The sequence below is a fragment of the uncultured Bradyrhizobium sp. genome, assembly GCF_964252615.1.
Taxonomy (GTDB): domain Bacteria; phylum Pseudomonadota; class Alphaproteobacteria; order Rhizobiales; family Xanthobacteraceae; genus Bradyrhizobium.
Window position 1 is genome coordinate 1 of record NZ_CAXUNQ010000009.1, and the last position, 113,629, is coordinate 113,629.

The 113,629-nt window shown below is 63.0% G+C and carries 102 protein-coding genes, 1 tRNA gene and 1 pseudogene (1 of these 104 cut by a window edge); 51 read left to right on the forward strand and 53 right to left on the reverse strand.

Translation table 11 applies throughout. The features are described 5' to 3' along the window. The first annotated feature begins 314 nt into the window (after nt 1-314). From ACFE72_RS07590 to ACFE72_RS07600, 3 genes are all read left to right on the forward strand, one after another. A complete protein-coding gene (locus ACFE72_RS07590) occupies nt 315-989 on the forward strand; it encodes a dienelactone hydrolase family protein (RefSeq protein WP_375412466.1) in 675 nt (224 codons plus the stop codon). 340 nt (nt 990-1,329) lie between these two features. After that, on the forward strand, nt 1,330-3,495 hold the full coding sequence (locus tag ACFE72_RS07595) for an anthranilate synthase component I (protein ID WP_375412467.1): 2,166 nt from the start codon (nt 1,330-1,332) through the stop codon (nt 3,493-3,495). A 101-nt stretch (nt 3,496-3,596) separates the two neighbouring features. Continuing rightward, the gene (locus tag ACFE72_RS07600) at nt 3,597-4,142 is read left to right on the forward strand and encodes an adenine phosphoribosyltransferase (RefSeq protein WP_375412468.1); all 546 of its coding nucleotides are present in this window, start codon (nt 3,597-3,599) and stop codon (nt 4,140-4,142) included. A gap of 96 nt (nt 4,143-4,238) precedes the next feature. Here ACFE72_RS07600 and ACFE72_RS07605 read toward each other — a convergent pair whose 3' ends face one another. The 6 genes from ACFE72_RS07605 to ACFE72_RS07630 form a co-directional block, all read right to left on the reverse strand. Further along, nucleotides 4,239-4,907 carry a hypothetical protein gene (locus tag ACFE72_RS07605; RefSeq protein WP_375412561.1) on the reverse strand — a complete coding sequence of 223 codons (669 nt, stop codon included), beginning with the start codon at nt 4,905-4,907 and terminating at the stop codon, nt 4,239-4,241. Between the two features lie 153 nt (nt 4,908-5,060). Beyond that, nucleotides 5,061-5,831, reverse strand: coding sequence for a hypothetical protein (locus ACFE72_RS07610; protein ID WP_375412469.1), 771 nt, complete (start codon nt 5,829-5,831; stop codon nt 5,061-5,063). A gap of 162 nt (nt 5,832-5,993) precedes the next feature. Next, nucleotides 5,994-6,965, reverse strand: coding sequence for a small ribosomal subunit Rsm22 family protein (locus ACFE72_RS07615; protein ID WP_375412470.1), 972 nt, complete (start codon nt 6,963-6,965; stop codon nt 5,994-5,996). A 69-nt stretch (nt 6,966-7,034) separates the two neighbouring features. Further along, on the reverse strand, nt 7,035-10,499 hold the full coding sequence (locus tag ACFE72_RS07620; protein WP_375412471.1) for a chromosome segregation SMC family protein: 3,465 nt from the start codon (nt 10,497-10,499) through the stop codon (nt 7,035-7,037). Nucleotides 10,500-10,942: 443 nt separating this feature from the next. Next, entirely contained in the window at nt 10,943-11,605 is a 663-nt protein-coding gene (locus ACFE72_RS07625) for a DsbA family protein (protein ID WP_375412562.1), read from the reverse strand. Between the two features lie 198 nt (nt 11,606-11,803). Then, nucleotides 11,804-12,283 carry a DUF721 domain-containing protein gene (locus tag ACFE72_RS07630; protein WP_375412472.1) on the reverse strand — a complete coding sequence of 160 codons (480 nt, stop codon included), beginning with the start codon at nt 12,281-12,283 and terminating at the stop codon, nt 11,804-11,806. A 351-nt stretch (nt 12,284-12,634) separates the two neighbouring features. Between ACFE72_RS07630 and mutY the strand changes: the two genes are divergently transcribed. Then, nucleotides 12,635-13,741: an A/G-specific adenine glycosylase gene (mutY, locus tag ACFE72_RS07635; RefSeq protein ID WP_375412473.1), complete on the forward strand. Its 1,107-nt coding sequence runs from the start codon at nt 12,635-12,637 to the stop codon at nt 13,739-13,741. 306 nt (nt 13,742-14,047) lie between these two features. Here mutY and ACFE72_RS07640 read toward each other — a convergent pair whose 3' ends face one another. The 4 genes from ACFE72_RS07640 to ACFE72_RS07655 all read right to left on the reverse strand — a co-directional run bounded on the left by ACFE72_RS07640 (nt 14,048) and on the right by ACFE72_RS07655 (nt 18,130). After that, nucleotides 14,048-15,337: a flavin-dependent oxidoreductase gene (locus ACFE72_RS07640; protein ID WP_375412474.1), complete on the reverse strand. Its 1,290-nt coding sequence runs from the start codon at nt 15,335-15,337 to the stop codon at nt 14,048-14,050. Between the two features lie 268 nt (nt 15,338-15,605). Beyond that, on the reverse strand, nt 15,606-16,286 hold the full coding sequence (locus tag ACFE72_RS07645; protein WP_375412475.1) for a glutathione S-transferase family protein: 681 nt from the start codon (nt 16,284-16,286) through the stop codon (nt 15,606-15,608). A gap of 277 nt (nt 16,287-16,563) precedes the next feature. Continuing rightward, on the reverse strand, nt 16,564-16,869 hold the full coding sequence (locus ACFE72_RS07650; protein ID WP_375412476.1) for a hypothetical protein: 306 nt from the start codon (nt 16,867-16,869) through the stop codon (nt 16,564-16,566). Between the two features lie 127 nt (nt 16,870-16,996). After that, complete coding sequence (locus ACFE72_RS07655) at nt 16,997-18,130, reverse strand: site-specific DNA-methyltransferase (protein WP_375412477.1); 1,134 nt, start codon at nt 18,128-18,130, stop codon at nt 16,997-16,999. 235 nt (nt 18,131-18,365) lie between these two features. Here ACFE72_RS07655 and ACFE72_RS07660 point away from each other — a divergent pair, with 235 nt between their 5' ends. Together ACFE72_RS07660 and moaB are read left to right on the forward strand one after the other, a co-directional pair. Next, nucleotides 18,366-19,298, forward strand: coding sequence for a neutral zinc metallopeptidase (locus ACFE72_RS07660; protein WP_375412478.1), 933 nt, complete (start codon nt 18,366-18,368; stop codon nt 19,296-19,298). Between the two features lie 121 nt (nt 19,299-19,419). Further along, the gene (gene moaB, locus ACFE72_RS07665; protein ID WP_375412563.1) at nt 19,420-19,983 is read left to right on the forward strand and encodes a molybdenum cofactor biosynthesis protein B; all 564 of its coding nucleotides are present in this window, start codon (nt 19,420-19,422) and stop codon (nt 19,981-19,983) included. 94 nt (nt 19,984-20,077) lie between these two features. Here the strand turns inward: moaB and ACFE72_RS07670 are convergent, their stop codons facing one another. Beyond that, entirely contained in the window at nt 20,078-20,647 is a 570-nt protein-coding gene (locus ACFE72_RS07670; RefSeq protein ID WP_375412479.1) for a glycosyl transferase, read from the reverse strand. Nucleotides 20,648-20,816: 169 nt separating this feature from the next. Between ACFE72_RS07670 and ACFE72_RS07675 the strand changes: the two genes are divergently transcribed. From ACFE72_RS07675 to ACFE72_RS07685, 3 genes are all read left to right on the forward strand, one after another. Then, complete coding sequence (locus ACFE72_RS07675) at nt 20,817-21,980, forward strand: PA0069 family radical SAM protein (protein ID WP_375412480.1); 1,164 nt, start codon at nt 20,817-20,819, stop codon at nt 21,978-21,980. A 201-nt stretch (nt 21,981-22,181) separates the two neighbouring features. Beyond that, nucleotides 22,182-22,919 (forward strand): ribonuclease HII, encoded by a 738-nt coding sequence (locus ACFE72_RS07680; protein WP_375412481.1) that lies wholly within the window; start codon nt 22,182-22,184, stop codon nt 22,917-22,919. 83 nt (nt 22,920-23,002) lie between these two features. Beyond that, complete coding sequence (locus ACFE72_RS07685) at nt 23,003-24,514, forward strand: glycosyltransferase family 39 protein (RefSeq protein WP_375412482.1); 1,512 nt, start codon at nt 23,003-23,005, stop codon at nt 24,512-24,514. 401 nt (nt 24,515-24,915) lie between these two features. On the opposite strand, the gene ACFE72_RS07690 is transcribed toward ACFE72_RS07685, so the two are convergent. Further along, nucleotides 24,916-25,701 carry a uracil-DNA glycosylase family protein gene (locus ACFE72_RS07690; protein WP_375412483.1) on the reverse strand — a complete coding sequence of 262 codons (786 nt, stop codon included), beginning with the start codon at nt 25,699-25,701 and terminating at the stop codon, nt 24,916-24,918. Nucleotides 25,702-25,823: 122 nt separating this feature from the next. Here ACFE72_RS07690 and ACFE72_RS07695 point away from each other — a divergent pair, with 122 nt between their 5' ends. From ACFE72_RS07695 to ACFE72_RS07705, 3 genes are all read left to right on the forward strand, one after another. Then, nucleotides 25,824-27,485 (forward strand): electron transfer flavoprotein-ubiquinone oxidoreductase, encoded by a 1,662-nt coding sequence (locus tag ACFE72_RS07695; protein WP_375412484.1) that lies wholly within the window; start codon nt 25,824-25,826, stop codon nt 27,483-27,485. Nucleotides 27,486-27,833: 348 nt separating this feature from the next. Next, nucleotides 27,834-29,615, forward strand: a complete 1,782-nt coding sequence (locus tag ACFE72_RS07700) for a tetratricopeptide repeat protein (RefSeq protein ID WP_375412485.1) — start codon at nt 27,834-27,836, stop codon at nt 29,613-29,615. Nucleotides 29,616-29,634: 19 nt separating this feature from the next. Further along, nucleotides 29,635-30,522, forward strand: coding sequence for a 4-(cytidine 5'-diphospho)-2-C-methyl-D-erythritol kinase (locus tag ACFE72_RS07705; protein WP_375412564.1), 888 nt, complete (start codon nt 29,635-29,637; stop codon nt 30,520-30,522). 126 nt (nt 30,523-30,648) lie between these two features. Here ACFE72_RS07705 and ACFE72_RS07710 read toward each other — a convergent pair whose 3' ends face one another. Further along, nucleotides 30,649-31,659, reverse strand: coding sequence for a polyprenyl synthetase family protein (locus ACFE72_RS07710; protein WP_375412486.1), 1,011 nt, complete (start codon nt 31,657-31,659; stop codon nt 30,649-30,651). Between the two features lie 135 nt (nt 31,660-31,794). Between ACFE72_RS07710 and ACFE72_RS07715 the strand changes: the two genes are divergently transcribed. From ACFE72_RS07715 to glyS, 6 genes are all read left to right on the forward strand, one after another. Continuing rightward, nucleotides 31,795-32,022: a DUF2007 domain-containing protein gene (locus tag ACFE72_RS07715; RefSeq protein WP_375412487.1), complete on the forward strand. Its 228-nt coding sequence runs from the start codon at nt 31,795-31,797 to the stop codon at nt 32,020-32,022. Further along, a complete protein-coding gene (locus ACFE72_RS07720) occupies nt 32,015-32,782 on the forward strand; it encodes a tRNA1(Val) (adenine(37)-N6)-methyltransferase (RefSeq protein WP_375412488.1) in 768 nt (255 codons plus the stop codon). The genes ACFE72_RS07715 and ACFE72_RS07720 overlap by 8 nt, the downstream gene beginning before the upstream one ends. Before the next feature lie 319 nt (nt 32,783-33,101). Beyond that, entirely contained in the window at nt 33,102-33,968 is an 867-nt protein-coding gene (locus tag ACFE72_RS07725) for a S49 family peptidase (RefSeq protein ID WP_375412565.1), read from the forward strand. A gap of 105 nt (nt 33,969-34,073) precedes the next feature. Next, nucleotides 34,074-34,265 carry a hypothetical protein gene (locus ACFE72_RS07730; protein WP_375412566.1) on the forward strand — a complete coding sequence of 64 codons (192 nt, stop codon included), beginning with the start codon at nt 34,074-34,076 and terminating at the stop codon, nt 34,263-34,265. Between the two features lie 312 nt (nt 34,266-34,577). Further along, the gene (locus ACFE72_RS07735) at nt 34,578-35,513 is read left to right on the forward strand and encodes a glycine--tRNA ligase subunit alpha (RefSeq protein ID WP_375412489.1); all 936 of its coding nucleotides are present in this window, start codon (nt 34,578-34,580) and stop codon (nt 35,511-35,513) included. Then, on the forward strand, nt 35,513-37,690 hold the full coding sequence (gene glyS / locus ACFE72_RS07740) for a glycine--tRNA ligase subunit beta (protein ID WP_375412490.1): 2,178 nt from the start codon (nt 35,513-35,515) through the stop codon (nt 37,688-37,690). Before ACFE72_RS07735 ends, glyS begins: the two co-directional genes overlap by 1 nt. 296 nt (nt 37,691-37,986) lie before the next feature. Here the strand turns inward: glyS and ACFE72_RS07745 are convergent, their stop codons facing one another. After that, nucleotides 37,987-38,343, reverse strand: coding sequence for a DUF1236 domain-containing protein (locus ACFE72_RS07745; RefSeq protein WP_375412491.1), 357 nt, complete (start codon nt 38,341-38,343; stop codon nt 37,987-37,989). Between the two features lie 257 nt (nt 38,344-38,600). Between ACFE72_RS07745 and ACFE72_RS07750 the strand changes: the two genes are divergently transcribed. From ACFE72_RS07750 to ACFE72_RS07780, 7 genes are all read left to right on the forward strand, one after another. Next, nucleotides 38,601-38,756, forward strand: coding sequence for a DUF3096 domain-containing protein (locus tag ACFE72_RS07750; RefSeq protein WP_375412492.1), 156 nt, complete (start codon nt 38,601-38,603; stop codon nt 38,754-38,756). 92 nt (nt 38,757-38,848) lie between these two features. Further along, nucleotides 38,849-41,698 (forward strand): pyruvate, phosphate dikinase, encoded by a 2,850-nt coding sequence (ppdK, locus tag ACFE72_RS07755; RefSeq protein ID WP_375412493.1) that lies wholly within the window; start codon nt 38,849-38,851, stop codon nt 41,696-41,698. A gap of 188 nt (nt 41,699-41,886) precedes the next feature. Then, nucleotides 41,887-43,053, forward strand: coding sequence for an IS481 family transposase (locus ACFE72_RS07760; protein ID WP_375412494.1), 1,167 nt, complete (start codon nt 41,887-41,889; stop codon nt 43,051-43,053). Between the two features lie 285 nt (nt 43,054-43,338). Continuing rightward, complete coding sequence (locus ACFE72_RS07765) at nt 43,339-44,778, forward strand: cell wall hydrolase (RefSeq protein ID WP_375412495.1); 1,440 nt, start codon at nt 43,339-43,341, stop codon at nt 44,776-44,778. Nucleotides 44,779-45,195: 417 nt separating this feature from the next. Further along, complete coding sequence (locus ACFE72_RS07770; protein WP_375412496.1) at nt 45,196-46,446, forward strand: MFS transporter; 1,251 nt, start codon at nt 45,196-45,198, stop codon at nt 46,444-46,446. A gap of 41 nt (nt 46,447-46,487) precedes the next feature. Then, complete coding sequence (locus ACFE72_RS07775; RefSeq protein WP_375412497.1) at nt 46,488-47,474, forward strand: MDR family oxidoreductase; 987 nt, start codon at nt 46,488-46,490, stop codon at nt 47,472-47,474. A gap of 114 nt (nt 47,475-47,588) precedes the next feature. Next, nucleotides 47,589-48,188 (forward strand): hypothetical protein, encoded by a 600-nt coding sequence (locus ACFE72_RS07780; protein ID WP_375412498.1) that lies wholly within the window; start codon nt 47,589-47,591, stop codon nt 48,186-48,188. Nucleotides 48,189-48,225: 37 nt separating this feature from the next. On the opposite strand, the gene ACFE72_RS07785 is transcribed toward ACFE72_RS07780, so the two are convergent. From ACFE72_RS07785 to ACFE72_RS07805, 5 genes are all read right to left on the reverse strand, one after another. Further along, complete coding sequence (locus ACFE72_RS07785) at nt 48,226-50,883, reverse strand: DUF2339 domain-containing protein (RefSeq protein WP_375412499.1); 2,658 nt, start codon at nt 50,881-50,883, stop codon at nt 48,226-48,228. A 130-nt stretch (nt 50,884-51,013) separates the two neighbouring features. Beyond that, nucleotides 51,014-51,520, reverse strand: coding sequence for a tyrosine phosphatase family protein (locus ACFE72_RS07790; RefSeq protein WP_375412500.1), 507 nt, complete (start codon nt 51,518-51,520; stop codon nt 51,014-51,016). A gap of 141 nt (nt 51,521-51,661) precedes the next feature. After that, a complete protein-coding gene (locus ACFE72_RS07795) occupies nt 51,662-52,276 on the reverse strand; it encodes a YfbR-like 5'-deoxynucleotidase (protein WP_375412501.1) in 615 nt (204 codons plus the stop codon). Further along, entirely contained in the window at nt 52,276-52,902 is a 627-nt protein-coding gene (locus tag ACFE72_RS07800) for a DNA-3-methyladenine glycosylase I (RefSeq protein ID WP_375412502.1), read from the reverse strand. The genes ACFE72_RS07795 and ACFE72_RS07800 overlap by 1 nt, the downstream gene beginning before the upstream one ends. After that, complete coding sequence (locus ACFE72_RS07805) at nt 52,899-53,780, reverse strand: YgfZ/GcvT domain-containing protein (protein ID WP_375412503.1); 882 nt, start codon at nt 53,778-53,780, stop codon at nt 52,899-52,901. The genes ACFE72_RS07800 and ACFE72_RS07805 overlap by 4 nt, the downstream gene beginning before the upstream one ends. A 183-nt stretch (nt 53,781-53,963) precedes the next feature. Here ACFE72_RS07805 and ACFE72_RS07810 point away from each other — a divergent pair, with 183 nt between their 5' ends. After that, nucleotides 53,964-55,298 carry a dihydroorotase gene (locus ACFE72_RS07810; protein WP_375412504.1) on the forward strand — a complete coding sequence of 445 codons (1,335 nt, stop codon included), beginning with the start codon at nt 53,964-53,966 and terminating at the stop codon, nt 55,296-55,298. Nucleotides 55,299-55,463: 165 nt separating this feature from the next. On the opposite strand, the gene ACFE72_RS07815 is transcribed toward ACFE72_RS07810, so the two are convergent. The 4 genes from ACFE72_RS07815 to ACFE72_RS07830 form a co-directional block, all read right to left on the reverse strand. Beyond that, nucleotides 55,464-55,727: a hypothetical protein gene (locus ACFE72_RS07815; protein ID WP_375412505.1), complete on the reverse strand. Its 264-nt coding sequence runs from the start codon at nt 55,725-55,727 to the stop codon at nt 55,464-55,466. Between the two features lie 179 nt (nt 55,728-55,906). Continuing rightward, complete coding sequence (locus tag ACFE72_RS07820; protein WP_375412506.1) at nt 55,907-56,284, reverse strand: TIGR02301 family protein; 378 nt, start codon at nt 56,282-56,284, stop codon at nt 55,907-55,909. Between the two features lie 97 nt (nt 56,285-56,381). Beyond that, the gene (locus ACFE72_RS07825; protein ID WP_375412507.1) at nt 56,382-56,813 is read right to left on the reverse strand and encodes an NUDIX hydrolase; all 432 of its coding nucleotides are present in this window, start codon (nt 56,811-56,813) and stop codon (nt 56,382-56,384) included. Continuing rightward, nucleotides 56,813-57,337, reverse strand: coding sequence for a hypothetical protein (locus ACFE72_RS07830; RefSeq protein ID WP_375412508.1), 525 nt, complete (start codon nt 57,335-57,337; stop codon nt 56,813-56,815). Before ACFE72_RS07830 ends, ACFE72_RS07825 begins: the two co-directional genes overlap by 1 nt. Before the next feature lie 62 nt (nt 57,338-57,399). On the opposite strand from ACFE72_RS07830, the gene ACFE72_RS07835 reads away from it, so the two are divergent. Further along, nucleotides 57,400-58,167: an SOS response-associated peptidase gene (locus ACFE72_RS07835; protein WP_375412509.1), complete on the forward strand. Its 768-nt coding sequence runs from the start codon at nt 57,400-57,402 to the stop codon at nt 58,165-58,167. Nucleotides 58,168-58,343: 176 nt separating this feature from the next. On the opposite strand, the gene ACFE72_RS07840 is transcribed toward ACFE72_RS07835, so the two are convergent. Genes ACFE72_RS07840 through ACFE72_RS07850 form a run of 3 tightly spaced genes read right to left on the reverse strand, consistent with a single transcriptional unit; the run spans nt 58,344 to nt 61,371 of the window. After that, nucleotides 58,344-58,925 carry an NUDIX domain-containing protein gene (locus tag ACFE72_RS07840; protein ID WP_375412510.1) on the reverse strand — a complete coding sequence of 194 codons (582 nt, stop codon included), beginning with the start codon at nt 58,923-58,925 and terminating at the stop codon, nt 58,344-58,346. 6 nt (nt 58,926-58,931) lie between these two features. Then, nucleotides 58,932-60,359, reverse strand: coding sequence for an FAD-binding oxidoreductase (locus ACFE72_RS07845; protein ID WP_375412511.1), 1,428 nt, complete (start codon nt 60,357-60,359; stop codon nt 58,932-58,934). Between the two features lie 25 nt (nt 60,360-60,384). Next, entirely contained in the window at nt 60,385-61,371 is a 987-nt protein-coding gene (locus ACFE72_RS07850) for an L-threonylcarbamoyladenylate synthase (protein WP_375412512.1), read from the reverse strand. 67 nt (nt 61,372-61,438) lie between these two features. Here ACFE72_RS07850 and ACFE72_RS07855 point away from each other — a divergent pair. Then, nucleotides 61,439-61,515: transfer RNA gene (locus ACFE72_RS07855), tRNA-Pro, on the forward strand. Between the two features lie 202 nt (nt 61,516-61,717). After that, nucleotides 61,718-62,206 carry a hypothetical protein gene (locus ACFE72_RS07860; RefSeq protein ID WP_375412513.1) on the forward strand — a complete coding sequence of 163 codons (489 nt, stop codon included), beginning with the start codon at nt 61,718-61,720 and terminating at the stop codon, nt 62,204-62,206. Between the two features lie 8 nt (nt 62,207-62,214). On the opposite strand, the gene ACFE72_RS07865 is transcribed toward ACFE72_RS07860, so the two are convergent. From ACFE72_RS07865 to ACFE72_RS07885, 5 genes are all read right to left on the reverse strand, one after another. Further along, complete coding sequence (locus tag ACFE72_RS07865; RefSeq protein ID WP_375412514.1) at nt 62,215-63,198, reverse strand: Bug family tripartite tricarboxylate transporter substrate binding protein; 984 nt, start codon at nt 63,196-63,198, stop codon at nt 62,215-62,217. Nucleotides 63,199-63,211: 13 nt separating this feature from the next. Then, nucleotides 63,212-64,945, reverse strand: coding sequence for a thiamine pyrophosphate-requiring protein (locus ACFE72_RS07870; RefSeq protein ID WP_375412515.1), 1,734 nt, complete (start codon nt 64,943-64,945; stop codon nt 63,212-63,214). Then, nucleotides 64,942-65,727: a fumarylacetoacetate hydrolase family protein gene (locus ACFE72_RS07875; RefSeq protein ID WP_375412516.1), complete on the reverse strand. Its 786-nt coding sequence runs from the start codon at nt 65,725-65,727 to the stop codon at nt 64,942-64,944. Before ACFE72_RS07875 ends, ACFE72_RS07870 begins: the two co-directional genes overlap by 4 nt. 12 nt (nt 65,728-65,739) lie before the next feature. Continuing rightward, entirely contained in the window at nt 65,740-67,107 is a 1,368-nt protein-coding gene (locus ACFE72_RS07880) for an LLM class flavin-dependent oxidoreductase (RefSeq protein WP_375412517.1), read from the reverse strand. Nucleotides 67,108-67,203: 96 nt separating this feature from the next. Next, nucleotides 67,204-68,256, reverse strand: coding sequence for an Ldh family oxidoreductase (locus ACFE72_RS07885; RefSeq protein WP_375412518.1), 1,053 nt, complete (start codon nt 68,254-68,256; stop codon nt 67,204-67,206). Between the two features lie 196 nt (nt 68,257-68,452). Between ACFE72_RS07885 and ACFE72_RS07890 the strand changes: the two genes are divergently transcribed. Beyond that, nucleotides 68,453-69,613 carry a CaiB/BaiF CoA transferase family protein gene (locus ACFE72_RS07890; protein WP_375412519.1) on the forward strand — a complete coding sequence of 387 codons (1,161 nt, stop codon included), beginning with the start codon at nt 68,453-68,455 and terminating at the stop codon, nt 69,611-69,613. Nucleotides 69,614-69,898: 285 nt separating this feature from the next. Here ACFE72_RS07890 and ACFE72_RS07895 read toward each other — a convergent pair whose 3' ends face one another. Beyond that, entirely contained in the window at nt 69,899-70,972 is a 1,074-nt protein-coding gene (locus ACFE72_RS07895) for a peptidyl-alpha-hydroxyglycine alpha-amidating lyase family protein (RefSeq protein ID WP_375412520.1), read from the reverse strand. A 169-nt stretch (nt 70,973-71,141) separates the two neighbouring features. On the opposite strand from ACFE72_RS07895, the gene ACFE72_RS07900 reads away from it, so the two are divergent. From ACFE72_RS07900 to mctP, 5 genes are all read left to right on the forward strand, one after another. After that, complete coding sequence (locus ACFE72_RS07900) at nt 71,142-72,119, forward strand: tripartite tricarboxylate transporter substrate binding protein (protein ID WP_375412521.1); 978 nt, start codon at nt 71,142-71,144, stop codon at nt 72,117-72,119. Between the two features lie 142 nt (nt 72,120-72,261). Continuing rightward, entirely contained in the window at nt 72,262-73,353 is a 1,092-nt protein-coding gene (locus ACFE72_RS07905; RefSeq protein ID WP_375412522.1) for an alpha/beta hydrolase, read from the forward strand. 115 nt (nt 73,354-73,468) lie between these two features. After that, the gene (locus tag ACFE72_RS07910) at nt 73,469-74,011 is read left to right on the forward strand and encodes a heme-binding protein (protein ID WP_375412523.1); all 543 of its coding nucleotides are present in this window, start codon (nt 73,469-73,471) and stop codon (nt 74,009-74,011) included. 263 nt (nt 74,012-74,274) lie between these two features. Continuing rightward, nucleotides 74,275-74,454, forward strand: a complete 180-nt coding sequence (locus ACFE72_RS07915) for a DUF3311 domain-containing protein (protein WP_375412524.1) — start codon at nt 74,275-74,277, stop codon at nt 74,452-74,454. Between the two features lie 17 nt (nt 74,455-74,471). After that, nucleotides 74,472-75,947 carry a monocarboxylate uptake permease MctP gene (mctP, locus tag ACFE72_RS07920; RefSeq protein WP_375412525.1) on the forward strand — a complete coding sequence of 492 codons (1,476 nt, stop codon included), beginning with the start codon at nt 74,472-74,474 and terminating at the stop codon, nt 75,945-75,947. Between the two features lies 1 nt (nt 75,948). On the opposite strand, the gene ACFE72_RS07925 is transcribed toward mctP, so the two are convergent. Next, nucleotides 75,949-76,077: a hypothetical protein gene (locus tag ACFE72_RS07925; RefSeq protein WP_375412526.1), complete on the reverse strand. Its 129-nt coding sequence runs from the start codon at nt 76,075-76,077 to the stop codon at nt 75,949-75,951. Nucleotides 76,078-76,210: 133 nt separating this feature from the next. Between ACFE72_RS07925 and ACFE72_RS07930 the strand changes: the two genes are divergently transcribed. After that, the gene (locus ACFE72_RS07930; RefSeq protein ID WP_375412527.1) at nt 76,211-77,029 is read left to right on the forward strand and encodes an aldo/keto reductase; all 819 of its coding nucleotides are present in this window, start codon (nt 76,211-76,213) and stop codon (nt 77,027-77,029) included. Nucleotides 77,030-77,103: 74 nt separating this feature from the next. Here the strand turns inward: ACFE72_RS07930 and ACFE72_RS07935 are convergent, their stop codons facing one another. Together ACFE72_RS07935 and ACFE72_RS07940 are read right to left on the reverse strand one after the other, a co-directional pair. Continuing rightward, nucleotides 77,104-77,313, reverse strand: coding sequence for a hypothetical protein (locus ACFE72_RS07935; protein WP_375412528.1), 210 nt, complete (start codon nt 77,311-77,313; stop codon nt 77,104-77,106). Nucleotides 77,314-77,428: 115 nt separating this feature from the next. Continuing rightward, entirely contained in the window at nt 77,429-78,703 is a 1,275-nt protein-coding gene (locus tag ACFE72_RS07940) for a serine hydrolase domain-containing protein (RefSeq protein ID WP_375412529.1), read from the reverse strand. 290 nt (nt 78,704-78,993) lie between these two features. On the opposite strand from ACFE72_RS07940, the gene ACFE72_RS07945 reads away from it, so the two are divergent. Then, the gene (locus ACFE72_RS07945; RefSeq protein ID WP_375412530.1) at nt 78,994-80,277 is read left to right on the forward strand and encodes an amidohydrolase family protein; all 1,284 of its coding nucleotides are present in this window, start codon (nt 78,994-78,996) and stop codon (nt 80,275-80,277) included. A gap of 59 nt (nt 80,278-80,336) precedes the next feature. Here ACFE72_RS07945 and ACFE72_RS07950 read toward each other — a convergent pair whose 3' ends face one another. Both ACFE72_RS07950 and ACFE72_RS07955 read right to left on the reverse strand, forming a co-directional pair. Next, nucleotides 80,337-81,614: a PLP-dependent aminotransferase family protein gene (locus tag ACFE72_RS07950; RefSeq protein WP_375412531.1), complete on the reverse strand. Its 1,278-nt coding sequence runs from the start codon at nt 81,612-81,614 to the stop codon at nt 80,337-80,339. A gap of 156 nt (nt 81,615-81,770) precedes the next feature. After that, nucleotides 81,771-82,397, reverse strand: a complete 627-nt coding sequence (locus tag ACFE72_RS07955) for a DUF3124 domain-containing protein (RefSeq protein ID WP_375412532.1) — start codon at nt 82,395-82,397, stop codon at nt 81,771-81,773. On the opposite strand from ACFE72_RS07955, the gene ACFE72_RS07960 reads away from it, so the two are divergent. The 4 genes from ACFE72_RS07960 to ACFE72_RS07975 all read left to right on the forward strand — a co-directional run bounded on the left by ACFE72_RS07960 (nt 82,396) and on the right by ACFE72_RS07975 (nt 87,850). Further along, on the forward strand, nt 82,396-84,120 hold the full coding sequence (locus ACFE72_RS07960) for a cation:proton antiporter (protein WP_375412533.1): 1,725 nt from the start codon (nt 82,396-82,398) through the stop codon (nt 84,118-84,120). The genes ACFE72_RS07955 and ACFE72_RS07960 overlap by 2 nt on opposite strands. A gap of 244 nt (nt 84,121-84,364) precedes the next feature. Next, nucleotides 84,365-85,441, forward strand: coding sequence for a 3,4-dihydroxy-2-butanone-4-phosphate synthase (gene ribB, locus ACFE72_RS07965; protein ID WP_375412534.1), 1,077 nt, complete (start codon nt 84,365-84,367; stop codon nt 85,439-85,441). Between the two features lie 135 nt (nt 85,442-85,576). Further along, the gene (locus tag ACFE72_RS07970) at nt 85,577-86,791 is read left to right on the forward strand and encodes an acyl-CoA dehydrogenase (RefSeq protein WP_375412535.1); all 1,215 of its coding nucleotides are present in this window, start codon (nt 85,577-85,579) and stop codon (nt 86,789-86,791) included. A gap of 141 nt (nt 86,792-86,932) precedes the next feature. After that, nucleotides 86,933-87,850 (forward strand): MBL fold metallo-hydrolase, encoded by a 918-nt coding sequence (locus tag ACFE72_RS07975; RefSeq protein WP_375412536.1) that lies wholly within the window; start codon nt 86,933-86,935, stop codon nt 87,848-87,850. Between the two features lie 131 nt (nt 87,851-87,981). Here ACFE72_RS07975 and ACFE72_RS07980 read toward each other — a convergent pair whose 3' ends face one another. Together ACFE72_RS07980 and ACFE72_RS07985 are read right to left on the reverse strand one after the other, a co-directional pair. Further along, nucleotides 87,982-88,830: a DUF1499 domain-containing protein gene (locus ACFE72_RS07980; RefSeq protein WP_375412537.1), complete on the reverse strand. Its 849-nt coding sequence runs from the start codon at nt 88,828-88,830 to the stop codon at nt 87,982-87,984. A 227-nt stretch (nt 88,831-89,057) separates the two neighbouring features. Further along, nucleotides 89,058-90,686: a fatty-acid--CoA ligase gene (locus ACFE72_RS07985; protein ID WP_375412538.1), complete on the reverse strand. Its 1,629-nt coding sequence runs from the start codon at nt 90,684-90,686 to the stop codon at nt 89,058-89,060. Between the two features lie 34 nt (nt 90,687-90,720). On the opposite strand from ACFE72_RS07985, the gene ACFE72_RS07990 reads away from it, so the two are divergent. Next, entirely contained in the window at nt 90,721-91,779 is a 1,059-nt protein-coding gene (locus tag ACFE72_RS07990; protein WP_375412539.1) for an extensin family protein, read from the forward strand. A gap of 67 nt (nt 91,780-91,846) precedes the next feature. Here the strand turns inward: ACFE72_RS07990 and ACFE72_RS07995 are convergent, their stop codons facing one another. Beyond that, nucleotides 91,847-92,527: a L,D-transpeptidase gene (locus ACFE72_RS07995; protein ID WP_375412540.1), complete on the reverse strand. Its 681-nt coding sequence runs from the start codon at nt 92,525-92,527 to the stop codon at nt 91,847-91,849. Nucleotides 92,528-92,886: 359 nt separating this feature from the next. On the opposite strand from ACFE72_RS07995, the gene ACFE72_RS08000 reads away from it, so the two are divergent. Next, nucleotides 92,887-93,867 (forward strand): magnesium transporter CorA family protein, encoded by a 981-nt coding sequence (locus ACFE72_RS08000; RefSeq protein WP_375412541.1) that lies wholly within the window; start codon nt 92,887-92,889, stop codon nt 93,865-93,867. 184 nt (nt 93,868-94,051) lie between these two features. Beyond that, on the forward strand, nt 94,052-94,252 hold the full coding sequence (locus ACFE72_RS08005) for a hypothetical protein (RefSeq protein WP_375412542.1): 201 nt from the start codon (nt 94,052-94,054) through the stop codon (nt 94,250-94,252). A gap of 54 nt (nt 94,253-94,306) precedes the next feature. Here the strand turns inward: ACFE72_RS08005 and pdxH are convergent, their stop codons facing one another. After that, entirely contained in the window at nt 94,307-94,948 is a 642-nt protein-coding gene (gene pdxH / locus ACFE72_RS08010; protein WP_375412543.1) for a pyridoxamine 5'-phosphate oxidase, read from the reverse strand. Between the two features lie 120 nt (nt 94,949-95,068). Here pdxH and ACFE72_RS08015 point away from each other — a divergent pair, with 120 nt between their 5' ends. After that, the gene (locus tag ACFE72_RS08015; RefSeq protein ID WP_375412544.1) at nt 95,069-95,479 is read left to right on the forward strand and encodes an RT0821/Lpp0805 family surface protein; all 411 of its coding nucleotides are present in this window, start codon (nt 95,069-95,071) and stop codon (nt 95,477-95,479) included. 111 nt (nt 95,480-95,590) lie between these two features. Beyond that, complete coding sequence (locus ACFE72_RS08020; RefSeq protein WP_375412545.1) at nt 95,591-96,529, forward strand: DnaJ C-terminal domain-containing protein; 939 nt, start codon at nt 95,591-95,593, stop codon at nt 96,527-96,529. A 113-nt stretch (nt 96,530-96,642) separates the two neighbouring features. Here ACFE72_RS08020 and ACFE72_RS08025 read toward each other — a convergent pair whose 3' ends face one another. Next, nucleotides 96,643-97,413 carry an anti-sigma factor family protein gene (locus ACFE72_RS08025; RefSeq protein WP_375412546.1) on the reverse strand — a complete coding sequence of 257 codons (771 nt, stop codon included), beginning with the start codon at nt 97,411-97,413 and terminating at the stop codon, nt 96,643-96,645. A 50-nt stretch (nt 97,414-97,463) separates the two neighbouring features. Beyond that, a complete protein-coding gene (locus ACFE72_RS08030; protein WP_375412547.1) occupies nt 97,464-97,952 on the reverse strand; it encodes a sigma-70 family RNA polymerase sigma factor in 489 nt (162 codons plus the stop codon). Nucleotides 97,953-98,143: 191 nt separating this feature from the next. Here ACFE72_RS08030 and fabI point away from each other — a divergent pair, with 191 nt between their 5' ends. From fabI to ACFE72_RS08050, 4 genes and pseudogenes are all read left to right on the forward strand, one after another. Then, nucleotides 98,144-98,974: an enoyl-ACP reductase FabI gene (gene fabI / locus ACFE72_RS08035; RefSeq protein ID WP_375412548.1), complete on the forward strand. Its 831-nt coding sequence runs from the start codon at nt 98,144-98,146 to the stop codon at nt 98,972-98,974. Nucleotides 98,975-99,122: 148 nt separating this feature from the next. Continuing rightward, a complete protein-coding gene (locus ACFE72_RS08040; protein WP_375412549.1) occupies nt 99,123-99,716 on the forward strand; it encodes a histidine phosphatase family protein in 594 nt (197 codons plus the stop codon). A gap of 168 nt (nt 99,717-99,884) precedes the next feature. Continuing rightward, nucleotides 99,885-100,970: a chorismate synthase gene (gene aroC, locus ACFE72_RS08045; protein ID WP_375412550.1), complete on the forward strand. Its 1,086-nt coding sequence runs from the start codon at nt 99,885-99,887 to the stop codon at nt 100,968-100,970. A gap of 1 nt (nt 100,971) precedes the next feature. After that, nucleotides 100,972-102,028 (forward strand): annotated as a pseudogene (locus ACFE72_RS08050) (adenylate/guanylate cyclase domain-containing protein). A gap of 96 nt (nt 102,029-102,124) precedes the next feature. Here the strand turns inward: ACFE72_RS08050 and clpS are convergent. Then, nucleotides 102,125-102,430, reverse strand: a complete 306-nt coding sequence (gene clpS, locus ACFE72_RS08055) for an ATP-dependent Clp protease adapter ClpS (RefSeq protein WP_375412551.1) — start codon at nt 102,428-102,430, stop codon at nt 102,125-102,127. Between the two features lie 201 nt (nt 102,431-102,631). On the opposite strand from clpS, the gene ACFE72_RS08060 reads away from it, so the two are divergent. Next, a complete protein-coding gene (locus ACFE72_RS08060) occupies nt 102,632-103,471 on the forward strand; it encodes a DUF1194 domain-containing protein (RefSeq protein WP_375412552.1) in 840 nt (279 codons plus the stop codon). 139 nt (nt 103,472-103,610) lie between these two features. Here ACFE72_RS08060 and ACFE72_RS08065 read toward each other — a convergent pair whose 3' ends face one another. The 9 genes from ACFE72_RS08065 to ACFE72_RS08105 all read right to left on the reverse strand — a co-directional run. After that, on the reverse strand, nt 103,611-104,855 hold the full coding sequence (locus ACFE72_RS08065) for a class I SAM-dependent RNA methyltransferase (RefSeq protein WP_375412567.1): 1,245 nt from the start codon (nt 104,853-104,855) through the stop codon (nt 103,611-103,613). Continuing rightward, nucleotides 104,848-105,555, reverse strand: a complete 708-nt coding sequence (locus ACFE72_RS08070; protein ID WP_375412568.1) for a TlyA family RNA methyltransferase — start codon at nt 105,553-105,555, stop codon at nt 104,848-104,850. The genes ACFE72_RS08065 and ACFE72_RS08070 overlap by 8 nt, the downstream gene beginning before the upstream one ends. 47 nt (nt 105,556-105,602) lie before the next feature. Continuing rightward, entirely contained in the window at nt 105,603-106,154 is a 552-nt protein-coding gene (locus ACFE72_RS08075; protein WP_375412553.1) for a nucleoside 2-deoxyribosyltransferase, read from the reverse strand. A gap of 110 nt (nt 106,155-106,264) precedes the next feature. Beyond that, nucleotides 106,265-108,211 (reverse strand): 1-deoxy-D-xylulose-5-phosphate synthase, encoded by a 1,947-nt coding sequence (gene dxs / locus ACFE72_RS08080; protein ID WP_375412554.1) that lies wholly within the window; start codon nt 108,209-108,211, stop codon nt 106,265-106,267. Between the two features lie 317 nt (nt 108,212-108,528). Continuing rightward, complete coding sequence (locus ACFE72_RS08085; protein WP_375412555.1) at nt 108,529-109,827, reverse strand: hypothetical protein; 1,299 nt, start codon at nt 109,825-109,827, stop codon at nt 108,529-108,531. 198 nt (nt 109,828-110,025) lie between these two features. Continuing rightward, complete coding sequence (locus tag ACFE72_RS08090; protein WP_375412556.1) at nt 110,026-110,277, reverse strand: exodeoxyribonuclease VII small subunit; 252 nt, start codon at nt 110,275-110,277, stop codon at nt 110,026-110,028. Between the two features lie 69 nt (nt 110,278-110,346). Then, nucleotides 110,347-111,276, reverse strand: a complete 930-nt coding sequence (locus ACFE72_RS08095) for a histone deacetylase family protein (protein WP_375412557.1) — start codon at nt 111,274-111,276, stop codon at nt 110,347-110,349. A gap of 104 nt (nt 111,277-111,380) precedes the next feature. Then, a complete protein-coding gene (locus ACFE72_RS08100) occupies nt 111,381-113,027 on the reverse strand; it encodes a bifunctional metallophosphatase/5'-nucleotidase (protein WP_375412558.1) in 1,647 nt (548 codons plus the stop codon). 2 nt (nt 113,028-113,029) lie between these two features. Next, nucleotides 113,030-113,629 carry the 3' portion of a crotonase/enoyl-CoA hydratase family protein gene (locus ACFE72_RS08105; RefSeq protein ID WP_375412559.1) on the reverse strand. The gene runs 162 nt beyond the window's last position, so 600 of the gene's 762 nt are visible here — the last part of the coding sequence; the start codon falls outside the window, past its right edge; it ends in the stop codon at nt 113,030-113,032.

Below are 113,629 nucleotides of genomic sequence, written 5' to 3' on the forward strand. Positions count from 1 at the left end.
TTAAATCGAACCGGACAGCCGTGGCACAAGGCCGGGCATGACGGCGAGATGTGTGCATCCAGTAGGGTCGAGCCCGGCCATGACGCAGCCATGGGCAGGCGATGAGACACGTGTCCGGACGCGCAGCATTCTTCAGCGCACCGCAGAGCGGGGGCCGAACGAACGCCGACGCTTGGTACGGCCCAGGCTCTGCAGCGCGCCGCTCGCGAGAGCTACGCACGGCGCTTGCGTCCGGAGCACGAAAGATTGCCTTATCGTCGCGCTGCGGACAAAATAGCGCCAACGATCAGGCCTCAGATCATCGGGAGGAACTCATGGGCACCCACATCACTTTCAAACGTCCCGACGGCCGGGACGCCAACGGTTATCTCGCCAATGCGGCGCGCGGCAACGCGCCGGGCGTGGTGGTGATCCAGGAATGGTGGGGTCTGTCGGAGCAGATCAAGGGTCTCACCGACCGCTTCGCGGTGGCCGGCTTCGACGCGCTGGCGCCCGATCTTTATAACGGCAGGGTGGTGCCGTATCACGACACCGATGCCGCGGGTAAGGAGATGAACTCGCTGGATTTCATCGACGCCACCACGCAGACGGTGCGCGGCGCCGCGCAATATTTGAACAAGAACGGCGCCAAGGTCGGGCTGACCGGGTTTTGCCTCGGAGGTGCGGTGACCATCATTGGCGCGGCCAAGGTACCCGAACTGACCGCCGGCGTGGTGTTCTACGGCATTCCGCCGGAGCAGGCCGCAAAACCTGCCGACGTGAAAATCCCGCTGCAGGCGCATTTTGCCGCCAAGGACGACTGGTGCACGCCGGCGCTGGTCGACGGCTTCGAGAAGGCGATGAAAGCCGCCGGAAAATCGCTCGAACTGTTCCGCTATGACGCCGAGCATGCCTTCGTCAACGAACAGCGGCAGTCGGTGCACGATCGCGCAGCGGCTGAACTCGCCTGGGGCAGGGCGACCGAATTTTTCAGGAAGCATCTGGGATGAGCGGTCAGCCTGCGCCGCGACCAATGTCATCCCGCCACGGGCAGGTGCCCGACGACAGGCGGTAGTCGCCGTCCGCGACCTGGACCGCCGGCGCATCCGCATGCCGCGGGCGATAGCGGCAGCCAGAACGCGATCATCCTTGACGTTTTCGTCGTGTCATGGCTCATTGCCTGCCATGAACACCGTAGCCCGCCCATCCCGTCTCTGGTGGCCCAGCTTCTAAAGCTGGCCGGTGCGATTTTCCATTTCCCTTGAATCGTCGAAGGCCGTCATCGCAGCGCGACGGCCTTTTCGTTTGTCCTGTGTGGCGTTCCTTTCGCAAGTCTCGTAAGAGGATGCCATGAACAGGACCGTTTTCTCGCTTCCGGAGCATAGCGAATACCGCACTAATGGCGGGCTCGCGATCGCGCGTGCCGTCGAGCAGTTCACCGGTCACGCCGACAGGCTCGACGACCTGATCGACCTGCTGGACCGCCGTCGCGGCGTAGTGCTGTCGTCGGGCACCACGGTGCCGGGCCGCTACGAGAGTTTCGACCTCGGCTTTTCCGATCCGCCGCTGCGGCTGGAAACGGTGGGATCGACGTTTTCGCTGCAAGCGCTGAATGCGCGTGGCGAGGTGCTGATCGCGTTCCTCGGCGATACCCTGCGCGAGCCCTGTGTTGTCGCTGATGAGAAGACCGCGACGCGTCTGGCGGGCCATATCGTGCGCGGCGAAGCGCCGGTCGATGAGGACCAGCGCACCCGGCGCGCCAGCGTGATGTCGCTGGTGCGCATTCTGGTTGCGGCGCTGAGCGCCACGGCCGACCCCCTGCTCGGCCTGTTCGGCGCATTCGCTTACGACCTGGTATTCCAGATCGAAGATCTCAAGCAGAAGCGCGCGCGTGGAAGCGACCAGCGCGACATCGTGCTTTACGTGCCGGATCGGCTGCTGGCCTATGACCGCGCCACCGGGCGCGGCGTGATCCTGAGTTATGATTTTGCCTGGAACGAAAAATCCACCAAAGGCCTGCCGCGCGAGACAGCCGAGAGCCTGTATCGCAGAACGCCGCGGCAGGGCTTTGCCGATCACGCGCCGGGCGAATATCAGGCCACCGTGGAGGCTGCCCGGGCCGCCTTCGCGCGCGGCGACCTGTTCGAGGCGGTGCCCGGGCAGTTGTTCGCCGAGCCCTGCGAGCGCTCGCCGGCGGAAGTGTTCCAGCGGCTGTGCCGGATCAATCCGTCGCCCTACGGGGCCCTGATGAATCTCGGCGACGGCGAATTCCTGGTGGCCGCGTCCCCGGAAATGTTCGTGCGCTCGGACGGGCGGCGGGTGGAAACCTGTCCGATTTCGGGCACCATCGCGCGCGGCGTCGATGCGATCGGCGACGCCGAGCAGATCCGGCAACTGCTGAATTCGCAGAAGGACGAATTCGAACTCAACATGTGCACCGACGTCGACCGCAACGACAAGGCGCGGGTCTGCGTGCCGGGTACCATCAAGGTGCTGGCGCGGCGGCAGATCGAAACCTATTCGAAGCTGTTTCACACCGTCGATCACGTCGAAGGCGTGTTGCGGCCCGGCTTCGACGCCCTTGATGCGTTCCTCACCCATGCCTGGGCGGTGACGGTGACCGGCGCGCCGAAGCTGTGGGCGATGCAGTTCGTCGAGGACCACGAGCGCTCGGCGCGGCGCTGGTATGCCGGCGCGATCGGCTGCGTGAATTTCGACGGCAGCATCAACACGGGTCTGACCATTCGGACCATCCGGATGAAGGATGGTCTGGCCGAGGTGCGGGTCGGCGCGACCTGTCTGTTCGACAGCGATCCGGCCGCCGAGGACCGCGAATGCCAGGTCAAGGCGGCGGCGCTGTTTCAGGCGCTGCGCGGCGATCCGCCAAAGCCGCTGTCGGCGATCGCGCCGGACGCCTCGGGCTCCGGCAAGCGGGTGCTCCTGATCGACCACGACGACAGCTTTGTGCACATGCTGGCGGATTATTTCCGGCAGGTCGGCGCCACCGTTACCGTGGTTCGCCATATCCATGCGCTGGCGATGCTGAGGGCGCAGAGCTACGACCTGCTGGTGTTGTCGCCGGGGCCGGGAAGGCCGGATGATTTCGGCATTGCCAAGACCATTGGCGCCGCGCTCGACGACAAACTGCCGATCTTCGGCGTCTGCCTCGGCGTGCAGGCGATCGGCGAGTATTTCGGCGGACAACTGGGGCAGCTCGGGCAACCCGCCCACGGCCGGCCATCGCGGATCCAGGTGCGCGGGGGGAAGCTGATGCAGAACCTGCCCAACGAAATCATGATCGGCCGCTATCATTCGCTCTTTGTCGAGCGCGACAGCATGCCGGACGTGCTCAATGTGACCGCAAGCACCGAGGATGGCGTGGCGATGGCGATCGAACACAAGACGCTGCCCGTGGGCGGCGTACAGTTTCATCCGGAGTCGCTGATGTCGCTCGGCGGCGAGGTAGGGCTGCGGATCGTGGAAAATGCTTTCCGGCTGCGGGAACCGGCGAGCTAGAGCGATTTAAATTAAGGTGATAGCCTATCCGACAACAACCGTCATCCCGGACAGCCGCTACGCGGCTTCCGGAATGACGGTGTTTATTTGAAAGAAGCCATATGACCCCTGAACTCGAACACGATCTAAAAGCCGCGGTCCGCACCATTCCGGATTATCCGAAGCCCGGCATCCTGTTTCGCGACATCACCACGCTGCTCGGCGACGCGCGTTCGTTTCGCCGCGCGGTCGACGAACTGGTGCAGCCGTGGGCCGGATCGAAGATCGACAAGGTCGCGGGCATCGAGGCGCGCGGTTTCATCATCGGCGGCGCGATCGCCCACCAGGTCTCATCCGGCTTCGTGCCGATCCGCAAGAAGGGCAAGCTGCCGCACGCCACGGTGCGCATCGCCTATTCGCTGGAATACGGCCTCGACGAAATGGAGATGCACGCCGACGCCATCCATCCCGGCGAGCGCGTCATCCTGGTCGACGATCTCATCGCCACCGGCGGCACCGCGGAAGGCGCGGTCAAGCTGATGCGCCGGATCGGCGCCAATGTGGTGGCGGCGTGCTTCATCGTCGACCTGCCGGATCTCGGCGGGGCTGCAAAACTGCGCGCGATGGACGTCCCGGTGCGCACGCTGATGTCGTTCGAGGGACATTGATCAGGTTCGCCGCATGCTCCGCCGTCATCCCGAGGACCCTTGCACGGCGTCTTGAAGGATGAGCCACAGGCGCCCGCGGCCATCCTTCGAGACGCATCACGATCGCTGCGGCCCCAAGCTCAATTCGATCTCGCGAAAGCTGGAATAGTTCCTGCGGATCCATTGATGCAACTCGGTGGAGGAATCCTTTTCGGCGCGCAGATAGCTGGTGAAGGAGAAACTCACCCGGTCGATATAGGTCTTCAAAAACACCGGCAGCGCGCCGATCGAAAGCACGCGGCCGTATCCCATCGCCTCGGGCAGTTCGCCGCGCACGACGGCTTCGTTGTCGACCGTCAAAAGCGCGTTCGGAAAAATCTGCTGGCGCAACGTCTGGTAGCCGCGCGCGGAGACGCGGTCGGTGTCGGCGACGAACAGTACCAGCGGCGCAATGCCGCGCCGCGCCGCTTCCTTCATGAAGCCGATCTCGTCGGCCATCTTGAAGAATTCGTCGAAGGCATGAAAGCCGAGGTCGAGCACCTTGGCGATACCGTCGTTGACGATCAGACGATCCATCAGTTGCATCTTGCCGAAGGTATCGATGACATCGGCGGTTTCGGTAAGCTCGGGCAGATAATCGAGCAGCGACGGTTCCTTCAGGTTGATATCGAAGGCGATAACCGAGCCGCGCAGCAGCAGCAGAAATTCGCTCAGTAGCCGCGCGATCAGCGTCTTGCCGACCAGCGGGCGAGGCGAGCAGATGATGTAGACCGGCGTGCGGCGCATCGGGGGAATATCGGATGAAGTAGCAAAGTCAGTCAAATCAGACGTCATTCCGGGATGCGCCTCTTGGGGCGCAGGCCCGGAATCCGCAGACTCCGTGGTGGTTATGGATTGCGGGCTCGCGCCCCGAGAGGCGCGCCCCGGAATGACGGCGAGCTACTTTTCGCCGCTGCCGGCGCGGGGTGCCTTTTCCTTGGAATCCTTCGAGCCGACGATGTCGGTCAGCTTGATGCGGTCGAACTCGCTCCAGACCGCGGCCAGCCAGTGCCGCACATAGCCGCGCAGCACGAAAGAATAGTTCGCGGCCTCGTCGTGCATGCCCTTGTTGGCGACGAATTTGAGGAACGGCACCGAGGCGACTTCGACCTGCTCATAGGCCATTTCGTTCAGCTTCGGAATGGTCAGTTCGGTAGCGTCCTTGATGCGGTGGAAGTAGGAATTGTAGGTGGCCTGGTCCCATTCGAAGAAGCTCGTATTGTTGATGAAGTTCTTCACCAGGAAGTATTTGGCGCCCTGCATGAAATTGGCGGTCTCGGCGATCTCGTCCAGCGATGCGATCGATGGGCCGAGGATGTGGAATACGGCGAAGGTGATCTGGCCGGATTTGGCGGCGTCGAGAAAGCCGATGTCGCGCAGCGAGGCCAAAGTCGGGGACAGCAGGCCGGCGCGGACGTCGATCACGGTAACGCTGGTGCTTGCCGTGCTCAGCGTGTCGAAAATCTTCATCTGGTCGGGCGTCGACGTCACGTCGACGATCTCGGTGATGTCGGGATGAAAGCGCTTCAGCGTGCCGCGCGGCGATTCGGTGTCGAAGGCGCGGGTGGGCACGTTGTTGGCGCTGAAATAGTCGAGCACGGTGCGCGAGACCGTGGTCTTGCCGACCCCGCCCTTGTCCGCGCCGACGACGATGACTGCTGGCTTTGCCATGAAAACCCCTCGCGCAAGGCTGCGTCTGACCGGATTGCCGATCGAGCGTCCCCATGCCTGCTTTGGGCGCGAACATGGCAGAAAAAAGGGTTAATTCAATTCCTTAACGGTACCGGCGCCGTTAATCCTGCGAAGTTCGTTAACGTGTCCGGGCGGCTCGGTTTACTCCACCAGCCCATCCCCCCATCGCCAGCGCCGGGCGCGGGCGTAGTCCGTCCTGGCGCGGCGCGGGATTTTTGCGACCATGAGGCCGTCCGGCGTGCATAGTTTTGCCGTGACCTCGACCTTGCCGACCACCGGCTGCGCCAGTACGCGCGACGGCCGCTGCGGCACCGGGAGGCGGGTCAGCGCCACATAGGCGAATTTCTCGTCTTCGTATGGAAGCTCTGCGCGCTTGAGCTGTTTGTGGGACTGCGAGCGCGGCAGGCGTTGGCTGAAGTGGCACCAGTCCGGAGCCTGCAACGGACATTTGCGCTCGTGCGGGCAGGGTGCTGCGACATGCGCGCCTTGGGCGATCAGGCGCGCCCGCAATGCGATGATCCGCGCATAGCCGGCCGGCGTGCCGGGTTCGACAATGACAAGCGTGTCGCGGGTTCTGGCCCACATCAACTCGCCGATTTCAGCGCACCCCGCGGCATCGAGTTCGCCGATCAGATAGCTGGAGATCACGAGGTCCGTCGCGGCGGCGGAAAGCAGCTTTGCGCGGGCATCTCCCGCAATATAGCGAAGGCCGGAAAGGCGGGCGCTGGCGCGGGCCAGATCGAGTGCGAGGGTCCGCAATGCGGCGTTGGCATCGATCGAGGTGAAATCGGTGAGCGACGGAAATGCTTCCGCTGCGGCCCAGGTCGCCGTTCCCGGGCCGGCGCCGACGTCGAGCAGGCTGGCCGGCGCAAAATCAGGCCGGACCTCGCCCAGCGCGTTCAGGCTCGCGGTGACGGCGGCGTAGGTCGCGGGCATGCGCGCCAGCGCGTAAGCAAGCGCATCGGTCTCGGTGCGGATTGTCCCCGAATTGCCGCCGCTGCGATAGGTCCCGGATATTTTTGCCGAACGCGCCGCGGCATCGCTGCGCGACAGGCCGTGCAGCTTGGTGTCGAGCGCCGCGTTCAGTTCGGAGGGAAGGTCGGGGGCGGTCATCGCGTGGGCCACATCTCCAGCGTCGTCCCCGCCGTCGCGGGGAAGACTCGTGGATGAGTGGCGTTCAGCTCACGCCACGTGCTGGTCGAGTATCTCCACCGCGCCTTCGAGATCGACCGAGACCAGTTGCGATACGCCGCGCTCGGCCATGGTGACGCCGAACAGCCGGTTCATCCGCGCCATGGTGATCGGATTATGCGTGATGATGATGAAGCGCGTATCGGTCGACGCCGTCATTTCATGCAGCAGGTTGCAGAACCGCTCGACGTTATGATCGTCGAGCGGGGCGTCGACTTCGTCCAGCACGCAGATCGGCGACGGATTGGTGAGAAAAACCGCGAAGATCAGCGCCAGCGCGGTCAGCGCCTGCTCGCCGCCCGAAAGCAGCGACAGCGACTGCGGCTTCTTGCCGGGCGGCTTGGCGATGATCTCAAGCCCGGCTTCGAGCGGGTCGTCGCTCTCGATCAGGTGCAGCGCGGCCTCGCCGCCGCCGAACAGTTCGGTGAACAGCCGCTTGAAATGGCCATTGACGACTTCGAACGAAGTCAGGAGCCGCTCGCGCGCTTCGCGGTTGAGACTCTGAATGCCCTGACGCAGGCGCTTGATGGCTTCCACCAGATCGTCGCGCTCGGTGGTCAGCGACGTGTGCTGGGTTTCGACCTCGCGCAATTCTTCCTCGGCGCGCAGATTGACGGCGCCGAGGCGCTCGCGGTCGCGACGCAGCTTTTCCAGATTTTCCTCGATCTCGGCGAGCGGCGAAAGTTCAGCGTCCGGCCTGATCTCGGCCAGCGCCGCGACGCCGCCGGGCTCGACCTCGAGCATGTCGCGGATTTCGCGCTCAATGTCGTCGAGGCGGCGCCTGGCGCCGTCCATGCGTTCTTCGGCGCGGGCGCAGGCCTCGCGCGCGCGCGACAGGGCTTCGAGCGAAATCTTGGCGGCGCGGTCGGTTTCCGCCATGACGTTTTCCGCCGTTGCCAGCGCGTCCGCGGCGGCGCGGCGGTCGCTATCGGCGTGCTCGATCTCGCCGATCAGTGCGCCGCGCTTATCCGCGAAGAGGGCGGGGGCGTTGTCGAGTTCGGCGCGCTCGGCTTTGACCTCGGTAATGCGGGTCTCGATGGTCGATATCTGCGAGGCCGCGCTCTGCTTGCGGTTGTGCCATTCGCCGCGCTCGGCCAAGATCGCCTGTACCCGGCGGTCGGCCAATTCCGCCTCGCGCGCCAGCGCCTGCGCCTCGGCGCGGACCTGTGCGGCCAGCCGGCGATGGCCGTCGATATCGGTCCGCACGGAAGCCAGCCTGGTTTCGGTGTCGAGGCTTGGCGGCAATTCGCTCAAGCCGGCAGCGGCGTTTTCGTGCGCGGCAAGGGCTTCGCTGCGGTCCGCGGTAAGGCGGCTGTGCGCTTCGGTGAGCGCCGACTTCCGCGCGGCGTGGCGATTGATCTCGCGTTCGGCGCCCGCGTGCCGCTCGCGCGCGGCATCGACATCGCGGCGGGCCGCGCGCAATGCGTCGCGCGCGGCGGTCTCCGCGGTGGAAGCCGCCTTCAGTTCGGCTTCGGCAGCTTCCAGCGCCTGGCGTTTGGCTGCGGCATCGATGCGCGCATGTTCAAGCTCGGTTTCGATGTCGACCAGACGAGCCCGCTCGGCGAGCCGCCGTGCGGCGCCGGTCGGCGCATGGGCTGCCGCAACAAAGCCGTCCCAGCGCCAGACGTCGCCTTCGCGCGACACCAGCCGCTGGCCGGTTTTCAGTTGCGCCACCAGTTCCGCGCCGCGCTCCTTCGCCACCACGCCGATCTGCGCCAAACGGCGTGCCAGTTCGGACGGGGCCTCGACATGGGCCGCCAGCGATTCGACGCCTTCCGGCAGCGACGGATCGCCTTCGCCGACGCCGGCATTGGTCCAGCGCATCGGCGCCGAAGGGTCGACCGGAGCATCGAGATCGTCGCCGAGCGCGGCACCGAGCGCCTTCTCATAACCCTTGGCGACGCTGACGCCGTCGATGATCGGCGGCCACAGATTCTTGGTTTCGCCATTGACGATCTTGGAAATCGTCCGTGCCTCGGTTTCCAGGCGCTGAACGCGCTTGTCGGCCTCGGTCAACGGTGCGCGCGTGGCTTCCAATTGCTGTCGCGCGACAACATGGGCGGCTTCGGAGCCCTGGGCCGCGGCTTCGGACTGCGCGAGCGCTTGCTGCGCGTTTTCCATCGCGCCGGCGAGGACGTTTAGATCGCCCAGCCCGCTGGTCTGTTGCGCGAGCTGTTCGACTTCCCCTTCGACGCCGGCAATCTGCTGATCGAGCCGCGACAGGCGGTCGCGATGCGAACGGACGCTGGATTCAAGCTGATTGCGCTTGGCGGTAAGGTCGGCCAACGCCCTGGTCAACTCACCGAAAGTCTGTTCGGCGGCGGCGAGCGTGGCCTCGGCTTCCGACACGCGCTCATCGACGCCGCTGCGCTTCTCGACGCGGGACTTGATCTCTTCCTTCAGTTCGGCGTCTTCGGCATCGAGCCGTTGCAGCGCGGTCTCGGCATCGGAGGACTGCTGCTGTTCACGTGCGATGTCGGCCGAGAATTGCGTCAACCGGCGATCGAGTTCGGCGACGCGTTCCTTGGCACGCTCCTCCTCACGGTCGAGGATTTCGCGGGCGTTGGTGAGCCGCGCCAGCCCCGCCGCTGCGCGCGCCTCGGCCTCGCGCAATGCGGGCAACTCCGATGCGCGGATGGCCTGGATGCGGGCAGCCTCGGCCTGCTCCTGCGTACGTTCGGCCAGTTCGCGGACATTGAGGTCATGGGTGCGGCCGGCTTCGGCCACATCGGCATGCGCCTCCAGCCAGCGCAGGTGAAACAGCATGGCCTCGGCCTTGCGCACCTTGGCGGCGACCTCCCGGTAGCGGATCGCCTGCCGCGCCTGCTTCTTCAGGCCGTCGATCTGTCCGGCTAATTGTCCGATCACGTCTTCGACGCGGGTAAGGTTGGTTTCGGCGGCCTTGAGGCGCAATTCGGCTTCGTGACGGCGCGCATGAAGTCCGGCGACCCCGGCGGCGTCTTCCAGCACGCGGCGGCGCTGCTCCGGCTTGGCCTGGATGATCTCGCCGATCTTGCCCTGATGGACCAGCGCCGGTGAGCGGGCGCCCGTGGCGGCATCCGCAAACAGGATCTGCACGTCCCTGGCGCGCACGTCGCGGCCATTGATTCGATACACCGAGCCCGCTTCGCGTTCGATCCGGCGCGAGATTTCCAGCGTCTCGGAATCGTTCATGGCCGACGGCGCGCTGCGGTCCGAATTATCGATCGTCATCACCACTTCGGCGTGATTGCGCGACGGGCGGTTGCCGGAACCGGCGAAAATCACCGCGTCCATGTCGGCGGCACGCAGCGACTTGTGCGACGTCTCCCCCATCGCCCAGCGCAGCGCTTCGACCAGATTGGACTTGCCGCAGCCATTCGGCCCGACCACGCCGGTCAGCCCCGGCTCGATCACGAAGTCGGTGGGTTCGACGAACGATTTAAATCCGTGCAGGCGAAGGCGCGTGAGTTTCATGAGGTTGGGATGCTCTGTTGGCAGGCGCGAATCTGTTAGCCGTCACAATACCATAGAAGGCATTGTCATGTGCCGGAGACTCGCGGACCGCGGCTCTTGAGACCGGACAATGGCGAGGCGAGCTTAAGAGGGCAACCGGCGGCCGGGGCTTTTCCAGAGTCTTTTGCGGGGGTTAGACGGATGTTCGTATGGACGTGTTCGCATCGCATGCCGCCGCCCGCTTAAGGCTGCGAAAAACTGAGCCGTCGTCCCCGCGCGGCGGGGACGCATAACCGTCGGCGTTTGTGATTATAAAATGCATCTGCCCGGGTGCCACAAGAGACGGCATCGCGGATGGGTCGCCGCCTGCGCGCGGACGATTCGCGGAATGTGGTTGCGCTCCCGTTGAAAGGAGTGTTCGGCTTACATCCTTTTCAGGATGACGCGCTGGTCAGGACAAGAAGTCAGCTCTTCAGCAGCGGCCTGATTACCTTGTCGAAATCCTCGAACGAGACGGCGCCCTTGACCATCTCGCCGTTGACGAAGAAGCTCGGCGTCGAATTGACCTTCAGCACGTCGCTGGCGTACTTCTGGTCGGCCGCGATCTTGTCGAGCAGCGCCTGGTCCTTGAGGCAGGTTTCCACGGCCTGCTCGCTCAAGCCGGCCTGCTTGCCGATCCGCTTCAGCGTTTCGGTGGTGTTCTTCAGAACCCAGTCGTTCTGCTGCCTGAACAGCATGTCGATCACGGCAAAATATTTACCGGAGTCGTCCTTGGCGATGCAGCGCGCCAGCATCGAGCCCGCCGCGGCCTTGATATCGAGCGGAAATTCACGGAACACGTAACGAATCTTGCCGGTGTCGATATATTCCGACTTGATTTTCGGAAACACGGTTTCGTTGAAATGCGCGCAATGCGGGCAGGTCATCGAGGCGTATTCGGTCATGGTGACGGTGGCGTTGGCGGGGCCCAGCGCCATGTCCGGCAGCGACACCGGCTTGGCGACATCGGCTGCGGTCGCATTTTGCGCCAGCGCGTCCGATAGCAGGCGCAGCGGCGAGAGCCCGGCGAGAGCGGCAAGCCCGGTCAGCGACAGGGCGGCGGTAAAGGCGCGGCGCGTGATGATCAATGGTTTGCTCCGGATCGGCGCGGGATCACGCCTTAACAAAAGGCTTGTCATGCCCGGTCTCCACGTCTTTCTTCCTTGCGACTTTGCAAGACGTGGATGGCCAAGACAAGCCCGGCCATGACGGACGACGTTCGTTCGCTAGCTTGAAACGACAATCGTGGCAATGGCGGGCCGAGGTTCCGCACGCGTGCAAGAGGCTCAATTTCGCTTGATCGAGGCGCCGAGCCGGGCCAGTGCCGTGCGCAGTTCCTCGTCTTCTACCGACGACAGGGTTTTCGCCAGTTCGGTCACCTCGGCGGGTTCCGGCGCCCGCGAGGGTCTGGGTTTGTCCCGTCGCGACAACGGCGCCTGCCGCAGCGCCAGCCGGCCCACCGCGCTCCAGCCGAAGAAGCGATTGACCCGCTGCAGGATCACGTCGGACGCATGCTGGATTTCCAGCGCCATCGGGCCTTCCACCCGCAGCACCAGGGTGGCCGGTTCCGTGGGCTGGCCCTCGACCGGGCGCGGCCATTGGATTTTCAGCGGCTCGGAATGGGCGGCGACCTCGGATCCTGCGATCTCCGCCCAGCGGGTCACCAATTCGCGCGCGGCAAATCCCTGGCGGGCGTAGGCGTCGGAAAACACGTCGCTGAGCAGGACGGAGAGCGGCTTTGCCGAGATCGGACCGGGCTTGGACATGAATATTCATAACACGTCGCTGTCTGAGGCGAAAACCGCCTCTGCCGTCATGGCCGGGCTCGTCCCGGCCATCCACGTCTGTGCTCCACATCGGAAAGAAAGACGTGGATGCCCGGCACAAGGCCGGGCATGACGGTGAGATGTGTGCATCCAGCAGGACTTGACCCGGCAATCCATCCCCTTCGCCCACTGGTGCGAAGACGGATGGATACGTGGGCCAAGCCCGCGTACAACGCGACGTGTGAGTCCAGTGGGCCATGTCCCGGCCTTAAAGCTGGCGCGAGAAGAAAGACGTGGATGCCTGCGACAAGCCCGGGCGTGACGCAGAGAGATTGGTACTAGACTGTCGCAATGTCCTCTTCGTTCGCCAGCCGTAAGCATGAGCCGCACCAATCTGCCGCCCGCCCGGCGCTGCTGCTCGCATGGTATGATCGGCACCGCCGCAAACTGCCGTGGCGGCCGCTGCCGGGCGAAGCTGCCGATCCGTACCGGGTGTGGCTGTCGGAAATCATGCTGCAGCAGACCGGCGTCAAATGGGTGGCGCCTTATTTCGAGAAATTCGTCGCCCGCTGGCCGAGCGTGGAGGATTTAGGCCGGGCATCGCTCGACGACGTCTTGAGGATGTGGGCCGGCCTTGGATATTATTCGCGTGCGCGCAACCTGCATGCCTGCGCGGTGGCGGTAGTGCGCGATCACGACGGCGCGTTTCCCGATACTGAGGACGCCTTGCGCGAACTGCCCGGGGTTGGCTCCTACACCGCCGCGGCGGTTGCCGCGATCGCGTTCGGCCGCCATACCATGCCGGTGGACGGCAACATCGAGCGCGTGGTGTCGCGGCTGTATGCGATCGAGGAGCCGCTGCCGAAGGCGAAGCCTCTGATCCAGCAACTGGCCGCGACGCTGCTCGCCGCTTCGCGCGCCGGCGAGAGCCGCGCCGGTGATAGCGCGCAGGCGCTGATGGATCTGGGCTCGACGATCTGCACGCCGAAGAAACCGGCCTGCACGCTGTGTCCGCTCCGCGACGCGTGCGACGCCCGCGCACGCGGCGACCAGGAGACGTTTCCACGCAAGGCGCCAAAGAAGACCGGCGACCTGCGTCGCGGAGCGGCGTTCGTGGTCACGCGCGGCGGCGAGTTGCTGGTGCGCACCCGCGGCGAAAAAGGCCTGCTCGGCGGCATGACCGAAGTGCCGACGTCGGAGTGGCTTGCGGCGCAGAATGACAGGACGGCGCTGAACCAGGCGCCGGCGTTGCATGGCATTGCGCGCTGGCATCGCAAAGCCGGCGTAGTCACGCATGTGTTCACGCATTTTCCGCTGGAGCTGGTGGTTTACACCGCAACCGTTTCAGCTCGCGCCCGAGCGCCGGATGGCATGCGCTGGGTACCGGTCGCCACGCTCAAGGACGAAGCGCTGCCGAACGTGATGCGCAAGGTGATCGCTCACGGGTTGGGCGAATGACCGAGGTTGTCCCGGACGCACCGCAGCGTTCTTTCACGCCGGTTCGCAGAGTCGACCATTACCGAGCGGAGAACCATCGCAGCCGGGCTGAACCTTGCTAGCCTCGCCCATCTCGTCATACGCGGGTCAAGCCCGCATATGACGAGATGTGTGAATCCAGTAGGGTCAAGCCCGGCAATGACGACAGAGATGTGTGCCGATGCAGGGCATGATCCGCGTCTCCATCCATCTTCGCAAGAGCCATTGCGCGTCGGAGACGCGCGTAAACGTGCTTATGGCGCGGCCGCTGCGTCCGGGGCACGGAAGTTATCCCACGCTCGACAGGTGTGACGGCGCCGGCATCACCACGATCGGCGGCTTGGCGTTGAGGGCTTCGACCTGGAAGCCGGCGACGCGCTTGTAGTTGGCGGCGATGTCTTCCAGTTCCTTGAGCGACAGCACGTCGGTGACGAGATTGAATCCGTCCGGCGCGCGTTCCTCAACCAGTTGCATCACCTGCTCCGGCCCGTTGCGGCGGTTGAGCATGACGAGTTCGGTGGTGGCGGGACGGCGTTCCGCCTCATAGGCCAGCAGCGCGGCGCTGGTCGCGCCATGCGCCAGGATTTCGCGGGTGATGACGCGCGCGTCGAGGATCGCCTGCGACGCACCGTTGGAACCGATCGGATACATCGGATGCGCCGCGTCGCCCATCAGCGTCACCTTGCCAAACGTCCATTGCGGAATCGGATCGCGGTCCACCAGCGGATATTCATAAGCGTGCGGGCAGTCGCGGATCAGGCCGGGCACGTCGAGCCAGCCGAATTTCCAGTCCTTGAACCACGGCAAAAATTCATCGAGCTTGGCAGTGCGGTTGTAATCCTCCCGGCGCCACTGATAGGTCGGGGGCATGTGCCGCTCGGCGACCCAGTTGATCTGGAATTTGCCCGAAGCGTCCGGTTCTTTCGAAATGCAATAGCAGACGAACTTTAGCACCTCATGGCCGGCCATGATCATGGTGCGGCCCGACAGGAAAGCGTCGGACGCGGTGATGCCGCGCCACAGGATGCGGCCGTTCCAGATCGGCGGGCCTTCCTGCGGATAGAGCTTTTCGCGGACCGCGGAATGGATGCCGTCGGCGGCGATCAGCAGCGCACCGTCATAACGGCCGGCGGGTTTGCCGGTAGCCTTGTCGATGAATTCGGCGCGGACGCCGTTGGAGGTCTCGGTCCAGCCGCTGAGATGATGACTTGTGAGAATGTTCTCCCGTCCCAAGCGCTCGTCCGCGGCATCGAGGAGGATCTGATGCAGCGTGCCGCGATGGACCGAGAATTGCGGCCATCGGTATCCGGCCTCGAGCCCGCGCGGCTCGCTCCAGATCGGTTTGCCGTGCTTGGAGAAATACGCCAGTTCTTTGGTGCGCACGGCGGCGGCGTCGAGCTTGTCGAGCAGGCCGAGTTCGATCAATTCGCGTACCGCATGCGGCAGCACATTGATGCCGACGCCAAGCGGCCTTAACGCCGGCACGCTCTCGAACACTTTAGCGGGGACGCCGATCTGGTGCAGGCTGAGCGCCAGCGTCAGCCCGCCAATGCCGCCGCCGGCGATGAGAACGGTCATGGTGTCTCGTTTACTGGCGATGCGCCGACTGTGATTTACGTTCGAGGTGATACTCTTCTGAGCTAGATAATCTAGGCTCAACTTCATGGCCACTCAACATTCGTTTCCGGGCGAAGGCGGTAGTACTCCGTCGTCATGCCCGGGCTTGCCCGGGCATCCATCCCTTAAAAGAGTCTTCCGGAGTGATGGATACGCGGGTCAAGCCCGCGTATGACGAGATGGGTGAATCCAGTAGGGACAGGGCCCGGCCATGACGGAGATTGTTGGCCTACGCCGCCTTGGTCTTGAGGTGGCCGAACATGATGGCGCGCGCCTCGTCGTCCATTTCGGCCTTGAAGACGAACTTGTCCTTCAGCGCCACCGCCCGCGCCGCGGCCGGCCGCGCCGACACCTCGTCGACCAGCCGTTTGACGTTGGGGTATTTTGCAAAGTCGCCGAGGATGAAAGGCACCATGCGCGCCCAGCCCCAGACGTCCATGTCGACGATGGTATAGGTATCGCCGACCATGTATTTTCGCTGGGCGAGATGGTCGTCGAGAATGCCGTAGTGGCGCTGCGCCTCGAACTGATAGCGGGTATGTGCGTAGTCGACTTTCTCCGGCGCGAAATGCTTGAAGTGAACGGCCTGACCGGAAAAAGGACCGACGCCCGTGGCGACGAACATCAGCCAGGACAACAATTCGGCACGGTTAGCCGGCGTATTGGAGGGGAGAAATTTTCCGGTCTTTTCGGCGAGGTAGAGCAGAATGGCGTTGCTGTCGAATACCTTAACCCCATCGTCGTCGATTGCCGGTACCTTGCCGTTCGGATTGATGGCGAGATAGTCCGGCTTGAACTGCTCACCGGTCCGGGTATCGACGGGGACGGCCTCGTACGGAATCCCGGCTTCCTCGAGAAACAGCCCGACCTTGGTCGGATTCGGCGATCCGTTGAAGTAAAATTTGAGCATCGGGGTCTCCGTGGACATTGGCGGGCAGGAAGGGTGGCAAAGCGAAGCGTGCCCACCGAGGGCTTCGCCGTCTTCGAGAATTCATATTGTGGAAGGATGATAGGCCGCGCAAGAGCGGCTTTGCCGACTCTGCCGGGTCATTGCCGGACTTGACCCTCCCATATGCACACACCTCGGCCGTCATTGCCGGGCTTGACCCGGCAACCCTTCTCCCTTCGCAACGACTCTTGCAAAGATGATGGATACGCGGATCAAAGCCCGCGTATGACAATCTTGTTCAGCCGAACCAGAAAAAGCCGCACAAACCAGTGGCGACCAGGGCTGCGCCGATCATATCCACGACCAGCGCGAAGCGCGTGGCAGAATGCAGATCCGTTGCGTGCATGGAGCGGCTCGCACGGTTGGCATAACCGTGGACAATGATCTGCTCGTTGAAGGTATTATTTGCATCTAGCCCGTCGGTGAGACCGACGCAAACCAGCAGAATACCGAACAGGGCGATGCCCAGAAATCCCAAGAAGCCGAACAGCAGCATCGGAAAGATGCCGACAAAGAAAATCGGCAACAGCGGCAGCAACAGCAATGATTCGGATTCCCGGGTTCGCATCGGACGGCTCGATCGTTTCAAATAAATGGCGGCTTTGCGTGGATGAACGCAGCAAGATATCACAGGCTAGCGAGGCGAAACAGGGTGCGGCAACCCGCAGAAATTACACGGCTGCCATGCCGGAGCGGATCTCGGCGCGCAATTCGTCGATCAGGCGCAGGCCCTTGTTGGTCTCGACGTGCCAGAAGGTCCAGCCGTTGCAGGCGCCGGAGCCTTGCGCTACCGCGCCGATGCGATGGATCGAGCCGACCTTGTCGCCCAGCATGATGGCGCCGTCGGCACGCACCAAGGCGCCATGGCGCTTTTTCGAATCCACCAGCCGGGTGCCGGGCAGGATCATCCCGCGCTCGATCAGTTCGGAGAACGCCACGCGCGGCGCGTCGCGCGCCGTCATGAACGGCGCCAGGGTCGCTTCCGGCAGCGGCTCGACCGCGGCGATGCGCGCTTCCGCCGCGGTCGCATAGGTCTGGTCGCGCTCAAAACCGATATAGCGGCGGCCGAGCCGTTTTGCGACGGCGCCGGTGGTGCCGGTGCCGTTGAACGGATCGATCACCAGGTCGCCCGGCTTCGACGACGACAGCAGCACGCGGGCGAGCAGCCCTTCCGGCTTCTGGGTCGGATGGACCTTCTTGCCGTCGCTGCCCTTGAGCCGCTCGTCGCCGGTGCACAGCGGGATCAGCCAGTCGGAGCGCGCCTGGACGTCCTCGTTGGCGGCCTTCAGCGCTTCGTAATTGAAGGTGTAGCCCTTGGCCTTCTCGTCGCGCGCGGCCCAGATCATGGTCTCGTGCGCATTGGTGAAGCGGCGGCCGCGGAAATTCGGCATCGGATTGGTCTTGCGCCAGACGATGTCGTTGAGCACCCAGAAGCCGAGGTCCTGCATGACGGCGCCGACGCGGAAGATATTGTGGTAGGAGCCGATCACCCACAGCGTCGCCGACGGCTTCATGACGCGGCGGCAGGCCAGCAGCCAGGCGCGGGTGAAATCGTCATAGGCGGCAAAGGAGGAAAACTTGTCCCAATCGTTGTTGACGGCATCGACGTGGGATTCGTCGGGGCGCTTGAGGTCGCCTTTAAGCTGCAGATTATACGGCGGATCGGCGAACACCAGATCGACTGAAGCGGCTGCCAGCTTCGACATCTCGGCGACGCAATCGCCAACGATGATACGAGCGCTTGAGCGGGTCTTAAACTGAGTGCGGGGCGCCTTTGCAGACGCCCCGCGACGCGACACAACCATGACTCAAATACTCTGACTCAGGCGACGCAGTCGGCGACGCGGGACTAAACAACCGACTGGCGATACATTGACGTGCCGAGGTAAACAGCGGGTTATCGCCCGCGCGTCCGTTCATCAATCAAGCTAGGCAATTTTTGCCCCGCGGGTTATTGATTAACGGGATGGAAATTTTACGTGCCTGCTGCGTTGAGTGATGGGCAGATCGGCCCCAACCCGCCGGGATGAGGAAAGCGCCATGCGTTATGATGACTTCCGCCGCAGCGACGACATCGACGACCGTCGCGGTGACGATGGCGGCGGCATGGGCGGTGGAGGCGGCTTTGGTTTGCCGATGGGCGGCGGCGGACTGGGGATCGGCACCATCATCGTGCTCGGCCTGGTAGGCTGGGCGTTCGGCATCGATCCGCGCATCCTGATGGGCGGCGCGGAAATTCTCACCGGCGGCCAATCGCCAAGTTATCAATCTGACCGCCGGTCCGCGCCCGCCAAGACCGGCGCGCCGGCCGACGAAATGGGCAGCATGATCTCCGGTGTGCTCGGCGAGATCGACGATCGCTGGAGCGAAATTTTCCAGGCCAGCGGACAATCCTATTCGGGCCCGCGCATCGTGCTGTTCCGCAACGCCACCAATGGCGGGCGCTGCGGCATGGCGCAGGCGGCGATGGGGCCGTTCTATTGTCCGCCGGACAAACAGATTTTTCTCGACACCAATTTCTTTCGCCAGGTCGAGACGCGCTTCCGCGGCTGCTCGGGCAACGCCTGCAAATTCACCGCGGCCTACATCATCGCCCATGAAGCGGGCCATCACATCCAGAACCTGCTCGGCATCCTGCCGCGCGTGACGCGGTTGCAGCAGCAGGCCGGCAGCAAGGCGGAGGCCAACGCGCTGCAGGTGAAGGTCGAGCTGCAGGCTGATTGCCTGTCCGGCGTCTGGGTCAACCGCGAGGAGAAGAAGCGTCCGGGCTTCCTCGAAGCCGGCGATATCGATGCCGCGCTGCAGACGGCCACCGCCATCGGCGACGACACGCTGCAACGTCAGGCGCAGGGCCGGGTGGTGCCCGATTCCTTCACCCATGGCTCGGCCGAGCAGCGCAAGCGCTGGTTCATGACCGGCTACCAGCAGGGCACGGTACAGGCCTGCAACACGTTCGGCGCGGACCGGCTGTGAGGATGCTCGATTGCACTAACCGTCATGCCCGGGCTTGTCCCGGGCATCCGCGTCTGTGCGGCATCTCGGAGAAGACGTGGAAGGCCGGGACAAGTCCGGCCATGACGTTGAACTAGAAGCAATGTCCTCGATCGACGAGCCCAAGCAATTCATCCCGCTCAACATCGCGGTGCTGACGATTTCCGACACGCGCTCGCTCGACGACGATAAATCCGGCACGATTCTGGTCGACCGGCTCACGGCCGCCGGCCACACGCTGGCCGCGCGCAAGATCGTCACCGATGACGTCGATGCGATTCGCCTGATCGTCAGCGCATGGATCGCCGAGCCCGGCATCGACGCAATCGTCACCACCGGCGGCACCGGTTTTACCGGCCGCGACGTCACGCCCGAGGCGATCGAGCCGCTGTTCGAAAAACGCATGGACGGTTTCTCGATTGCCTTCCACATGCTGAGCCACGCCAAGATCGGCGCCTCGACGATCCAGAGCCGCGCCACCGCGGGCACCGCCGGGGCGACGTTTATTTTCTGCCTGCCGGGATCGCCCGGCGCCTGCCGCGACGGATGGGACGGCATTCTTGCGCACCAGCTCGACTACCGCACGCGGCCCTGCAACTTCGTCGAGATCATGCCGCGGCTGGACGAGCATTTGCGCCGGGGAAAGGTAAAGGGCGCGGCGGGTTAGCCCTAGGACGGGGTGGAGCGAAAGCGATACCCATCGTCTTCGCCGATGCCCGTGTCGGTTTCGCTGCGCTCAACCCAACCTACGGCCTCTTGAATCACGCCACCATGATGCGGCTGCGCAATTGCGTGCGCGCGGAGCGGCCGAGCTGCCGCAACAGCCGCGCCTCGGAGCGGCGGCCGTCCGGCGCGTAGCCGCCGAGGCGGTCGTAATGATCGCGGGCAATCAGCAGCCCCTGATCGGCGGACGGTCCGGCAATCATCCGGGCGATATACTTCAAACTGTCGCGCAGGCGCGTATCCGCATAGGGCGAGCGCGCGTAACGGAAAATCCCGGCGCGGGGACGGCCGCTGACCGAGACTCCGTGGATGAAATGCGCGGTCTCATCGATCCAGCCGGCGTCAAGCACGGCGCCAGCATGCAGGAACATCAGCCAGGGCGAGCGCGCCTGCCGGGCGCCGGCGGCCAGCGCTGCGGCGTGCGATCCGGTGAACGGCAGGAAACGGCATCCCGCCACGTCAGCGACGCGTTCGATCACGCCGGTGTCTGAACGGTCGACCAGCAGCACCTCGCGCACCACGCCGGCCGCCGCACCCGGTACCAGCGCTGCCAGCGTGGCGACCGCGGGCTGTTCGACGCCTTCGGTGGGGATGATGACACTCAGCATGGCTCGTGGCGGCCTTTTGACAAAACGCCGCACTGTTATCACCTTGTGGCGCCCAAAACAGCCCGCCCCAATGCAGCATTTTGCGGCATTCGCAATCGGCCGCCATTACTCCCGCTATCGCCGGACCCGGTGTTCTTGATTTGTTCTATCGACATGCTATGTTGAGGACATGAGTCGAGCATCCTCTGCCGCCCTCAAGCACCCGCCGGTCACGGCGCCCTCCGAACCGGCGGGTGCGCCTTCTGCTTTTCCCGAACTGGCGGTCGCAATCGAGCGCGAGCGGCGGCGTGGCCGCGGCGCGCAGTCCAACGAAAGCGGGCGGTTCGAAGCCGAAGCGCGGGTCGCGTTCGACGACGGCTGGCAGAGCCTCGACGAACTGCCGCCGTTCAAAACCACGGTCGCCATCGATACCGCGCGAAAAGTGATCACCCGCAACGATTCGCCCGATATCGGCTTCGACCGTTCGATCAATCCGTACCGGGGCTGCGAGCATGGCTGCGTCTACTGTTTCGCGCGGCCGACCCACGCTTTTCTCGGCCTGTCGCCGGGTCTGGATTTCGAATCCAAACTGTTCGTCAAGCCCGACGCGCCGGCGCTGCTGGCCAAGGAACTGGCGGCGCAGGATTACGAGCCGCGGATGATCGCGATCGGCACCAATACCGATCCCTATCAGCCGATCGAGCGCGAGCGAAAGATCATGCGCGGCATTCTCGACGTGCTGGAGCGCGCCGGGCATCCGGTCGGCATCGTCACCAAGTCGGCGCTGGTGACGCGCGATGTCGATATTCTGGCGCGGATGGCGAAGCGCAATCTCGCCAAGGTGGCGCTGTCGGTGACGACGCTCGATCCGAAACTCGCCCGCACCATGGAGCCGCGGGCCTCGTCGCCGGCCAAGCGGCTGGCGGCGCTGCGGCAATTGTCGGAAGCCGGCATTCCGACCACGGTGATGGTGGCACCGGTGATTCCAGCGCTCAACGATTCCGAGATCGAGCGCATTTTGGACGCCGCGGCTCATGCCGGCGTCAGGGAAGCGAGCTATGTATTGCTGCGGTTGCCGCTCGAGGTGCGCGAGCTGTTCCGCGAATGGCTGATGGCGAATTATCCCGACCGCTATCGTCACGTCTTCACGCTGATCCGCGACATGCGCGGCGGCCGCGATTATGATTCGCAGTGGAGCACGCGGATGAAGGGCACCGGCCCAATGGCCTGGATGATCGGCCGCCGTTTCGAGATCGCCTGCGAGAAGCTCGGGCTGAACAAGCGACGCTCGAAGCTGACCACCGACCATTTCGTCCGGCCCAAGCGCAGCGGGCAGCAGTTGAGCCTGTTTTAGGAGCCCCGGTTCGCCGGACGCGGCGCAGCGCTCTTGCGGCGCCGCTGAGCCGGAACCGTAACGGAACGCCGCGCTTGGTACGATCCGGGGCCGCGAGCATTGCACACGCTGCATCGCGCCCGGAAACAGGGACCCTTGAATAACGGGCATTGAGCCGGGTTCCCGGTTGCGCCGCGGGAATCTGCGAAGCACCATCCCGGCATGATTCGGGAAAAGTCCAGACAAGGTCCGGCCAAGCTGCCGAAGGGCGTCATCGCCATTGCGCCGCCGAGCTTCAGGCGCGAGCGGGCGCTGATCAAGCGCGGGGTCTGGCCGGTTGCGGGCTGCGACGAGGCGGGCCGCGGGCCGCTGGCGGGTCCGGTGGTTGCCGCGGCGGTCGTGCTTGATCCCAAGCGCATCCCCAAAGGTATCGATGATTCGAAACGGTTGACCTCAGAGCAGCGCGAAAAACTGTTCGACGAAATCTGCGCCACCGCGTCGTTCGCGGTCGCCTTCGCGTCGCCGGCACGAATCGACCGCGATAATATCCTGCGGGCCTCGCTATGGGCGCTGGCGCGCGCGGTGCATGCGCTGCCGGAAACGCCGCAGCATGTGTTCGTCGATGGCCGCGACAAACTCGATACGGCCTGCGATTGCGACGCGGTGATCGGCGGCGATGGCCTCGTGCTCTCGATCGCGGCAGCGTCGATCGTTGCAAAGGTCTCGCGCGACCGCCTGATGTGCAAATTGGCGCAGGACTGCCCCGGCTACGGTTTTGAACAGCACAAGGGTTACGCCGTGCCGGAGCATCTCGAGGCGCTGACCCGGTTGGGGCCGACCGTGCATCACCGCCGCTTCTTCGCACCCGTCATCGCCTCGCGCGAAAAACATCAGGCGATGACCCTTGACGGCGGCCTGATGCGGGCCGAAACGCAGCTCGTCATCGAAGTCCCGGCATAGGGCTCATGTCGGTTGCCTGACCGCGCCGTGCGCTTTATCAGGTTCGGAACCGATCTTCTGCCGGCCGGCCTCTCAGGCTCTTCATGCGTTTCACTCCTCTGATCATCGAACTGATCCGCGCCCGGCCGCGGCTGGTGGTCTGGCTCGTGGTGCTGTTTCAAGCGGCGCTATGGCTGATCGTACCGCTATTGCTGTATCGCAGCCCGCCCGGCGATCTCGCGACGGTGCTGGCGTTTGGCAGGGAATACCAGGTCGGAACCGATCTCGGGCCGCCGCTGGCGTTCTGGCTCGCCGACATCGCCTTTCGCCTCGCCGGCAATCATATCTTCGGCGTCTATCTGCTCGCACAGATCTGCTTTATTGCGACATTCTGGGCGCTGTATTCACTCAGCCGCGCCATCGTCGGCGACCAGCAGGCGGTCCTCGTGGTGCTGCTGACGCTGACGGTCACGGCGTTCAGCTCTCCCGGCGTGGAATTCGGGCCATTGGTATTGGCACGACCGTTGTGGGTGCTGATGCTGCTGCATTCATGGCGCGTCATCGGTCAGGGCCGCCGCAATGCCTGGTTCGCGCTGTCGATCGACGCAGGCCTGCTGCTGCTGACGACATCGGCTGCGGCCGGGTTGTTGCTGCTGGTGGCCGGGTTTGCGCTGGCGAGCGCGCCGGGCCGGCGCAGGCTGATGTCGGTCGATCCGCTGTTCGCGCTATTGGTCATCGGCGTGCTGACGCTTCCCCACCTGATCTGGCTGATCCGTTCCGACACCATTGCGCTGCCGCCACTGCCCGCAGTCGCGGACCTGAGCGTCCGGGCGATGCGCTGGGGAGGCCTGCTAGGCTTTCTGCTGGTCGCGATGTCCGGTGTCGTGCTGCTGGTCATCCTCAATTCGAGCCGTTTCACGCCACACTCGGACGAAGACGCTGCGGTCGTGTTTCGGCCGCCGGTCCACTCTTTGGCGCGCCGTTTCGTTTATTTCTTCGCGCTGGCGCCGGCGCTTATCGGAAGCCTGGCCGTTGCGCTGTTCGATCTCGATCGCGTGACGGGCGGTACGGGCATCGCACTCTCGATGTCGGGACTGGCGGTGATCGTCGCGACCGGCGATCTCATTCATCTGCGGCGCCAGCGGCTGCTGCGTTCGGTCTGGGCGGCTGCGATCCTGGCTCCGGCGGTTGCGACGATCGCGGCGACGCTGTTTCTGCCTTGGGCGGGAGCGGCGGAAGTGGCCACCTCGCTGCCTGCGACGGCCATCGGCCGCTTCTTCGGTGACAGTTTCGAACGCCGCACCAACCGTCCATTGCGCGCGGTGGCAGGCGACGCACAGATCGCAACCCTGATCGGAATGGCCTCGGCGCGTCCGCATCTGTTTCTCGACGCGACGCCGGCGCGGACGCCGTGGCTGACGCAGGCGAAATTCAATGAGCTCGGCGGCGTCGTGGTCTGGCGCGCGTCCGACACCGCCGGCACGCCGCCGGACGAACTGGCCAGGCGGTTTCCCGGCATCGTGCCGGAAATCCCGCGCGCCTTCGAGCGGCTGGTCACCGGGCGTCAGGAACCCTTAAGGATCGGCTGGGCCATCGTGCGGCCGAAGGCGCAGTAGGCCGCAGCTATCGTGCCCGGACGCCGTGCAGCGCGTAGCTCTTGCGAAGCGATGCGCTTCAGAGCCGGGGCCGTAACGACCGCGATGCTCGTCATGCGGCTTGACCGCGCATCCCTCCTCACACGAGTCTTTTCGAAGAACGAGAGGCTTTTCGAAGAAGATGCATGCCGGGTCAAGCCGTGCTGGATGCACACATCTCGGCCGTCATTGCCGGGCTTGACCGGCAATCCCTCCTTTCGAAACGACTCTGCCGAAGATGGATGGATACACGGGTCAAGCCCGCGTATGACGAGATGTATGAATCCAGTAGGGTCAAGCCCGGCAATGACCCTTGGATTGTACGGTCGGTTTTGCGGAGCGGCATGAAGAACGCCGCACCGCGTTGCCGACACGACGCCGGCTTATCCTTGCAGCGCCTTGGCGATGGCGCGCAGATCCTGCCATGCCAGGCGTTTGTAGGATGGCGAGCGTAACAGGTAGGCCGGATGGAACGTCGCCATGGCGCGGATTTTGCGGGTGCCGGTGTCGTAGTCGAGCCATCGCCCGCGGGTTTTCATGATGCCCTCGCGGGTTGACAGCAGGGTCTGGGTGGAGGGATTTCCCAGCGTCACCAGCACATCCGGATTCACCAGCTCGATCTGGCGCTGGATGAAGGGCAGGCAGATTTGCGTCTCCTGCGGCGTCGGCGTGCGGTTGCCCGGCGGCCGCCACGGAATGACATTGGCGATGTAAACCCTGGTGCGATCGAGCCCGATCGCCGCGATCATCCGATTCAGCAGTTGGCCCGAACGTCCGACGAACGGCAGGCCCTCAATATCCTCCTCGCGGCCGGGCGCCTCGCCGACGAACATGATGCGCGCCTGCGGGTTGCCGTCGGCGAATACCAGCCGCGTCGCGGTGGATTTCAGCGCGCAGCCGTCGAATTGCTCGAGCATCGCGCGCAGCACCTCCAGCGAGGGCGCAGTGCGCGCCGACTGGATCGCCACGTCAGGCGCGGGTGCCGGCTCGGAGCGGGCCACGGGCATCGGCGCCGGCCTTGCCGGCGGAGATTGTACCGGATCCGGTGCAGCGGCGACGCGCTCGTCGGATATCCGGTTGACCGGCTCGTCCATCAGCGCGCAGTCGACCCCGGCCTCCAGATAAAAGGCCAGCAATTCTTGGGCGGTAGGGGCGCGATCAGGCGTCATGGGGGGATGTCAGGGGCATCGCTCAGCCTAGACCGCCGGGTCCGGCATTTCCATGGTTGTTCTTCGCGCGAAAATCGGAAACAACAGACTTTAGAAGGCTTCTCGATGAGCGAGACGACACCATGAGCACCGACGAAGAACTGCCGCCCCGCGAGTCCATGGAATTCGACGTCGTCATCGTCGGCGCCGGTCCGTCCGGTCTTGCGGCCGCGATCCGGCTGAAACAGCTCAATGCGGAACTGTCGATCGTCGTGGTCGAAAAAGGCTCCGAAGTCGGCGCGCATATTCTGTCCGGCGCCGTGATTGACCCGGTGTCGCTCGACAAGCTTGTTCCGGATTGGCGCGACGACGCCGATTGTCCGCTCAAGACGCAGGTAAAGGACGACCAGTTTTACCTGCTGACGAAATCGGGCGGCGTCCGGCTGCCGAATTTCCTGCTGCCGCCGCTGATGAACAATCATCACTGTTACATCACTTCCCTCGGCATGGTGTGCCGCTGGCTCGGCGCCAGGGCCGAGGCGCTCGGTGTCGAAATCTATCCGGGCTTCGCGGCCGTCGAAACGCTCTATGACGGCGATGGCGCGGTACGCGGCATCGCCACCGGCGACATGGGCATCGCCAAAGACGGCTCACCCAAGGATTCCTTTACGCGCGGCATGGAACTGCTGGGCAAGTACACGCTGTTCGCGGAAGGCGCGCGGGGCAGCCTGACCAAGCAGCTGATTGCCAAATTCGCGCTCGACAAGGAGTGCGAGCCGGGCAAATTCGGCATCGGCCTCAAGGAGGTCTGGCAGATCGATCCGGCCAGACACAAAAAGGGCCTGGTGCAGCATTCGTTCGGCTGGCCGCTCGACAATGCGACCGGCGGCGGGTCGTTCCTCTATCATTACGACGACAATCTCGTCGCAGTCGGATTCGTCGTGCATCTCAACTACGACAATCCCTACATCTATCCGTTCGAGGAATTTCAGCGCTTCAAGACGCATCCCAGGATCCGGGACACTTTCGCCGGCGCCAAGCGCCTTGCCTATGGCTCGCGCGCGATCACCGAGGGCGGTTACCAGTCGGTGCCGCGGCTGACTTTTCCGGGCGGCGCCCTGATCGGTTGCGCCGCCGGCTTCGTCAACGTGCCGCGGATCAAGGGCGTCCACAACGCGATGGCAAGCGGCATGCTCGCTGCGCAAAGTATCGCAGCCGCGATCGGCGCCGGCCGCGCCAATGACGAACTGGCCGACTATGAAAACGGCTGGCGCAGTTCGTCGATCGGCAAGGATCTGTATCCGGTCCGCAACGCCAAACCGCTGTGGTCGAAATTCGGCACCATTCTCGGCAACGCGCTCGGCGGTTTCGACATGTGGTGCAATACGCTGGGCTTTTCGCTGTTCGGCACCCAGTCGCATACCAAGCCGGATCGCAAGACGCTCAAGCCCGCGAAGGCATACCAGCCGATCGCCTATCCCAAGCCTGATGGCAAATTGACCTTCGACCGGCTGTCGTCCGTGTTCATGTCGAACACCAATCACGAAGAGGATCAGCCGGTTCATCTGAAAGTCGCGGACATCGACCTGCAAAAGACTTCGGAACACGACGTCTTTGCCGGTCCGTCGAACCGCTACTGCCCGGCGGGCGTCTATGAATGGATCGAAGAACCGGCTGGACCGCGCTTCCAGATCAACGCCCAGAATTGCGTCCACTGCAAGACGTGCGACATCAAGGATCCCAACGGCAACATTACCTGGGTGCCGCCTGAAGGCGGCGGCGGGCCTAATTATGAAGCGATGTAAGCACGATGGCGTGAGCGGTGAACTCAAACGTCATTCCGGGATGCGCCTCTTGGCGCGGGTCCGGAAATCAGACGCTTGGCAAGGCCCTGGATTCCGGGTTGCGCGAAAGGCGCGCGTCCCGGAATGACGGTTAGCTGCGGCCGGCCACGATACCGCCACAGTGAAAGCGCTTTCAGAGCACACCGGTTTGAGGTCGACTGCAGCCTGGGCACTTTGTCGCCGATCGATTCGCGACCTATCCTTGCGGTCGAACGCCAAACGCGGCATGGTCAATCGTTCTGATGCTGCCGGGTAGGGTTGCCGCATCCCAAGACTGTCCATACCAATCCTGGAGCTAGGCGAATTGTGATGTTTTCCATTCGTTTCAATCGCTTGGCGATTGCCGCTGTCACCGCCGCATCGCTGGCAACGCATGGCCAGCTGCTGGCGCAGACCCCGGAGCGCCCGACCGACACGACGGCGCCGTTTCCCAGTAGCCGCGATCTGAAAGGCTTGACGACCTCGGGCAGCTATCTGGCCGCGCGTCACGCCAGCGTCGAACGCGACGCGAGTTCGGCGGCGGCATTCTATCGCTCCGCGCTCCGCACCGATCCGAAAAACAACGAATTGCTGGATCGCGCATTCATCTCCTCGCTCGCCGAGGGCGATATTGACGAGGCCGTGAAACTCGCCGATCGCATCCTGATCATTGACAAGAACAACCGCGTCGCGCGGCTCGTGGTCGGCGTGCGCGACCTGAAGCAGAAGAAATACGCCGCGGCGCAGATCAACATCAACCAGTCGGTGCGCGGACCGATCACCGATCTGGTGGCGACGCTGCTGTCTGGCTGGGCCAGCTATGGCGCCGGCGATACCAAAGCGGCGATTGCCAACATCGACAAGCTGGCCGGACCGGAATGGTATCCGATCTTCAAGGACCTGCATTCCGGCATGATCCTGGAACTGGCGAACAAGGAAAAGGAGGCCGGCGCGCGGCTCGAACGTGCCTACAAACTGGACGATTCCGCGCTGCGGGTGATGGACGCTTACGCGCGATGGGCTTCGCGCAACAAGGACGCCGCGGCGGCCCAGGCGGTCTACGAGGCGTTCAACAAGAAACTCGGGCGCCATCCGTTGGTGCTGGAGGGTATTCGCGAAACCAAGGCCGGCAAGAAGCTGTCGCCGCTGGTGGATTCGCCGCAGAGCGGCGCCGCCGAGGCGCTGTACGGCATCGGCGCCTCGCTGACCCGCCGCGGCGGCGAGGATCTGGCGCTGGTCTATCTGCAACTCGCGCTTTATCTCGCGCCCAATCATTCGCTGGCGCTGCTGTCGCTGGCCGATCTCTATGAATCGGTGAAGAAGCCGCAGATGGCGATCAAGGTTTATGAGCGCGTGCCTGCCGGTTCGCCGCTGAAGCGCAACGCGCAGATTCAGCAGGCGACCGATCTCGATACCGCCGACCGCAGCGACGAGGCGATCAAGATCCTAAAGAGCGTGACGGCGGAGGATCCGAAGGATCTCGAAGCGATCATGGCGCTCGGCAATATCGAGCGCGGGCGCAAGAAGTTCGCCGACTGCACCCAGACCTATACCCAGGGCATCGACGCATTGGCGTCGGCCAACGAGAAGGGCAACTGGGTGTATTATTATTTCCGCGGCATCTGCGAGGAGCGCTCCAAGCAGTGGAGCAAGGCGGAAGTCGATATGCGCAAGGCGCTGGATTTGCAGCCCGAGCAGCCGCACGTGCTGAACTATCTCGGCTATTCGTGGATCGATCAGGGCATCAACCTCGACGACGCCATGAAAATGATCAGACGCGCCGTCGATCAGCGTCCCGACGACGGCTATATCGTGGACTCGCTGGGCTGGGCCTATTACCGGATCGGCAACTTTGAGGACGCGGTGAAGAATCTGGAGCGCGCCATCGACCTCAAACCGGAAGACCCGACCATCAACGACCATCTCGGCGACGCCTACTGGCGCATCGGCCGCACGCTGGAGGCCAAGTTCCAGTGGGCGCATGCCCGCGACCTGAAGCCGGAACCGGAAGAACTGCCGAAGATCGAAGCCAAGATCGAGCACGGCTTGCCGGAGGACACCTCCTCGGCAGCGTCGGCGGACAAGAAAAAAGAAGACGGCAAAGGCGGCTGATCGAATGGCGGGTTTGCCAATGCCGGCGCTGAGCGATGATGCGCGTGCAAAGGTCAACCTGACCCTTCGGGTAATTGGCCGCCGGGTCGACGGCTATCACGACCTCGAAAGCGTGGTGGCGTTTTGCGATTGCGCCGATCGCCTGACGCTTGCACCCGGAACCGGGCTTACTCTCATCACCACGGGACCGCGCGCGCAGGACTGCGGCGAGGCTTCGGATAATCTCGTGCTCAAGGCCGCGAGGCTGCTCGGCGAGCGCGTCGGCGATCTGCAGGCCGGAGCGTTCACGCTCGACAAGGCGCTGCCGGTCGCAGCCGGCATTGGCGGCGGTTCGGCGGATGCCGCAGCCGCGCTACGGCTGCTGGCGCGGTCCAACGAGCTGGCGCTGGACGATCCGCGCCTGATCGAAGTCGCGCAACTGACCGGCGCCGACGTGCCGGTCTGCCTCTCGTCACAAGCCTGCGTCATGACCGGCGTCGGTGAAACGCTGCTGCCGCTCAGTCTGCCGAAAATGCCGTGCGTGCTGGTCAATCCCTGCGTTCCCGTGGCCACCAGGGACGTGTTTGCCGCGCTCGGCCTGCGACATGGCCAACTGCTGGTCGGCGCCACCGACGTGATCTTTTATCAGCCGAAATGGCCGGAAGCCGGGGCGCCGATCGAGGCATGGATCAAGGCCCTTGCCGGCATCGGCAATGATCTCGAAAAGCCGGCGACGCGGATCCAGCCCGTCATCGGCGAGATACTGGCCGCGCTGGGCCAAGCCTCCGGCGCCCGGCTGGCGCGGATGTCGGGCTCGGGCGCGACATGTTTTGCTATTTTCGACCGGGATGGCGATGCGCAACGCGCGGCGCAGGCCATCCGGCTCGAGCACCCGCAGTGGTGGGTGCATGCGGGTGTGTTGAGCTAAGCGCACGCATGGTTCTGCGTTCGTCATGCCCGGGCCTTGGGGCCGGGCCACGTCTTTACAGCTTTCGTTCGAGCAAGACGTGGACGGCCGGGACAAGTCCGGCCATGACGGCTTTGAGCTTACTTCTCAATGCGACCGCGCCAGACAGAACGCCACCACCTGTTCCAGCGCGGTCTTCATCGGAGAGGCCGGAAACAGCGCCAGCGCGTCGACGGCCATCGCGCCGTAGTGCTGGGCGCGGTTGATGGTGTCCTCCAGCGCCCGATGCTTGGTCATCAGCCCGATGGCATGATCGAGATCGCCGTCGCCGATCTTGCCGCGCTCCAGCGCGTTGATCCAGAAGGCGCGCTCGACGTCGTTGCCGCGGCGGAACGCCAGCACCACCGGCAGCGTGATCTTGCCCTCGCGAAAATCGTCACCGACGTTCTTGCCGAGTTTTGCGGCCTTGCCGCCATAATCCAGCACGTCGTCGACGAGCTGGAACGCGATGCCGAGGTTCATGCCGACCGAGCGGCACGCGGTCTGCTCGGCCTTCGGTCTGTTGGCGATAACCGGGCCGACCTCGCAGGCGGCGGCGAACAGTTCGGCGGTCTTGCCGCGGATCACCGCGAGATATTCGTCTTCCGTTGTGGCGGTATTTTTCGCCGCCGCCAGTTGCATCACTTCGCCTTCGGCGATGGTGGCCGCAGCCGACGACAGGATGTCGAGCGCGCGCAGCGAGCCGACCTCGACCATCATCCGGAACGCCTGACCGAGCAGAAAGTCGCCGACCAGAACGCTGGCCTCGTTGCCCCACAGCATCCGCGCCGACAGCTTGCCGCGCCGCAATTCGCTTTCGTCGACCACGTCGTCATGCAGCAGCGTCGCGGTGTGCATGAATTCGACCGAGGCAGCGAGCTTGACATGACCCTCGCCGGAATAACCCGAAAGATGAGCCATCGCCAGCGTCAGCATCGGGCGCAGCCGCTTGCCTCCCGACGAGATCAGGTGATTGGCGACCTCGGGGATCATCGTGACTTCGGAACCGGTTCGCGACAGGATGGTGGCGTTGACGCGTTCCATGTCGGCGGCGACCAGCCCGACCAATTGATCGATCGATGCCGTCGAGGGGCTCTCGAAGGGTACAATTACCGCCACGCCGGTCTCCACATTTGCCCAATTCACTCTATCGTCGTCTATAACAATAGAAAGTGCGGGGTGACGCGGCAAGGGCAGAAGCGGTTGACGCGCGCCGCCAAGCCGCGGAGCAAATCTGTCAAGGAGAGCCTAAAGGTGCGGGAATTGGTGCGGACCAACGATATTGTGCTGGTGTCGGCAATCGGCGCATTGCTTGATGGCGCCAATATCCATCATCTGGTGCTGGACCAGAACATGAGCATCATCGAAGGTTCGCTCGGCGTGCTGCCGCGCCGGATCCTGGTCCATGAGGAGGATAATCGCCAAGCGCGCCGGATCCTCACCGAAGCCGGGCTTGCCCATGAACTGCGGGCCGATGACTGATCCGCTGCATGACACGACCGAGGACGCGTTTCTCGGCGGACGATTGAGGTTGCGCCAGCCGAAATCGGGCCACCGCGCCGGTCACGACGCGATGCTGCTGGCGGCGGCGACATCGGCGCGTCCGGGCGACCGCGTCGTCGACTTCGGCGCCGGCGTCGGCGCCGCGGGCCTTGCGGTCGCAACGCGCGTGCCGGCAATCGAGATCCTGCTGGTGGAGATCGACGCCGGGCTTGCCACGCTCGCGCGCGGCAATGCCGCGTCGAATGGCGTAGAAGCCGAAGTCATCGCCATGGACATTACATCCGGCGCCGGCGCTTTTGCGGCCGCCGGCCTTGCACCGGATAGCGTCGATGCGGTGCTGATGAATCCGCCGTTCAACGATTCCAGGCGGCATCGATCGTCTCCGGACAAAAGCCGCGAGTCCGCGCATCTGGCCGACGCCGCAACGCTCGAGAACTGGGTTCACGGGGCGCGACGGATTCTGAAATCCGGCGGCGTGCTTACCCTGATCTGGCGCGCCGACGGGCTTGCCGCGGTACTGGCGGCGCTCGAGCGCGGTTTCGGCAGCCTTGCGATTCTGCCGGTTCATGGCAGCTCGGACACGCCAGCAATCCGCGTGCTGATTCGAGCGATCAAGGGCGGGCGCGCGCCGGCCGCGCTTTATTCCGGCCTGATGCTCAATGATGAGTCAGGGCTGCCTAATAAACAGGTTCAGGAAATATTGGCGGGGAAGGGCATTTTGCCGCTGGCGATGCCTTGAACAGCGGCCTCGATCGGGAACGAGCTCGAGTGATATTTCGTTATTGCGGCAGTGTTTCCGAGCGTTTCTCGGGTCCGGACGTGAAATGCACCGCGGTCAGGAGAGTGCCGATCAGCATCATCAGCAGATATATTTTCATGTCGTTCTCCGCTGCCTCGTTGCAGTACAGCCATTGCAATGCAAATGACGTTCCCACCGGGCCTGAAATAACACTGACGTGATAGAACATGAGAAGTGGTAAATTTTTACGAAACGCCCGAGCAACAAGGGAAACCGCATGAGCCAGAACGTCGATGGCCGCCGCGCGCAGCCCTGGTCGATGGCGGGGCTGATGGACCTCGTTCCGGCGCGCTGGCGGCGCGGCGCCGCCATCGTACCGGTGGTGCGGCTGTCCGGCGTGATCGGTGCCGTCACTCCGTTGCGGCCGGGCATGTCGCTGGCCAGCGTCGCGAAAATGCTGGAACGCGCCTTTGCTTTCAGAAATGCAAAGGCGGTGGCCCTGGTGATCAATTCGCCGGGCGGATCGCCGGTACAGTCGCGGCAAATTTATCTGCGCATTCGCCAACTGGCCGCGGAAAAGAAATTGCCGGTATTGGTGTTCGTGGAAGACGTCGCAGCGTCCGGCGGCTACATGCTGGCCTGCGCGGGCGATGAAATTTTCTGTGATCCCTCATCGATCCTGGGCTCGATCGGCGTGGTCGGCGGCAGCTTCGGTTTTCAGGAGTTGATCAGGAAGATCGGCGTCGAGCGGCGGCTCTACACCGCGGGCGAGCACAAGGCGATGCTGGATCCGTTCCTGCCCGAAAATCCGGACGACGTGGCACGGGTGAAGGCACTGCAGCGCGAAATCCACGCTATCTTCATCGCATTGGTGAAGCAGAGCCGGGGAAACCGGTTGAACGGCCCCGACGGCGTGCTGTTCTCGGGCGAGTACTGGGCCGGGGAAACCTCGGTTTCGCTGGGGCTCGCCGATGCCATCGGCGACATCCGGTCGACGCTGCGCGCGCGCTATGGCGACAAGGTACAGATGCCGGTCATTGCGCCCCCGGCCGGGCTTCTGGCGGGTCTGATGGGGCGCAAGTCGGGGGCGGGAACCGCGATTGCAATGGATGGGCTCGCGGGACTGCCGGACGATCTGATCTCTGCGCTGGAAACCCGGGCGATCTGGGCTAAATTCGGGTTTTGAGCGGCTCGCTATTCTACGCGCCGAGAATGATTGCGGGCTGGCGCTGCTTGGGCGAGAATGCGGGCCAAGGGGGGCCGCTACCACATGAACGACGAGGACAGACCGATGCCGCCGCTGATCGCATTTGCAGGCGCCCTGGGCGGGCTGGCCGTGGTCCGCTGGGCCTACCGGACCGCCCGGAGGATCAACAGAGAACTGGAAGAGGCGCGTCATTCGCGGGTCACGGAGGCCGCGCGGTCGAACGACATTCCAACGCTGCGTCGCGATCCGGATACCGGCGCCTATCGGCCGGGTTGACCGATCCCTAAAATGCTTGCGCCGGCTTCAAAGTGGGGCACCACCTTGAAGGCCGGCGAGCAAGCTTGGAGATAAATGGTCGTCGGGTCGTATAATCGTTTCCTGGCCCGGAAGTTCCCACTCGATAGCCTGGCACTTCCTAACAATCGGCAAGTTTTCCGCGCGGCGCCGTCGCGCTGGTTAGCGCGAGCTCTCCGCATCTCTTCAATTGCGTGGTAAAGCGGTCGAATCCGCGCCGGAGACTGCCTTGATTCCTTGGTTCCCCGCCGATACGGTCCCGCGCGCTGTACTACCCTGAACCAGAAGCCGACCATGGATTCGCCATCGCCGCACATGCGCCCGGAACGCTCGTTCCAGGGATTCATCCTCGCCCTGCAGCGGTTCTGGGCCGATCAGGGCTGCGTGATTCTGCAGCCTTACGATATGGAAATGGGAGCGGGGACGTTCCATCCGGCGACGACATTGCGCGCTCTAGGGCCGAAACCGTGGAAAGCCGCTTACGTGCAGCCGTCACGCCGGCCGAAAGACGGCCGCTATGGCCAAAATCCCAATCGCCTGCAACATTACTATCAGTTTCAGGTCATCATAAAACCGTCGCCGCCGGACCTTCAGGAACTGTACCTGAAATCGCTCGCCGCCATCGGCATCGACTCCGCCCTGCACGACCTCCGTTTTGTCGAGGACGACTGGGAAAGCCCGACGCTGGGGGCGTGGGGGTTGGGCTGGGAATGCTGGTGCGACGGCATGGAAGTGTCGCAGTTCACCTACTTTCAGCAGGTCGCCGGCGTCGAATGCGCGCCGGTGGCTGGCGAACTCACTTACGGGCTCGAGCGGCTCGCGATGTATGTGCAGGGCGTCGACCGCGTCTACGATCTCAATTTCAACGGCCGCGACGGCGCCGACAAGGTGACCTATGGCGACGTGTTCCTGCAGGCCGAGCAGGAATATTCGCGGCACAATTTTGAAGTCGCCGACACCGTAATGCTGTTCGGGCAGTTCAGGATGGCCGAGGAGGCCTGCAAAAAATATCTTGCTGCCGGTTGGAAACAGGACGGCAGCCGCCGGCAGCACCTGATGGCGCTGCCGGCCTACGACCAGTGCATCAAGGCCAGCCATGTCTTCAATCTGCTCGACGCCCGCGGTGTGATCTCGGTGACCGAGCGGCAGAGCTACATCATGCGCGTGCGCGAACTCGCCAAGGCCTGCGGCGAAGCCTGGGTGCATACCGAAGCCGGAAGCGCCGCCTGATGCCCGATCTTCTGCTCGAACTGTTTTCCGAGGAAATTCCGGCGCGGATGCAGGCCAGGGCGGCCGAGGAACTGCGCCGCATGGTCACCGACAAACTGGTCGCCGAAGGGCTTGTCTACGAAGGCGCCAAGGCGTTCGCGACGCCGCGGCGGCTGACGCTGACGGTGCACGGCATCCCCGCGCGTCAATCGGATTTGAAGGAAGAACGCAAAGGTCCGCGCGTCGGCGGAGCGGAGGCCGCAATCGCCGGTTTTCTCAAAGCCACCGGGCTTGCCTCGCTCGACCAGGCAAAAATCCAGCGCGATCCGAAGAAGGGCGACTTCTACATCGCGCTGATCGAAAAGCCCGGCCGCGCCACCCTGGACGTGCTCGCCGACATGCTGCCGCTGATCGTGCGCACCTTTCCATGGCCGAAGTCGATGCGTTGGGGCGAACGCTCCGCGCGTCCGGGCGCGCTGAGCTGGGTGCGGCCGCTGCATTGCATCGTCGCCACGTTCGGGATGGAGACCGAAGAGCCGAAAGTGGTGAAGTTCGCCGTCGACGGCATCGAGGCCGGACGGACGACCTACGGCCATCGCTTCATGGCGCCTGCGGCGATTTCCGTGCGGCGTTTCGAGGATTACGAGACAAAACTCGCGGCGGCGAAGGTGGTGCTCGATCCGCAGCGCCGCAAGGACATCATTCTGGCCGACGCCCAGCAGCTTGCGTTCGCGCAAGGATTCGAACTGATTGAGGATCAGGTGCTGCTCGACGAAGTCGCGGGTCTGGTCGAATGGCCGGTGGTATTGATGGGGGCGTTCGAACAGGAGTTTCTGTCGATCCCGGGCGAAGTGATCCGTGCCACCATCCGCAACAACCTGAAGTGCTTTGTCGTCAGCGATCCCAAGACCGGAAAACTCACCAACAAATTCGTCCTCACCGCCAATATCGAAGGATCGGATGGCGGCAAGGCCATTGTCGCCGGCAACGAGCGCGTGATCCGCGCGCGGCTGAGCGATGCGAAGTTTTTTTACGAAACAGATTTGAAAACGAAACTGGAAGACCGGCTGGCCAAGTTCGACAGCATCGTGTTTCACGAGAAGCTCGGCACCCAGGGCGAACGCATCAAACGGATCGAGAAACTGGCGGCCGAAATCGCGCCGCTGGTCGGCGCCGATGCCGAGAAGACCAAGCGCGCGGCAAAGCTCGCCAAGGCCGATTTGCTCACCGAAGTGGTCGGCGAATTCCCCGAACTGCAGGGGCTGATGGGAAAATACTACGCGCTGGCGCAGGGCGAGGACGTTAGCGTCGCGGCCGCGAGCGAGGAGCATTACAAGCCGCAGGGGCCGAATGATCGGGTGCCGACCGATCCGGTGAGCGTTGCGGTGGCATTGGCGGACAAGATCGACACGCTCGTTGGATTTTGGGCGATCGACGAGAAGCCGACGGGGAGCAAAGACCCATTTGCGTTGCGAAGAGCCGCGTTGGGGGTTGTTAGGTTAATTTTGGACAACAAACTCCAATTTACGCTTGGAATGCTTTTTACAAGAATTTTCGACGACTTCCATCATTCCGGTAAAACCTCGGCGATTATATTAAAAGGATTTCATGCTCCTGCTCCGACAGTTGTGACATACGAGCGCATCAAAGGCATCGAACTTGATAAAAGAGCGGTTGACCTTCTCGCCTTCTTCGCCGACCGCCTCAAAATCCAGCTCCGCGAGCAGGGCGCGCGGCACGATCTTGTCGACGCGGTGTTCGCGCTGGAAGGCCAGGACGATCTGCTGATGGTTGTCCGCCGCGTCGAGGCGCTCGGCAAATTTCTCGACACCGACGATGGCAGAAACCTGCTCGCGGGCACCAAGCGGGCTGCGAATATTTTGCGGATCGAGGAGAAGAAGGACGGCACGGCGTATGGCGGCGCACCGGATGCTGCGCTGTATTCGCTCGACGAAGAAAAGGCGCTCGCGAGGGCGATCGATCAGGCCAAGGCGGAAGCCGGCGCCGCCGTTGCTCGCGAAGATTTCGCGGGCGCCATGAGTGCGATGGCAAAACTGCGACCGGCGGTCGATGCGTTCTTCGACAAGGTGAAGGTCAACGACGACGATGTAAAAGTGCGCGAGAATCGCCTGAAGCTGCTCAACGAAATCCGCGCGGCGACGCGGGCGGTGGCGGATTTTTCCAAGATACAGGATTAGGCCGCCACGTCATTGCAGGCAAAGCGAGGCAATCCAGAAGAACTGGTTTCCTCTCGCCGCGCTCTTGGCAATGACGGCTGGCGGCGTCGCGCCAATCCAACCTCGTTCCGCGATGCGCCAGCTGGCGCAGGCCCGGAATCCATGCACTCTGTCGGGAGTTATGATTCCGGCTTCGCGCGAAGTGCGCCCCGGAAGGACGACCTGAAAAAAAGCCCCGCCCGGCGGGGGACGGCCGGGGCGGGGCTCTTTTCGCTCAGTCGCGCTTGCGGCGCGCCCGAGCGCAATCGGTCAGGCGTTTACTCGACTACCTGAACGATGCGGCGCGTGCGCGGTTCGACCAGCACGGTCTGCCCATTCACCACGGTGTAGCGATAGGTGGTCGGGCCGTAGGTCTGCGGCACGTCGTAATAGGTGATGCCGGCTTCCGGCAGTGTCGTGCCGATGACGACGCGCTCGGGAATGGTGTAGGTCGGCACGCGCTCGCGAATGACGTATTCGCGGAACGCCGGCCGCTGAGCGGTCGCGATGCCATCATCGGCGTCTACGATCACGCTTTCGCCACGGACGACGCCAACCGTGTTCTGCGCCTGCGCCACGATCGGGGCGCCGAGAACCGCGGTGATTGCGGCCACAGCGAGAATTCTGTTCCGCATGGCTTTCTCCTTGGAGGACTCGCGTCGGCGTCTTTGCTCGCACGCCTGCGCGTAATCTTTTTTAATTCCAGCGCCCGCGGATCGTTCCTGAGCGAATTCGTCCGCTATGCTGCAATTTTGGCAGCTATCGATGGCGTTCGGAACCCAATTGACCCAAAAGCGTCTGCTATTCCGGAACCGCGACAGCGGATAGAGTTCCGCCTCGATTCGGCATTTCCCCGACATCCCCCAGGATCCCGACATCAGGAGAAATTTCAATGGTCATCACCGCAGCCCACATTCAGCCGATCGTGGCGCTTGTTGCCGGCGTCCTCATCCTGATCATGCCGCGTTTTCTCAATCTGGTCGTGGCGATCTATTTGATTTTCATCGGTCTGGCAGGTCTCGGTCTGTTCAAGATGTTTAAGATGTAGCGCTAAACCCAGGTTCCGTGCCTTGCATGGAACCGGCAAAACGTGGTGTAAGGCGCGCAACCTCCACCCCTCCTGCGGATGATCTGTCAGCCATGGCCAAAGCCGCCTCGAAGACCAAAAAAGTCGCAGCAAAATCAAAGCAATCAGCGCCCGTGCGCTCCACGTCCGCGGCCCCGGCCAGCGCGCGCAAGTCGCTGCCGAAGAGCGTGGCCAAGGCCGCGCCGAAACCGGCGGCGCCAAAGCCGGCTGCCGATACTGCGAAATCCGGCAAATGGGTCTTTACGTTCGGCGACGGCAAGGCCGAAGGCAAGGCGAGCATGCGCGATCTGCTCGGCGGCAAGGGCGCCAACCTCGCCGAGATGGCCAATCTCGGTTTGCCGGTGCCGCCCGGTTTCACGATCCCCACCTCGGTCTGCACCTATTTTTACGCCCATGATAAATCCTATCCGGAGGAATTGAAGGCGCAGGTCGAAAGGGCGCTGGAGCAGGTCGGCAAGATCGCAGGCAAGGGATTTGGCGACCCGAAAAATCCGCTGCTGGTCTCGGTGCGCTCCGGCGGCCGTGCCTCGATGCCCGGCATGATGGACACCGTGCTCAATCTTGGCCTCAACGACACCACGGTCGAAGCGCTGGCCGCGATGTCGGGCGACCGCCGTTTCGCCTATGACAGCTATCGCCGCTTCATCACCATGTATTCGGACGTCGTGCTCGGCTTCGAGCATCATCATTTCGAGGACATCCTCGATACCTTCAAGGACAGTCAGGGCTATACGCTCGACACCGACCTCACCGGCGACGACTGGATCGATCTGGTCGGACGCTACAAGGACGCGGTAGCGCGCGAGACCGGCAAGGATTTCCCGCAGGATCCCCACGCGCAATTGTGGGGCGCGATCGGCGCGGTATTTTCGTCCTGGATGAACGCGCGCGCGGTAACCTATCGCCGGCTGCACGACATTCCGGAATCCTGGGGCACCGCCGTCAATGTGCAGGCGATGGTGTTCGGCAATATGGGCGAGACCTCCGCGACCGGCGTCGCCTTCACCCGCAATCCATCGACCGGCGAGAGCAAGCTCTACGGCGAATTCTTGATCAACGCGCAGGGCGAGGACGTCGTGGCGGGCATCCGTACGCCGCAGGACATCACCGAAGCCGCGCGCAAGGAGTCCGGTTCCGACAAGCCATCAATGGAAACGGCGATGCCGGACGCATTCAAGGAATTGACCCGCATCTATAAGCAGCTCGAAAAGCATTACCGAGACATGCAAGACATGGAGTTCACCGTCGAGGACGGCAAGCTCTGGATGCTGCAGACCCGCGGCGGCAAGCGCACCGCCAAGGCGGCGCTGCGCATCGCGGTCGAACTCGCCAATGAAGGCCTGATCTCGAAGAACGAGGCGGTGGCGCGGATCGATCCGGCGTCGCTGGATCAACTGCTGCATCCCACCATCGATCCCTCCGCCAAGCGCGATGTCGTCGCGACCGGCCTGCCGGCATCGCCGGGTGCTGCCTCCGGCGAAATCGTGTTCTCTTCCGATGAGGCGACGAAACTGCAGTCCGACGGCCGCAAGGTTATATTGGTGCGGATCGAGACCAGCCCGGAAGACATCCATGGCATGCACGCCGCCGAAGGCATCCTGACCACCCGCGGCGGCATGACGTCGCATGCCGCGGTGGTCGCACGCGGCATGGGAAAACCCTGCGTGTCCGGCTGCGGAACGATCCGCGTCGACTACGGCCGTGGCACCATGAGCATCGGCAACCGCACCTTCAAGACCGGCGATGTCATTACCATCGACGGTTCGCTGGGGCAGGTGCTGGCCGGGCGGATGCCGATGATCGAACCTGCGTTGTCAGGCGAGTTCGGAACGCTGATGAGCTGGGCCGATCAGGTCCGCAAGCTCGGCGTCCGGGTCAATGCGGACACGCCGGCCGATGCGCGCACCGCGATCAAGTTCGGCGGCGAGGGCATCGGCCTTTGCCGTACCGAACATATGTTCTTCGAGGAAACCCGCATCCGCACCGTGCGCGAGATGATCCTGGCAGAGGACGAGCAGGCCCGCCGTGCCGCGCTGTCCAAACTGCTGCCGATGCAGCGCGCTGATTTCGTCGAACTGTTTGAAATCATGAAGGGGCTTCCGGTCACCATCCGGCTGCTCGATCCGCCGCTGCATGAATTCCTGCCGCACACGCAAGCCGAAGTCGAGGAAGTCGCGCGCGCGATGAACACCGATCCGCGCCGTCTCGCCGATCGCGCCCGCGACCTCGCCGAGTTCAATCCGATGCTCGGCTTCCGCGGCTGCCGGCTTGCCATTGCCTATCCTGAAATCGCGGAAATGCAGTCGCGCGCGATTTTCGAGGCCGCGGTGGAAGCCGGCAAGCGCACCGGCAAGGCCGTAGGCCTCGAGGTGATGGTGCCGCTGATCGCGACCAGGACAGAATTCGACCTGGTCAAGGCGCGTATCGACGCCACGGCGCAGTCGGTGATGAAAGAGACCGGCGCGAAGCTGAGCTATCAGGTCGGCACCATGATCGAGTTGCCGCGCGCATGCCTGATGGCGGGCGATATCGCGGAAACCGCGGAGTTCTTCTCGTTCGGCACCAACGACCTGACGCAGACCACCTACGGTATCAGCCGCGACGACGCCGGCGGCTTCCTCGGCACCTATATCGCCAGGGGAATCCTGGAGATCGATCCGTTCATTTCGGTCGACCGCGATGGCGTTGGCGAACTGGTGAAGATCGGCGTCGAACGCGGGCGCAAGACAAGGCCCGATCTCAAGGTCGGCATTTGCGGCGAACACGGCGGCGATCCTGCCTCGGTAACGTTCTGTCACGAGATCGGCCTCGATTACGTCTCCTGCTCGCCCTACCGCGTGCCGATCGCCCGGCTCGCCGCGGCGCAGGCCGCACTGGGCAAGACCGCGGCGGGACAGGCCTAGTATCCGATATTACGAGACGTCGTCATCCGCGGGGGCCGACCCGCATATCCATCCCTCTTCGCCAGAGTCGTTGCGAAGCGGACGGATTGCGGGGTCAAGTGTTCAGACCGGAGACATCACCGACAGGTGTTCGGAGACATAGCCGACACATTGGATAGTGCATGGATTTGGCGATTCGGAGGCCAGCCATGCCATGGCGCGAGATGTCGGTGATGGAACAGCGACGAGAGTTTGTGCGGCTTGCGATGCAGGAAGGGGCTAACCGGCGGGAGCTATGCCGCAGGTTCGGCATTCATCCCTCGACGGCTTATAAATGGCTGGCCCGTTGGCGGGCTGACCAGGACGTTGCCGACCAGCCGCGGCGTCCGCTTGGCAGCCCGCGGCGGACGGCAAGCGCGCTCGAGCAGCGCGTTGTTGCGGTACGCGACGCGCATCCGGCCTGGGGGGCGCGCAAGATAGCGCGGTGCCTGCGGCGCGAGGACGTCAGCCCGCCGGCGGTCTCGACGGTACATCAGATCCTGCGCCGATCGGATCGCATCAAGGCGCCGTTGGGCGGCGCGGCGGCAAGCCAGCGCTTCGAGATGCCGGCGCCGAACATGTTGTGGCAGATGGACTTCAAGGGCTGGATCCGGCTCGGCAATGATGCGCAATGCCATCCGCTGACGGTGGTGGACGATCATTCGCGCTACGATGTAGCCCTGCAGGCCTGTGCCGATCAGCGCGGCGAGACCGTGCGCGACCGGCTTGAGATGACCTTCCGCCATTATGGCCTGCCGGATGCGTTCTTCGTCGACAACGGCACGCCGTGGGGAGACCCCTCCGGAGCGCGCTGGACCAGATTCGAGGTATGGCTGCTCAAGCTCGGCATCGGCGTCATCCACAGCCGGCCCTATCATCCGCAGGGCCGCGGCAAGAACGAGCGCTTCCACCGCACGCTCAAAGCCGAGGTGCTCGCATTGCGCTGCTTCCGCGATCTCGCCGAGACCCAGCGCGCCTTCGATGCCTGGCGCGAGGTCTACAACTTCGAGCGGCCCCATGAAGCGCTCGACCAGGAGGTGCCGGCCAGCCGCTACCGGCCGAGCAGACGGCCGTTACCCGACCGCCTGCCAGAGCCGGAATACGACACCGACGAGATCATACGCACCGTACCTGCCACCAAGGCCTATATCAGCTTCAAGGGCAGATCATGGAAGGTCCCGCAGGCCTTCTGTGGCGAGCGCCTGGCGATCAGGCCTACATCCGACGGCACCTACGGGGTTTTCTTCGCCGCCTACCAAGTCGCAACCATCGACTTGACGGACGGAAAAAGTGTCGGTCATGTCTCCGAACAGGTGTCGGCTATGTCTCCGGTCTGAACATCAAGCCCGGCAATGACGGAGGAAGATTTGGACGGCCGGGCCCGGCCATGACGAAAGTTTTTTCGTCAACGCGATGTTTACCACTTTCATGCGCGCGCGATTTACCAACGTTTTCGTTTGCACCGCGCCGATCCAAGCCAGTCCTTGCGTGTGGCGCGTCTGCATCGGCGATTAACTCCCTCGCAACCTAAATTAGATACACCCGACAAAGATCGAATTGCACCGAATGTGTCTGTCGATCGTGTGTGTGTGTAGCGTTGCGTTGCGTGCGTGAGTTTGTCGATGTCAGTATTGCGTAACCGGCCGAGGGGCGCGCGCTTCGCGTCCTTCGGTTTCGGTCTCTGCGTCTTCGCATTGATCCCGACCGAAACCGGATATCAGGATATCGCATCGTTGCTGGCCCGGCAGCCTGGGGTCGCCGAACGTTGGCAGAAGCGGGTATTCGCATCCGCCGTCAGTTCGATCCAGGTTGCGACCTTCTCTTTCGGCCGTCCGATCGGAACGTCATCTCAAGCCAGCAAGACGTTTCAACTGGCGAGCCTGGACAATCAGGGCATCGACATCACAGGCTCGGTGACCCGCAATCCGATCGTGCAGGCGCCGCCGCGCTATCAGGCGTCCGATTTTCCCACGGTTGATCGCACCCTGAAGGGCGACCGCCTCGCCAGCGCAGCGCCCGAGCGTGCGGCGCCGGCGGAGGCGGCACCCTCCCATGAAGATCCATCGACCTCGAACGCATCGGTGATGGGCGCGAAGACCGTTTCTACCGCGCCTGCCGCGGATCCCGGGCCGCTCGATCCTGAACTCGCGGAAGCGCTGAAGGCGCCGCCGCTGCCGCAGTATCCGCAATACGATGTGTCAATGTCGCTGGAGTTGCAGCCGCTCAACGGTTCGAAGCGCGAGACCGCGGTCGAGCCCGCGCCGCAGCGCGACGGTTTCGCGGTCAAGACCGCGAGCCTGTTTTTTGGAAGCTCATCGCTTGGCGCATCCATCGACGGCATGGAACGCTGGCAGCCCGGCGAAGAGCCGACGATCGTGTTGCACGGTCCCGATCCCGACATGAAGGTGACGGCCTCGCTGCCGGTTGCGGCCGGCGATCCATCCAAAGCCGGCGAAAGCATTGCCAGCAAAGGCGAGGTCAACAGCGGCAATCAACGCCTCAAGACGCCGGCCGAACGGCTCGGCCTGCTGGAGGAGAAAACACGCGGCAAGTCGGAAAAATGTCTCGCCGAAGCAGTCTATTTCGAGGCCCGCGGCGAGGCCGTCCGCGGCCAGATTGCGGTGGCCCAGGTGGTGATGAACCGCGCCTTCTCCGGCTTCTATCCGAATACGGTGTGCGGCGTCGTCTATCAGAACAAGCACCGCCATCTCGCCTGCCAGTTCACCTTCGCCTGCGACAACGTCGCCGATGTCGTGCGCGAACCCGGCATGTGGGACCGTGCCAGGAAGATCGCAAAAGCAATGCTCGACGGCCAGTTGTGGCTGCCGGAAGTCGCCAAGTCGACGCATTACCACGCCTATTGGGTGCATCCGTCGTGGGTGCATGAAATGAAGAAGATGTACAAATTCGGCGTGCACACCTTCTATCGGCCGCGCGCCTGGGGTGACGGCAGCGAAGCGCCGAGTTGGGGCACCCAGGCGCAGACCGCGGAAATCTCCGCGAAACTCGCCGAGGCCGGCCGCAGCTCCGCCGAACTGACCACGGCCAACTTCCGTCGCTAGACCCCCGAATCGCCGCAAGTTTAACCGTGATCCTGAGAGGCCGACCGAAAAAGCAGTCAATATTTCCCTGCTCTTGCCGTCGAATTGAAATGGATCACTTTCGTCATGGCCGGGCTTCGTCCCGGCCATCCACGTCTTTCTCGCTTCAGCGCCTTTAAGACGTCGATGCCCGGCACAAGGCCGGGCATGACGAACCAATGGCAACGCCTGATTCATTGGATGCTTTTTCGGCCAGACTCCGAGGAGCCGCGCGCTGCAGGCTTCGAAGCGCGCTTCCGAGGGCGAGCCCCAGGACGACCGTGGTGTTGCGGCTGTTTTTGCATCGCTGCATTGCAGCCGGCGTTTTCCCGTACATCCCGGTTGGCGCTTCCCATGCAAATGCATTAACTTCCCGGATCACATTCGAGGACCGATTGCATGGCGGCGACTGAAATCGACCTGCGCGCGACCCCCGTCGCCCCCGGCTGGCGCACGCCGCTGGTGATCATCATCTGCGGTTGCGCAATCGCCTTGTTGAGCTTCGGACCGCGGTCGAGCCTCGGTTTTTTCGTGCAACCCATGAGCCGGGAGTTTTCCTGGGGCCGCGACGTATTCGGCCTCGCGCTTGCCGTTCAGAACCTGTTATGGGGCCTGGGCCAGCCGGTTGCCGGCGCGATCGCCGACCGGTTTGGGGTCTTGCGGGTGATGTGTGTCGGCGCCGTTCTTTATGCCGGCGGCCTGTTCGTGATGCGCTATGCGGCCACTCCGCTATCGCTGGATCTCGGCGCCGGCGTTTTGATCGGCTTTGGATTGTCCGGCTGCTCGTTCAACCTGGTGTTGTCCGCCTTCAGCAAGCTGCTGCCGCCGGAGCGGCGCGGTCTGGCGCTTGGCGCCGGAACCGCCGCGGGATCGTTCGGACAATTCCTGTTTGCGCCATTCGGCGTCGCCATGATCGACAGTTTCGGCTGGCAGTCGGCGCTGACGGTATTTGCGCTGCTGATGCTGCTGATCATACCGTTGTCGCTGGCGCTGGCTACCCCGCCTGCGACATCGGCCGCCGTGCCCGCTTCGGATCAACAGTCGTTCCGGACCGCGCTGGCGGAAGCGTTCGGCCATCGCTCCTATGTGCTGCTGGTGCTGGGATTCTTCACTTGCGGCTTTCAGCTTGCCTTCATCACCGTTCATCTTCCGTCCTATCTGGTCGACCGCGGCGTGCCGGTTCAGACCGGCGGCTGGGTTGTCGCCGCGATCGGGCTGTTCAACATCATCGGCTCGCTGAGTGTGGGCTGGCTGCAGAACCTGTTTCCAAAGCGCTATATTCTTTCGATCATCTATTTTACCCGGGCGCTGTCGATCGTCGCCTTCATCTCGTTCCCGATAACGACGTTCTCCGCAATCGCGTTCGGCGTCGTCACCGGGCTGACCTGGCTGTCCACGGTGCCGCCGACCTCGGCGCTGGTGGCGCTGATGTTCGGTACCCGCTGGTTCGCGACGCTGTACGGATTTGCCTTTGTCAGCCACCAGGTGGGCGGATTTCTCGGCGTGCTGCTGGGCGGCATCGTGTTCGAGAAATTCGGCTCCTACATGCCGATCTGGTGGCTGTCGGTGCTGTTCGGCGTGCTGTCGGCGCTGATCAACCTGCCGATCGTCGAAGCGCCGGTGGCCCGCGCGGTTGCACAACCTGCCTGATCCGTTAACGTAAACCCGACAAGAACTTTAAGGAGTTGAGGTTGGGAACGTTCAAGGCGATCCGCATCGACAAGGCGGGGAACGGCACCACGGTCGCGCTGACGCAATTTGATGAAGCCGAGTTGATGGACGGTGACGTCACCGTCCGCATCGAATGGTCGACGTTGAATTACAAGGACGGCCTGGCGGTCACCGGCAAGGCGCCGGTGGTGCGGCGCTTTCCCATGATCGCCGGCATCGATTTCGCAGGCTCCGTCGAGGCGTCCTCGCATCCGGCTTGGAAGGCCGGCGACAAGGTTGTTTGCAACGGCTGGGGCATGGGCGAAACCCATCTCGGCGCCTATGCCGAAAAGGCGCGCGTCAAAGGTGACTGGCTGGTACGCTTGCCGGAAGGAATATCGATGCGCGATGCGATGGCGATCGGTACCGCCGGCTATACGGCGATGCTTTCGGTGCTGGCGCTGGAGCGACATGGCCTCACCCCAAAGAATGGTCCGATCGCGGTGACGGGCGCCGCCGGCGGCGTCGGTTCGGTGGCAATCGCGGTGCTTTCAAAGCTCGGTTATTACGTCATCGCCTCGACCGGACGCATGTCCGAATCCGGCTACCTGAAGGAACTCGGTGCCGCCGAGGTGATCGACCGCAATGAGTTGTCCGGCCCGGCCAAGCCGCTGGCCAAGGAACGCTGGACGGGGGGCGTCGACAGCGTCGGATCCACCACCCTCGCCAATCTGCTGTCGATGACGAAATATGGCGGCGCGGTTGCCGCCTGCGGTCTGGCCGCGGGCATGGACCTGCCATCCTCGGTGGCACCGTTTATTTTGCGCGGCGTGTCGCTGCTCGGTATCGAATCCGTAATGTGTCCGATGCCTTTGCGGAATGCCGCCTGGGCGCGGCTGGCGAGTGACCTCGATCACGGCAAACTTGCTGAAATCACTGAGGAAATCGGTCTAGACCAAGTCATTGCCGCGGGCGCGAAAATCCTCGCCGGCGAGGTCCGCGGCCGAATCGTGGTAAAAATTCTCTAACGATGTTCAGACTTTACCAACCAACCTGCTCCAAAGTTGCCACGGTTGGTATGGTAAGCATCGGGTAAAGAACGTCAGGCGGTCATCCCGCGCTCGGTTGGTCGGAGTTACAGCATGGTAGTGCGTTTTGTATTGGGTACCGTTGTTGCTGCTGCAGTGGCGGTGCCGGCAATCGCGGGGCAGACGATGAATGCCGACGAAGCCCGCAGGTTTGTGGCGGGCAAGGTGTTCGCATTCACCTGCTTCGACGGCACCCGTGGCGCAGGCCGCATTCTCGATGATGGCGGCGCCGCCGGCGCGGTGCAGTTTGCCGGCGCCGGCCCGACGCGCCACCTCCGGCTTCCCGGCAATACCTTGCAGGTGCGCGGCCAGGCGGTCTGCGCGTCGCTGAAAGGAATTCCATTCGAGCCGTGTTTTAATCTGGTCAAGAATAACGAGCGCAGCTTTCGCGGCTCGGTGTCGGGCATGGGGTTCGCCTATTGCGATTTCCGCCACCAGGGCGGCCATATGCTGATGGCACGCGCCGTGGCGCGTCCGCGTTTGTTGCAGCCACCGGAACAGACCCGCTCCGCCGATGCCTCCCGCACCGAAATCTCGGCGCGCGTCGAGACGCCGCGGGTCGATAGCGCCGGAATCGAGCCGGTCAAATCGGAGGCGCATGTCGCGCCCGCAAAGCCTGAAGCGGCACCGGAACTGCGCCGCTCGACGGATTGATTCGCCGCGCAGGAGCGCGGCTCTTCAGATGACGGATTCATCCCTCTGGCTGTACTGAAGGTTGGCTGGGCATTATCGCCGCACGGCGGAACAGGATCCGCTGATACAGCCAGCCGATCGGCAACAGCACCAGGCCGAGGCAGATGAACGACAGCGCGCGATAGACGTCGCTCAGGGTTGATATGTCGATCACGAACACCTTTGCGATCGTCAGCGCGATGACGGCCGCCGATGCGAGCCGCGCGCGCTGCGAGTTGAAAAGGATGCCTGCGCCGAGCAGCCCCACGCCGAATGCCAGCCATGCCACCGAATAGGTGTATTGCTCAGCCCCGGTGGTGGGGCCTCTGCTCAGGATCGGGCCGTGATAGAGCCGGCGGATTTCAAATGTGACATAGGTCAGCGCGAGAACCAGCGCGAACGCCGCGATGGTGTTGGCATAGGAGGCGCGACGCCGGCCCGCCACCACATAGGACAGCAGCAGCGCAAGCACCGCCGGCATCGCGTAGCCGAGCAACAGAAGGTTGAAGAAGACGCCGCCGACATTGGTCGGCCAGAATATCGGCGTCTCCAGCAGCATCAGGCCGAATATGGTGGCCAGTCCGGCAAACACGGTGAGCAGGATTGCACCGGCATTGTGGACGATGCTGCCGGTACGGATGCGCAGCCGTTCCAGCCCGATTGCCATCGCCAGCGCGATACAGACGTCCAGCGCGATCTCGGTCAGGCTTGTGGCGTTGTAAATATCGCCGTTGTAGACCGCATGGCGGATTTCCATGAACGCCAGCAGCGCCGTGAACAGGATTGCCGCCGCCTCGACGGTCCGCAGCGCCGCGTCGTCGCCGCGGCGGCGCAGCAAGACGCTGGCGCTCCAGAACGACAGCGCCGGGACGCCATACCCCCACAGCAGCCAGTTGAAGATCGGCGTGGTGCCTACCGCGTCGCCGGCGATCCGCGGCTCGTAGCCGATCCGCGCCACCACGATGCCGGCGAGGATCGCCGCAAGCGAGCGCAGGAACGGAATCGGGCGCTGCATCGACATCCACGCGGTACCCAACGACATCAGCGCCAGCGCGATCGTCAGCCAGCCTTTTTCCAGCGCAAAGGTCAGCGCGAGCGCGATTGCCGCAAGCGTACCGGCCGCGAACAGCGCAGTCGATATCGGCATTCCCGGCCGGTCGTTGCGCTTGCCTAAGCTTTCCGTTGCCGCGCCGAACGCCGCCGCGAGCACGACCGCGACAATCGCGAACGGGATCGAGCGATCGAGATGTGCGATGCGGGCATACGACGCGATCAATAATGCAAGCGGTGTGAACACCGCCGTTGCCGACCATACCACCGGCACAATGGCGCGGACGGAGCGGCCTTGCGCCAGAAATCCGGCAGCGCCGAAGCCGACCGCGAAGATCGCCGCAGTCACCAGGTGCAATGTCACCGAGCCGTCGGTGGCGTTCGGCGCGATGCCGGGCAGCGGGCCGCCGGGCAACACCAGCATGTCCGGATTGCCGCGCACCGCCCATTCGGCGAACACGACGAAGACCAACGCCGCAGCCGCGATCAGTGCGCCAGCGGCAGCCTCGGCACGCCACGCGGCGAACAAGGTACCGGCGATCAGCAGCGCGAACACGATCATGGCGATGTCGGCGTGAAAACTGTTGAGCACGATCATGGCGGCGCCGAGCAGATAGGCCGCGAGCGCTCCAGATGAGATCGGCTCGATGCGGCCTTGCTCGGCCGGCGGTCCGAACATCAATCCGCATACCACCAGCAATGCCGCGAGCATGAACCCGGCGATGACGTGGAAGGCATGCGGTCCCACCATCGACGGCCCGCATTGCAGGCAGGGGAAGGTCCACAGCGTTGCCAGTACGATGGTGGTCACGGCAAGCCAGCGCCACAGCCGAATCCGCGCGAGGCCGAAGGCCGCAGCGGTGACCACGGCGAGATAGAGATACAGCGCCCAGAGGTCCGGCTTCTCCGAGGAGATCAGGATCGGCGTGGCGAAGGCGGCGGCGATACCAAGGCCGGCCAGCGCCGGACCGTGCAGCATCGCAGCGGCCAAGGTGCCCAGGGCAACCAGGCCCAGCAGGATGAACGCCGTCGCCGGAACGAGAAAATCGTAAAGCGCATAGGCGGCATAGACCGTGGCGAACGCCACGGCCGTGCCGGCCGCGGTGAGAATAGCGGGAATGTTGGCGGTCGGCAGGGGCTCGACTGCGGCCAGATATTCCTTGCGCCGGGTCCATTCGCCGGCGGCGAGCAGTGCCAGCGCGAACAGGCCGCCGAGCAGGACGCGCACGCCGGGTCCAAGCAGGCCTTGTTCGATCGAATAGCGGACCATGAAGAACCCGCCGAGCGCCAGGGTCAGGCCGCCGATCCAGACCACCCAGCGGGTACCGATGCGCTCCTCGAAGCCGGGCGCGGGCTGCGATGCAGGGGATGACGCCGGAATGCCGGATGCGGGCGATGCCGGCCGAATTGGCGGTGAAAGTGCTTCCGTGCCTTCCATCCCGAGTCCGGATGCAGGCACGAGCGGCGCTTGACGGGCCGGCGGTGAACTGACTGCGACCGCAGCCAGCCCCGGCGCCCCCGCTTCAATCGCGTCCAGCCGGTCGCGCAACGCGTCGACCTGATTGAACGCCTTGCGTGCGAAAATAAACGCGACGATGGCAATCACGAGGGCGAAAAATTCAAACATTGAACGACACCTTAGGAGTCACGGGCCGGGCATGCTGCGGCATGGCAAGCGCCCGCTTCCGGGGCGTCGCACCTGCGTGTGTGTCAATGTCGGTAACTTAAGTTCAAGCGCGGCAAACTATTTTGGCCGCTCAGTCGAGATCGACGCGAAACGGCCGGCCTTCGACGGTCATGTTGCCCGGGCCCATTTCGTCGAGCGCGCGAACCATCCGTCCGTCACGCTGGAGGGCCTTGTCGGCAAGGCTCACGATCAGCCGATTCGGCTGGGCGATCGGCGAGGCCTGGCGAATTTGGCGGGCGATCGAGATCTCGTCGCGATGCGGATTGAGCATGCAGGCCGCGGCAAAGGCGCTCGCGGTGGAGCGGCTGATGCCGGCATAGCAATGGACCACCAGCGGCGCGCTCCGGTTCCAGCCGCGCACAAAGTTAAGGACCTGCTCGATGTGCAGGTCCGACGGCGCCACGAACCCATCCATGTGCTCGGTAATGTCATCCATTGAAACCTTGAGATGGTTGGCCTCCAGCACCGATACGGGCCGCTGCACCTGGTTGACATTGGCCATCACGGTGAGGATGTGGCTCGCGCCCGTGGCTTTGACGGTTTCAGGAAGGGCTGCGAGCGAGCAAACGTGAATCATGGCGGTCCTTGTATCGCGCGATTATAGGACCGCGCGCCCGCGGTTGGAAGTACGTAGGGCAAAGCGAGTATGCCCACCACCGCCAATTCACTCGCTTTCAAGATCGGATGGCATGGCACACAGCGCCTTGCCCACCCGGACTCAAGCGTGCAGCGTCTCGAATCTTGCAAGGAACCGCTTCTCGGCCTTGGCGGCCGGCCACGGCGTCAGATAATCCTTCATGATCTCTGCCGGCAGGCCTGGATCCCCGCCGAACAGACGCTTTGCCTCGGCTTCCGCAAATCCCGCGAGCAGCGTCGCCTCGAGATACGCCGCGCCCCGGTCGGCTGCCTTGATCTGCCGCGTAAGGTCGGCGGACAACACCGGCGACAGCCCGAAGCGGATATGGATTGCGGACAGCAGCCGTTTTTCCACGGCCTTGTAGGCGCCGTCGAGCACTGCCTTGAACGGTGAGATCATGTCGCCGATGACATATTCCGGCGCGTCGTGCAGAAGCGCGGCGAGCCGCGCATGATGATCGGCACCCGGCGACTGCTTGCGCATCACAGCCTCGACCAGCAATGTATGTTGCGCCACCGAAAAAATATGCGCGCCGTTGGTCTGTCCGTTCCAGCGCGCGACCCGCGCCAAGCCGTGGGCGATGTCCGCGATCTCGACGTCCAGCGGCGACGGGTCAAGCAGATCCAGGCGCCGTCCCGACAGCATGCGCTGCCAAGCGCGGGTCGAAAGCTGCGATGCGATTGCGGCCTTCGCCATCATTTCACTTTGAGACGGGGCATACGCTTCTTGCCGGCACAGGTATCGTGGCAATGACATGTCACCAGATGATCGTTGACCAAGCCGGTGGCCTGCATGAAGGCATAGACGATTGTCGGCCCGACGAACTTGAACCCGCGCGCGGACAATTCCTTCGAGATCTTGATCGACAATGGCGTCGATGCCGGTACGCTCGCGGTGGTCTTGAAATTATTCACTTTCGGCTTGCCGTCGACGAAATCCCACAGGAATTTCGAGAAGCCGGGACCGTCGTCCATGATCTTCAGCCAGGATTTGGCGCTGCCAACAGCGGCTTCGACCTTGGCGCGATTGCGCACGATGCCGGCGTCGTTCATCAGTGCATGGATTTTCTTTCCGCCGTAGCGCGCGATCTTCTCCGGCTGGAAATCATCGAAGGCGCGGCGGAAATTATCGCGCTTGCGCAGGATCGTGATCCACGACAACCCGGCCTGGAAACCGTCGAGAACGAGCTTCTCGTACAGCGCCCGGTCGTCATATTCCGGCACGCCCCATTCGGTGTCGTGATAGGCTGTGTACAACGGGTCTTCGCCGGGCCACGGACACCGGATCAGGCCGTCGGCATGCAGGCGCGCTTTGCCGCTCATGCAACGGTCTTCTTCGGCGCCGGCTGGACGTCCTCCGGCTCCGCGAGGCGGATCGCGATACCACCGGCCATCAGCGGGGTTCCAACGTCGAGCGCGTCGGTGACGCGGTCGATCCGCACCAGCGCCAGACCCCGTCCGCCGCCCGACGAGCCCATGGTGCCCACGGGTTTGTCCCCGGCTACGATGGCGACGCCGGCCTCGGGGGCCAAGTCGTCGAGGATCAGGCGCGCCGTGCGCGTCCGTGCGGTGCCGCGATGCTGCATTCGCGATACGACTTCCTGTCCGACATAGCAGCCCTTGTCAAAATCGACGCCGTGCAACCGGTCCATATTGGTTTCGTGCGGAAATGCATCGCCATATATGAAGTCAATGCCGCCGCGGGGCGCGCCGCAGGCGATGCGGTGGGCATCGTAGTCCGTGCTGTCGACCAGGCCGGCGCCGATCAGGCTTGCGACTTTCGGCGCGAGTTCCTCCGGAATCAGGATGCGCCAGCCCAGTCTGTTGCCGCGCGGATCGGCGAAGGTCAGGTCGGGCTTGACAGCGGGATCGCCATCCCATGCTGCGAGCACGCCGAGACCGTCGGACAGGTTTTCGACGACAACCTTGGCACGCAGCTTGTAGAAGCCGAGCTTGCCGGCGAGGCCCTGCGCCAGCGCGCGCGGGCAATCGATCAGGAAGCCGCCGCCATGGCCCGAAGGCGCTTCGGTAATCAAAAAATCCACGACGATCTTGCCCTGCGGCGTCAGCAATGCCCCAAACCGGCCGAGTCCCGGCTGAACGAGGTCGACGTTGGTGGTCACGAGTCCATTGAGAAAATCGCGCGCGCCCTCGCCGCTGACCTTGACCACGCCCCGGTCGGGAAGAAACGCTGCTTTCATGTAGAATTCTCTTGTGACATGTTGCGGCGGAACGTAAGCCGCCGGGTCATAAACGACAAGGCCTGTGGCGGCCCCTCCGTCATTGCGAGCGCAGCGAAGCAATCCGGCAGCCGCAAGGAAATACCGGATTGCTTCCCCGTTTCGCTGCTCGCAATGACGTGATGGCGATCGATTCGAGGAACGATGAGCCAGAAGTTCGATACGATTCTAAAATCCGGCACGGTCGTCAACCAGGATGGCGAGGGCGTGCGGGATATCGGCATTGCGGGTGACCGGATCGCCGCGGTCGGTTCGCTCGGCTCGGCCGGCGCCGGCCAGATCATCGACTGTAAGGGTCTGCATATCCTGCCCGGCGTGATCGACACCCAGGTACATTTCCGCGAGCCGGGCCAGACCCATAAGGAAGACCTGGAAACCGGATCACGCAGCGCCGTGATGGGCGGTGTCACCGCGGTGTTCGAAATGCCGAATACCGACCCGCTGACCATCACCGAGCAGACCTTTGCCGATAAGGTGAAGCGCGGCCGCCATCGCATGCACGGCGACTTCGCCTTTTTCATCGGCGGCACCCGCGAGAATGTGCAGGATCTGGCGGATCTGGAACGCGCGCCCGGCTGCGCCGGCGTCAAGGTGTTCATCGGCTCGTCCACCGGCGCACTGCTGGTCGAGGATGACGAAAGCCTGCGCCGGATCTTCAAGGTGATCCACCGCCGCGCCGCCTTTCATGCCGAGGACGAGTATCGTCTCAACCAGCGCAAGCATTTGCGCATCGAAGGCGATCCGCATTCGCATCCGGTGTGGCGGGACGAGGTCGCCGCGCTGATGGCGACGCAGCGGCTGGTCAGCCTCGCGCATGAAACCGGCAAACGCATTCACGTGCTGCATATCTCGACCAAAGAGGAAATCGAGTTTTTGCGCGATCACAAGGACGTCGCGTCCTGCGAAGCGACGCCGCACCACCTGACGATGGCGGCTCCGGAATGTTACGAGCGGCTTGGTACCCGCGCGCAGATGAATCCGCCGGTGCGCGATGCCGGCCATCGCGACGGCATCTGGCGCGGCATCGAGCAAGGCATCATCGACGTGCTCGGTTCCGATCACGCGCCGCATACGCTGGAGGAAAAAGCCAAAGCCTATCCGGCGTCGCCGTCGGGAATGACGGGGGTGCAGACGCTGGTGCCGCTGATGCTTGACCACGTCAACGCCGGGAAATTATCGCTGGCGCGCCTGGTCGATCTCACCAGCGCGGGCCCGGCGCGGCTGTTCAACATTGCGATGAAGGGACGGATTGCGGCCGGCTATGATGCGGATTTTACCATCGTCGACCTGAAGCGCGTTGAAACCATCACCAACAAATGGATCGCCTCGCGGGCCGGCTGGACCCCTTACGACGGCGTGAAAGTGACGGGCTGGCCGGTCGGCACCTTTGTACGCGGACGCCGGGTGATGTGGCAGGGCGAACTGGTGACGCCCTCCACCGGGGAGCCGATACGGTTTCTGGAGACGCTGAAGCAATAATTCATCGTCCCCGTGCAGGTGCTAGAGTATGCACGTATCTCTGGCGTCATTGCCGGGCTGACCCGACGTTTACTGGTACGTCGTTTCGGCGAGTGGCTGAAACCTTCCGCTTCCCGTAGACGGAGGAATGGGTTCCTGCCTTCGCGGGGACGACGCGGAGAGAGCTTACTGCTTTGCCAGCGTGATCGAAAACTCGCCGTTGCGGACACGCAGCGGTAGTCCCTCCACGAACTTCGCCACTGCGTCCTCGCCGTAGGTGCCCACCAGTTCGGCGAATGCCGCGAACAGGCTGGCCTGCGCCAAGCAGTCGCCATCGACGCCATCGTGGCGTGCTTCCGCCCAAGCCTCGTTGAGGTAGCCCAGCGCAGCTTGTTTCTGTTCGTGATCGGGCAGGGGTTCGCGGGCGGTCGTGAACGATGAATGGCTCATGAAACTCAACAAGCTTGACGTGCGCGCGTCCACTGCGGAGCGCGTCGAACGAACGAGGTTTAGCATGCGACGCAGAGCCGCCTAGCCAGTTCTTTAGGAAAGGTTAACGGTCGTTTCCGCATTTAGCGGGGATTTCGCGGCGTCTGCAAGAATTCATTGGCAGGCGTTTTGGCGTCGTTTCAATTGGCGTAGCGCGCCGTCAAATCCCGCGCAATCCGCGAGCCTTCCTCGATATAGCGGCGGATCGCGACCGAGGCCGCCGGAGTGCAGGTCCGGTAGGTCTGCTGGAAACCATTATAGCCGCGGTTGAAGCCGGCGATCATCCGCGCACGGCGATCGCCGGACGGGGTCTCGGCATCGATCAGCGCCTGCATTTCGTTGCGCCATTTCGCACCTTCACCGGTGCCGCAAATGCCGCGCAGGTAATGCAGCGTGCCGAGGATTTCAGCCAGGCGCTGCAGGTCGCCGTCGAATGGCGCAGCCGCATCCTGAGCCCGCGCCGGGCCGAGGTTGCAACTCGTGACAAGGATGAAAACAATAAAAATTTGCTTGAGCATGAAGGGTCCAGGACCGTCGTGATATGCCTTTTCAATGCGATGGAAGCAAGGCATGCCGGCTGACGCCTGATCGCCTGTCAATGATGGCCGACGCCGGTCACCCCGGTATCAGGTGGCTGGCGGCCTTGAGCATGTCCGGCAGTCCATCCGTCAGCTTGAGGTCGCCGAGCGTGTCGGGGGCCAGCCATTTGAAGTCGTCGAGTTCGTCGTTGAGGACCGGCTCTCCGGCGATCCAGCGGACCGCGAACGACATAATGACGAAGTGGCCGTGGCCGGGTTGGCTGGGCACCACCTCGCGCCATCCGGAGAGGCCGACAATTTCGATTTTCAGCCCGGTTTCCTCGTCGACCTCGCGATGCAGGGCAGCGTGCAGCGTTTCTCCGAATTCAACGCGTCCCCCCGGAAACGAATAAAAGCCCTTGCCGGGCGAACGCGCGCGGCGCACCAGCAGAACCCTGCCGCCGCGAAAGATCGCGGCGCTGACCGCGAGTTGGGGGCGGAACGCAGCATCGGGCGGGGCCGTCGTCATCAGTGGGTCATGATGTAGTCGACGTCGGCCTCGCTGCCGTTGCCGTTGATGATGCCGCCGGCCAGCGTCACCAGCGGCTTGACCCAGCCGGTCGCCTGCCCGGCGAGCGTGGCACGGGTCTTGTCCTGCCGGGCTTGGCGCATCGCAGCGCCCACCGCCGTCAGAATCGAGGTCATGGCGGACGTTATGCCGTCGAATTCGGCGCGAATCGCGGGATCGGCCGACTCATAGGCCGATATTGCCAGCTCCCGGGCCTTGAAATTGGAGGCGGCAAAATGTTCGCGATAGGATAAAGGCTGCCAGCCGAGAAAGTCTTCGGCGCAATCTGGCATGTCCGGGATCATCTCAAGCAGCATGATGGCTTCGTTGAAATGATTCAGATAGTCGGTGGCGAGGCCGGTGCGGGGGTTGATGTTGGCGGCCTGCAACTCGGCGGCGCGCGCGGCTTTCCCGGCATCTTTGCACGATGGTTCGCTGACGATTTGCGCCGTCTTCTGCGCTGTCCTGGCGGCCGTTGATGTCATCCGCCGCAGTGTTGATGGTTGGGGTTAAAAGGTGCTGAACGGATGTCTATCTGGAGCAGAGAATGTGCGGACGCTTCGTAATCACCTCGGCCCCGGAGGCCCTGCGCCGGCTGTTCGGCTATATCGACCAGCCGAATTTCCCGCCGCGGTATAATGTTGCGCCGACCCAGCCGGTGCCGGTCGTTATCAACAAGCAAGGCGACAGGCATTTCCACCTGATGCGCTGGGGTCTCATTCCGGCCTGGGTCAAGGATCCGCGCGGCTTTGCGCTGCTGATCAATGCCCGCGCCGAGACGGTCGCAGACAAGCCGGCGTTCAAAAACGCAATTCGGCGGCGGCGCTGTCTGATCCCGGCGGACGGCTATTACGAATGGTCGCAATCCGACGCGCGCAAGCGGGCATATTTTATCCACGCGCGCGATGACCGGCCGTTCGGCTTCGCTGCGATCGCGGAAACCTGGATCGGGCCAGATGGCGAGGAACTCGACACCGCCGCGATCATTACCGCCGCAGCCGGCGCCGACCTCGGCGTGCTGCATCCGCGCGTGCCGGTCACCATCGCGCCGGATAATTTCGAGCGCTGGCTGGATTGTTCGAACGACGATGTCGAACGCGCCCTGCCGCTGCTCACCGCGCCGGCTGCCGGCGAATTCGCCTGGCATGAGGTTTCCTCGAGGGTGAACAGCGTCGCCAATGACGACGGGCAATTGGTCCTGCCGCTTACCGCGGAGGAAGCCGCGGCGGAGCAGGCAAAATCTGCGAAAAGGGGCGTGCCGCGCAAGGCGGCGGCCGCAGCATCGCATGACGACGGACAGGGATCGTTGTTTTGATTTGCCGGGCGGGCCGGCAACCACCTTCTAGGCTCAATTGGAAGGCGGGCACGCTTTGCCCTTTCAAATCGTCAGCATTGGAGGTTGGGTCAGGCGCGCAGCGCCGTCACCCGCCACGGCGAGCGGCATTTGGTGTCGGCCCGGCGGTTTACGCGCTAACCCACCTTATGGATTGATCATCGGAAAATAGTCAGCGCCGCGTATTGCAGCAGCATGATGGTCTTGGCATCCGCGATGCGGCCATCGGCAATCATGACAAGCGCCTGGTCGATCGGAATTTCCAGCACCTCGATGTCCTCGCCCTCGTCGGCGATGCCGCCGCCGCTGCCGACTCGCATGTTCGGCTCGTATGCCGCGATGAAAAAGTGAAGCTTTTCGGTTACCGAACCGGGGCTCATGAAGGCTTCGAATATCTTGCGGATTTCACCCAGCCGGTAGCCGGTTTCCTCTTCCGCCTCGGCCCGGATGCGCACTTCCGGCGATTCATTGTCCAATAGTCCCGCCGCCGCCTCGATCAACAGATCATCGTGGCCGTTGACATAGGCCGGATAGCGGAACTGCCGCACCAGCACCACGGTGCGCTGCGCCAGATTGTACGGCAGCAGCGCGGCGCCATTGCCGCGGTCATAGGTTTCACGATGCTGAGTTTGCCATTCGCCGTTGCCGCGGCGCCATTCGAGCGTCGTGGTTTTCAGCACATAATGGTTATCAGAGAGCACTCGAACGTCCTTGACGCGGATGCGGTCGGCGATCGTCATGACAGCTCACAGCACCTTGCCGGGGTTGAGGATGCCGAGGGGATCGAGCATCGCCTTGATGCCGCGCATCAGTTCGATCGCGACCTTGTCCTTTACCTCCGGCAGTTCGTCGCGCTTGAGCACGCCGATGCCATGCTCGGCCGAGATAGAGCCGCCCATCCGCAGCACGATGGCGAACACGACCGCGTTAACCTCATGCCAGCGGCTTAGAAAATCCGCGGTGTCGGCGCCGATGGGCTGGCTGACGTTGTAGTGGATATTGCCGTCTCCGAGATGGCCGAACGGCACCGGCCGTGCGCCGGGCATCAGTTTTATTACCGCGGCGTCGGCCTCCGCGATGAAATCAGGGACGGCGGCGACGGGAACCGAGACGTCGTGCTTGATCGAGCCGCCCTCCGGCTTCTGCGCTGAGGACATCTCGTCGCGCAGCTTCCAGAATGCACCGCGCTGGCTGAGATTGGCCGCGATCGCCGCATCGTCGACGACGCCGTCTTCCATGCCGCGCGCCAGAATGGCCTCCAACGTGTCACGTGCGTCGTCCCGTGACGACGACAGTTCCATCAGCACGTACCAGGAATGCGTGCCCGACAGCGGCGCACGGACATCGATGCCATGGCGTACGCTGAAATCGACGGCGATATCGGCCAGCAGTTCGAAACTGGTGAGGCTGCCCGCGGCTTCGTTCCGCGATATCTGCAGCAGTTTTAATGCATCGGCCGGCGATTTGAGGCCGACGAACGCGGTTTCCATCGCGCGCGGCTGTGGAAACAGTTTTAGCGTCGCCGCGGTGATGATGCCGAGCGTACCCTCGGCGCCGATGAACAGGTTACGGAGGTCGTAGCCGGTATTGTCCTTCTTCAGCTTCGACAGGCCATTGAGGATGCGGCCATCCGCCAGCACCACTTCGAGGCCGAGCGCCATCTCCCGCGCCACGCCGTAAGCAAGGGCGGCGGTACCGCCGGCGTTGGTCGACAGATTGCCGCCGATGGTGCAACTGCCTTCGGCGCCGAGCGACAGCGGAAACAGCCGGTCCACTTCAGCCGCGCGCTGCTGGGCGATCTGCAGGATCACGCCGGCCTCGCAGGTCATGGTGTTGGACTCAACGTCGATGTCGCGGACCTTGTCCATGCGCCGCATCGAGATCACCACCTCGCCATTGTGCGGCGTCTGTCCGCCGACCAGGCCGGTGTTGCCGCCCTGCGGGACCAGTGCGATTCTGTATTCGGTAGCGAGCTTGCAGATCCCGGACACTTCCGCGGTCGAGCCCGGCCGCACGATCAAGGGAGAGTGTCCATGAAACAGGTTGCGCTCCTCGGTGACGTACGGCGCGATGTCGCCGGCATCCGTCACCGCATATTTGTCGCCGACGATCGATTTGAAGCGCGCGATCAGTTCAGGCGAAGGCGGCGATACGGTCGGCTGGACGATGTTCATTTCTGTCTCTTGCCCTGGTCAGTGCTCAAGGAACGGCGGCGCGGCCGAGCCGGTCGTTGATGGCCTCGCCGAGCCCGTGATGCGGCACCGGCATCACGGCGATGGCGCGCGCTCCGCTGGCGTCGAGGACGCGAAGATAGCCGAAAAGATTGGCGGCGGCCTCATTGAGATCGCCGCGCACGGACAAATTCATCACGCCGGATGCCGCGTCGATTCCCGGTATCGCCTCGGCGCCGAAGGCGAGCAATGCCTCGCCGGCTTCGACCGTGCCTGCATTGAGCCTGATTTTCGTGCGCGGCGCGTAATGCGATGCCAGCATGCCCGGCGCCAGCGGCTGCTTGGGATCGCTGTCGACATCGTCCGGCGGCCGCAGCAGCGGCCGGGCCAGCACGCGCTCGATCTCGCCGCGGGGTACGCCGCCGGGACGCAGCAGCGTCGGTACGTCAAAGCATCCGACGATGGTGGATTCGACGCCGACCTCGACCGCGCCGCCGTCGATGATCAGGTCGATGCGGCCTCCAAGGTCATTTTGGACATGCGCGGCCGTGGTCGGCGAGACATGCCCGGAGAGATTGGCCGATGGCGCCACCACCGGGCCGCCGAAGGCGCGCAAGATCTTCCGCGCGATCGGGTGCGCTGGAACCCGGACCGCGATCGTATCGAGCCCGGCGGTGGCCAGGTCGGCCACCGGGCAGCCTGCGGCTCTGGGCAGCACCAGCGTCAGTGGTCCCGGCCAAAATACCTCCGCGAGCCGGAGGGCTTGCGCGTTGAAATCCGCGATCTGCCGCGCCGCTTCGAGGTTGCAGAGGTGGGCGATCAGCGGATTGAACGCCGGCCGGCCCTTTGCCGCGTACAGCCTTGCGATGGCTTTGGCGTTGATGGCATCGGCACCGAGGCCATAGACCGTTTCGGTCGGGAATGCGACCAGTCCGCCATCCCGCAGCCGGCGCGCGGCCAACGTACCGACATCGGGCCCGTCACCGATCGTTATCGTGCTCAGGACCACGGTCATGGGATTCCGATCCTCAATTCATCGTCTTGCGGTGCGCCAAGCCCAAGGCTATAAGCCGCGTTCTTGTCGGAGTGTGGCTCAGCCCGGTAGAGCACTGCGTTCGGGACGCAGGGGTCGCAGGTTCAAATCCTGCCACTCCGACCACTATCCCCGCCAAGTCAGCAGGGTTTCGGCACGAATTCCGCATCCGGCGGGGCTCTTGGTAGCCGGGATGACCCGGTTCGTAAACTCTCTGAAATGTTCCATGTTCAAATGGTGGGAATTCCTGCCGCCAGCCGCTGCAATCACGCGATTTCGTCTTACATATGGTTCTGTAGCTCTATTCCCTGATGTTCAGGAGGCGTTGATGGTCCGGAAAGCCGTTTTTGCGGCGGTTGCTTCCATGGCATTGCTGGCCGGAAGCGGCTCGGCGATGGCGGATGGCTATCGGCCGGACGAGTATCTTGGGCTCGATCTGTCGAAGGCCGTGCTGTCGCCAAAGCCGCTCGGCCCTCCGGCGCAATTCGAGTCGGTGCCGGTCGAGGCCAAGACCGAGTCTCACCCCGAGCCAGCGCATGCAAGGGCGGCGCGCGGCCATGTCCCGGTGGTGAAGGCCGCCCGGATCGCGCCGAAGCCTGCTCAGGTGGCGAAAATCGCCCGGATAGCGCCAAAGGCTGCGCCTGAACTACGGGTTGCGCATGCCCGTATGGAGAAACAACGCCGGGCTGGTTCGACCATGCTGGTCCGCAGGCACACCAATCTGCTGGATGCGCAGGCCATGGACGCGCGAGTTCAGGTCTGGCCGTGCCGATCCGGAGGAATCTGCAATTGGCAACGGCCCGCACAGGGCGAATGAAGCGGCCGCTATTGCGCGATTCGGATATTGCCGGCCCTGGCGACTTCGGTCCAGCGCGCGATGTCGGCGGCGAGAATTCGCGCAAATTCGTCCGATGAATTGCCGACCGGCAGGATGCCCAGCGGCTTCAGGCGGGCGATGACATCCGGCAATCGCGCGATGCGGATGATTTCGTTCTCAAGCTTTCGCACGATCGCGATCGGCGTGTCCTTGGGCGCGAACAGGCCGCTCCACAGCACCGCATCAACATCGGCGCCGGCTTCCTTCAGGGTTGGCACGCCGGGAAGTTCTTCCATCCGCCGCGGCGAAGCGACCGCGAGCGCCCGCGCCTGGCCTCCCAGCACTTGACTCAACGCCGGTCCGGCATCGGCGATCGTGGCCGTCACCTGACCCGAGATCACCGCCAGCACCGAATCGTTGGCGCCCTTGTAGGGAATGACCTGCATCGGCGCGCCGGTCTTCTGCTTGAACAATTCGGTGACCAACTGGAACGAGGCGGATGAACTGGAGTAATTGGCCTTGTCGGGATTGGCTTTGGCGTAACTGACAAGCTCTGCGACCGATTTGATCGGCGACGAGGGATTGACGATCAGGATCAGCGGAAACGATGCCAGTTCGGAGATCGCAACGAAATCGCGCACTGAATCATAGGGCAGTTTGGCGTAGACGGCGGGGTTGATGGCCATACCGCTGGCGCCGACCAGCAGCGTGTAGCCGTCCGCCGCCGATTTCGCGACATATTCGGTGGCGACGATGGCGCCGCCGCCCGGCTTGTTTTCGATGATGACCGGCTGGCCGAGGCTTTCCGACAATTTCTGCCCGTACACCCGCGCGATGATGTCGTTGCCGCCGCCGGCCGTAAAACCGACGACGATGTGGATTGGTTTTGCGGGATATCCTGAAGAGTCTTCCTGCGCGACGGCGCATGTGGTCGCGACCGCGATCAATCCCGCGCCGATGCTCACTGCAAGATATTTGCGAAGGTCGCTCATGGATTCACCTCCCTCAAAGCAGCGTGATGTGGACATGCAGCACGGCAGCCTTGCCGTCATCGAGTGCTGCGAGACAGCGGTCGATCGCGGCAACAAGTTCCTCCGGTTCGGTGACGCATTCGCCGTGCGCGCCGAACGCCCGCGCAATGCCCGAGAAATCCCGCGCCTCGCCCTGGCGGCCTGATCTCAGCCGCGACTGAAACTGGTCGGTTTCGGCCGCGACGCCCTTGGGATAGACCCGCTGCACCGCCGATTTCACCGCCTGCCAGCCGCCATTGTCCAGCACAACCGTGAAAATTGGAATCTGGTATTGCTGCGCCACCGCATAGACGCTGTCGGGCGAGGAGAAGTGAAAGCCGCCGTCGCCGATGACCTGCACGACGCGGCGCCCGGGCTGCGCCAGCTTCAGGCCCAGCGCCATGCCGCCGCTGAAGCCGAGCCCGCCGCCGGCGAGGCCGACATAGCTTTGCGGCTTTGTCCGGGTAAGGTGCTCCTGCAGGACGGGGCCGTTGCGGATCGCTTCGTTGACGACGATGTCGTCCTGCGACAGTTTTGCATTCAGCGTTGCGAACACAAAGGCAGGATTGAGGGCGCCTGAAACGCCTCTGTTTGCGCTCCCGGCAGTGCGACGCTTCGCGCGCCCCCCGCTGGCGCCGCTCCAGCCCGCGATCCGCGCCGCGACGCGTGAGCGATAGGCATCATCGGCACGCGCTTCGACCATGTCGAGCACTTGCTGCAGAACAGTCGCGCAATCGCCGTGAATGCGCAAATCGGTGGCAAATCCCCACATCGGGAAATCCGCCTTCAGCGGATCGATGTCGATCTGGATCCATGTGATGGCCTCGGCGCCTTTGGCAGCCTGCGGGATGAACGGGACGTCGGTGTCGAGCAGCAGCCCGAGATCGGCATCGGCCAGCAAGGGCAGGGGGTCGAAGCCCGCAAAACACGGCGAGTCCTGCGGGATGTTGAGGTCGATCGAATTGAACTCCGCGACGCGGATGCCGCAGGTTCGCGCCAGCCGGTCCAGCATATCGACCGCCTGCGGTTTGCGGCCGAGATAGGCGGTAAGCGCAACCGGATTTTCCGCCGCCATCACCTGCTCGGCGATCGCGCTGACCCGCACCGGATCGATGCCGCCCGACCGGACGCCGCCGTAGCGCGCCGCCGGATACGCCGGCATGACCGCCTCGTCCCATTGCTCCGCCAGCGTTTCGCGCGGCAGCGTCATGTAAACCGGCCCCGGCGGATCGCTCTGCGCAAAAGCGCTGGCGCGCGCCAGCGCTTCCTTCACCACCACGCCGGACGGCAACGAATACTCCCATTTGACGTAGGGACGGACGATGCCGGCGATGTCAAACGGGTCCTGGACAAAATGTACATAGGTGTCGCGCGATCCGGTCAGTTCGCCGTGCAGCGTGTAAGGTGCGCGGCCGGCGAACAGCAGCACCGGCAGCCGATAGCGAAACAGGTTCTGGATCGCCATGCAGGCATTCGCCGTGCCGGCATCGACGTGAACGAACACCGCCTGGCCGCGTCCGGTCGCCAGCGCGAAACCTCCCGCCATATGCACGGCGACGATCTCGTGCGGACACAGGATCATTTCAGGGTGCTTGCGGCCTTGCCTGTCCCAGCGCGCGATCTCCTCGATCAGCGACACGTGGTCGGTGCCGAGATTGGCGAAGATGTACTCGACGCCGAGGTCGACCAGACCTTCAAGGAAGTAATGCGCGGTGGTGTGGCGGCTCATGCCGTCTCCGCGACGAACCTGTTGCGGAGCGTACCGATCCCGCCGATCTCGATCTCGACCACGTCGCCCGCCTTGATGTCGGGGGAGGCGCCGTCGGTGCCCATCCAGATCACGTCGCCGGGCCACAGCGTGAAATATTTCGTCAACTCGACAATGAAAGGCACGATGCCGAAGATCATGTCGTTGGTGCGGAAGCGGCCGGTCTCCCTGCCGTTCACCCTGATGATGGTTTCCATCCTGTCGAGGTCGAGGTCGGTTTCGATCCACGGTCCCATCGGCTTGAAGGTATCGGCATTTTTCGAGCGCCACAGCCCACGATCGGCTTTCTGCCAACTGCGCTCGCTGACATCGTTGCCGATGGTATAGCCGAACACGCACGACATCGCGTCGGCCTCGCTCAGATGTTTTGCTTTTTTTCCGATCACAACCACGAGTTCACCCTCGTAGTGGATCTTCTCGGTCGCGGTGGCCGGAATCACCACGTTCTCGCCATGCGCGATCAACGCGTTCTGAGCGCGGTAGCCGATCTCCGGCCGGTCCGGCACGTTGGGCACTTCGCCGCGCTTGTTGGCGGCCTCGGTGAGATGTTTTAGATAGTTCAGTCCGACGCAATAGAAGGTGCGCGGCATCACCGGAAGTTCGATCTTGACCTCGGCCAAGGCATGCGTGCGCGGCGTGCGCCGCCACTCGCCGAACGGGTCGCCGCTGACCGCGATGACCTCATCGCCTTCGACGACGCCCCACGACGTTTCTCCGCCCGCGGTGAATTTGAGCCAACGCATTTGAAGTTCCTTTTATTCCGCCGCGGCTCGCGGCCGACTTTTCCATGCACCCGCCGCCGGGCGCTTCAGGCCGAGATTCTCCCGCAGCGTGGTGCCGGGGTAATCCTTGTGAAACAGGCCGCGCCGCTGCAATTCCGGGACGACGTGGCATACAAAATCGGTGTAGGAGCCCGGCACGTAAGTCGCCGCGATGACGAAACCGTCGCAGCCCCGGTTAACGAACATTTCTTCCAGCCGGTCGGCGATTTCCTCCGGCCCACCGACGATGGCGTCCTGGGTCTGGCCGCGGCCGGAGAACTTGATGAAATCGCGTGTGCTCGGATTTGGCTTGCCTGACGTCCGAAGTACGCCGTCGCGGATGCCGAGCATGCCCTGCATGCCCTGCAACTCTTCGGTGGTCAGTGGCTCGTCGATGCCCTTGGAGGCAAAATCGAAGTTCAATCCTTCGGCGAGCAGCGACAGCGCGTCGATTTCCAACGGCAGCTTTTCGATCAGCGCCATCTTGTCTTCGGCTTCGGCCTTGGTCGCGCCGGCAACCGGCGTGACCAGATTGCAGAGGAGCATTTGATCGGGATCGCGTCCGGCCTTCGCGGCTTCGTCGCGGATTGCATCGTAACCTTGCTTGGCGGAAGCCAGGTTTCGTGCCGCGGTGAAAATGACTTCACCCCACTGCCCGGCAAAACGCTGGCCGCGTCCGCTGGCGCCGGCCTGGATGATCACCGGATGGCCCTGGCTAGAACGCGGCACCGTAAACGGTCCGCGCGACTTGAAAAATTGCCCTTCATGATCGAGCCGTTTGACTTTGGCCGGATCGGCAAAGCGCCCGCTGCTCTTGTCGATGATCAGCGAACCGTCTTCCCAGGAATCCCAGTGGCCAAGCACCACTTCCATGAATTCATCGGCACGGTCGTAACGGAGATCGTGCTCCAGATGCGCATCCTTGCCCATGTTATGCGCTTCGCCGTCATTGACTGACGTGACCACGTTCCAGGCTGCGCGCCCGCCGGTCATCAGGTCGAGCGTGGCGAAGCGGCGCGCCACATCGAAGGGTTCGTAATAGGTGGTAGAGCAGGTCGATGCGAGGCCGAGTTTCTCGGTGGCCATGCCCATCGCGGTCAGCACCACGATAGGGTCCATCTTGACGCAGCGGATACCGTATTCGACGGTGTGGGCGTGATCGTTGCCGTAGCGGTCCGGCATCGCCAGGCGGTCGTCGAAAAACGCCATGTGGAATTTTCCGGATTCCAGAATCCGACCGATCTCCTGATAGTAATCCGCCGACATCGAATCGTCGCGCGATTCCGGATGCCGCCACGAACTTGGCAGGTTGGTGCAATTCTGCGCCTGCAGGAATCCGACCAGTGCCATTTGCCGTGTCATGCGATTCTCCGTGTCACCGTGCGCAGGGCGGATCAGCGCAGCGTGATCCGCCGGCCGCTGCCGCGCAATACGCTTCGCTATTGCGCCCTGCTACTCTCACGCCAGATCCAGTTCCGTCGCCAATTTGTATTCGCCGGCGAGCGCGCGCAACTTGTCCCAGGTCGCGTCTTCCACGTCGATGCCCAACACCCTGCGCTGCTGCTCGCGGATATATTCGAGCTCTCCCGGATAGAACACGCCGCCTGAGCCCTCCGACGGCGGCGTGGCCTTCAGGTAACGCGCGAATTCGGCGACTTCCCGTTTGAAATCCTTCAAGGGCCGGAACGCTGCGACATTGAACACCGCCATGAAGCAGCCGTCATTGTGCCGGCCGGTCGGCTCGACGCCGAAGCCTAAACCTGTGAGAAGGCCGCACAACACTTCGACCATGGCGGCGAGGCCGCTGCCCTTGTAGCCCTCGGTGCCACCGAGCGGCAGCAGCGCGCCGCCGTTGCGGAACTGGCGCGGGTCGGTGGTCTGCCGCCCTTCGCTGTCGACGATCCAGCCGGTCGGAATGTCCTCGCCGCGAGAGACCGCGAGTTGAATCTTTCCCGCTGCAACTGCCGAGGTTGCCATATCGAGATAGAACGGCGCGTCGAGGTCTGACGGCACCGCGATCGAGATCGGATTGGTGCCAAGCCTGGCTTCGCGCCCGCCGAAAGGCGCGACATGCTTGGGCGAGCGGCCGGAATCCGCGGTGGCAAGGCCGATCATGCCCTCGCGCATGGCCATCATCGGATAGGCCGCTAGGCGCCCGACATGGCTCTGGCGAAATACCGTGCAGGCCGCGACATTGGCCGTTTTAGCCTTCTCGATCGTCAGCGCCATCGCCCTGGCGTTGACGTGGAAACCAAAACCCCAATGGCCGTCGATCACGGTGGTGGTCGGCGACTGTTGTACGATGGTCCATGCAGCCCCTGGAACGATATGCCCGGCCTTGATACGGTCGATGTAGGTCGGGATCGCGATAATGCCGTGGGAGTCGTGACCCGCCAGATTGGCATTGACGCAGCCGGCCGCTACCGCATCCGCCTCTTCGTCCGACGCGCCGGCTGCTTTCAGAAGCGCAGCGCCGATACGCGTGAGACGGTCAGCCTGAACGGTGGGCATGGGTCTTTCCCCGAGACGCCCGCGTGAGTGCGGGTCTTGATTCTTGGTCCATGGTCTCAAAGCGATGCGCCGATAGCAATGACCCCTGTCAGAAATCTTTGTGCCACGCAATATTCGACGGCGAGCGCGGGGGTCGCCCCCGCCGTGCAATTGTGCGAATAAACCGCTACGAAAAAAGTCAGGTGAGGAGCAGGAAATGACGGGATCGGCAAAAGCGCTTCAGGGCATCCGGGTGCTTGATTTCTCGACCACCATCGCCGGTCCGCACTGCACCCGCATGCTGTCGGACATGGGGGCCGACGTCATCAAGGTCGAAACCGCCGAGGGCGAAACCATGCGGACACGTCCGCCGGTGCGTGGCAATTGCAGTACGGTATTCGGCGCCTACAATGTCGGCAAGAAAAGCGTCGTGCTCGATCTTAAATCGGAAAAGGGGCGCGAGGCCGTCAAAAGGCTGGTCACGAAGGTCGATGTGCTGGTGGAAAATTTCCGGCCCGGCGTGATGCGGCGATTGCAGCTCGACCATGAAACGATGCGCCAGCTCAATCCGAGGCTGATCTATTGCTCGATGTCCGGGTATGGCCAGACCGGGCCGTCGGCCGAATTGCCTGCATACGCGCCGGTGATCCATGCCGCGTCAGGTTACGATCGCGCTCACCTGGCCTACCAGCCCGGCCGCGAGCGGCCGGACTATTGCGGCATCTATCACGCCGACATCCTCACCGGGGTCTATGCTTACGGTGCAATTACCTCGGCGTTGTATCAGCGCGAGCGTATCGGGCAGGGCCAGCACATCGATGTATCGATGCTGGAATCGATGCTTAGCCTGACGCTGAACGAGGTGCAGGGCGCCCAATTTCCGATCAAGCCGCCGCAGCGGCCGATGTTCGGCCCGATGGAGACCGCCGACGGTTATGTAATTGTGGCGGTTGCCAGCGAAAAGACGTTCCAAAGCCTGGTCACGGTGGCTGGCCGCCCTGATTTTATCCGCGATCCACGTTTTGCAGCCTATACCGAGCGGCGTGATCATTGGGGCGACCTGATGCAAGGCGTCGAGACCTGGTCGCGCACGCTGACATCGCCGCAATGCCTCCTCGAACTCAACAAGGCCGGCGTTCCCTGTTCGGCCTATCGCAGCGTTGCCGAGGCGATGGCCGACCCGCAGAGTGTCCATCGCGGCATTCTGGCTGACGTGTCCGACGATGCCGGACCGTTCCAGGTGCTTAATATGCCGTTCCGGATGTCGGGGGCGGAGGTCAGTCCCGGCCCGCGCGTGGCGGCCGTTGGGGAGCACACCAACGAGGTGCTGAAGGAAATCGGCATGTCGAACGCGGATGTCGCGAGCGCGACGAAGTAGCCTAATCGAAACCAGCGTTCTGTCGTCATGGCCGGGCTTGTCCCCACGAGATTCACACATCCTGTCGTGCGCGCGCATGACCCGCGTATCCATCACGTCGGAAAGCCTCTTTTTTTTAAGGATGGATTGCCGGATCAAGCCCGGCAATGACGGTCGAGATGTGTGCATATGGAGGGCTTGTCCCGGCCATCCACGGCTTGCGTGTCTAAAAAGGAAGAAAGACGGGATGCCCGCACAAAGCCGGCCATGACGATGAAGGTGGTTTGCTGCATGAACGGAGCACGCTCACTTCGGATGCAGCGTCAGTTTCTGCACCCGCCAGTTCAACAGCTCCGCTACATAGAGCGTATTCTCCGATGGACATGCCATTGCGTGGATCCAGCCGAACTGCTTCAGCTGTTTGCCGGACTGGCCGAGCATGCCGAGCAGCTTGCCGTCGAGGCTGAGCTTGTAGATACGGCCCGGCCATGCGTCGGAGCTGTACAGCACCTGGTTGGGCGGCGGCGTGATGCACAGCGACCACGGCGAGCCCGGCGCGAACGTACCGCCTGCCATCATCGCCTCATCCGGAATCCTCCCGATCGCCGGCTTTGCATCCGGCGGCACCGGCGCATCGATGGTGAACTGGTTGAGGAATTTTCCATCGCCGTCGAACACCTGAATGCGGCGGTTGCCACGGTCGGCGACATAGACGTTGCCCTTGGCGTCGGCGGCGATCGAATGCGGGGTGTTGAATTGGCCGGGCTCCTTGCCGCGGTCGCCCCACGATTTTATCCAGTTGCCGTCCTTGTCCACTTTGGCGACGCGGGAGTTGATATAGCCGTCGCTGATAAACGTATTGCCCTGCCGATCCCACGCCACGTCGGTAACCTGGCGGAACCGGCCATCTTCGGCCGGCAGCGGCGGCTTCGGATGTTTTACCGGCCCGGTATCTTCGTCGGAGGCTTCCTGCTTGCGGCCGAACACCATCAGCACGCGGCCCTCGGGATCGAACTTGATCACCATGTCTGAGCCCTTGTCGGTGACCCAGATATTGTCCTGCGGATCGATCTTGACGGTATGGCCGAACGACCAGGCGTAGAGATTCCTGCCGATCTCGCGGATGAATTTGCCGTCCTTGTCGAATTCCAGCAGTTGGGTTGCCGCCGCGGCATAGGCCGGCCCGGTGGTATTGCCGCGCGACAACGCGAAGATATGGCCCTTGGAATTGACCGAGACGCCGGAGACTTCGCCGAGATACATGTTGGATGGCAGTCGAAGCGCACTGGGTGCCGAATCGAATGGAATGACGGGTACGGCTTGCTGCGCTGACGCCGTTGGACCCACCAACAGGAGTAATCCGATCAGCCGATACTTCATGAAGTCCTCCCGGGACGTTTGTTTTTGTCGTTGCGGCGATGCTAGTGCATCAGGAGTCGCGGCGTCCAGCAATCGGGGCGCGTACCGGTTGGTCGCCCGGCGCATAGCGCAGCAAGACAGGCGATCGTAAACCAGTGTATGAGAGTGGCGTCTATCATGCGGGTACGAAATGTCGCTTCGGTCCGGTCTGAAAGCAGTTCTGTTCGCGCTCGCAGCATTGACCCTGGTGCCGGTCAATGATGCCTGTGCGATCTATCCTGAAAAAATCATCAGGATCATCGTCCCTTTCGCAGCCGGCGGCGGCACCGATGTGATCGCGCGTACGCTGGCGCAGGAGATGACGAAAGACCTCGGCACACCCCTGATCATCGAGAACAGGCCGGGCGCGGGGACCATCATCGGCACGCAGGCTGTGGCCGCCAGCGATCCCGACGGCTACACGCTGCTGATGGGCACATTCGCCAATGCGGTGAATCCAAGCCTGAATGCCAAGCTGCCCTACGACCCGCACAAGGATTTCGCAGCGGTCGCGCTGATAGCGCGGTCCTTCAACATCGTCGTGGTCAATTCGGCGTCGCCGATCAAGTCGGTTGCCGATCTGATCGCCGTTGCCAAGGTCGATTCCAACAAACTCTCCTACGGCACCTACGGCACCGGCACGTCCGCGCATCTGGCGGGTGAGCTGTTCAAGAGCATGGCCAAGGTCAATCTGACGGCGGTGCCTTACAAGGGAGCCGCGCCGGCCATCACCGATCTGCTCGGCGGCCAGATCCAGGTGATGTTCACGACGGTCGCCAGCGCGGCATCGCTGATCGCGGGGGGCCAACTGCGCGCGCTCGCGGTGACTTCCGAACGGCGTTCGCCGGCGTTTCCCGAACTCCCGACCGTCTCGGAATCCGGCGTGCCCGGCTATTCGGCGGAAAGCTGGTACGGCCTGTATGCGCCGGCTAAAACGCCTGCCGAGATCATCGGCCGCCTGAACGAATCCGCCGCCGTCGCGGTGCAATCGGAGGCGTTCAAAAGGCTCGGCGTGAATGAAGGTCTCGTCACGGCCGTTGGCCCGCCCGCGGAGCTGGACCGCTATTTGCGCGGTGAAGAAGAACGCTGGCGCAACGTGATCAATGACGCAAGGATCAGGATCGAGTAGGCCTCGTCTGCTGCGATGCGGCGACCCGCGTGTCGTTGTTCGGGAATATTTCAACACCGACGGGGTTGCAGGGGGAGCATCCGGCGGGCACAAATCGCCGCAATGAATTAAAGCACGAACAAGAAACTGACAGGGAAACGCAATGAAGCAGCCGGCAACCCGGATCCAGCCATGTATGACGCCGGTGCTGCGCATGACGATGCTGTTGTGCGCTGCGATGGCAGTGGTCGACTCATCGGCCGCGACTGCGCAAACTGCCACAGGGACGCTCGATGTCCCTGCGCGGTCCGTTCCGGTACCGACCACCGTCAGCCCGCAGATGGCGAAAATCATCGGCGCGCCGCTCCGCACCAACTGGAACCTGCTGCCCAAGACCGGCGACGAATGGAAGCCGGTTGCCGACGCCGGCGCCGCCGGGACCATCAAGAACGTTCCAGGGATGATGGAGCGGCTGCGTGTCAAGGTCGAAAAGACGACCATCGACGGTGTGCGGGCCTTCATTGTCACACCCGATATGATCGCGCCGGAAAATCGCAACCGGCTGCTGATCCACGTCCACGGCGGCTGCTATGTGCTCAATCCGGGCGAGGCGGCGCTGCCCGAAGCGATCTTCATGGCTGGCTTCGGCCACTTCAAGGTGATCGCGGTGGATTACCGAATGCCGCCCGAGGCGTATTTCCCGGCTGCGCTTGATGACGGCATCACTGTTTACAAGAACGCGCTCAAGACGACGGATCCGAAGAACATCGCAGTCTTCGGCAGTTCGGCAGGCGGCGCTCTGACGATGGAAATGGTTCTGAAAGCGAGACAGGACGGGCTGCCGTTGCCGGGGGCGATCGCGCCGGGCACGCCGATGTCGGATGTGACCAAGGTCGGCGACACCTTCGTCACCAACGCCATGCTGGACAACGTGCTGGTGTCGCCGGACGGTTTTTGCGATGCGGGTACCAAGGTCTATGCCAACGGCCACGATTTGAAGGATCCGCTGCTGTCGCCGGTCTATGGCGACATGAAAGGCTTCCCGCCGACGATTCTTACCAGCGGCACCCGCGACCTGTTGCTCAGCAACACCGTGCGCGTGCATCGCAAGCTGCGTCAGGCCGGCGTCGACGCGGTGCTGCAGGTCTATGAAGGCCAATCGCACGCGCAGTATTATCGCGACGATACGTCGCCCGAGGCCAAGGAAGCGTTTGAAGAAATCGCCGGGTTTTTCGACAAACATCTGGGAAAGTAGAACGTCAGCGTTTCACCATCATTGCGAGCGCAGCGAAGCAATCCTGACTTTTTGAGACAGCAGAACGAGATTGCGTCAGATCATCATCACAAGCAAGATCAACCGGAGGAATAGCATGCGACGACTCGTTTCAATGACACTGGCCTGCGCCGTGATCGCAATCAGTGCGCCAAGCCTGGCGCAAACGCCGCCGCCCGCGGCTCCGCCGGCGCAGCCCGCGTCCGGCGGAACACCGGATGCGATGCCGTTCGATATTCCCTACGGCGTATCGATCGGGCTGGAGAAGGCCAAGCAGGTGATGGCCGCGGCCGAAAACGAGGCGAAACGGAGAAACTGGAAAATGAACATTGCCGTGGTCGATACCAACGGCGAACTGGTGCATTTCTCTCGAATGGAAGGCGCGCAGATCGCGTCGGTGCCGATCTCGATCGGAAAGGCCCGCACCTCGGCACGGTTCCGCCGCGAATCCCGCACGTTCTACAATGCGTTCGAGACCGGTCATGGCTATGTATCGACGCTCGACCCGACCCTGGTGGCAAGTCCCGGCGGCTTCCCGCTGCTGGAAGGCGGCAAGCTGGTCGGAGCCATCGGCTGCAGCGGCGGCACCGGGGACCAGGACGCGTTGATCTGCAAGATGGGCGCCGACTTGATGAAGTAGCGTGATATCGGGCGCGATGCGGCATTCTAAGGCGATGCGAAGCATTGCCGATCATGCCGCGTCGTACGATCCGGGACCGCGAAAAACGCCAGCGTATGGTATGGTCTCGGCTCTGCGGTGCAGCATGAAGCACTGCCCGCGTCCGGGACACGCGTTCGTGCGGTCAACCGCCGCACAATTCGATGGACGACGCGACGATCCGTTCCTTAAATTGTTGTCATGACAGAAGCCGGCATCGCAGGTCGGCGAAACCGGAGCCCGCCATGTGGATCCTGTTGCTGCTGCCGTTCATCGGGCTGTTGTGGGTGCCGTTCTACAATTTCCAGGAACCCGCACTGTTCGGTTTCCCGTTCTTCTATTGGTATCAACTGGCATGGGTGCCGATCAGTTCGGTGCTGATCTGGCTGGTCTACCGATCCCGCCAGCCTGACGAAACGCCATAAAGCGGGGAAGCGTCGTCATGGCCGGTCAGATCGAATGGGTTGCGCTTTCGGTTTTTATTTTCTTCTTTGCCCTTGTTACCGTGATGGGCTTCTTTGCCGCGCGCTGGAAGGCCGGGCCGGTCAGTGAACATCTCGACGAGTGGGGACTGGGCGGACGCCAGTTTGGTACCTGGATCACCTGGTTTCTGGTCGGCGGCGACTTCTACACCGCCTACACCGTGATCGCAGTGCCAGCGCTGGTCTATGCGGTCGGCGCCTACGGCTTCTTCGCGCTGCCCTATACGGTCATCGTCTATCCCTTCGTGTTCGCGATAATGCCGCTGCTGTGGAAAGTGGCGCACGCCAATGGCCACGTCACCGCAGCCGACGTGGTTTACGGTACCTACAATTCGCGCGGCCTCGAGCTTGCAGTCGCGATCACCGGCATGGTGGCGACCATGCCTTATATCGCGCTGCAACTGATCGGCATGGGCGTGGTGATCAAGGCGATGGGCCTGACCGGCGAGCTGCCGATCGTTGCCGCTTTCGTCGTCCTTGCGCTGTACACCTACAGTTCCGGCCTGCGGGCGCCGGCGCTGATCGCTTTCGTCAAGGACATCATGATCTATATCGTGGTGCTGGTAGCGGTCGTGGTCGTGCCGATGAAGCTCGGCGGTTACGGCGCGGTGTTCAGCGCCGCCGGCGACGCATTCACGGCGAAAGGAGGCGCTACAGGCCTTACGCTGAAGCCGGCGCAGATGCTGCCCTATGCGACGCTGGCGCTGGGGTCGGCACTGGCGGCCTTCATGTATCCGCACACGCTGACCGGCATCTTCGCCTCGAAATCCGCCGATACCATCCGCAAGAATGCGATCCTGCTGCCGGCATATACGCTGCTGCTTGGCCTGATCGCGCTGCTCGGCTACATGGCCTATGCCGCCCATATCAAGGTGGACACCCCCAACGACGTGGTGCCGACGCTATTCAAGACGCTGTTCCCTTCATGGTTTGCCGGCTTTGCGTTTTCGGCGATCGCAATCGGCGCGCTGGTGCCGGCGGCGGTGATGAGCATCGGCGCGGCCAATCTGTTTACCCGCAACGTCTGGAAGTCCTACGTCAACCCGGACATCAGCCACGCCGGCGAAGCTGCCGTCGCCAAGATCGCGTCGCTGGTCGTCAAGGTCGGCGCGCTTACATTCATCCTGTTCCTGCCGACGCAATATGCACTCGACCTGCAACTGCTTGGAGGCTTGTGGATTCTGCAAACCTTTCCGACGCTGGTGTTCGGGTTGTTCACGCGCTGGTTCCGCGCCGGGGGCCTGCTGCTCGGCTGGGCCGCGGGAATTATCTGGGGTTCATGGACCGCCTGGAGTAACGGGCTGAAGCCGCTCGCAACTGTCGATCTCGGCGGCGTCAGCTATGTGTTCTATGTCGGGCTTGGCGCGCTGATCCTCAACGTCGTCATCGCGGCGGTCACTACGATGGTTGTCGCGCGAATATCGCCCGCACGCTGACCTAACGCGTTACAAGCAGGTAGCCGCCCATCACCAGCAGCATGGACAGCGCCACGAGGGCGCTGACGACGCCGGTGACGATGGCGAGCAATTGGTTGGCTTCCAGCCATCTGCGCAATGCTTTGACCATGCCGGTTGCCAACTCAACGTGATTTGAACGCCGATCAACCAACCCTATCAAATGCCCGGCGTCTCGCCAATCATTGCCGTGCCATCTATAAGCTTCCGACGCCGGTTCGTTGACGTCTTCAGGAGGCTTTCAGTTGGAAAATCTGCAAACACAAGGCATCGGCCTGCCGCGGCTTGGACTCGGCACCTTTCGCATGCAGGGCGCCGTATGCCGTGCCGCCGTCGAAAGCGCGCTCGGGCTTGGCTACCGGCACATTGACACTGCCGAGATGTACGCCAACGAGGACGCCGTCGGCACGGCTATCGCCGCGTCGAAAGTCGCGCGCGGAAATCTGCATGTCACAACGAAGGTCTGGAACGAAAACCTTGCCCCCGACGCGATCCGCCGGGCCTTGGACGCCAGCCTGAAGAAACTCCGGCTCGATCACGTCGATCTTTATCTGGTGCACTGGCCGGCGAAGAGAATGAATCTGCCGGCGATGTTCGAGACGCTGAACAGGCTGAGGGAAGAAGGCCGCACCCGTGCCATCGGCGTCGCCAATTTCAACATCGCACTAATGAAGACCGTGGTTGAGGAGATCGGGTCGCCGATCGCCTGCAATCAGGTTGAATATCACGTTTTTCTCGATCAAAAGCCGCTGCGCAATTATCTGGCGAGCAAATCGATTCCACTCGTCGCTTATTGCCCGCTGGCGCAGGGCGGGGTAGCGACAGACAAGACGCTGAAGGCCATCAGCGAAAAGCACGGCGTCAGCGCCGCTCAAGTCGCACTGAAATGGCTGCTCGATCAGGACGGCGTCGCCGCGATTCCGAAGGCATCACGGTCGGAGAGCCAGAAGGCTAATCTCGATGCGTTACATGTCGGCCTTGACGATGAGGATCGCGCCGCCATCGCCGCGCTGCCGAAGAACAAGCGCCTTGTCAATCCCGGCTTTGCGCCGGCGTGGGATTGAGGCCGGGGATGACGGTGCTACGCGCGCGCCCTAGAAAGAAAATGGCCCCTTTCGGGGCCATTTCCATCACCTGATCAATAACGGTGATCGTGTCCGCGCTTGATGATGACGACCTTCCGGTCATGCCCACGGTGCCAGCCGCGATCGCGATGACCAAACTCAGCACGGGCGCCATAGTGGTGGTCGCCGCCACGCTTGATGATGATTTTCTCGGCGCTGGCCACCGACGGGGCTGCAATGGCAATAGCGGCCACCGCCGCTGCGATAAATCCAAACTTGTTCATGATGTCCTCTCTCCTCAGTTAAGTAGAAAGAGAACATCAAATCTCCGGCAACGTTCCGCTGGAACCGGGCAAAAATTTCTGAACGGACGTTCAGGAAGGCGACTTGGTTAACGCGCTATTCCACAATCGCTTGATACACCAGCGCGTTGATCTTCTGCCGATAGTGCCAGCGAATCGGTCCGGGCGCCGCCGATAGATACACCACCGCGAGTTCTTCCTTCGGATCGGCCCACCAGTCGGTGCCGCTGGCGCCCGGCCATGAAAATTGTCCAACCGAGCCCATCATCTTCACCACGCCGGGCGTGGTCCGCACCGCAAGGCCGAGCCCGAAACCATAATCAGCGCGGGTCGGATCGGCATTGCCGACCAGGTTCTTGATGCTGGGCCCGAGCTGATCGGCCAGCATGTAGCCAACGGTTTTGGGCCCAAGCAGCCGGGCCTCGCCGGAGCGTCCGCCGTTCATCAGCATCATTGCAAAGCGCAGATAGTCCGACGCGGTGGAGGCGGCACAGCCGCCGCCGCATTCGAATTTCAGCGGTTTCGTCAGTTCAGGGCTGCGCGTCTGCTCTTTTCCGGTGTCGGGATCGACGGGCAGCGGCTTGGCATAGCGCGCGGCCTTGTCCGGTGAAATCGAAAAACCGGTGTCAGTCATGCCAAGCGGGGTCCAAAGATTGGCCTGCAGATATTGCCCAAGCGATTGCTTGCTGATCTGTTCGATGGTGAGACCGAGTACGTCGAGGCCGAAACCGTAATCCCAAACCGTGCCCGGTTGATACAGCAGCGGCAGCGACGCCAGCTTGTCCATGAAGGCGGCGCCGTCGTAATCGCGCGACGCATCGCCGCTGCCGCCCGGATACATCTTGTGCACCAGCGTGCTGCCGCGACCGCCGTAGACGATGCCGGAGGTGTGCCGCATCAGATCCTGAATGGTGATCTTGCGGTTCGCCGGCACAGTTTCCTCGACCGGCTCGCCGGCATCGCGCAGGGTGACGCGCATATCGGCGAATTTCGGGAAGTATTTTGCCAGCGGATCGTCGATCAGGAGCCTGCCCTGCTCGTAGAGCATCAGCGCGCCCACCGCCGTCATCGGCTTGGTCATCGAGGCGATGTTGAAGATGGTGTCGGTGGTCATGGCAACGCCGGCGGCCTTGTCGCGCCAGCCATAGGCATCGAGCGCCACCAGCTTGCCGCGCCGCGCGATCGCGATCACGGCGCCGGGAATCCGTCCGGCGTCGATGTCGGCCTTCAGGGTCTCTCCGATCCGCGCCAGCCGCTCGCTGGAGAGGCCGACCTCTTCCGGTTTGGCTCGCGGCAGCGGATCGTCGGCCAAGGCGGTGGTGCCGCAGGTGGCGAGGCAGAGGGCGGATGCGAGAATGCGGAGGGCGGCCATGGACATCTCCCGTTCGAGGCTCTGGAGGCCCGTTGTTTGCAGGCAGGAGATTAGGACAAAGCCTTGATGGAAGCCAGCGGTCAGGACGCAGCGCAGCACAAAATCCGACTGCCAAGCGGTGCAGCAACCGCACGTCATTTCGAGCGAAGCAATCCGGTGATTAACCCAGGCTGGATTGCTTCGCCGCTCCGCTCCTCGCTATGACGCAGTGATGCGGAATGCTTGCGCACCTACGGTGTTAGCTTCATCATCGTTGCCATATAAATAAATCTTTCAGGGGAGACGTCAGCATGCCTGTTGTATCACGCCGCAATTTCCTTGCACTCACTGGCTCGGCTGCCGCAACGACGTTGTCGGGACGGTTCGCAAGCGCTGCGATGGGACCGAGCGACAAGTTCGACCTTGTGATCAAGGGCGGCGATGTACTCGATCCCAGCCAGTCGTTGCGGGGTAAGCGCGACATCGGCATCCGCTGGGGCGCGATCGAAGCGATCGAGAACGACATCCCCGCGGCGCGGGCGTCGAAGACCATTGACGCCACGGGCAAGCTGGTGACGCCCGGCCTGATCGATCTGCATTCCCACGTCTATCCCTACGGCTCGGCGATCGGCATCCCCGCCGATGAGCTGGCGCAGTTTCAGTGCACGACGACAATGGTTTCGGCGGGCGATGCCGGCGTCAATAATCTCGCGGCGCTGCGCCGCTACATCGTGGCGCAGTCGCGGACGCGGATTTACGCCTTCGTACATATCGCCAATAACGGCCTGTCGGCGTTTCCGGTCGCCGAACTCTACAACATCGACAACGCGCAGGTCGAAGCCTGCGCCATGGCGCTTTCGGAAAATCCGGACTTCCTGCTCGGCGTCAAGGTGCGGATGTCTGAAAACGTGATCTACAAGCACGGCATCGAACCATTAAAGCGCGCGATCCAGGCCTGCGAGATGTGCGGCTGGCCGGCGAAGATGATGGTGCATATCGGCGGCGTCGAAACGCCTCGGCTGATGTCGGACATTCTCAACATCCTGCGGCCGGGCGACATCCTCACCCACGCCTATTCGGGAGCGCCGAACAACGCCGGCGCCTTCACCAATATCGTGCAGGACGGCAAATTGTTGCCGGCCGCGCTTGCCGCCAAGCAGCGCGGCGTGATTTTCGATGTCGGCCATGGCGGCGGCAGCTTCGATTTCACGGTTGCCGAGGTGGCGATCCCCGGCGGCTGCACGCCTAATACCATCTCGTCCGACATTCACGTGTTTTCCGGCAACTCGCCGGGAATGCCGTATCTGCCGAACGTGATGAGCAAGTTCATGCTGCTCGGCTTCACGCTGGAGCAGGTGGTGGCGATGGCGACCACGGCGCCGGCGGCGATCATCAACAAGGCGCCGAAGATCGGCACGCTGCAGGTCGGCGCACCCGGCGACGTCGCGATCATGGAGCTGGCGGAGGGGCCGGTGTCATTCCTCGACACCCGCAACAACAAGCGCGACGGCAAGGCAATTCTGAAGCCGGTGCAGACCGTGATCAACGGCGTCCCGTTCGGCCGGCCCTATCAGTCGCCGTTTGCGGTACGGTGAGAAATACACGCTCGTTATGGCCGAGCCTGTCCCGGCCATTCACTTTCTTGTTTCGGCGTTTAAGACCTGATGCCCGGCACAAGGCCGGGCAATGACGACTTAGGCGGTGTCCGCTCCACATTCGCGATTCGCTCGGGCACGCCGAATTCCCGGCGGCACACTTCGGCCAATGCTGCGATGCCCTCGCGGATCTCATCCACCGACGGGCTGGCGAAGCACAGCCGCATCCGGCTCTTGCCATAGGCTTTGTCGGTGGACCATTCCGGCCCCGGATTGATCGCGACGCCAGCGGCGAGCGCGGCCTGATACAGCTTCAGCGTATCGACATTATCGGGCAGTTTCACCCACAGGAAGATGCCGCCCTTCGGATCCTCGAATTCGGCCGCGGTGCCGAACTGTTCGTTGAGCGCTTCCATCAAGGTGTCCAGCTTGGCCCGCAGGCCGCGCGTCAGCCTTGGCACATGCGTGGTGAAATGCGCCGCGCAATATTCCGCCAGCACCATCTGCTCCAACGCCCCGGAGCCGGCGTCGGTCTTCAATGCCAGCATGCGCGACATCGCATCCCATGGGGCGACGATAAAGCCGACTCGCAACGCCGGCGCGATCGATTTGGAAAACGAGCCGATGTGGATCACGCCGCCGTGCGTGCTCAGCGCATAAATCGCGGGCGGGCGTTTGCCGTCCCAGATCAGATCGGCATAGCAATCGTCCTCAAAAATCGGAACGCAGTATTGCTGCGACAGGTTCAGCATTTCGAGACGGCGGGCCTCGGGCATGATGGTGCCGGTGGGATTCTGTACTGTCGGAATCGTATAGATATATTTTGGCTGGATGTTTCTGCGCTTCAGGTCTTCCAGCGCCGCCGCCAGCGCATCGATCCGCATGCCGTCGCCATCGAGCGGGATGCCGATCATGTCGACACCGAGCCGCGTCAGCCGGTTCAGCGCGCCCTGATAGCTGTCCTGTTCGATGATCACGGTATCGCCGCGCGCCAGCAGCGTGTGATTGACCAGATCGAGCGCCTGCAGCGAGCCGGAAACGATCAGGATGTCGTCGGCGGTGCAGGCGATGCCGGCGTCACGTTCGAGCTTGCCGACCAGGAATTCACGCAGCGGGCGGTAGCCCTGCGGGCCGCTGGCGAGGCCGTAAGTGGCGAGCGTGCGGCCCTCACGTTTCAGCACCGCATTGACGGCCTCGATCAGTCCATCGACCGGCACCTGATCCGGGTCGTTGTTGCCGCCGATGAAGGAGTATTTCGCAAGGCCGGTCCACTTCGCCGCGGGCGCCGGCAATCCTGCCGGCAGCAGCGGCGCGAAGTCGAACATTCCGATGGCCATGAACATAGTCTCCCTTTTTGTTTTTCGTCATTCCGGGATGCGCCTCTTGGCGCAGGCCCGGTATCCATACTCACGAACGGTGGTTATGGATTCCGGGCCCGCGCTTCGCGCGCCCCGGAACGACGAGTTATGTGTGTCATCTCGAGCAAACAAAATCTAGTTGCCCCCGACCACCTTCACCGGCCGTCCCTGGCTGATGAATGCGTATTGTCCGGCGCCGAGGCCGCCGAGCATCAGCGCCTCGATTACCGGCTCGGCGATCGGCCCGTCGGCGGCCCAGTCGACGATAAAATTTGCGCCGGTGCCGCCGCGGACATCGGTGGCGGGGATGAACACCTCGATGGTCGCGAACGGCTTTAGCGCGACCGGTTCCTTCAGATAGCTTTGCACCGGCTTGCCGTTGGTGTCGAAATACGCGATCCGCCGCAGTACCAGCGGGCGCGTCTCGGAGGCGTTGTGGACGTTCAGCGTGACCGAAAAATCCGCCCGCAACCGCCCCTCGCTGAGCGACACGCTGGAATAGGCCGGAACATAAAACAAGCCGGTGACGCTGAGTTTCTCCGATGGCAGGCCGGTCAGCGAGGTCGCAAAACGCGGCTCGATGCCGGCTGCGGTCTGTGCCGACGCTATCGGTGCCGCCAGCAGCGCCGCCCAGGCCGCGATCAGCACCAAGGCGGCCGGACTGTGACAGATCGCGCGATGGACATTTCGAATTAGCTCTTTGAGGCTCCAGCGCCCGCCTTTAGGGTGCGCTGGAAGCATCGCCGGCTGGTTCTGGATCATGCACGAGCTCATTCGCGACATCACGCTTTGCATCCTGTTTGCATGGGGGCTTGGGCTTGCAGCCCATTTCTCCCGGCAGCCGCTGATCCTGGCCTATCTTATCGCCGGGTTTTTCATTGGTCCATTCGGGATGGGCTGGGTCAAGTCGCAGGAGTCGATCCAGATCATCTCCGAACTCGGCCTGATCTTCATGCTGTTCATGATCGGCCTGGAAATCGACCTCAAGAAGATCATCCGCGCCGGCCGCGTCATCCTGTTCGCCGCCGGCGGCCAGTTGATCGGCGGCTGCATTCTCGGTGTGCTGTTTTTCATGGCCATCGGCCTCTCGATGGGCGGCGGCGGGTTCGATGCCTTGTATCTCTGCATTGCCTGTGCGCTCTCCAGCACGGTCATTATCGTCAAGGTGCTCTACGAGAAGCGCGAACTCGATACGCTGCCGGGGCGAATCACCCTCGGCGTACTGGTGCTGCAGGATATTTTTGCCATCCTGTTTCTCGCAGTACAGCCCAGCCTTGCCGATCTGCAGGTCGGCGTCATCCTGCTGTCGATCGCGCGCGTGCTGGTGCTGGTGGTTACCGCGCTGGCGCTCAGTCGCTATGTGCTGCCGCCGCTGTTTCACCAGATCGCACGTCGCCCGGAATTGGTGCTGCTGGGCGCGCTGGCGTGGTGTTTCCTGATCGGCCAGATCGCCGAAATGCTGCAGCTGTCGCGCGAAATGGGTTCTTTGGTTGCGGGCGTTTCGCTGTCGACCTTCCCCTATGCGCTGGATGTCACCGCGAAGATCACGACGCTGCGGGATTTTTTTATCACGCTGTTTTTCGTGGCGCTGGGCATGACGATCCCGATTCCCAATTCGTCGGTGATCGGGCTCGCGCTCGTCATCGCCGCCTTCACCGTGGCAAGCCGCATGGTCACTACGTTCACGCCGCTGTATTTTCTCAAGCAAGGGCTGCGCGCCAGCCTGCTGCCGTCGATCAATTTGGCGCAGATCAGTGAATTCTCGCTGGTGGTGATTCAGACCGGCGTCGTCGCCGGCCACATCAAGACCCAGACCGCGAGCGCGGCGTCGTTCGCCTTCGTGATCCTGGCGGTGCTGAGCACCTTCGCCATTGGACGCAGCGACCGGATTACGCGATGGGCGATCGCTTCGTTGAAGCGGATCGGGCTTCGTGATCTCGATCACATCGGGCCGGAGCAGGGCGAGGAGGGCGGCCATGGCGAGGGACGGCGCATCCTGATCCTGGGATTTTTTCGAGCCGCCAGCGCGCTGCTGAGCGAGATCGAACGCCAGAATCCGAAGCTGCTGGACCAGATCGGCGTGGTCGATTTCAATCCGGTGGTATTCCAGAACCTCGCAAAACGCGGCGTGCATGTGACCTACGGCGACATCAGCAATGTAGATACGCTGGTGCATGCCGGGGTCGGTAAAGCCGAGATCATCATCCTCAGCGTGCCGGACTCGCTGCTGAAGGGCGCCGACAACGAAAAGCTGGTCCGTCACGTCCGTTCGCTGAACGAAACCGCGCGGATCATCTCCACCGCCGATCTGTTGGCCGATGTCGAGGATCAGTACGCCGCCGGCGCCGACTATGTGGTGGTGACGCGGCTCAGCGAAGCCCACGAACTGTTCGACGTGATCGAGGCGGCCGACAAGGGACTGCTCGCCGACAAGCGCGCCGAGGTCGACGCGCGCTTAGGCGAACGGCGCGAGGTGCTGCCGTAGCAACGCGTCATGCCCGGCCTTGTGCCGGCATCCACGTCTTACTTACTTTTTGCAGACAGGACGTGGATGGCCGGGACAAGCGCGGCCCTGACGAATTAACGTCCGCCCGGAACGGCTGTCGTAGGGTTTCGCCGAGCGAAACAAAGGCAGGCTCGATGCCCCGCCAGCGTTGTTCTGCCCTGCGTCATATCGCTGGCGCGGGCAGCGAAGTCCGGCTAAATGCTCCCGGCACAAGTGAGACATCATGGCCCACCCGATACCCGAAATTCTCCAGGCGTTCGCCAGCGGCGAAATCGTCGTCGTTACCGACGATGACGACCGCGAGGGCGAGGGCGACCTGATCGTGGCGGCCTCGCTGTGCACTGCAGAAAAGATGGCCTTCATCATCCGCCACACCTCCGGGATCGTCTGCGCGCCGGTCACGACGGAAGACGCACGGCGGCTTCGGCTCGATCCGATGGTGGCAAACAACGAGTCCAACCACACCACGGCGTTTACGGTTTCGATCGACTACAAGCCCGATGGCGGCACCGGCATTTCGGCGGACGAACGCGCCTCCTGCTGCCGGGCGCTCGCCAACCCGAACGCCGGCGCCAGCGATTTCGCCCGCCCCGGTCATGTGTTCCCGCTGATCGCACGCGACGGCGGCGTGCTGCTGCGCTCCGGCCATACCGAGGCGGCGGTCGACCTCTGCAAGCTGAGCAGCCTGCCGCCGGTCGGCGTCATCAGCGAATTGATGAACGACAACGGCACGGTGATGAAGGGCGCGCAGGTGGCGCGGTTCGCGGCCGAACATGGGCTCAAACATGTCACCATCGCCGACATGATCGCCTACCGTCAGGCGCGCGAAAAGCTGATCGAACGGGTTTCGACCTTTACCACCGAAAGTCCGATCGGACCGCTGCAGGGCTACGCCTACCGTTCGCCGTTCGATCCGATCCATCATGCCGCCTTTGTCTACAACGGCATCGGCGACGGCAGGAACGTGCTGACGCGGTTTCACAAGCCCAATATCGTCAAGGACATCTTTACCGGTTCGAAACGCCTGCAGGCGGTGCTGGAACATTTCAAGGCGGCCGGCAGCGGCGTGCTGGTGTACCTGCGAGACGGCGCCGCCGGCGTTCCGGTGGCGCCGCTGGCGGAGTTGAAATCGGCGGAAGCCGACCGCAACCGGCAATGGCGCGAGGTCGGCGTCGGCGCGCAGATCCTGCGCGATCTCGGCGTCAGTTCGATCCGCCATCTCACCTCCTCGGTGCATGACTACAAGGGGCTGTCCGGGTTCGGCATCGAGATCGTCTCTAACGAACACCTTGAAGGGTGATGCCTTGCCGTCATTCCGGGCGCCCGTCTTCGCGCCTAAGAGGGTATGCCCCCGAATGACGGCGCGTAATACGATTGCACTCTTGCCTTCAGCGATTTAACTTGTCGGCAAGTTTGAGACGAGAAAGGAATTTTCATGAGCGTGCGCCCCCAGACCAAGGACAAGCCGGCCCCGGTGAATTTCCAGTGGGACGATCCGTTCATGCTCGACGAGCAGCTCACCGAAGACGAGCGCATGATCCGCGACACTGCGCGCGCTTATGCGCAGGACAAACTGCTGCCACGCGTCACCAAGGCGTATCTGGAAGAGAAGACCGACCGCGATATCTTCAATGAGATGGGCGAACTCGGCCTGATCGGCATCACATTGCCGGAAGAATATGGCTGCGCCAATGCGAGCTATGTCGCCTACGGCCTGGTCGCGCGCGAGATCGAGCGGGTCGATTCCGGCTACCGCTCGATGAATTCGGTGCAGTCGTCGTTGGTGATGCATCCGATCTATGCCTATGGCGACGAGAACCAGCGCAAGAAATATCTGCCAAAACTCGCCACCGGCGAATGGGTCGGCTGCTTCGGCCTGACCGAGCCGGATGCCGGTTCCGATCCCGGCGGCATGAAGACCCGTGCCGAGAAGGTCTCCGATGGTTATCGGCTGACCGGTTCCAAAATGTGGATTTCGAATGCGCCGATTGCCGACGTGTTCGTGGTGTGGGCGAAATCGGCCGAGCATAACAACCAGATCCGCGGTTTCATCCTTGAAAAAGGCATGAAAGGCCTGTCGGCGCCCAAGATCGGCGGCAAGCTTTCCCTGCGTGCGTCGATCACCGGCGAAATCGTGATGGAAGGCGTGGTGGTGCCGGAGAGCGCGCTGCTGCCCAATGTGTCCGGCCTGAAGGGGCCGTTCGGCTGCCTCAACCGCGCGCGCTACGGCATTTCCTGGGGCGCGATGGGTGCCGCGGAAGACTGCATGCATCGTGCCCGGCAGTACACGCTGGACCGCAAACAGTTCAACCGCCCGCTGGCGGCGACGCAACTGGTGCAGAAGAAGCTCGCCGACATGCAGACCGATATCGCACTGGGTTTGCAGGCCTCGTTGCGGGTGGGCCGGCTGATGGATGAAGGAAAGATGGCTCCTGAAATGATCTCCATCGTCAAGCGCAACAATTGCGGCAAGGCGCTCGACATCGCCCGCGTCGCCCGCGACATGCACGGGGGAAACGGCATCCAGATCGAGTATCACGTGATGCGCCACACCGCGAATCTGGAAACGGTGAATACCTATGAGGGAACGCACGACGTCCACGCGCTGATCCTCGGCCGCGCGATCACCGGTATTCAGGCGTTTTCGTAAGGATTGCAGCGCGCGCACGACGTCCAGGCTCGTCATGCCCGGCCATGTGCCGGGCATCCGCGTCTTTGAGGCGTCGAAACAAGGAAGACGTGGGTGGCCGGGACAAGCCCGGCCATGACGGCGTTAACAACAGGCTCTCCCATGTCCGACACCGACGACATCCCGTTCAACCGAGATTTTCCGCTGAAGCCGGGCGTCGTTGACGAGGTCCGGCCGGGCGTGCGCCGCATCCTCTGCAACAATCCCTCGCCGTTCACTTTCACCGGCACGGTGAGCTACATCATCGGCCGCGGCAAGGTTGCGATCGTCGATCCCGGTCCCGACAACGACGCCCACGCATCGGCGCTGCTCGATGCCGTGCGCGGTGAAACCGTCACCCACATCCTCGTCACCCACACCCACCGCGACCATTCGCCGAACACCGCGCGGCTCAAGGCGGCCACCGGCGCGATCGTTTATGCCGAGGGTCCGCACCGTGCGTCCCGCCCGTATTACGAGAGCGAGAAAATTTCCACCGAATCCGGCGCCGATCGCGAGTTCCGGCCCGATGAGCAGGTGCGCGACGGTGAAACCATCGCAGGCGATGGCTGGACGCTGCAGGCGGTGGCGACGCCGGGCCACACCGCCAATCACCTGGCGTTTGCATGGCCCGAGCGGAAGCTGATGTTCATCGGTGACCACGTGATGGGCTGGTCGACGTCGATCGTTGCGCCCCCGGACGGATCGATGGTGGACTACATGGCGTCGCTGCAAAAGTTGACGCTGCGCGACGAAGATCTGTATTTCTCCGGCCACGGCCCGGAAATTCCCGACGCGCCGCGCTATGTCCGGTTCCTGATCCGCCATCGCCGCGCGCGCGAAGCCTCAATCCTGCACCGCCTAGCAAAGGGCGAGGCCGATATCCCGACCATGGTGCGCGCGATCTATATCGGCATCGACCCGCGGCTCACAGGAGCCGCCGGTTATTCCGTGCTCGCGCATCTGGAGGATCTGGTCGGGCGCGGCGTGGTGGCAACCGATGGCGACCCGGCGATCGGCGCGAGTTACCGACTGGCCTGAATTGGCATTGCTTTCGTCAGCGTTGGGCCTGATCCTGCCGGCACACATCTCTGTCGTCATTGCCCGGCTTGAGCCGCGTATGACGCGTTCGATTCTGGATTGCTTCGTTGCTTCGCTCCTTGCAATGACGGCTACTTCTTCGCCACTCCCTTCGCCGGAGCCTTGGCCGGCGCGGCCGGTTTGTTCGGCGCCGGCGCCCTTTCCACGGCGCTGTTGATGTCCTCGATCAGTTTGCTGACGCGGGATGCGTTGCTGCCGAGGTCGCTTTCGAAGTAGCGTGAGGACGAACGGATATCGACGCGTGATCCGTCGCCGTCAGGCGTGATGCGAATTGAGACGTCCTCGCGAAACCCCATGATCGGCGTGCGTGCCACCGCTTCGATGCGGCCGATGCGGCGCGGCGGTTGCGGCGCACGCTCATCGATCACGAGCCATTTGCGCTTGGCGACCAGCGCCAGCGTCACGTCATAGGCGCGTTGCACCGGGACGTCGAGATCCACCGGTTCGATGTCCGGCCAGGTCGCGCGCTGCAGTTCGGCGGAATACAGGCCGGCATAGACCGCGGTGTTGGCGCCCTCGCTTGCGCGCAGCCGTGCCAGCGCCTCGAAGCGCGGCGGGTCGATCGGATCGGTGGTGATGTCGTGGATGGCGGGCAGCTTACGGTATTGCAGGCCGAGATAGGCGGGATAGGCGAGCACCGCGACGTCGATCAGCATCGCCAGCAGGATGCGGCTCATGCCGCGCGATCCGTTCTGCCAGATTGCAGCGAATGCTGCGAGACCGATCAGGATGGACAGGCTCGCGCAGGCCAGCGCGCCGAAAAAAGTCGCCAGCGCCGGGCGCACTTCGAGGAATCCGAAGCGCACGATGATGATCGAGACCACCGCCGCGACCGCCGCGAATATCGCGAGCCGCCTCGCCCAGGTGGCGAGCGCCGAGAACGGTTCGATCTGATAGGACGCGGAAAACCTGCGGGCCATTGGTGGTGTTCTGCCGGGTTAAAAGGTGCGGTCCTGAAATTGCGGGCGATAAACCGGCCCGTTGAGACCACGGTCCTGCGGCGAATTCAAGGGTAGTCAGAGTGCAGGTCGATCCGGTCAAAAACCGTCATGGCCGGGCTTATTCCGGCCTCCACGTCTTGCGTTGGTCATGTCAGGGAAGATGTGGATGCCCGGCACAAGGCCGGGCATGACGGTGACGGCGCGGCTCACGCCGCCGCAGTCGGGAGACTATACGTCTTGAACTGATCCCGCAGCGCGGTTTTAAGAATCTTGCCCGTCGCCGTATGTGGAATACTGTCGACGAACACTACGTCGTCGGGCATCCACCACTTTGCAATTTTGCCCTCCATGTACTTCAATATGTCTTCGCGGGTTGCGGTATTGCCCTGCTTGAGCTGCACGATCAGCAGCGGCCGTTCGTCCCACTTCGGATGATGGACGCCGATTACAGCGGCCTCCGCAACCATCGGATGGCCGACCGCGAGATTTTCCAAATCGATCGATGAAATCCATTCGCCGCCCGACTTGATCACGTCTTTGGACCGGTCGGTGATGCGCATGTAGCCGTGCTGGTCGATGGTGGCGACGTCGCCGGTGTCGAAATAGCCCTCGTCGTCGAGAATGTTGTCCTTGACCCGGTAATAGGCGCCGGACACCGCGGGTCCCCGCACCTTGAGCCGTCCGTAGGTTTTGCCGTCCCAAGGCAGCCGCCGGCCGGCGTCGTCGGTAATCTTCATTTCCACCATGAACGGCGCGTAACCCTGCATCTGCAGGATATCGAGCTTGGCCTCGCCGGTCAGGTTCGAATAGTAGCTCTGCAGCGCGCCGACGGTGCCGATCGGCGACATTTCCGTCATGCCCCAGGCGTGGCGAACCTCGATGCCCATGTCGTCGAATGCCTTGATCATGGAGCGCGGCATCGCCGAGCCGCCGCAGATCACGACCTTCAGATGCGGCAGCGTCGCGTGTTGTTTTTCCATGTGCTGCAGCAGCATCAGCCACACCGTCGGCACGCCGGCGGTGTAGGTGACGTTCTCGGTGTCGAGCAGCTCATAGACCGAGGCGCCGTCAAGCTTGGCCCCGGGCATCACCAGCTTGGTCCCCATGGCGGGTGCGGAGAACGCGATGCCCCAGCTGTTGGCGTGGAACAGCGGCACCACCGGCAGCATGGTATCCTTGGACGTGGCGCCGAGCGCATCGCCGTTGTTAGCCATCATCGAATGCAGCACGTTGGAGCGGTGCGAATACAGCACGCCCTTCGGGTCGCCAGTGGTGCCCGAGGTGTAGCACATCGCCGCTGCGGTATTCTCGTCGAAGGTCTTCCATGTGAAATCGCCGTCGACTTCCGCGATCCAGTCTTCATAAGCGACCGCGTTTTTCAAGGCGGTCTGCGGCATGTGCGCCTTGTCGGTGAAGATGATGTAGCGCTCGACGCTCGGCAGCTTGTCGGCGAGTTTCTCCAGAAGCGGGATGAAGGTCAGGTCGGTCATCACGATGCGGTCTTCGGCATGGTTGATGATCCAGGCGATCTGCTCCGGGAACAGCCGCGGATTGACGGTATGGCAGATCGCCCCGATGCCCATGATGCCGTACCAGGCCTCGAGATGACGCCAGGTGTTCCATGCAATGGTGGCGACGCGGTCGCCGAGCGCGATGCCTTCGCGGTCGAGGCGCTGCGACACTTTCAGCGCGCGCGCACGAATTTCGGCGTAATTGGTGCGATGAATAGGCCCCTCGACCGACCGCGTGACTACCTCGCGCTCGCCATGGACCATCGCCGCATGGTCGATAATCCGATGACACAGCATAGGCCAGTCTTGCATCAATCCGCGCATACGAACGTCCCTCCGAGTGTGCTAGTGCTTTGTCATGAAGTTTAACGCGGCAAAAGCAAGCCGGAAATGGCCTTGTCGCGGCCTCGGCTGCGACAAACGGCTAATGATCGCCATTACGGTCCTACTGCTGGCGCCGGCCGCTGGCGCTGCTCCGGCAATGGCGCGCTCGCCGGCGATGCGCGGCGGGTCTTGGCCGGAGACCCGGCCTCGTCACCATCCTATGGCCATTCCGCTGCCGAAACCACGCCCCGCCGAGGTACCGGCTGCGGAAGATCGGGCCAGCGACGGCAAGCCGGTTGAGGCCGAAAAACCGGCCGCCGCCGGGCCGGCCACGCCGGCGCCGCCCTCGGCCTGCCGGATGGAACTGACCGAAACGATCGCAATTGCGCCCAGCATTCCCGGCATCAGCGGTCCAGGCGGCTGCGGCGGCCAAGACCTGGTCCGGCTGGAGGCGGTAGTGCTGCCGGACAACAGGCGTGTTGCGGTAAAACCCGCGGCGATCCTCCGCTGTACCATGGCGGCGGCGCTTGCGGACTGGATCCGCACCGACATGGCGCCGTTCGCGCAGAGCCTCGGCACCACGCTCGCCGACCTCGATAATTTCGATTCCTTCGAATGCCGCGGCCGCAACCGGGTCGTCGGCGCCAAATTGTCCGAACATGGCCGTGCCAACGCCATCGATGTCCGGGCCCTGAAATTCGCCAACGGGCAGTCGCTGTCGCTGACCGACCGCAGCGCCGCGCGCGCGCAACGCGAAGCCGTGCTGCATTCGGTGTGCGCGCGGTTCACCACGGTGCTGGGGCCGGGCTCCGACTGGTATCACGAGGACCATATCCATCTCGACCTGGCCGAGCGCCGTGGCGGTTACCGCATCTGCCAGTGGAACATCTATGATCCGATGCCGGCCACGGCGCCGTTGCTGCCGGCCGAGCGTCCGGAAGATGCGCCGCCGAGGGAGGTCGCCGCAAAACCGGATGCTGCGAAGCCCGACGCTGCCAAGCCGAATGCAACGGAGCCTGGCACGGAGGCGGAGCCGGTTCCCGAGTCGAAGCGGCGCTTAGCAAAAAAGCGCCGGCGGGCCGGCGCTTTTTGACTTTCCTTCTGAGCATCATACGAATGGATACGGATGGATTGCCAGGTCGAGCCCGGCAATAACATCACTACTGCATGACCAAGTTGCCGCCGCCCTGCAGCGCCATCGCCGAATTGAACGGCGAGTCGCCGTGCTTCGGTTCCAGCACCACGACGATGGCGCCCATCTTCACCCGGTTATACAGATCGATCACGTCCTCATTGGTCATCCGGATGCAGCCGGAAGAGATCGATGCGCCGATATATTCCGGCTGGTTGGTGCCGTGAATCCGGAACAGGGTGTCCTTGCCGCCGGAGTAAAGATAGATCGCGCGCGATCCCATCGGATTGTCTGGGCCGGGCGCCACGAAGGTCGGAACGCCGAGCCGCGAGATCTCGCTTTTGGTCGGATGCCACGGCGGCCATTCGGTCATGCTGCCGACCTTGGCAATGCCGGACCATGCCATGGCTTCCTCGCCGACGGTGATGCCGTAGCGGATCGCCTTGCCGCCATCCATGACGTAATAGAGATAGTGATTGTCGGAATCGACCACGATCGAGCCCGGCGCCTCCTTGCGGTGGTAGTCGACGATGGCGCGGCGGAATGCCTCGGGCACCGGCGTCTTGACGTAGGACACCTTGGCCAGCAATTCCTTGTCGCGCGGCTTGAAATTAGTCTGCGACGTCTCCTGATAGGTGGTTGCCTGCATGCAGCCAGACAGCATCAGGCCGGTGGCCAGAAGTCCCAGTTTTACCTTGAGAGACGACATTATCTTATTCCAATCGAAGACCTGCGTTCCGCGCTGAACTTGCGCTCCAAACGCCACGATTCCATTAAATGGATTATCGCCGAAATCGGCCACAATTCCAGCACTTACACGCACCTTCCGTACTGCAGCACTATGGTTGTGTCATTTATGCCGCTATTTTCGGGATCCACGGCGCATTTTTGAGCAATGGGATAAAAGCCGCCGAATCACGGCCCTATCGTTGCCACCCAACCGCCGCAAATATGGTTTGCAGGCCGTTAAACTGACCGGGAAACGCTTGCCAAACTCGGGCATTTCGGCGCACTGACGAACAGTCGCGGCCGGTCCGGTGCCTCGCGTGATCGGTTTTCGGAGTTCCCATGTTCTCGGTCTTTGTCCCTTCCGACTTCGCGCTGAAGAAAGTCGAGCCGGTCGATCTCGCCGCGATGCCGGAAAACGCGGTTTGGATCGACCTGGTCAAACCGACCGCCGAAGAAGACCACGCCGTGGAACGGTTGGCGGGGATCGCAGTGCCGACCCGGGAAGACATGCAGGAGATCGAGATTTCCAGCCGGCTCTATGTCGAGAATGCCGCGCGCTACATGACCGCCAGCTTGATGTGCGCGGCCGACACTGATTCGCCTCGGATAACGCCGGTGACGTTCATCCTCGCCGGCCATCGCCTGGTCACGGTGCGTTACGATCTGCCAAAGCCGTTCACCCTGGTGGAGAACAAGCTGGCGCGAAGCTGCACCCCCGGCGTCAACGGCGAAACCGTGCTGCTGGAATTGCTTGACGCCGTGATCGACCGCTGCGCCGACATCCTGGAACGGGCCGGCGCGGACGTAGACCAGGTCAGCCACGCCATTTTCGAGCCCGAGGGCGCCGCGCGGACCGGCCACGCCAAGCGCTATTCCGACATCCTGATCGCGATCGGCCGCAAGGGTGATCTCACTTCCAAGGTCCGCGAAAGCCTGGTGTCGATCGGCCGACTCGTCACCTTCGTTGCGGCCGAAGCCGACGGCGCCAAATGGTCGAAGGAGATGCGCGCGCAGCTCAAGACCATGCAGCGCGACGTAGCGTCATTGACCGACCACGCCTCCTATCTGTCCAACAAGATCACCTTCGTGCTCGATGCCATGCTCGGCGTGGTCAATCTCGAGCAGAACAATATCATCAAGCTGTTCTCGGTGATGGCGGTGGTCCTGATGCCGCCGACCCTGATCGCATCGGTGTACGGGATGAATTTTCGGGTGATGCCAGAATTGCAATGGGAGCACGGCTATCCGATGGCGCTGATCATGATGCTGCTCGCCGCGGTGCTGCCTTACGTGTTTTTCAAATGGAAGAAGTGGCTATGAGTTTATATCCGGCCGCTTCATCCCGATGAAAGCGCTCTACACCGCGTCATACGCGGGCTTGAACCGCTTCACCCGCCACAATTTCTCCCGTAAAATTTGAGCGGTGCGCTGAACGTTTGAGCGAAGCTTGTCTGCCATAAAGCTGATCCACGCCGCGAGGACAGCAATGGTTGAGAAAATCCTAATGCCGCGCCGCAACGTCGTTGATTTCGCGACGTATCAACAGGGACGTAAAGCCGCGGCGGCCGTGTTGCATGCGCCGCTGTGCCGGCATTGCGGCGCCAAGCTCGGCGAGGGCGAATTCGAGGACGAATGTTCGAGCGCCGGATCCGGTTTCGAATTAATGCGGGCGCGTGAAAACCTGCGCAAGTTTTACGCGGAATGATCTCAGCCGCCGTCATTTCGCCCGCGCCACTTGGCGCCGGTCCGGAATGACCGTTTACGGGTAAAGCCTTGACTTGACCCACGCTGCATCCGCCGCGTCGCGGCGGAATTCAATGCGGTCGTGCAAGCGAAACGGCCGGTCATGCCAGAATTCGAATTGCGCAGGGTGAACGCGCCAGCCGCTCCAGCCGGATGGCCGCGGTACCTCGCTGATGAGGTGCTTTGCGGCTACGACGGCGATAGCCTGCTCGAACGCAAACCGGCTTTCCAGCGGCTGCGATTGCTTGCTGGCCCATGCGCCGAGCTGGGCCTGTTTCGGCCGCGTCGCAAAATAGGCGTCGGCCTCTGCCTCGGTCACCGGCGTCACATTGCCGCGGACGCGGATTTGCCGGCGCAGTGATTTCCAGTGAAACAGCAACGCCGCCTTCGGATTTGCGGCGAGTTCACGGCCCTTGGCGCTGGCGACATGGCTGTAAAACACGAAACCTTGGGCATCATAGCCCTTCATCAGCACCATCCGCACATCCGGCAGGCCGTTCGCATCGACGGTGGCCAGCGACATGGCGTTGGGATCGTTGGGTTCGGATTTGACCGCCTCGGCAAACCATTCGGCGAACAGCGCAAAAGGGTCCTCCGCGGCGGTGAAATCACCGGACGTTAACGGAGTTGGGTGTTTGATGTCGGTGATGTCGGTCATTTGCCGGAGTTTCTAAAGTTGCGTCCCGCGTCGCAGAGCGCATCACGGTCCGAATGGTGTCCAAGCCTATATAAGGCATGGGCGCGCATTGGCCTATCGGCTATCGCCCCGGCCGGAACGGTGCTTACATTGATTCTGATCGGCTCCAGCTCCGGCGGCTGCAGCCTGTCGCGAACGGAGGCTGCTTTCGCCAGGATGGAAGGCAGTGACGAAACCGGCTCGATCGGTTCGGCGCATTCTGGCAATGAGGGGCCAACCGAAACCGATCTGGCATTTGCTCGCAACGCCGCCTCGGACGTGCTGACCAGAGGAGCTAAGGATTTCAGCCAGCCTTGGGAAAACCCGAAAACCGGCGCACGCGGTTCGGTAACGCCGATCGCCGCCGCCTATACGTCGGAAGGGCGCACCTGCCGCGATTTCCTGGCAAGCTATGTCAACGGCCGGTCGGAAAGCTGGTTGCAGGGCGGCGCCTGCAAGGCGGATCACGGTCAATGGGAAATTCACACGCTAAAACCGTGGCAAAAAGGCTAAGCTTCGGAACTGGCATAACCCGTTGCAAAAATGCCACTGAGACCCCAGATGAAGCCGATGGGGGCCAGTACCCCAATCCTCGAGTTTGAATTCCTGAAGGAGACGTGACGGATGCGCGACCCCTATGAGGTCTTGGGGGTGCAGCGGGGCGCCAGTGCTGCGGCGATCAAGAGCGCCTATCGCAAGCTCGCCAAGAAACATCACCCCGACGCCAACAAGAACGATCCGAAATCCGCGACCCGCTTTTCCGAAATAAACTCGGCCAACGAGATTATCGGCGACGAGGCCAGGCGCAAGCAGTTCGATCGCGGCGAGATCGATGCCGAGGGCAAACCGCGTTTCCAGGGCTTCCCCGGCGGCGATCCGCGCGGGCGCGGCGCTTCACCCGGCGGCGGCTTCAGCTTCCGTACCGGCGGTCCCGGCGCCCAGGAGTTCGGCGGCGGCGCCGGTTTCGAGGATATTCTGAAGAGCATGTTTGGCGGCGCGCGCGGCGGCACCCAGACTTTTGAGGAGAGCCCGTTCGGCGCCGACCTCGATCTCAGCGTTGCCATGTCGGTGTCGCTCGAGGAATCGGTCAAGGGCGGCGAAAAGCGGGTTCGACTGCCGAACGGGAAAGAGCTCAACGTCAAAATCCCGGCGGGTGTCACCCCCGGACAGCAAATCCGGCTGAAGGGGCAGGGCGAAACCGCGCCGGGTCATCGCCCCGGCGACCTGCTGATCACCATCAGCATCGCCCCGCATGCATTCTTCAAGGTCGACGGCAGCGACCTTCGCGTCGATCTGCCGATCACGCTGTATGAGGCGGTGCTCGGGGCCAAGGTTCGTGTCCCGACGCTGAATGGCGCGGTCGAGTTGTCGGTCCCGAAAAATACCTCGAGCGGGCGCACCTTCCGTCTGAAAGGCAAGGGCCTGCCAAAAGCCGGCGGCGCCGGCGACCTGTATTTCATCACCCGCATCATGCTGCCCGACGGCAACGATGCCAAACTTGAAGCGCTGATGGAAAAATGGCGGGATGACCATCCGTATAATCCGAGAAGCGATCTCGGGTGAAGCGTATATGCTGCGTCATTGCCGGGCTTGACCCGGCAGTCCGTTTCGAAAAAATGCTGCCTGTGAAGATCGATGGCTGCGCGGGTCGAGCCCGCGCATGATGCCGTTTTTCCTCACCCGCCGGCTTTCTCCGCCTGATCATACACCAGCCGCGCGACCTGGTTCAGCCGGTCCTTGTCGGTAGGTCCCGACAGCACATAGCCGACGCCGTCTTCGGACCAGTACATCGCGCCACTGTTCTCCGCGGCGGTGTAGCGCATCTGCGCGGTCTTGGTGTTTGCGCGCGAGGTGTAGAGCGTGAAGCGTTCGCCGGTCGGGCTTTCATACATCAGGAACGACGCCGGTCCGGCGGGACCGGGCAACAGCCGGCCGCCGACGAGCTTCAGTCCCGTCGCGTCCAGCACCGGCGCGCGAACGCTCCAGCCGCAGCGCTTGGTTAGCCATTGCTGCAAATGCGCGCGCTCGCTTCCCGGCACTTCGACGGGGTGACGAACTTCCACCACATAGAGCTTGTGCGCATCGAGGGCATCGACCGTCAAATCCTGGAACGCGGAGGGAGCGGCTGACGCGCCGCGCGCCATCCAGCCGACGCCGCCGCCGGCGACGAATGCCAGCAGCGCTGCCGCAGCGGCGCCTACCATCCATTTGCGCGGCTGCCGCACCAGCCGCTCGATCTCGAGCCGTTTAGGCACCGCCTCGTCGGCGACGCCATCGTAACGCGCATGCAGGGCTTCCGCCATCGCGCGCCACGCCTGTACCCTTTCGGCATCATCGGGGTGGGTCGAGAGCCATGCCTCGACACTGCCGCGACGCTCCGACGGCAACTCGTTGTCTATGTACGCGTGCAATTCGTCCTCGGTAACGGGAATATCTTTATCGGTCATTGTCTTGGTCTCTATCCAATCTGATTAATACGTATGCATAACGCTTGGCATCACTTCACGCGGCGAAGTGCCGGACGTGCGCCGTCAAGGCACGCCTTGACATGCGCACGGGCGCGGGCGAGGCGGGACATCACGGTGCCGATCGGCACGCCCTGGATGTCTGCGACCTCGCGGTAACTCAACCCCTCCAGCATCACCAGCAGAAGCACCGAGCGCTGATCCTCTACCAAAGTCGCCAGCGCGCGGGCGATGTCGCGGCCCTCTGCCTCGGTGCCGCTGGCGTCCGGATTATTTTCCAGAAGCGGCGTGAACTGCGGACGCCGCGCCAGCGAGCGGCGGCGGTTGCGGTTGAGATTGGTCAGGATGGTGTAGAGCCAGCTCCTGATATCGCCGCCGAGAAACAGCCGCTCGGAACGCAACGCCCGCACCAGCGTATCCTGCACCAGATCGTCGGCGATATCCGCATCGCGCGCGAGCGCGCGCGCGTAGCGGCGCAGTGCCGGGATCATGGCTTCAACGTCGTCGCGAAACGCGGTCATTCACACCTGGTCCTGGGTTTGTGGGGCGGGTTCGGCACCATTGACGCCCTGCCTAACATAACACCGAAATAACGGGACTATTCCGTTAACATTGGGACGCGAAACGCCCGTCTGGAGCGCACATTTAGGGTGTACCAAGGCCAGGTGCTGGTGTACCCCGACAGGGTCGATTCTATCGAATGGGAAACGGAATGGCGGATCATTCAGACCTGATGCAGGGCAAGCGCGGGGTGATTCTGGGCGTCGCCAATAACCGCTCGATCGCATGGGGCATCGCGAAAGCGTGCCACGCGGCCGGCGCGGAGATTGCGATGACCTGGCAGGGCGATGCGCTGAAAAAGCGCGTCGAGCCGCTGGCCAAGGAACTGGGCGGGTTGCTGCTCGGCCACTGTGATGTCACCGATCCCGCGACCATCGATGCGGCTTTCGACATGCTCAAGGAAAAGTGGGGCAAAATAGATTTCGTCGTGCATGCGATCGCGTTCTCGGACAAAGATGAACTCGACGGCCGCTATATTGAAACCACTGCGAATAATTTCTCCAAGACGATGCTGATCAGCTGTTATTCACTGACCGCGATTGCGCAGCGCGCTGAAAAGCTGATGACCGATGGCGGTTCGATTCTGACGCTGACCTATTACGGCGCCGAGAAATGGATGCCGCATTACAACGTGATGGGCGTGGCCAAGGCAGCGCTGGAGGCCAGCGTGCGCTACCTCGCCGCCGACATGGGCAGCAACAACATCCGCGTCAACGCGATTTCGGCGGGGCCGATCAAGACGCTGGCGGCATCGGGGATCGGCGACTTCCGCTACATTCTGAAATGGAACGAATACAACGCGCCGATGCGCCGCACCGTCACCATCGAAGAAGTCGGCGACAGCGCGCTCTATCTGTTGTCCGACCTGTCGCGCGGCGTCACCGGCGAGGTCCATCACGTCGATTCCGGCTATCACGTGGTCGGGATGAAGCGGCCCGATGCGCCGGATATTTCGCTCAGCAATTCGCTGAACAAGGAATGATTAGTGTCGTCCTACGCGGGCGTGGCCCGGCCGCATCCGTCCTGATGCCGTCGTTCCGGGCGCGCCGTCATGCCCGGGCATCCACGTCTTTGCGTCATCCAAGACATGGATGGGCCGGGCCAAGTCCGGCAATGACGGGGAGCGAGATATGCCGACCATCTATTACATTCGCCACGGCGAGACCGACTGGAACGTCGAAGGCCGCCTGCAGGGCGGCATCGACACGCCGCTCAACGATCTCGGGCGAACGCAGGCCGCGCATGCCGGCGCCATCCTCGCCGATCTGTTTAAGCGCGACGGACGCGTCGCATCGAGCCTGGATTTCGTCGCAAGCCCGTTGCAGCGGGCGCGGCATACCATGGATCTGGTTCGCTCCGAACTCGGCCTGCTCGCGGACGGCTATACCCTCGACGATCGTCTGCGCGAAATCGGCTACGGCCAGTGGGAGGGCTCGACGCTGGCGCAAATGCAAGCGTTGGATCCGGAACTGTTTGCGATCCGCCAGATCGATAAATGGACGGTGCCGCCGCCGGGCGGCGAAAGCTATGCCGCGGTGCAGATTCGAATGCGAGACTGGTATGCTTGTCTAAAGGCCGACACCGTCGCCGTGGCCCATGGCGGCACCGCCCGGGCGCTGATGGTGGCGCTCGGCATCGAAACGACGTCCAGCGCCGCCGATTTGTTCATCGAACAGGGCGTTGTTTACGTGTTCAGCAACTGCGGCGTGACGAAATATAGTTAAGGCTGCGCGAACTCTCTACCCGTCATGGCCGGACTTGTTCCGGCCATCTACGTCTCTGCTATTGTCGAAGGATGGATGCCCGGCACAAGGCCGGGCACGACGAAAGTTGCGATTTTCGCCACTTCTCGCTACGACGAGTAGCGGTTTTCGCTACGTTTGGTGCGACCAATGTCCTTCAACACCTTCGGTCACCTGTTTCGAGTCACGACCTTCGGCGAGAGCCATGGAGTCGCGATCGGCTGCGTGGTCGATGGCTGCCCGCCGCAACTCGCCTTGACGGCGGAAGACATCCAGCACGATCTCGATCGCCGCCGTCCCGGGCAATCACGCTTCACCACCCAGCGCCAGGAAGCCGACGCGGTGAAAATCCTGTCCGGCGTGATGGCGCATCCGGACACCGGCGTGCAGGTCACGACTGGGACGCCGATCGCGCTCCTGATCGAGAACACCGACCAGCGCTCGAAGGATTATTCCGACATCAGGGACAAGTATCGTCCCGGCCATGCCGACTTCACCTATGAGGCGAAATATGGCCTGCGCGACTATCGCGGCGGCGGCCGCGCCTCGGCGCGCGAGACCGCGACGCGGGTGGCGGCGGGCGCCATCGCCCGCAGAATCGTGCCCGGCATGACCGTGCGCGCCGCACTGGTGCAGATGGGGCCGCACAAAATCGATCGTGAGACATGGGACTGGGACGAGATAAGCCGCAACCCGTTCTTCTGTCCGGACAAGGGCAAGGCCGCGTTTTTCGAGGGCTATCTCGACGACATCCGCAAGCGCGGCTCATCGATCGGCGCGGTGATCGAGGTCATCGCGGAAGGCGTGCCGGCGGGGCTCGGCGCGCCGGTCTACGCCAAGCTCGATGGTGAACTTGCAGCGGCGCTGATGAGCATCAATGCGGTGAAGGGCGTCGAGATCGGCGCAGGCTTTGGCGCCGCGGAATTATCCGGCGAGCAAAACGCCGACGAGATGCGAATGACCAATCATGGGCCGGGCTTCATCAGCAATCATGCCGGCGGCATTCTGGGCGGCATTTCGACCGGCCAGCCCGTGGTGGCGCGGTTTGCGGTGAAGCCGACTTCGTCGATTCTGTCGCCGCGCCGCACCGTGGATCGCACCGGCGCGGACGCTGATATCATGACCAAAGGCCGTCACGATCCCTGCGTCGGCATTCGTGCGGTGCCGGTGGGCGAAGCCATGATGGCCTGCGTGCTGGCGGACCATTTCCTCCGACATCGCGGCCAGGTGGGATAGCGTGCCGGCCGTCGAACTCCAGAGCATCACCGGCTGGCTGATCGATGGCGCGCGGTCGGCGCCAAATCCGGCCGCGCTGCTGGAGCAGACCTGCGAGCGTCTGGTCGCAGCGGGTGTGCCGCTGTGGAGGGTCGGTGCGTTCGTGCGTACGCTGCACCCGGATGTTATGGGCCGTAACTTCATCTGGCGGCCCGGGGCCGAGGTGACGGTCGGCACCGCCGCCTATGATCTTCTGGATTCGCCGGAATTCACCAATAGCCCGCTGGCAATCGTGTTTCGTGAGGGTATCGAGGTTGCGTATCGGATGGACGACCAGGAAAGCCGGCGCTTTCCCTTTTTCGACGATATGCGGGCGGAAGGCGTCACCGGCTATATCGCGCTGCCGCTTCGTTTTACCGACGGCGCGGTTCATGCCTCTAGCTGGAGCACGAAGCAACCGGGTGGTTTCAGCGAGGCGCAGCTCACGGCGCTCAGGACCCTGGTCGTGCCGTTCTCGCGCCTCGGCGAAATTTTTGCGCTCCGGCGCACCGCGGCGACCTTGCTGGAGACCTATGTCGGGCAACGGCCGGGCGAACGCATCCTGCCAGGTCGAAGCCATCATGCGGCGTGGCGGCGAAGTGCTCAAATTCATGGGCGACGGTCTGTTGGCGGTATTTCCGGTAGCGGCAGATAACGGTAACGCCGCGCAAATTTGCAATCGGGTTTTCGAAGCGGTCGATGAATGCCGGGGCAGCGTGGCCAGCCTGAGCTATTCCGAAGGCGGTCACATCGTGGAGCAATTTCGATTCGGTCTGGCGCTCCACATCGGCACGGTACTTTACGGCAATATTGGAGGCGGCAATCGCCTCGATTTCACCTGCATCGGTCCTGCGGTCAATCTGGCCGCCCGGCTGGAGAAAATTGCAGGCAGCCTGCATCGCACGGTGGTCGCCTCCGCAAACTTCGTCGGAATGTGCGGCGCCGGAACCTGGACCGATCTCGGCGAGTTTCCGATCGCCGGATTTTCCAAAGCGGAACGGGTTTTCGGGTTGCTGGACGAAGTACCGGCGCCGGCCTGACTGTCATTACGAGCGAAGCGAAGCAGTTCGAAGGACGGGTGTGGACTGGATCGCTTCGTCGCTTGCGCTCCTCGCGACGGTGGTCGGGTTCTTTGTCTACTCTTCCGGTTCCGTTGTAAACAGCAGCGGGTAGCCTTTGGCGCGGCCGGCGTCGGTGGCGCGTGTCGCCTTGGTCTCGGCGACGTCTTTGGTGAAGACCGCAACGACGCAAACGCCGCGCTGGTGCGCGGTGATCATCACCTTATGTGCCTGGTCCTCGGTCATGCGGAATTCCGCCTTCAGGACCGTGACGACGAACTCGCGCGGGGTGAAGTCGTCATTGACCAGGATGACCTTGTGCAGCTTCGGCCGTTCGGTTTTGGTTTTGGCCTTGGTGCGTGGCTTGACGATGGGTTCGATCATTCCGGCGGCACCTCCTGACGTTTCGCGGTTCTCAGGCCAGAATACAACGTTCCGGCTTTCCGCGAAACCACCGCCTTTGCGAGCGGCTTCCCTGAATACGGCGTCCGCTCGCTGACTTGAATGTGATGGAGAACCGATGTTCCTGCTTTTCGTCGGCCCCGTTGCGTGCCACCATCGTCGCAGATGACCGGAGGGCCCGCTATGCGCTGGTGTGTCTCGATCGGGGCCGTGCTTGTCGCCGGGGCGATAGCCGGCGGTAACGTTGTCGGCGTCGCCGCGCCGAACCCCGGAGCCCAACTGGCCGACACCAGGGAGCTGCCGTCGGTCGATGTCGAACTTGTTCTCGCTGTCGATGTGTCTTATTCGATGGACATGGATGAGCTTGCCATCCAGCGCGAAGGTTATGCGCAGGCCATCGTCTCCAAGGAATTTCTGCAGGCGCTGAAGACCGGCCCGAACGGCAAGATTTCGATCACCTATTTCGAGTGGGCGGCCTCCAGCGACCAGAAGATCATCATTCCGTGGCGGCTGATCGACGGCCCGGAATCGGCCGACGCGGTTGCCGCCGAAATCATGAAAACGCCGATCCGCCGGGCATCGCGCACCTCGATATCAGGCGCAATCAATTTCGCGATGCCGCTGTTCGATGAGAATCCGCATCGGGGCTTGCGTCGCGTCATCGATATCTCCGGCGATGGCCCCAACAACAACGGCGCGCCCGTAACCGGCGCGCGCGATGCCGCGGTCGAGAAGGGCGTCACCATCAACGGCCTGCCGATCATGGTGAAAGAGCCGTCCTATTCGACCATGGATATCGACAATCTCGATTTCTATTATGAAGACTGCGTGATCGGCGGGCCCGGCGCGTTCGTGGTGACGATCAAGGACCGTGATAAGTTCAAGGAGGCGATCCGGACCAAGCTTGTGCTCGAGGTCGCGAACCGGACGCCGGAACGCCGCGTTGTCCCGATCGCCGACAAAGAGCAGCGGGTGAATTGCATGATCGGCGAGAAGATCTGGCAGGACAGGTGGGGCCGGTAGTCGCGCCCCGAACGCAACGCAGCGGGCGGCCTCTTCGCGTTGTGGTGCGCTGCAGCCGGGGCCGTAACGGAACTCCGCGCAGCGGCATGAAGAATGCCGTAGCGCGTTCAGGAGGCGAGGCTGCGCTTTTCACGCAGACCTACCTTCCCCGCGTGAACCGCGCCACCAATTCCACATGCGGCGTATGGCGGAACTGGTCGACCGGCGTTACGCCTTCGATGCGGTAGCCACCGTCGATCAGGATACGCGCATCCCGGGCAAACGTCGCGGCATTGCACGACACCGCGACGATGACGGGTATCCTGCTGGCCGCCAGTTGCCTCACCTGCGCCTGTGCCCCCTGCCGTGGCGGATCGAATACCACCGCGTCGAAGTCGCGCAATTCCTGCGGCACAAGCGGACGCCGGAACAGATCGCGCCTTTCAGCCTTGATCGGCTTCAACCCGGGCGTCGAGGCCGCAGCCTTCTGCAACGCGATCACCGCGCCGGCATCGCCGTCGAATGCCGAAATGCGCGTGCGCGTTGCGAGCCGCAGCGCGAACGGCCCGACGCCGCAAAACAGATCGGCGATGCGCTTTGCGCCCTGGCAATGCTTGGCCGCCAACGCGGCGAGCGCTTCTTCGCCCGCCGCGGTCGCCTGCAGGAATGAGCCTGGCGGCAGCTCCACGGCCGCGATGCCCATACCCACAACCGGCGGCGTGCGCATCAGCACCAGTTCACCATGCCGCGTCAACCGCGCCAATCCATGCTGCTCGGCTATGCGTGACAGCGATGCGATCATGGCCGGTGGCAACGGACCCGAGCCCCGCACATCGATATCGAGACCGCCCTGGGTAGCGGTGACCTGGACATCCAGCGGTTTTGCAGTCGGCTTCAAGACGTCGGCGAGCGCTCGCGCGGCATCAAGTGCGCCGTGCAGTCCGGAATCGAGAATCGGGCAGGCCTCGATCTCGACAATCGCATGGCTGCCCGCCGCGGCAAAACCTATTCGCAGATCGCCGGAACTGCCGCTCCGCGCATGCGCGGTGATGCGCCGCCGACCGCTGCCATGGGCATCGATGAGGTCACCGACCGGGCATTCGATTGCCGCATGGGCGAGCGTATCCACCACGATCCGCCGTTTCCATGCGCGATACGCTTGCGGCTGCCAATGCTGGATGGCGCAGCCGCCGCAGGCGCCGAAATACGGACAAAACGGCGCAATCCGTTCCGCGCTTGCGGTCGCGACCCGCAATAGCAGTCTGCGATCGGGATGACCTGGCACCGCACCGGCTTCGACGGCTTCGCCGCCGAGCGTGTATGGCACGAACACGGCTTGCCCGCCGGCGAATGCCACGCCGTCGCCGCGATGGCCGACGTGGTCGATGGCGAGACGTTCAGCCACGGCGCGCGCCGATGAAGAATTCGACATTGCCGTCGCCGCCGGCGATCGATGACGGAAACACCTGGACGTCCGTGCATCCGAGCGAGGTCGCCAATGCCGTGATGTCGTCGCAGACCTGTCGATGCACTGTCGCATCGCGGACGATGCCGCGCTTCAAATGCTTTCGCGGTGCTTCGAATTGCGGCTTGATCAGCGCCAGCAGGCGCATCGGCGCCGCCGCCAGCGACAGCGCCACCGGCAATACGGCCTTCAGCGAGATGAAGCTTACGTCGATGACGACGACATCCGGCCGCATTGGCAACCGCGTGCCGTCAAGATTGCGAATGTCGGTTTTTTCCATGGAAACTATTCGAGGATGACCATGCAGCGACGGATGCAGCTGGCCGTGACCGACATCGATCGCAAACACCAGGCTGGCGCCGCCCGCGAGCAGTACCTCGGTGAAGCCACCGGTGGAGGCACCGACATCGAGACAGACACGATTTTCGATTTCGATCCGATATTGCTCCAGCGCGCCCGAAAGCTTAACACCGCCGCGCGACACGAACGGATGCGCCGGCTGTGCCTGCAATATGGCATCAGCCGGAAGTCCTTCGGATGGTTTCAGAACCTGTTTGTCATTGGCGACGACGAGACCAGCCTCAATCGCGGCCTGGGCGCGGGCGCGACTTTCGAACACGCCGCGCTCGACCAGCAGCATATCGGCGCGCTTGCGGAGAGAAGGAGGGCTGTCTTGTTTTGGCAAGGTCAACTCGCTAGTCGAGTCGCGGCTAGTTTCACGCACGCCTCGAACCAGGTGAGGTCGTGCCAGATATCCGAAGGTGCCGTTAGCGGCACGATCAGCGGGCAGCCATACAGGTCGAGCGCATGTATTATCATCAGATTGTCCGGAAAGCGGAAGTTTTCGACCGTCAGACCTTCAGCGTCGGTCAGGCGGTCGCCGCGCGGCTTTACGGCGGTAAACCGCGCGACCCGGTCGGCATAAAGCGTGGGATCGTTCGAGTAGCCCAGACACAGTTTACCGCCCGCTGCCATGTAGCCTAATTCATAAACGGTACCGGCATCCGCACTCGGCCCGCGAAACGGCGTCAGGTTGGCGATGATGGCATCGGCTTCGTTCATCATGGCCTGGTTGGCACGGAATATTTGCAACGACGCATCGGCTGCCGTGGGATCGATGACATTATCCAGCGGGTACGATCCGCTCAGCCCGTAGCGCGCGCAGAGGTCGGCTTTGTGCCGCCCGACGTCAATGGCATCCGGCAGGAACACTTCGGGACCTGCCAGATACACTTTCATGGTATCTCGTCGTCATTGCGCGCGAAGCGAAGCAATCGGAACCAGAGACGACGCCGGATTGCATTGCAAGCGCTCCTCGCAACGACGAACGCATTGGCAGTCCGCAAAACTCAGGCCAGCTTCACCGTTTCGGCCTTGAAATCCTTGCCGAGGGCTTCGAACACCTTGGTGACGATGCCCTTGGCGTCGAGGCCGGCGCGGGCGTACATCGCGTTCGGTGAATCGTGGTCGAGGAACACATCCGGCAGTACCAGCGAACGCATCCGCAAGCCGCCATCGAGCATCCCATGGTCGGCCAGCGCCTGCATCACATGCGAACCGAAACCGCCGATCGCGCCTTCTTCAATGGTGAGGAGAATCTCATGCTCGCGCGCGAGTTTGAGCACCAGATCGAGATCCAGCGGCTTCATGAAGCGCGCATCGGCGATGGTGGTGGAGAGGCCATGCGCGGCCAGTTCGTCGGCAGCCTTTTCGCATTCGGCTAGACGGGTGCCGAACGATAGCAGCGCGACCTTGGTGCCTCCCCTGATAATACGGCCCTTGCCGATCTCAAGCGGAACGCCGAATTCCGGCATCTCGACGCCGCGGCCTTCGCCGCGCGGGTAGCGCACCGCGCTGGGGCGATCGTTGATCGCAACCTGCGTCGCCACCATGTGCACCAGTTCGGCCTCGTCCGACGCCGCCATGATGACGAAGCCCGGAAGGCAGCCGAGATAGGCGTTATCAAACGAACCCGCATGGGTCGCGCCGTCGGCGCCGACCAGGCCGGCGCGATCGATCGCGAAGCGGACCGGCAGGCCCTGGATCGCCACGTCGTGGACGATCTGGTCGTACCCGCGCTGCAGAAAGGTCGAATAGATGGCGCAGAATGGCTTGTAGCCTTCGGTCGCAAGTCCCGCCGCGAAGGTCACGGCATGCTGTTCGGCGATGCCGACGTCGAAGGTACGCTCGGGGAAGCTTTTTGCGAAAATATCGATGCCGGTGCCCGAGGGCATTGCCGCGGTAATACCGACGATCTTGTCGTCCTTTTGGGCTTCCTTGACGAGGCTTTGGCCGAATACGTTTTGATAGGATGGTGCATTGGGCTTGGACTTGGATTGCGCGCCGGTCGCGATGTCGAACTTGACCACGGCATGATATTTATCGGCAGCGGCTTCGGCGGGGCCGTAGCCTTTACCTTTTTGGGTCACGACATGAACCAGGATCGGCCCGGTTTCCATGTCGCGAACGTTCTTCAGGACCGGCAACAGGTGGTCGAGATTGTGGCCGTCGATCGGGCCGACATAATAAAAGCCGAGTTCCTCGAACAATGTGCCGCCGCCGACCATGAAGCCGCGGGAATATTCCTCCACGCGGCCGGCGCGGTCGGCGATCAGCTTGGGCAGATGCTTGCCGAGCTGCTTGCCGGCTTCGCGCAGCGAGCGGTAGGTCTTGCCCGAATATAGTCGCGACAGATAGGCCGACATCGCGCCGACCGGCGGCGCAATCGACATGTCGTTGTCGTTGAGGATGACGATCAGCCGGGAGTTCATCGCGCCGGCATTGTTCATGGCTTCATAGGCCATGCCGGCGGACATCGCGCCGTCGCCGATTACGGCTATGACGTTGTTCTTGCCGCCAGAAAGATCGCGCGCCACCGCCATGCCGAGCGCCGCCGAGATTGAAGTCGAAGAGTGGGCGGCGCCGAACGGATCGTAGTCGCTCTCGGTGCGCTTGGTGAAACCCGACAATCCACCGCCGGTGCGCAAGGTCCGGATACGGTCGCGGCGGCCGGTAAGGATCTTGTGGGGATACGCCTGATGCCCGACGTCCCAGATCAGACGGTCACGGGGCGTATCGAACACGTAATGCAGCGCCGTCGTCAGTTCGACGACGCCAAGGCCGGCGCCGAAATGGCCACCGGTGACGGAGACGGCGTCGATGGTTTCCATCCGCAATTCATCGGCAACCTGCTGGACTTGGTCCACCTTGAGGCGGCGCAGATCGTCCGGCGTGCGGATGGTATCAAGAAGCGGAGTTTTACTAAATTCGGTCACGGCGATATTCCAATTTTGCATGTCGGGGACGGGCTGTCGAAGTAAGACGGCTGCACATTGGCAGCGAAACCGAGGTGCCCGATGGCTTTCCTGAGAAAGGAAGCCTTGATTTTGCAGCCCAGAGTGCGCTCCGATTGATAACTGTGACACATATCAGTTGTTGCGGCGTCATCCGGCAGAAGCATTTTCGATAGTTAATTGAGGCGCTTACCACCCATGAGAAAGCGGCGGCAGTGCCTCTGTCGTCACCCCCTATCGCGTCCACCTTTACACCAAAGCAGCCGCCAAAGCCAACCGCCGAGGCTTGGCCAATCTCGGACGAGCATGCCAGGCAAGAATTAACCTCGTCGAACAGCGGTCGGTTCCATCCTGCCCGTTTCGGAGGCATCCAGGCCGGCATTTGACCCGGTTTCCAACCTTTTCCAGCCTATTTCGCGCGTGCTGGCGTCTGCCGCAGCGATGGCCAGCGATGCAGCCTGGTCAGCCATGCGCTCCTTCAGGGGCACCGGGCCGCAAACAATCATGAAAAAATCGTAAGCATGAGGCCGTTCGTTGGCCATGACGAACTGGAAATGAACCCGGAAGAACTTCCAGCGAAAACGGTCGTAATGCTCCGGCTTGATGATTTCCCGGAATCGGACCGCGACGACGGTGGGATTGCGCCTGACGGCGCCGACATCGATGCCGTGACCGCCAATCGGGTCGAACGGATAGAAATTCATGACATCCTTGCGCGATTGACAGTCGATCCAGCCGATCGAAGGTTCGATTGCGAGCTGGCGCAGATGATCCCGGAAATCACGCGACACGGCGTGAAAACCGACGATGGGGAAGTTGCCGCCGATGGTCAGCAGCATGACCCGCGGGCCATGCCGTCCGAGGTCCGGATCGAGCCTGAGCGCGCGCGCCAGAATTTCGGCGCCCAGGAACGACCCCGAACTGTGGCCGACAATGACGATCTCCTGGGCACCGCTGGTCTTGGCGACATTGACGAGATGCCGGGCAAAGCGCTCGATGCGCTGATCCCATTCCGGCCGCTGGCGGTGAGAAAATTCCCAGGTCCAGATTGTATCGGACAGCAGATAGAGCAGGTATGTCAGGTTTTCCGTATATTTCAGCAGCGTGCCGAGCACGGCGACAAACAGCGCGATTGCTGCAGCGATGCTGAGGAACGCAGGAATCCCGAGCGCCTCAAGTCCCCATCCGAAGCCAACGGCGATCCCCGCCGACCACAAGGCTTCATTAAACAGCAGGAAATGCGGATAGGTGATGAAAGTCGCAAATCGCCAATGCGCTTTCCAGAACCGGGCGATGGTGCCCCCGAACACCAGACGCCAGTAAATGATCACGGCACGGAAGACGGTGCGCCATATCGGCCAAGCGAGATCGTTTTGAATGAAGTCTTCCGTCCGGAGGAAATCGTAGTGGGTACGGGTCTGCCAATCCGGACCCTTGGTTTCAATGGTCCAGGACGCCTTCTCACCATCCGGAGCGCTTTCCGGCCGGCTGGTAATGGCGGCAATGCCGTAAAGCTTGCCGAACTTCCGCAGTTCGGTTCTGAACATGCGGTAATACTGCGCAAGGCCGCGCGGATCGTATCCTTGCACATAAATGATATGGCGGTGCTGAACGCGCACTACTCATGATCCCCGGACTACAGCCGGACTATATCAGGCTGTGCAACGCGCCAAGAGCTAATTCAGCCGCAAATCTTCACCGTGGGTCGTCCCGGCGAACGCGGAAGAAGGTCTCCGTCCGCCGACATGCGATTCCGGACCGTAGGGTTCGGGGTCACCGCGGCACGAGCAGAACCGGTGCGACCAACACGCATGCGGTTACTGGACGTCCAGCGGCTCCGTCCCGGTCACCTGGCCATCGGCATCGGTGGTGATCTTGTCGACCCGCGCTTCGGCCTGCCGCAGCAATTCCTCACAGCGGCGCTTCAGGGCTTCGCCCCGCTCGTAAATGACCACCGACTCTTCCAGCGGCACCTTGCCGTCTTCGAGGCGTTTGACGATCGATTCCAGCTCTTCGATCGCGCGCTCGAAGCTCAGCGTCCTTACGTCCACATGGGGGTTTTCGGCCATATTGCGTGTCCTGAATGTCCTTACCGTCGCCGACTTGAAGATATTTTGCGGACCCATTGTGGCGGGAGTTCACGCACCCATCAATGCGGTGACATGGGCTGCGACCGACTCCTTCAGGCCTTGCAGATCATAACCGCCTTCAAGCACGGAAACCACGCGACCGCCCGCGCTTGTGTAGGCGACATCCATCAACTTGCGCGTGACCCAGCCGAAATCTTCCGCGTCGAGATTGATGTTCCCCAGCGGATCGCGGCGATGCGCGTCGAATCCGGCGGAAATGACGATCAGTTCCGGTGCGAATTTCTGCAGTTGCGGCAAAATCAGGTTTTCGAAAGCGGCATGGAATTTCCCTGCTCCGTCATTTGGCGCCAGTGGCGCGTTGACGATGGTGTCATGCTCGCCGCGTTCGCCGGTGGCGCCGGTGCCGGGGAACAGCGGCATCTGGTGGGTCGAGCAATACATCATGGTCGGATCGGCCCAGAAGATATCCTGGGTGCCGTTGCCATGATGCACGTCGAAGTCGACCACGGCGGCGCGGGCGATGCCGTATTTGCGCTGGGCGTGACGCGCGGCGATCGCCGCATAATCGAAGAAGCAGAACCCCATTGGCTTGTTGATTTCGGCGTGATGTCCCGGGGGGCGCATCGCGACAAAGGCATTGTCCGCCGCGCCCGACATCACCGCGTCGGTGGCGGCAACCGCGCCGCCGACGCCCCGCATGACCGCTTCCCATGTCCCGGGCGACATCGACGTATCGCCGTCGAGATAGATCAGGCCCCGGTCAGGCGCAATACGTCGCAGTTCTTCGACGTAATGCTCGTCGTGACATAGCGTAACCAGGTCGAGCGTGCCCTCGGGGGCTTGTTCGCGCACAAGTTTTTCAAAGCGGCTATCGGCCAGAACCTGATCGACCGCACGGATTCGATCCGGCCGCTCCGGGTGTCCTGGCGGGGTTAGATGGTCGAGGCTTGCCCGGTGAGTCAGCAGAAGCGTTGTCATGCAGGAAATCCGGCGCGAATGTGCGGCTGCGAGAGAAAGATAAGCTAGTTGCTTGTTGCGCGTTCCGAAAGAGCAGCCGGTGAAAACACGGGTCGGCGTCGGGGTCAATTCACACGGGCGATCCGGTCAGGCGTGGTCGGCGAGATCGGGCTGCTGGTCCGGAAATAAGTGTACAAGGCCTCGACGTCGTAGCCGCCAAACCGCAGGCCGGCGCCGTCCTTCAGCACGGTAAAACCATCGCCGCCGACAGCGAGGAAATTGTTCACGGTGACGCGATAGGCCGTCGCCGGATCGATCCGCTGACCGTTCAGGGACATGCGATCGGCCATTACGCGTCGACCGAACGGCTTCGTGCTATCCCACGCATAGCTGAATCCTTTTGAAACCTGCAGAATGCGTGGCCGCGCGGGATCGAGCCACTGCTGCTCCAGCATGTCTTTGATCCCGGCGCCTGTGAGCGTCAGCGTTACCAGTTGATTCCGGAACGGCTGGCTGGCGAACAGATCGGCATAACTGACCGATCCATCCGGTTTCTTCACGATGTCGGTCCTGATTCCGCCCGGGTTGGTGAATGCGATCGCTGCGCCATTGCTGTCACCGCGCGTCGCAGCCAACTGCGCGTCGGCAATGATGTCACCAAGAACGCTCTCGCCCGCTTCGTTGGGCGCGCGCGAGAGCGTGGCCGCGATCGAGCCGGCGACACGGTTGGCGATCGGTCCGGCGACCTTGTCATAGGCCTCAAGCAGCGCGGCTTGCTCCGAATCCCTGGCGTAGACGCCGGTGCGGACGATGATGTTGTCGGCCCTGGCGCCAACGATGTCGCGCGTTCCGCGATCGAGCTTGAGGTCGATTGCCGTGACGATGGTGCCGAATTTGTCGCCGCTGGTGACGAGCCGTCCGTCGATCTCGCAGGTATAGGCCTGGTGGGTGTGGCCGCTGACTATCACGTCGATGGCCCTGTCGAACCGTTTGACGATATCGACGATCGGCCCCGAGATGCCCGGACACTCATTATAACCGCCGGTCGGAAAGCCGCCTTCGTGAATCAGAACGACGATCGCTTCGACGCCGCGCGCCCTCAGCTCAGGCACCAGCGCGTTCACCGTTCCGGCCTCGTCCTTGAATTCCAGCCCGGCCACGCCGGGCGGCGAGACGATGTCCGGCGTGCCCTTCAGCGTCAGGCCGATAAAGGCGACCGGAATACCGTCGAACCATTTGATCTCGTACGGAGGAAAGATCGTTTTGCCGGTGCTTTTCTCGATGGTACTGGCGGCGAGGTAGCGAAATGTCGCGCCGGAAAATGGCCGCGGTCCCTGGCATTTATCGATCGGATGGCAACCGCCGTTCTGCATGCGGCGCAATTCGTCGATGCCCTCGTCGAATTCATGATTGCCGACCGAGGCGATCTCGAGGCCCATGATCGACAGGGATTCGATGGTCGGCTCGTCGTGAAACATCGCCGACAGAAACGGGCTGGCGCCGATCAGGTCGCCCGCCGCGACGAAGATGTTGTTGGTGCTGCCGGCGCGGAGTTGCTTGATCAGCGTCGCCATGTGTTCGGCGCCGCCGGCCGGCACCGTAACCTTTCTGGCCGTGTCGTCCGGATCGGCAATTCTGATGCCGCCGGGCGGCGGCCGCAGATTGCCGTGGAAGTCGTTGATCGCCAGTATTCGCAGTTCGACCGGAGCGACGGGTTCGGCAACAGCGTTCGATGCCAGGCCGATCAGCGCAGCGGCGAACGCGAACCTCAACGTCAGGCCTTCTTGCGTGCAACGAATGCCCTGAAGGCGGCAACCGCTTCCTTCGAGCGCATTCGCTCGCCGAACAGATGGCTTTCCTGGTCGATCCTGCGGGTCAAGTCCTCGGGCGGCAGCTTGAGAAGTTTCCGCGAGATCGCAACGGCTTCCACCGGCAACGCGCAGATTTCACGCGCCACCTTGCGTGCCTCGGCTTCGGTGTGCCCTGGCGCCACGACGGTATTGACGAAGCCGGCCACGCGCGCATCGTCGGCGTTGATGGTACGCCCCATTACCAGCGTGGCGAAGGCGCGCTGGTGTCCCATGGTACGCGGCATCAACAGGCTGGAGGCTCCTTCCGGAACCAGGCCGAGATGGATGAACGGCGTCGAAAACGTCGCCGTCTTGCTGGCGAGCACATAATCGCAGTGGAACAGCATGGTGGTGCCGATACCGATTGCGACGCCATCGACCGCAGCGATGATCGGCTTGACGTTGTGCGCCAGCGAATAAAGGAATTTGATGGCGTTGGAAGCGCGGGGGGTGTCGCCGCTCGAGGTGCCGTCCTTCAGAAAGTCCTCGACGTCGTTTCCAGCCGTGAACACGCCGGAACCTCC

Excerpts from the sequence above, each read along its gene's own strand:
- ACFE72_RS07590 (WP_375412466.1), top strand. The coding sequence starts at position 315 with ATGGGCACCCACATCACTTTCAAACGTCCCGACGGCCGGGACGCCAAC.
- ACFE72_RS07595 (WP_375412467.1), top strand. The coding sequence starts at position 1,330 with ATGAACAGGACCGTTTTCTCGCTTCCGGAGCATAGCGAATACCGCACT.
- ACFE72_RS07600 (WP_375412468.1), top strand. The coding sequence starts at position 3,597 with ATGACCCCTGAACTCGAACACGATCTAAAAGCCGCGGTCCGCACCATT.
- ACFE72_RS07605 (WP_375412561.1), bottom strand. The coding sequence starts at position 4,907 with ATGCGCCGCACGCCGGTCTACATCATCTGCTCGCCTCGCCCGCTGGTC.
- ACFE72_RS07610 (WP_375412469.1), bottom strand. The coding sequence starts at position 5,831 with ATGGCAAAGCCAGCAGTCATCGTCGTCGGCGCGGACAAGGGCGGGGTC.
- ACFE72_RS07615 (WP_375412470.1), bottom strand. The coding sequence starts at position 6,965 with ATGACCGCCCCCGACCTTCCCTCCGAACTGAACGCGGCGCTCGACACC.
- ACFE72_RS07620 (WP_375412471.1), bottom strand. The coding sequence starts at position 10,499 with ATGAAACTCACGCGCCTTCGCCTGCACGGATTTAAATCGTTCGTCGAA.
- ACFE72_RS07630 (WP_375412472.1), bottom strand. The coding sequence starts at position 12,283 with ATGTCCAAGCCCGGTCCGATCTCGGCAAAGCCGCTCTCCGTCCTGCTC.
- mutY (WP_375412473.1), top strand. The coding sequence starts at position 12,635 with ATGTCCTCTTCGTTCGCCAGCCGTAAGCATGAGCCGCACCAATCTGCC.
- ACFE72_RS07640 (WP_375412474.1), bottom strand. The coding sequence starts at position 15,337 with ATGACCGTTCTCATCGCCGGCGGCGGCATTGGCGGGCTGACGCTGGCG.
- ACFE72_RS07645 (WP_375412475.1), bottom strand. The coding sequence starts at position 16,286 with ATGCTCAAATTTTACTTCAACGGATCGCCGAATCCGACCAAGGTCGGG.
- ACFE72_RS07655 (WP_375412477.1), bottom strand. The coding sequence starts at position 18,130 with ATGGTTGTGTCGCGTCGCGGGGCGTCTGCAAAGGCGCCCCGCACTCAG.
- ACFE72_RS07660 (WP_375412478.1), top strand. The coding sequence starts at position 18,366 with ATGCGTTATGATGACTTCCGCCGCAGCGACGACATCGACGACCGTCGC.
- moaB (WP_375412563.1), top strand. The coding sequence starts at position 19,420 with ATGTCCTCGATCGACGAGCCCAAGCAATTCATCCCGCTCAACATCGCG.
- ACFE72_RS07670 (WP_375412479.1), bottom strand. The coding sequence starts at position 20,647 with ATGCTGAGTGTCATCATCCCCACCGAAGGCGTCGAACAGCCCGCGGTC.
- ACFE72_RS07675 (WP_375412480.1), top strand. The coding sequence starts at position 20,817 with ATGAGTCGAGCATCCTCTGCCGCCCTCAAGCACCCGCCGGTCACGGCG.
- ACFE72_RS07680 (WP_375412481.1), top strand. The coding sequence starts at position 22,182 with ATGATTCGGGAAAAGTCCAGACAAGGTCCGGCCAAGCTGCCGAAGGGC.
- ACFE72_RS07685 (WP_375412482.1), top strand. The coding sequence starts at position 23,003 with ATGCGTTTCACTCCTCTGATCATCGAACTGATCCGCGCCCGGCCGCGG.
- ACFE72_RS07690 (WP_375412483.1), bottom strand. The coding sequence starts at position 25,701 with ATGACGCCTGATCGCGCCCCTACCGCCCAAGAATTGCTGGCCTTTTAT.
- ACFE72_RS07695 (WP_375412484.1), top strand. The coding sequence starts at position 25,824 with ATGAGCACCGACGAAGAACTGCCGCCCCGCGAGTCCATGGAATTCGAC.
- ACFE72_RS07700 (WP_375412485.1), top strand. The coding sequence starts at position 27,834 with ATGTTTTCCATTCGTTTCAATCGCTTGGCGATTGCCGCTGTCACCGCC.
- ACFE72_RS07705 (WP_375412564.1), top strand. The coding sequence starts at position 29,635 with ATGCCGGCGCTGAGCGATGATGCGCGTGCAAAGGTCAACCTGACCCTT.
- ACFE72_RS07720 (WP_375412488.1), top strand. The coding sequence starts at position 32,015 with ATGACTGATCCGCTGCATGACACGACCGAGGACGCGTTTCTCGGCGGA.
- ACFE72_RS07725 (WP_375412565.1), top strand. The coding sequence starts at position 33,102 with ATGGCGGGGCTGATGGACCTCGTTCCGGCGCGCTGGCGGCGCGGCGCC.
- ACFE72_RS07730 (WP_375412566.1), top strand. The coding sequence starts at position 34,074 with ATGCCGCCGCTGATCGCATTTGCAGGCGCCCTGGGCGGGCTGGCCGTG.
- ACFE72_RS07735 (WP_375412489.1), top strand. The coding sequence starts at position 34,578 with ATGGATTCGCCATCGCCGCACATGCGCCCGGAACGCTCGTTCCAGGGA.
- glyS (WP_375412490.1), top strand. The coding sequence starts at position 35,513 with ATGCCCGATCTTCTGCTCGAACTGTTTTCCGAGGAAATTCCGGCGCGG.
- ACFE72_RS07745 (WP_375412491.1), bottom strand. The coding sequence starts at position 38,343 with ATGCGGAACAGAATTCTCGCTGTGGCCGCAATCACCGCGGTTCTCGGC.
- ACFE72_RS07750 (WP_375412492.1), top strand. The coding sequence starts at position 38,601 with ATGGTCATCACCGCAGCCCACATTCAGCCGATCGTGGCGCTTGTTGCC.
- ppdK (WP_375412493.1), top strand. The coding sequence starts at position 38,849 with ATGGCCAAAGCCGCCTCGAAGACCAAAAAAGTCGCAGCAAAATCAAAG.
- ACFE72_RS07760 (WP_375412494.1), top strand. The coding sequence starts at position 41,887 with ATGCCATGGCGCGAGATGTCGGTGATGGAACAGCGACGAGAGTTTGTG.
- ACFE72_RS07765 (WP_375412495.1), top strand. The coding sequence starts at position 43,339 with ATGTCAGTATTGCGTAACCGGCCGAGGGGCGCGCGCTTCGCGTCCTTC.
- ACFE72_RS07770 (WP_375412496.1), top strand. The coding sequence starts at position 45,196 with ATGGCGGCGACTGAAATCGACCTGCGCGCGACCCCCGTCGCCCCCGGC.
- ACFE72_RS07780 (WP_375412498.1), top strand. The coding sequence starts at position 47,589 with ATGGTAGTGCGTTTTGTATTGGGTACCGTTGTTGCTGCTGCAGTGGCG.
- ACFE72_RS07785 (WP_375412499.1), bottom strand. The coding sequence starts at position 50,883 with ATGTTTGAATTTTTCGCCCTCGTGATTGCCATCGTCGCGTTTATTTTC.
- ACFE72_RS07790 (WP_375412500.1), bottom strand. The coding sequence starts at position 51,520 with ATGATTCACGTTTGCTCGCTCGCAGCCCTTCCTGAAACCGTCAAAGCC.
- ACFE72_RS07795 (WP_375412501.1), bottom strand. The coding sequence starts at position 52,276 with ATGGCGAAGGCCGCAATCGCATCGCAGCTTTCGACCCGCGCTTGGCAG.
- ACFE72_RS07800 (WP_375412502.1), bottom strand. The coding sequence starts at position 52,902 with ATGAGCGGCAAAGCGCGCCTGCATGCCGACGGCCTGATCCGGTGTCCG.
- ACFE72_RS07805 (WP_375412503.1), bottom strand. The coding sequence starts at position 53,780 with ATGAAAGCAGCGTTTCTTCCCGACCGGGGCGTGGTCAAGGTCAGCGGC.
- ACFE72_RS07810 (WP_375412504.1), top strand. The coding sequence starts at position 53,964 with ATGAGCCAGAAGTTCGATACGATTCTAAAATCCGGCACGGTCGTCAAC.
- ACFE72_RS07815 (WP_375412505.1), bottom strand. The coding sequence starts at position 55,727 with ATGAGCCATTCATCGTTCACGACCGCCCGCGAACCCCTGCCCGATCAC.
- ACFE72_RS07820 (WP_375412506.1), bottom strand. The coding sequence starts at position 56,284 with ATGCTCAAGCAAATTTTTATTGTTTTCATCCTTGTCACGAGTTGCAAC.
- ACFE72_RS07825 (WP_375412507.1), bottom strand. The coding sequence starts at position 56,813 with ATGACGACGGCCCCGCCCGATGCTGCGTTCCGCCCCCAACTCGCGGTC.
- ACFE72_RS07830 (WP_375412508.1), bottom strand. The coding sequence starts at position 57,337 with ATGACATCAACGGCCGCCAGGACAGCGCAGAAGACGGCGCAAATCGTC.
- ACFE72_RS07835 (WP_375412509.1), top strand. The coding sequence starts at position 57,400 with ATGTGCGGACGCTTCGTAATCACCTCGGCCCCGGAGGCCCTGCGCCGG.
- ACFE72_RS07840 (WP_375412510.1), bottom strand. The coding sequence starts at position 58,925 with ATGACGATCGCCGACCGCATCCGCGTCAAGGACGTTCGAGTGCTCTCT.
- ACFE72_RS07845 (WP_375412511.1), bottom strand. The coding sequence starts at position 60,359 with ATGAACATCGTCCAGCCGACCGTATCGCCGCCTTCGCCTGAACTGATC.
- ACFE72_RS07850 (WP_375412512.1), bottom strand. The coding sequence starts at position 61,371 with ATGACCGTGGTCCTGAGCACGATAACGATCGGTGACGGGCCCGATGTC.
- ACFE72_RS07860 (WP_375412513.1), top strand. The coding sequence starts at position 61,718 with ATGGTCCGGAAAGCCGTTTTTGCGGCGGTTGCTTCCATGGCATTGCTG.
- ACFE72_RS07865 (WP_375412514.1), bottom strand. The coding sequence starts at position 63,198 with ATGAGCGACCTTCGCAAATATCTTGCAGTGAGCATCGGCGCGGGATTG.
- ACFE72_RS07870 (WP_375412515.1), bottom strand. The coding sequence starts at position 64,945 with ATGAGCCGCCACACCACCGCGCATTACTTCCTTGAAGGTCTGGTCGAC.
- ACFE72_RS07875 (WP_375412516.1), bottom strand. The coding sequence starts at position 65,727 with ATGCGTTGGCTCAAATTCACCGCGGGCGGAGAAACGTCGTGGGGCGTC.
- ACFE72_RS07880 (WP_375412517.1), bottom strand. The coding sequence starts at position 67,107 with ATGACACGGCAAATGGCACTGGTCGGATTCCTGCAGGCGCAGAATTGC.
- ACFE72_RS07885 (WP_375412518.1), bottom strand. The coding sequence starts at position 68,256 with ATGCCCACCGTTCAGGCTGACCGTCTCACGCGTATCGGCGCTGCGCTT.
- ACFE72_RS07890 (WP_375412519.1), top strand. The coding sequence starts at position 68,453 with ATGACGGGATCGGCAAAAGCGCTTCAGGGCATCCGGGTGCTTGATTTC.
- ACFE72_RS07895 (WP_375412520.1), bottom strand. The coding sequence starts at position 70,972 with ATGAAGTATCGGCTGATCGGATTACTCCTGTTGGTGGGTCCAACGGCG.
- ACFE72_RS07900 (WP_375412521.1), top strand. The coding sequence starts at position 71,142 with ATGTCGCTTCGGTCCGGTCTGAAAGCAGTTCTGTTCGCGCTCGCAGCA.
- ACFE72_RS07905 (WP_375412522.1), top strand. The coding sequence starts at position 72,262 with ATGAAGCAGCCGGCAACCCGGATCCAGCCATGTATGACGCCGGTGCTG.
- ACFE72_RS07910 (WP_375412523.1), top strand. The coding sequence starts at position 73,469 with ATGCGACGACTCGTTTCAATGACACTGGCCTGCGCCGTGATCGCAATC.
- ACFE72_RS07915 (WP_375412524.1), top strand. The coding sequence starts at position 74,275 with ATGTGGATCCTGTTGCTGCTGCCGTTCATCGGGCTGTTGTGGGTGCCG.
- mctP (WP_375412525.1), top strand. The coding sequence starts at position 74,472 with ATGGCCGGTCAGATCGAATGGGTTGCGCTTTCGGTTTTTATTTTCTTC.
- ACFE72_RS07925 (WP_375412526.1), bottom strand. The coding sequence starts at position 76,077 with ATGGTCAAAGCATTGCGCAGATGGCTGGAAGCCAACCAATTGCTCGCC.
- ACFE72_RS07935 (WP_375412528.1), bottom strand. The coding sequence starts at position 77,313 with ATGAACAAGTTTGGATTTATCGCAGCGGCGGTGGCCGCTATTGCCATT.
- ACFE72_RS07940 (WP_375412529.1), bottom strand. The coding sequence starts at position 78,703 with ATGGCCGCCCTCCGCATTCTCGCATCCGCCCTCTGCCTCGCCACCTGC.
- ACFE72_RS07945 (WP_375412530.1), top strand. The coding sequence starts at position 78,994 with ATGCCTGTTGTATCACGCCGCAATTTCCTTGCACTCACTGGCTCGGCT.
- ACFE72_RS07950 (WP_375412531.1), bottom strand. The coding sequence starts at position 81,614 with ATGGCCATCGGAATGTTCGACTTCGCGCCGCTGCTGCCGGCAGGATTG.
- ACFE72_RS07960 (WP_375412533.1), top strand. The coding sequence starts at position 82,396 with ATGCACGAGCTCATTCGCGACATCACGCTTTGCATCCTGTTTGCATGG.
- ACFE72_RS07955 (WP_375412532.1), bottom strand. The coding sequence starts at position 82,397 with ATGATCCAGAACCAGCCGGCGATGCTTCCAGCGCACCCTAAAGGCGGG.
- ribB (WP_375412534.1), top strand. The coding sequence starts at position 84,365 with ATGGCCCACCCGATACCCGAAATTCTCCAGGCGTTCGCCAGCGGCGAA.
- ACFE72_RS07970 (WP_375412535.1), top strand. The coding sequence starts at position 85,577 with ATGAGCGTGCGCCCCCAGACCAAGGACAAGCCGGCCCCGGTGAATTTC.
- ACFE72_RS07975 (WP_375412536.1), top strand. The coding sequence starts at position 86,933 with ATGTCCGACACCGACGACATCCCGTTCAACCGAGATTTTCCGCTGAAG.
- ACFE72_RS07980 (WP_375412537.1), bottom strand. The coding sequence starts at position 88,830 with ATGGCCCGCAGGTTTTCCGCGTCCTATCAGATCGAACCGTTCTCGGCG.
- ACFE72_RS07985 (WP_375412538.1), bottom strand. The coding sequence starts at position 90,686 with ATGCGCGGATTGATGCAAGACTGGCCTATGCTGTGTCATCGGATTATC.
- ACFE72_RS07990 (WP_375412539.1), top strand. The coding sequence starts at position 90,721 with ATGAAGTTTAACGCGGCAAAAGCAAGCCGGAAATGGCCTTGTCGCGGC.
- ACFE72_RS07995 (WP_375412540.1), bottom strand. The coding sequence starts at position 92,527 with ATGTCGTCTCTCAAGGTAAAACTGGGACTTCTGGCCACCGGCCTGATG.
- ACFE72_RS08000 (WP_375412541.1), top strand. The coding sequence starts at position 92,887 with ATGTTCTCGGTCTTTGTCCCTTCCGACTTCGCGCTGAAGAAAGTCGAG.
- ACFE72_RS08005 (WP_375412542.1), top strand. The coding sequence starts at position 94,052 with ATGCCGCGCCGCAACGTCGTTGATTTCGCGACGTATCAACAGGGACGT.
- pdxH (WP_375412543.1), bottom strand. The coding sequence starts at position 94,948 with ATGACCGACATCACCGACATCAAACACCCAACTCCGTTAACGTCCGGT.
- ACFE72_RS08020 (WP_375412545.1), top strand. The coding sequence starts at position 95,591 with ATGCGCGACCCCTATGAGGTCTTGGGGGTGCAGCGGGGCGCCAGTGCT.
- ACFE72_RS08025 (WP_375412546.1), bottom strand. The coding sequence starts at position 97,413 with ATGACCGATAAAGATATTCCCGTTACCGAGGACGAATTGCACGCGTAC.
- ACFE72_RS08030 (WP_375412547.1), bottom strand. The coding sequence starts at position 97,952 with ATGACCGCGTTTCGCGACGACGTTGAAGCCATGATCCCGGCACTGCGC.
- fabI (WP_375412548.1), top strand. The coding sequence starts at position 98,144 with ATGGCGGATCATTCAGACCTGATGCAGGGCAAGCGCGGGGTGATTCTG.
- ACFE72_RS08040 (WP_375412549.1), top strand. The coding sequence starts at position 99,123 with ATGCCGACCATCTATTACATTCGCCACGGCGAGACCGACTGGAACGTC.
- aroC (WP_375412550.1), top strand. The coding sequence starts at position 99,885 with ATGTCCTTCAACACCTTCGGTCACCTGTTTCGAGTCACGACCTTCGGC.
- clpS (WP_375412551.1), bottom strand. The coding sequence starts at position 102,430 with ATGATCGAACCCATCGTCAAGCCACGCACCAAGGCCAAAACCAAAACC.
- ACFE72_RS08060 (WP_375412552.1), top strand. The coding sequence starts at position 102,632 with ATGCGCTGGTGTGTCTCGATCGGGGCCGTGCTTGTCGCCGGGGCGATA.
- ACFE72_RS08070 (WP_375412568.1), bottom strand. The coding sequence starts at position 105,555 with ATGCTGCTGGTCGAGCGCGGCGTGTTCGAAAGTCGCGCCCGCGCCCAG.
- ACFE72_RS08075 (WP_375412553.1), bottom strand. The coding sequence starts at position 106,154 with ATGAAAGTGTATCTGGCAGGTCCCGAAGTGTTCCTGCCGGATGCCATT.
- dxs (WP_375412554.1), bottom strand. The coding sequence starts at position 108,211 with ATGCAAAATTGGAATATCGCCGTGACCGAATTTAGTAAAACTCCGCTT.
- ACFE72_RS08090 (WP_375412556.1), bottom strand. The coding sequence starts at position 110,277 with ATGGCCGAAAACCCCCATGTGGACGTAAGGACGCTGAGCTTCGAGCGC.
- ACFE72_RS08095 (WP_375412557.1), bottom strand. The coding sequence starts at position 111,276 with ATGACAACGCTTCTGCTGACTCACCGGGCAAGCCTCGACCATCTAACC.